Origin of the sequence: Pseudomonas sp. NPDC086581, from assembly GCF_044746165.1 — a bacterium.
Classification (GTDB): domain Bacteria; phylum Pseudomonadota; class Gammaproteobacteria; order Pseudomonadales; family Pseudomonadaceae; genus Pseudomonas.
Genome location: NZ_JBIVBR010000016.1, coordinates 1 through 111,795 on the forward strand (window position 1 = coordinate 1; position 111,795 = coordinate 111,795).

Genomic DNA, 111,795 nt, shown 5'->3' on the forward strand with positions numbered 1-111,795 from the left:
CCCTCGTCGAAGCGGAGTTTCAGGGGCCCGCTGCGAAGGGCCATCCCTGGCCCATCGCAGCTCTCGCGACATCCATGTCGCTCGACCCCTGAAACTCCGCTTCAACGAGGCCTCCTGAACGGGGCATTCGGCGCGTGCGGATATGGCTCTGGAAGACTCAAGAGCCAAAGCCAAAGCTGGGTAATTGAATGGGCAAGTGCTCTTCGTAGGACCGAGGGGGGCGCCTAGCCCTTGCTCGCCAACCCGCCATGTGTCCGACCCATCAGGGGCTGGCTTGGGATAACCGCAGGATCGCCTTCACCGGCGTTCCGTCACTCCAGCGCCCCATGGACAACTGCGCCGGCCCGCCGCCCAGCGCGTAGTCGCGGTCCTGGCCGTAGAAGGCTGCATCGTACAGTGCATCGAACAGCTTCCAGGGTCCGAACCAGTCCATCGCATCGGTGGCCAGCGCGTTGTGCGCCGAGGGTTGCCCCTGTTTGAGCCGTTGCTTCACGCGTTCCTGCACGCGGTTGAGCAGCCAGCTGGAAGAGTCGCTGGGCGGGTAGCGCGGATCGAAACGCGGCGCGGTCGGCGCTGCGTGATTGGCCAGCAGCGGCGGGCTGCCGTGGCGGTCGCTGCGCAGCAGGAGCAGGTCCTTGTCGCGCGATGCGACCTGGGTGCTCTCCGCGTAGACGCGTCGCGCGTCATCGCAGGCGACGCGTTCGTCCTCATCACCACAAACAGCCAGCAACAAGGTGCCGGCGGGAATGTTTGCCAGTGGTTCCAGTGGCACCTGCCGCCAGCGCGGGCCGCTGCTCTTGCCCGGCTCAACTGCCATCAGCGCGCGCGGTTGTGGCACGCCGAGGCGTTGCCAGGAGGCTGCCAGCCCGCTGGCGATCAGGCCGCCCGCCGAATGGCCGACATAGGCGACGTGCTCCAGCTCCGGCTTCACCCCCAGCGTGCCCGCCTGCAGATCGGCGAGGGCACGGCGCACGGAATCAGCGGCGTTGGGCAGAAACTCCGCCGCCGGCGTCTTCAGTGTCGCCTGGTAGCGTGGGTAGATGAGGATGGCGCCGCGCCGGACGATGTGCTCGATCCAGGCGCGGTAGAGGTCGGGCTGCATGACGCTCCAGCCGTGGGTGAAGACCACGACGGGGGCTGTGGCCGGGACTGGGCGGTCCGGGGTGAACACCCAGTACTCGTTGCCGTCGGTGGTGAAGTGCCACTGGCGCACGTCGGCGTGGGCATAGTTCGAGCCGCCGGGGCCCTGCAGTGGCTGGGACGGTGGCAGGACCTCGGCAGCGCTCAGCGGGGCTGCCTGGAGCAGGTTGCAGATCAGCAGCAGGCCGGCGGCCAGCGCTGGAATCAGCCGGTGGGCGGGCATGGAGGCACCTCTGGCGGGGATGCCTCCAGCATAGCCGTCAGCGTGGATAGAGCGGTGGCAGGCTACTGGCTTCCGGCGCTGGCGGTGCGTCCGGATCGGCGCCGGGAAGGGTGCGGATGGCGCGCCAGAGGTCTTCGCCCTGCCAGTTGCGACCGCCTTCGCTGTCGCTGTAAAGCGCGCCGTTGAGGCCGTCCAGCGCATCGGACAGCGGCACGAAGCGCGCTGCCATGTCGGCCAGGGTTTGCGGCTGCTGGCGGGCCCAGGCGTCCAGCGCCTGGCGGGTGGCGTGGGAGTCGTTGGCCTGGCAGGCGCGGCGCAGTTCGTCGAGCAGCGTGCGGGTGCTGGGGCCGGCCTGCGCCACGCGGATTACCGCCGGCTGGCTACGCGCGCGCCACCACAGACCGAAACCGAGCAGGGTGGTCAGGCTGAGCAACGCGCAGGCGAGCTGCCAGGGCCACAGCAGCGTATCGCTGACCACTGTTTCGCTGGGCGCGGCGGGGGGCTCGGTGTGTTCTTCCAGCTGCGCGTTTGCGGCAACCTGCAGCGTGCGCGCGGGCAGGCTGGTGCGTTCGACGCGGCGCTCCTGGGTGTTCCACCAGACGATTTCCACCGGCGGCAGCTCCACCGGGCCTGCCTTGTCGGCGATCAGCGCTTCACGCTCTTCGCGACTGCCGATCATGCCCTGGTCGCTGGCCTCGTTGGCCAGCTGCGGCTGGTCCGGATAATGGCGCAGGCCCTCGGGCAGGATGATCGGCAACGGCGGAAGCTGGGCGCTGGAGAGACCGTCTACGCGCAGCATGATGTTGCGGGTCAGCGACTCGCCGGCCTTGGCTTCCTCGGGCTGCGGGCTCCAGGTCTCGGTCAGGCTGAGCGAACGGGCGGGTAGCCATGGTGCGTCTTTCGGGTAATCGGCCGGCTTGGGATCGACCTGCAGCGGGATGCTCGGCGAAACCACTCTTATCTGCTTGCCCGTCGGCGGGCCGAAAGGGTTGTCATCATTGCGGCGTTGCGCGACCTGGGTGGCGTTGAAGGTCTGGCCGGGGATTTCCAGGGTGCCGCTGGTCTGCGGGAAGATCGCGTAGCGCACTTCGATCACGCCGTGGCGTACGCCGTTGATGTCCTTCTCGTAGGTGCGAGGCTCGCCCAGCTGCTCGACGCGGGCGTCGTTCATGCGCAGCGGGCTGAGGCTGCTGTCGTCGTACAGCGACACCGAGTGGTAGATGCGCAGGGTGAGGATCACCTGGGCCTGCACCCAGCTTTCCTCGCGGTCGACGCTGGCGTCGATGAACACCGGGGCGAGCTTCTGTCCCTCGGCGCTGTCCTCGGCCTTGAGCACCTCGAGGCTGATCGGTTCGCTGGCGTTGCCGCCCAGGTGGATCGGCGGGATTTCCACCTTGCCTTCGTTGCGCGGCTGCAGGGTGATGATCCAGCGCGTGGTGGCCTGGGACTTGCCGTTGAGGGTGGTCAGGCGGTTGACCTGGCGGGTGCCGAGCACCACGAACTGCTCGTCCAGCGGCTTCAGGTCTGGCTTGCCGAACAGCGTGGGGTCGTCGGATTCCAGCGTCAGCTCGACGCTCTCGCCCTGGTTCAGGCGCGCGCGGTCGACGCTGGCGGTGAAGCTGGCCTCGGCGCGGAAGGCGGCGAGGCAGAGCAGGGTCAGGCAGATCAGCCTTTTCATGGGTTGGGTTCCTGGCGCTGCTGCTGTTGCTGATACCAGAACTTGCGGCGCAACAGCTCGGACGGGTCGTCGGGAATCTGCCGCAGCCACTGTTCCAGGGCCTGACGGCGCTCGTCACCCAGTGGACCGGCATCTTCCGGGTTGGTTTCCTGTTCTTCGCGGGCGTCCTCGCCGGGCTTGTCGCTCTGGCTGGCGGAGGGACGGTCGGCTTCCTGCGAAGGGTTCTTCGCTGCCGGTGCCGGCTGCGAGTCGCGTTCGCTGGAGTGTTCTTCCTCTTGCTGCTGGTCCTGCGGCTTGGCGGCCTGGGGATCGCTGCTCTGGGCGGGGTTCTGGTTCTGCTGCGGCGGCTGGTCGCTGCCATCGCCCGAGGGGTTGTCCTTGCGCTGGCGCAGCAGGTTTTCGAGCAGCGCCTTATTGCGCTTGGCGGCTTCCAGCTCGGGGTCGCGCTCCAGCGCCTGGTCATAGGCGTCGATGGCGGCTTCCAGTTCGTTCTGTTTCGCCAGGGCATTGCCGCGGTTGTAGTGGTCCGCGGCCGCGTCGCCCTGGGCGAAGGCCTGGGCGGCGTCGACGTAGTCGCCGGCGCGGTACAGCGCCAAGCCTTTCCAGCGGAAGTCGTCGAAGCGCTCGGCGGCTTCGGCAGGGTGCCCTGCATCGAGCAGGCGCTGGCCCTGCTGGTCCGGCCGCAGCCAGAGGTCGTTGAACTCGAAGGCGTTGGCATCCTGCGGCGGCGCCCACAGCAGCGGCAGCAACAGTGGCAGGCTGAACAGCCAGCCGCGACGGCCGGCGCAGGCGGCGAGCAGCAGTAGCGGCAACAGCAGCCAGTAGCCCTGGTCGGCCCAGCGTTGCAGGCGCAGCAGGGCATCTTCTTCGCTCACCTGCAGGCCCTGGGTGCTGTCCAGCAAGCCGAGGGAACGCAGGTCGCTGCTGTTGGCGCGCAGGCGCTGGAAGCGTCCGCCCATGTCGGTGGCGAAGGCACGCAGCGAGTTTTCGTCTAGCCGCGGCACGAGAATGTTGCCCTGGTCGTCCTTGAGGAAGGTGCCGTCTTCCTGGGCGATGGGCGCGCCGCCGGGGGTACCGACGGCGAGCAGCAGCAGGTCCTTGCCCTTGCCTTTGAGGGCCTGGCGGATGCCCTGGCGTTCGCGGGCGTCCAGCGCGCTGGTGATCAGCAGGATGCGGCCGTTGCCCTCGGCGCCGTTGTCCAGCAGGCGGCGCGCTTGGGCCACGGCAAGATCGGCGCGCTGGCCGGGCTCGGGCATGATCGACGGCTTCAGGGCGTCGATGAGATTGCGCGCGGTGCCTAGGTCATTGGACAGCGGCACCAGCGTGTGGGCGCTGCCGGCGTAGACGACGATGGCGGTCTGCGCGTCGCTGCGGCTCTGCAGCAGGTCGAGCAGCTTGTGCCGGGCCTGCTCCAGGCGCGTCGGCTTGAGGTCGGTGGCGAGCATCTGCGGGGTGAGTTCTAGCACCACCACCAGGGGGTCGCTGCGCTCCATGGTCGGTTGCTCCACCTGCTCCCAGCTTGGGCCGAGCAGGGCGAGCACGGCCAGCAGCCAGGCGATGCCGAGGTAGATCCATGGGCGGCGCTCATGGCGGCCGCTGCCGCCGGACAGCAGCCACGGATGGAAGGCCGGTGGCAGCAGCAATTGCCAGCGGCCGGCGCGGCGTTCGCGGTGCCAGAGTTTCCACAGCAGCCAGCCGAGCGGCAGCAGCAGGATCAGCCAGAGCGGGTGCAGCAGGTGCGGCCAGACGTGGCTCATGGCCGGCGCTCCTTCTGCAGACGCGCCGTCCAGGCCGGCCAGCGCCAGTCCTCGGGCGGCCACAACGTTCCGACGACCAGCGCCGCGCTGATCAGCAGGGCCAGCAGCAGCGGCCAACGGTACAGCGCGATGGCCGGGCGTGCCTGGGTCGGCTTCTGTTCCACCGGTTCGAGCTGGTCGAGGCTGTCGGAGATGCGTTGCAGTTCTTCACCGTTGCGCGCACGGAAGTATTCGCCGCCGGTGCTTTCGGCGATGGCCTTGAGCGTCGGTTCGTCCAGGTCCAGCCCCGGATTGAGGCCGAACAGCCCGGCGACGCCGCCCTGTTTGGGATCGGCGCCGATACCGATGGTGTAGACCTTCACCTGTTCTTCGGCAGCGAGTTTGGCGGCGGTCTGCGGGGAAATCTCGCCGGCGGTGTTGGCGCCATCGGTGATCAGTACCAGCACGCGGCTCTCGGCCGGGCGCTGGCGCAGGCGCTTGACCGCCAGGCCGATGGCGTCGCCCAGGGCGGTGTCCTTGCCGGCGATGCCGATCAGCGCCTCGTCCAGCCAGATGCGCACGGTGTGGCGGTCGAAGGTCAGGGGCGCCTGCAGGTAGGCGCGGGTACCGAACAGAATCAATCCGACACGATCGCCCCGGCGGCCCTCGATGAAGTCGCCGAAGAGTTTCTTTACCAGGTCGAGGCGGCTGACTGGCGCGCCGTCCCAGGTCATGTCGGCGTAATCCATGGAGCCCGAGACGTCGACCGCCACCAGCAGGTCGCGGCCGGTGGCCGGGATCGGCAGCGGCTCGCCGACCCACTGCGGGCGTGCGGCGGCCAGCAGCAGGCAGAGCCAGAGCAGGGCGAAGGGCGCCTGCTGGCGCCACGCCGGCAGGCGTGCGCGGGCTCGGCGGCCGGCGAGGCCTTCGAGTTCCTTGAGGAAGCTGACCTTGATCGCCGCCTCGCCGTTGTCGGCCGGCGGCAGGATGAAGCGCATCACCCAGGGCAGCGGGGCGAGCAGGAAGATCCAGGGCCAGGCGAACTCAAACATGCTTGCGCACCCAGGTTTCCACCGATGCAGCGAGGCCGTCGATGGCCTTGTCGTCCAGCTTGCACTCGGCGCGGTAGCCGCCTTCCACCAGGATCATCCAGCGGGTCAGGCCGGCGGCCGGGCAACGCGTATCGAGGAAGGCCAGCCAGGCGCGGCCGCTCAGGGTATGGCTGTGGCTCTCCGGCCAGCGGGCGCGAGACAGGCGCTTGAGCAGGCCATTGAGCGATTGCAGCCAGGGGCCGGCCGGCGCGCGGTCGTAAGGGCGTGGCAGGCGCTTGAGTTCCTCCAGCGCGGCTTCGCGCAGCGGGTCCAGCGCCACCTCGGCAACCACCTTGGCCTTGCGCCTGGGCAGCCAGCGCTGGCGGTTGCGCCAGAGCCCCCAGAGCAGCAGCGGCACCAGCGCGGCGAGCAGCCACCAGCCCGGCGCCGGCGGCCACCAGGGCACCGCGGCGGGTTCGATCAGCGGTTGCAGCTGGTCGAGGGGATTCATTTCGCGTAGCCCGGCTGGTGCTGTTCCAGCAGATTGCGCAGTTGTTCCACCAGTTCTTCCTGGGTGGTCAGCGGCAGCAGCGGCACGCCCAGGCGCAGGGCGAGGCGCTGCCAGCGTTCGCGGCGCGCTTCGCCAAGGGCGCGGTAGGCCAGGCGTTGCTCGTCGATGTGGGTGTCCAGTTCCAGCTGCGCCTGACCCTCGGCGAACCTCAACAGGCCGGCGGCGGGCAGGGCATGGTCGAGCGGGTCGGACACCGGCAACATCACCAGGTCGGTGTGGCGCGCCAGCAGGGACAGCTGTTGCTCGGCGACGTCACTGAGCGCGCGCTCGTCGCACATCACCATGATCAGGCTGCCGGGGCGCAGCACCTCGCGGGCGCGGCGCAGGGCCATGCCGAAGCCGTCGCCAGTGTGGCTGAGGTTGGAGCCGGCGAGCAGGGCGTTGTTGGCGCGCACGATCAGGTTGAACAACTGCAGCAGGCTCTGCTTGCTGCGCCGTGGCTTGATCTCGTGGCATTCGCTGTCGGTGAACACCAGCCCGCCAATGCGGTCATTGTGCGCCAGCGCGGCCCAGCCGACGAAGGCGGCGGCGCGCGCGGAGAGTACGGACTTGAAGCACAGGCCGGAGCCGAAGAACAGCCGGGCGCTCTGCTCGACCAGCACGAACACCGGACGCTCGCGTTCCTCATGGAACAGCTTGGTGTGCGGCTCCTGGGTGCGCGCGGTGACGCGCCAGTCGATGGTTCGCACGTCGTCGCCGGCCTGGTAGACGCGCACCTGGTCGAAGTCCACGCCGCGGCCGCGCAGGCGCGAGTGGTGCAGGCCGATCAACGGGCTGCGCCGCGAGGGCGTCGAGAACAGCTGGACTTCGCGCAGGCGGTGACGGATCTCGATCAGCTCGCCGAGCGAGACGGCCACGCCGGGCGCCAGGACGTTGTGCATGTCAGGCGACGGCGACCACGTCGAGGATGCGCTGGACCACACGGTCCTGGTCGATCCCGGCGGCTTCCGCCTCGAAGGTGAGGATCAGGCGATGGCGTAGCACGTCGAAGAGCATCGCCTGGATGTCCTCGGGGCTGACGAAGTCGCGTCCGGCCAGCCAGGCATGGGCGCGTGCACAGCGGTCCAGGGCGATGGAGCCGCGCGGGCTGGCACCGTAGGACAGCCACTCGGCGAGCTCGGCGTCGTACTTGGCCGGGGTGCGCGTGGCCATGATCAGCTGCACCAGGTATTCCTCCACGGCGTCGGCCATGTACAGGCCAAGGATTTCGTGGCGGGCGGCGAAGATGGCTTCCTGGGTAACCCGGCGCTCCGGCTTCGTCTCGCCATGCAGCGCTTCGCCTCGGGCCTGCTGGAGGATGCGGCGCTCCACGGAGGCTTCCGGGTAGCCGATCTTCACGTGCATGAGGAAGCGGTCGAGCTGGGCTTCGGGCAGCGGGTAGGTGCCTTCCTGCTCGATGGGGTTCTGCGTCGCCATCACCAGGAACAGCGGCGGCAGGTCATAGGTGCTGCGGCCCACGCTGACCTGGCGCTCGGCCATGGCTTCGAGCAGGGCGGACTGCACCTTGGCCGGCGCGCGGTTGATTTCGTCGGCCAGCACCAGGTGGTGGAAGATCGGCCCCTGCTGGAACACGAAGCTGCCGTTTTCCGGGCGATAGATCTCCGTGCCGGTGATGTCGGCCGGGAGCAGGTCGGGGGTGAACTGGATGCGGTGGAACTCGGCCTCCAGGCCTTCGGCCAGGTCCTTGATCGCCTTGGTCTTGGCCAGCCCCGGTGCGCCTTCCACCAGCAGGTGGCCGTCGGCAATCAGGGCGATGAGCAGCCGCTCGATGAGCTTTTCCTGGCCGAGGATCTGGCTGGAGAGATACTGGCGCAGTGCAAGGAGCGACTCACGATGTTCCATCGCGTGGATTTCCTGGACGAAGGGTGGGGCTGTCGGGCCGCCTACTTTACTGCATCGGCCGTCACTCTTGCAGCGCTGCGCTTCGAGCCTTGTGCGGCGCTAGTGGTTCCCGAAGGGCTTCGAGGCCGGGCAGTGGGGTCAGGCAGCGCAGCGAGGTATTGGGGTTGCGCTGGCGGCGCATGTCGCGCGCGCCGCCATGGACCACCGCGAAGCGGTAGACCCAGGCCACCAGGCGCGGCATGCCGGCGCGCAGCAGCATGCGGTGGAACAGTTGGTCCGCCTCGGCCTTGCTCACCGGGGCAACGTTGAGGAACTGATACAGCGCGTCGTGCACCAGACTGGCGTGGTGCGCCACCGGCCAGAACATCACGCGCTCCTTCTGCTGGCCGTGGCGCAGGCACTGCACGCTTTCCAGGTGTTCCCACCAGTCCGGCGTGCCAAGGGTGGCGATCCAGAAGAACGGCACTTTCGGCGAGCAGCCGTCCCAGGCATAGGTGCGGGTGCAGCCGAAGTCGTAGCCCACGGTACCGGCGGCGAGGTCCACGCTGGCGGGGCCGGGGTTGATGATGAGGCGCCCGTCGTGCACCACCAGCCATTCGCTATAGAAGAAGCGGCCGTCGAATACCGGGTCTTCGCAGACCAGCGGGAAGTCGATGTAGTTGATCCACGGGCCGTTGCGATCGCGGCTGCAGAAGCCCCACTCGCGCACCGAGCGCTCGCGCGCGGCTTCGACACGGCGAAGGCGCTCATCGCGACCGACGATGCGCGGCAACAGCACGCCGAGATAGACCGGCACCGCGCCGATCAGCAGCGGCCGTACGGCCTCGTCGAGGAACAGCCAGGCCAGCATCAGCAATGCCACGCCCAGCAGGGTGACCAGCAGGTTGTCCAGGTGGCGCAGCAGCGGGCGGTGCAGGGGCGGGTGGCGTTGCATGGCGTCCGTTCCAGATCAGGAATTGCCATGATAGCGCTTTGATATTTCTGGCGGCAGATACGGAACGATCGTACTGCGAAATCGGTCGTCCTCGCGTGGACGATGAGCCTGCATGCCGTTGACCGAATATGTCGCAGCCCCGTAAGCCAGCGCCGGGTGACTCCCGATAAGCTCGGTGGGATCGGTGACCGCCCGGTCGGGGCTGTCAATCGAGGGTCACACTGCCCGTCTATACCTGTGGCCCGACACAAGACGATATGCGTTCTACGCTCAATCCAACAAAACGAGCCCAGCGGAGTAACAACATGGCGTTCTTCACCGCAGCCAGCAAAGCCGACTTCCAGCAACAACTGAAAGCGGCCCTGGCGCAGCACGTCGACGACAAGGGTCTGCCACAAGTGGCCCTGTTCGCCGAGCAGTTCTTCGGCTTCATCTCCCTCGACGAATTGACCCAGCGCAGGTTGTCCGACCTGGTCGGCTGCACCTTGTCTTCCTGGCGCCTGTTGGAACGCTTCGACCCCACTCAGCCTGAAGTGGCGGTCTACAACCCCGATTACGAAAAGCACGGCTGGCAGTCCACCCACACCGCTGTGCAGGTGTTGCACCCGGACCAGCCTTTCCTGGTCGACTCGGTACGCATGGAGCTGAACCGCCGCGGCTACAGCATCCACACCCTGCAGACCAACGTGCTCAGCGTGCGCCGCAACGCCAAGGGCGAGCTGCTGGAAATTCTGCCGAAGAACAGCACTGGCAAGGACGTGCATCAGGAATCGCTGATGTACCTGGAGATCGATCGTGTCTCCCAGGCCGGCGAACTGCGCACTCTGGAGAAGGCCCTGCTGGACGTGCTCGGCGAAGTCCGCCTGGCCGTCGCCGACTTCCCGGCCATGCGCACCAAGGCCGAAGAGCTGCTGGCCTGGCTGGGCAAATCCAAGGTGAAGGCCCGCGCGGAAGAAACCGCCGAGGTGCGCGCCTTCCTCGAGTGGCTGCTGGACAACCACTTCACCTTCCTCGGCTATGAAGAATTCACTGTGCAGGAGGAGGCCGACGGGGGCCACCTGGTGTACGACGAGAAGGCCTTCCTCGGCCTGACCCGCACCCTGCGCGCCGGCCTGAACAAGGACGACCTGCACATCGAGGATTACGCGGTAGCCTATCTGCGCGAGCCGGTACTGCTGTCGTTCGCCAAGGCCTCGCAGCCCAGCCGTGTGCACCGCCCGGCCTACCCGGACTACGTGTCGATCCGCGAGATCGATGCCAAGGGCAAGGTCGTCCGCGAGTTCCGCTTCCTCGGCCTGTACACCTCGGCGGTCTACGCCGAGAGCGTGTTCGACATCCCGTTCATTCGTGGCAAGGTCGCCGCGGTGCTGAAGAACTCCGGCTTCGACAGCAAGGCGCACCTGGGCAAGGAGCTGGCGCAGATCCTCGAGGTGCTGCCGCGCGACGACCTGTTCCAGACCCCGGTGGACGAGCTGTACAACACCGCCATGTCCATTGTGCAGATCCAGGAACGCAACAAGATCCGCCTGTTCCTGCGCAAAGACCCGTACGGCCGCTTCGCCTACTGCCTGGCCTACGTGCCGCGCGACATCTATTCCACCGAAACGCGGATGAAGATCCAGCAGGTGCTGATGGAGCGCCTGAAGGCCAGCGACTGCGAGTTCTGGACCTTCTTCTCCGAGTCCACCCTGGCCCGCGTGCAGTTCATCCTGCGCGTCGACCCGAAGAACCGCATCGACGTCGACGCTGCCCAGCTTGAACAGGAGGCGATCCAGGCCTGTCGCTCCTGGCAGGACGACTACGCCGCGCTGGTGCTGGAGAACTTCGGCGAAGGGCAGGGCAACAACCTGCTGGAAGATTTCCCGAAAGGCTTCCCGGCCGGCTACCGCGAGCGTTTCGCCCCGCACTTCGCGGTGGTGGACCTGCAGCATCTGTCCAGCCTGTCCGATAGCCGCCCGCTGGTGATGAGCTTCTACCAGCCGCTGGCCCAGGGTGAGCAGCAGCTGCACTGCAAGCTGTACCACGCCGATACGCCGCTGGCGCTGTCCGACGTCCTGCCGATCCTGGAGAACCTCGGCCTGCGCGTGCTCGGGGAGTTCCCCTACCGCCTGCGCCACACCAACGGCCGCGAATACTGGATTCATGACTTCGCCTTCACCTATGCCGAAGGCCTGGACGTCAACATCCAGGAACTCAACGAGACCCTGCAGGATGCCTTCGTCCACATCGTCAACGGCGATGCCGAGAACGACGCCTTCAACCGCCTGGTGCTGACCGCCGGCCTGCCGTGGCGCGACGTGGCGCTGCTGCGCGCCTACGCCCGCTACCTCAAGCAGATTCGCCTGGGCTTCGACCTGGGCTATATCGCCAGCGCGCTGAACGCCCATGTGGACATCGCTCGCGAACTGGTGCGTCTGTTCAAGACTCGCTTCTACCTGGCCCGCAAGCTCACCGCCGAGGACCTGGAAGACAAGCAGCAGAAGCTCGAACAGGCCATCCTCACCGCCCTGGACGATGTCCAGGTGCTCAACGAGGACCGCATCCTGCGGCGCTACCTCGACCTGATCAAAGCCACCCTGCGCACCAACTTCTACCAGCCGGACGCGGCCGGGCAGAACAAGAGCTATTTCAGTTTCAAGTTCAACCCCAAGGCGATTCCGGAAATCCCGCGCCCGACGCCGAAGTTCGAAATCTTCGTCTACTGCCCGCGCGTGGAAGGCGTGCACCTGCGCTTCGGCGACGTGGCCCGCGGCGGCCTGCGCTGGTCCGACCGCGAGGAAGACTTCCGCACCGAAGTGCTGGGCCTAGTGAAGGCGCAGCAGGTGAAGAACGCGGTGATCGTCCCCACCGGTGCCAAGGGCGGCTTCATCCCGCGGCGCCTGCCGGTTGGCGGCAGCCGCGATGAAATCCAGGCCGAGGCCATCGCCTGCTACCGCATCTTCATCTCCGGACTGCTCGACATCACCGACAACATCAAGGAAGGCCAGATCGTGCCGCCGGCCAACGTGGTGCGCCACGACCCGGACGATCCTTACCTGGTGGTGGCGGCGGACAAGGGCACCGCGACCTTCTCCGATATCGCCAACGGCATCTCCGCCGACTACAACTTCTGGCTCGGCGACGCCTTCGCCTCCGGCGGTTCCGCCGGCTACGACCACAAGGGCATGGGCATCACCGCCCGTGGCGGCTGGGTCTCGGTGCAGCGTCACTTCCGCGAACGCGGCATCGATGTGCAGAAAGACAACGTGACCGTCATCGGTATTGGCGACATGGCCGGCGACGTGTTCGGCAACGGTCTGCTGATGTCCGACAAGCTGCAGATGGTTGCCGCGTTCAACCACATGCACATCTTCCTCGACCCCAACCCGGATGCGGCGGCGAGCTTCGCCGAGCGCCAGCGCCTGTTCAACCTGCCACGCTCCAGCTGGGCGGACTACGATGCGTCGCTGATCTCTGCCGGTGGCGGCATCTTCCTGCGCAGCGCCAAGAGCATCACCCTGACTCCGGAAGTGCGCGCACGCTTCGACATCGATGCCGAGCGCCTGACCCCGACCGAGCTGATCCACGCGCTGCTCAAGGCTCCGGTGGACCTGCTGTGGAACGGCGGCATCGGCACCTACGTGAAGTCCAGCGATGAAACCCACGCCGACGTCGGCGACAAGGCCAACGACGGCCTGCGCGTGGACGGCCGCGACCTGCGGGTTAAAGTGGTGGGCGAGGGCGGCAACCTCGGCATGACGCAGCTGGCGCGGGTCGAGTTCGGCCTCAATGGCGGCGCGTGCAACACCGACTTCATCGATAACGCCGGTGGTGTGGACTGCTCCGACCACGAGGTGAACATCAAAATCCTGCTCAACGAGGTGGTGACCGCCGGCGACATGACCAGCAAGCAGCGCAACAAGCTGCTCGCGGAAATGACTGACCAGGTCTCCGACCTGGTGCTGGGCAACAACTACAAGCAGACCCAGGCGCTGTCCCTGGCCGAGCGCCGCGCCCGCGAGCGCATCGCCGAGTACAAGCGCCTGATGAGTGATCTGGAAGGCCGCGGCAAGCTGGACCGCGCGCTGGAATTCCTGCCCACCGACGAAGGCCTCGCCGAGCGCATCGCCGCCGGGCAGGGCCTGACCCGCGCCGAACTGGCCGTGCTGATTTCCTACAGCAAGATCGATCTGAAGGAACAGCTGCTGGGCTCGTTGGTGCCGGACGACGACTACTTGACCCGCGACATGGAGACGGCTTTCCCGCAGACCCTGGTCGACACCTTTGGCCCGGCCATGCGCAAGCACCGCCTGAAGCGCGAGATCGTCAGCACGCAGATCGCCAACGACCTGATCAACCACATGGGCATCACCTTCGTGCAGCGCCTGAAGGAGTCCACCGGCATGACGCCGGCGAACGTGGCGGGTGCCTACGTGATCGTGCGTGATGTCTTCCATCTGCCGCACTGGTTCCGCCAGATCGAGGCACTGGATTACCAGGTGCCGGCGGAAGTGCAGTTGACCCTGATGGACGAGTTGATGCGCCTGGGCCGCCGCGCGACCCGCTGGTTCCTGCGCAGCCGTCGCAACGAGCAGGATGCCGCCCGTGACGTCGCGCACTTCGGCCCGCGTATCGCCGCCCTGGGCCTGAAACTCAACGAACTGCTCGAAGGCCCGACCCGCGAGCTGTGGCAGGCGCGCTACCAGGCTTACGTCGACGCTGGCGTGCCGGAGCTGCTGGCGCGCATGGTCGCCGGTACCAGCCACCTCTACACCCTGCTGCCGATCATCGAAGCGGCGGACGTCACCGGTCGCGACCCGGCCGATGTGGCGCGCGCCTACTTCGCCCTGGGCAGCGAGCTGGAACTGACCTGGTACCTGCAGCAGATCAGCTCCCTGCCGGTGGAGAACAACTGGCAGGCGCTGGCCCGCGAAGCCTTCCGCGACGACCTGGACTGGCAGCAGCGGGCGATCACCGTCTCCGTGCTGCAGATGCAGGACGGCCCGGCTGAGATCGATGCGCGCGTGGCGCTCTGGCTGGACCAGCACGCCCCAATCGTGGCCCGCTGGCGCGCCATGCTCGTTGAACTGCGTGCCTCCACGAGCACTGACTACGCCATGTACGCCGTAGCCAACCGCGAACTGCTCGACCTGGCGCAGAGCAACCAGCAGGGCGCTTGCCCGGTCTGACGCTCTACGCCTTTAAACCCTTTTGATGCTCCAGCCCCGCCTCGTGCGGGGCTTTTTTTCGGCTCGGGTTTGCGGCGAGCACGCGTCGTATTCCTTCCTGTGATTCGCAGCGCATGGGCGTACGGAAACGACGGCGCTCCTACAAGGGAGCGTGGGACGTCGGGATTTTTAGAGGGGATCGAAAAAACGCTGCGATCGGTTTCGCGGAGATTCGAGGGTGATAGATCTTACGGAGGTGCAGGATCAGCTCCCGCTCCGCCCATCCTCGCGAGGCTCGGTCAGCGCCCGACGGTACTTGGCGTACAGCTCATCGGACATCTTGCTGGCGCCCAGCATCTTCAGGGCGAAGGACTTCACTTGCTCATCGCTGTAGGGCTCTTGCTGCGGCGCCGGCTGGCTGGCGCAGCCCACCAGCCACAAAGGCAGGGTCAGGGAGAGAAGGGCGAGGGCACGGTTCATGGTTTTCACACGCAGGCTGGTTCGGGATGGTGGTCAGGCTATCAACCGCTCGAAGCGAGCAGAAATCATCCCGTTCGATAGTGGGTATCGTTTCTGGCGACTTCGGACGTCTTTGTCTGACAGAAAGTTCCCGACTGCGGCGTTTTACAGCGAATAGGGATATCCTTTCCGGCTGTTCATCTCTCTGCAGGACCTCTCCATGAAAGCGCAACTTGCCGAACTTCTTACGCTGATCAGCTCCGGCTGCCTGGGCGAAGAGGAGATCCAGCAGATCGCCGACGAAGCTTCGCAGGCCTACGCCGATCCGGCGGCCTTTCTCGCCGCCAATCCGGACATCAATTACGACGAAGACTTCCCCATTCCGCTGGGTGAGTGGGTGGTGGTGGGCAGCCTGCCGGAAATCGTGCTGTTCATGGGTGACAGCTACGAGGAGCTGTTCGGCGAGATCCGCGCCTCCTTCGACCCGAGCGTGAGCTTCGTGCTGCAGGCCAAGCAACTGCGCAAGACCGAGCCGCTGGCCGCGCTGAACCGCATCCAGACCCAGCTCGGCGCGCTCTATCCGGAAAAGGGTGGCTACGTGCTGGTGGACTTCAGCGAGCCGCTGGATACCGAACTGCAGTGCGTGCTGGTCTACCGCAATGACCTGGAGCGCGTCCTGGCACTCTGCGTGGACATCGGCATTCCCGCCGTTCCGGCGCTGCAGGGCGCCCAGCAAGCGGATCAGGCCTGATCCGGCTGGGTCATTAGCAGCAGGGCGCCCAGATCGACCATGACCTGGCCGCCCTGGCGACACGTCGGTATCGCTCCCTGATCGATCCAGCCTTGCACAATGGCGGGGCGATCGTTCAGGCCGACCAGCTGTGCAAAGCGCTGGGCCGTCACGTAATAGCCACCTGCAAGCAGGTCCGGGCTGAATTCGCTTTCCTCGTTCATGCTGTGTCCCGCACCATCCCTTCCCTTCGATCCACGGCTTTTGCTGTGGCCTGGATAGTGAATTTATCCTAACTGTTAGGGTGTTTTTCCGGGCTTTGGTGGTCTCGGAGATGGATGACACATGATGAAGAAACGTTTCCTGTTCTCCGCGGGAGAAAGACTACGGGCGCTTCGCTCGCTGACGGGGCTGTCGCGCCGCGCCTTTGCCGAGACGGTCGGCATGAAGGCCAAGGATGTGGAGAACATCGAGTACGGCAACCAGCGCATGCGTGACCTGGATTTCCAGAAGGTCTGCAGCGTGTACCCGGACTTCGCCCGCTGGATCACCTATGAAGGGCCGATCGATTCGGCGGAGGTGAACTGGAAGGTGGAGGATTCCGCCCAGCGCGCGGCGGTGTACCTGGTGAAAAGCAATCCTCAGTTGCTGGCAACCCTGGGGCTCAGCCTGGAAGAGTGGCGAGCCCGGCATCATGAAGTGCTGGAAAGCCTGAATGAGGAAGAGCACCAGCTCGGCGAGGAATTGCTCGACGAGTGACGTCGAGGCTCAGCCCGTCTTGCCGGTACGGCGCAGATAGGCGATCACATCCGGCGCGCCAGCCTCACGCAAGCCCTGGCCGAAGGCATCGGACTGCGGATGGTCCCGAGGCAGCAGCAGACTCTCCGGGGTTTCCGAATTGAACAGGCCGAAGCGGGCATAGGGCATGCCGGTCTCCAGCAACAGTTCCATGAAGGACGCGTCGCTCCAGGCCTTGGCTGGCATGGCCAGCATGTGGAAGTTGCGCTCCAGCTCATCCAGCACAGGGGTTTGCAGCTCGAAGCGCTGGATGCTCGCCGGCAGGATGATCTCCAGTCCACGGCGGCGCGCATAGACCACTGCATTGGCCAGTTCGCAGGGGTGATTGTCGTCATCCCAGAACAACCGCGCGCCGTGCCAGCCGGCAGTGCGCAACTGCAACGGTGCCTTGCGCTCGAAGCCGGGCAGTGCCACGCCCAGCACCTTGGTGAAGTCGTTGTAGCTGATGATTCGCACCTTGCGGCACTGCTCGCAGTTGGAGAGCTCTTCGAGCCCTGCCAGGGGGCTGTCGAGCAGGCTGCGACAGCAGAGGCCGTCGATGCTTCGAATGTCGACTGCGGGATGCTCTTCGCGGTGGTTGGCCACCAGGCGCTTGAGAACGCTGTGGATGCGCGCCTTGTCTTCCTGCACCGGCCCGGACAGCGCGCCACGCGGCAGGTCGATCAATCGGTGGAGCGGCGCGCCGGATTGCCAGCCAAGGCCGGCAGGCCAGTCGGGGAGGGGGGCGAAAGGCAGGGACAGGCTCCGGCTGCGCTCGGCGACGTTACGCCCATCGGCACTGCCGATGCCCAGGCGCTGGGCGAGGGCGGCCAGCCGGCTGGTCATGCTGCGGGGGCGAGGTGGTTGACTCATGGACGACGCAAGACTCCCGATGGCCGGCTGGTCAGTGCAGGAAGCGCCGGGCCCGATGCGCGGCGAATTGCCCTAAGCATAGAAAACCCTGGCGCCGTTGGGCGCATGCGTTGTGGCAAAATTCTTTCCTTCACGTGCTGGAGGCCTCCATGGCTTGCGTTGTGCTGGATATATCCCTGTCGGCGGACCGGCTGCAGGCCCTCTATCGTGGGCATGCCAACCGCGTCCAGGTGACCAGTCGTGATGGCCGGCGGGTCAACCTGCCGGCGCATCACCTGCGTCCATTCGTCACTCACTCCGGAGTTCACGGCAGCTTCGAGCTGGAATTCGACGATTCCGGGCGGCTGCTGGCGCTGCGTCGCCTCGCGTGAGCGAGGGCGGGCTGGCTATAATAGCGCCCCATTTTGCCGACCGATGCCCGACCATGTACAGCCTGGCCCGCGAGCTCCTCTTCAAGCTCTCCCCGGAAACTTCCCATGAATTGTCCATCGACCTGATCGGCGCCGGTGGCCGTCTGGGCCTCAACGGCCTGCTGACGCAAGCACCCAAAAGCCTGCCAGTAAAGGTCATGGGGCTGGAGTTTGCCAACCCCGTCGGGCTGGCCGCCGGCCTGGACAAGAACGGTGACGCCATCGACGGCTTCGCCCAACTCGGATTCGGTTTCGTCGAGATCGGCACCGTCACTCCGCGTCCGCAGCCGGGCAACCCCAAGCCGCGCATCTTCCGCCTGCCGCAAGCCACCGCGATCATCAATCGCATGGGCTTCAACAACCACGGCGTCGATCACCTGATCGAGCGGGTCAAGGCGGCGAAGTACAAGGGCGTGCTGGGCATCAACATCGGCAAGAACTTCGATACCCCGGTCGAGCGCGCGGTGGACGACTACCTGATCTGCCTGGACAAGGTCTACGCCCACGCCAGCTACGTCACGGTCAACGTCAGCTCGCCGAACACCCCCGGCCTGCGCAGCCTGCAGTTCGGCGATTCGCTCAAGCAGCTGCTCGAAGCGCTGCGCCTGCGCCAGGAAGACCTGGCTGTGCAGCACGGTCGTCGCGTGCCACTGGCGATCAAGATCGCCCCGGACATGAGTGATGAGGAGACCGCGATGGTCGCCGCCGCGCTGATCGAGTCGGGCATGGATGCGGTGATCGCCACCAACACCACCCTGGGTCGCGAAGGCGTCGAGCACCTGCCGTTCGGCAACGAGGCGGGTGGCCTGTCGGGCGCTCCGGTGCGCGAGAAGAGTACCCATATCGTCAAGGTGCTGGCTGGTGAGCTGGGCGGCCGTCTGCCGATCATCGCCGCTGGCGGCATCACCGAAGGCGCGCATGCGGCGGAGAAGATCGCTGCGGGGGCGAGCCTGGTGCAGATCTATTCCGGGTTCATCTACAAGGGCCCGGCGCTGATCCGCGAAGCGGTGGACGCCATTGCGGCGGCCAAGCGGGCGTAAATACAAGTAGCAGAAATAAGTAGGGCTCCTTTCGGAGCCCTTGGGCTTGCGCCCTTTTCCGCCCGGATGGGGCGGCTTGGGGAAGTCGTGGGTGACCCTGGATTCAGCCTGTTGCGTGCTGCAATTGGTTCACTCGTTGAATACCGGCGGCGCCGGTCAAACCATCCCAGTTGTCGCCGCGGCCCTCACGCCAGCCGTTGAGCCAGGATTGCCGGGTAGTGGGATGGGTAAACGGACAGAGGTCGCGAGATTTTCCAGTAATGCCGTGCTGATAACCGCGCAAAAAGGCTCTTTCCAACGGATCACGCTTAAGTCTTCTCATAGGGTGTTGCCCTCACTTGTTGACTGTTATGTCCCGTTGGCCCCCCAGGGAGGCCGGGCGGAATGTTCCGCCAATGGGGCGCATTGCCGGCGTGACGCGCCCCGCCCGACACCATTGCGGTGAAGGATTACCCCGATTTCTATCGAAAGGTTCCGGGGCTGTGAATGACCAATTTGTCATAAGGACGTAACTCTTATGGGTTTGGGCCATAAGGTTCGGTCGGTTTGCAAAGTGCCAGTACGGCATAACCCACCAGGGGCGGGAGCTTGCCAAGGATCAAGAGGAATGTGTGTCTAATTGAGACCACCTCTCGTTCCGACGAGTGGGATGACATTGTGCGACGCGAGGCCGCAGGCCGGTTGCCGATGCATCCCGGAAAATGATTACAGGGGGCGCCTGGGTTCGTTCGGATGAACCCGAGGTGGCCGACAAGGCCATTAGCGGCTTTGATGAAAGGGCTGCGGCCCGGGAACTATTTGCATGTCGGATTTGCACGATCTCTTCCTCACCTGCCCGAAAGGGCTCGATGGCCTGTTGCTGGAGGAAGCCCAGGCGCTTGGGCTGACCGAGGCGCGCGCCCAGGTTTCGGCCATTCGCGGCAAGGGCGACCTGGAGACGGCTTACCGCCTGTGCCTCTGGTCGCGCCTGGCCAACCGTGTGCTGCTGGTGCTGTCGCGCTTCCCGGTAAGCAACGCAGAAGACCTCTACCTGGGCGTCAACGCCGTGCCGTGGGGCGACCACCTGGAGGCTGGCGGTAGCCTGGCGGTGGAATTCAGTGGCAAGGGCTCGGGCATCGACAACACCCACTTTGGCGCGCTGAAGGTGAAAGACGCCATCGTCGACAACCTGCGAGCCGAGTTCGGCCAACGGCCGAGCGTGGACAAGGTCAACCCGGACATCCGCGTGCATCTTCATCTGGATCGCGGCCAGGCTGTGCTGTCGCTGGACCTTTCCGGCCACAGCCTGCACCAGCGCGGCTACCGCCTGCAGCAGGGCGCCGCGCCGCTGAAGGAGAACCTTGCCGCTGCCGTGCTGATCCGCGCCGGTTGGCCGAAGATCGCCGCTGAAGGTGGCGCATTGTCCGATCCGATGTGCGGCGTCGGTACCTTTCTCATCGAGGCCGGGCTGATCGCCGCCGACGTCGCGCCGAACCTCAAGCGCGAGCGCTGGGGCTTCAGCAACTGGCTGGGCCACGTACCGGCGATCTGGAAGAAGTTGATCGAGGAAGCCCAGCAGCGTGCCGAAGTCGGTCTGGCCAAAACTCCGCTGTGGATTCGCGGCTACGAGGCCGACCCGCGCCTGATCCAGCCGGCGCGCAACAACATCGAACGCTCCGGCCTAGCCGAGTGGGTGAAGATCTATCAGGGCGAGCTGGCCACTTTCGAGCCGCGACCGGACAAGGGCCAGAAGGGCCTGATCATCTGCAACCCGCCTTACGGCGAGCGCCTGGGCGATGAAGCCAGTCTGCTCTATCTCTACCAGCACCTGGGCGAACGCCTGCGCCAGAGCTGCCTGGGCTGGAGTGCCGGGATCTTCACCGGCGCGCCGGAGCTCGGCAAGCGCATGGGCATCCGCAGCCACAAGCAGTACGCCTTCTTCAACGGCGCGCTGCCCTGCAAGCTGATCATGCTCGACGTGGAGCCGCGCCAGTTCGTGACCGGCGAGCGTGGCGACCGCAGCGATGCCACCCCGACTCAGGGCGCCGCCGTGATCGAACAGGCTCGCCTGAGCGAAGGCGGGCAGATGTTCGCCAACCGTCTGCAGAAGAACGTCAAGGCGCTCGGAAAGTGGGCGCGCAAGGAAAAGATCGAGTGCTACCGGGTGTATGACGCCGATATGCCCGAGTACGCCCTCGCGGTGGACCTCTACCGCGACTGGGCGCACGTGCAGGAGTACGCGGCGCCCAAGTCCATCGACCCGGAGAAGGCGCAGGTCCGTCTGCTCGACGCGCTCGCCGCATTGCCGCAGGCGCTGGGCATTCCCACCGAGCGCATCGTGATCAAGCGTCGCGAGCGCCAGACCGGCAAGAAGCAGTACGAACGGCAGAACGCCGAAGGCCGCTTCATGGAAGTCGAGGAGGGCGGCGTGAAGCTGCTGGTCAACCTGACCGATTACCTCGACACCGGCCTGTTCCTCGACCACCGGCCGATCCGCCTGCGCCTCCAGCGCGAGTCAGCCGGCAAGCGCTTCCTCAACCTGTTCTGCTATACCGCCACGGCCACCGTGCATGCCGCCAAGGGCGATGCGCGCAGCACCACCAGCGTCGACCTGTCGAAGACCTACCTGGACTGGGCGCGGCGCAACCTGTCGCTCAACGGCTTCTCCGACAAGCAGCGCCTGGTGCAGAGCGATGTGATGGAGTGGTTGCGCGAGGACCGTGGCGAATACGACCTGGTGTTCATCGACCCGCCGACCTTCTCCAACTCCAAGCGCATGGAAGGTGTATTCGATGTGCAGCGTGACCACGTCGAGCTGATCGACCTGGCCATGGCGCGTCTGGCCAAGGGCGGGGTGCTCTACTTCTCCAACAACTTCCGCAAGTTCGAACTGGATGAGGGGCTGGCGGCGCGTTACCAGGTCGAGGAAATCAGCGCCCAGACGCTGGACCAGGACTTCACCCGCAACAGCAAGATCCACCGCGCCTGGCGCATCAGCGTACGCTGATGTCCGAGCGGCGCGCGGCCTGGGCCGTGCGTCGCGTGAAAGCTGGGCAAATGGCCATCGGCTGCTATAAAAACTGAGTTACCCTGACAGTTGGGAAAGTGCATGACTCAGTTGCCGGCCTACGAGCAGTTGCCCGTCGCTCAGGGAGTCGCCAGCCAGAAGAAGGCCCTGCGCGCCGCCGGCGTCGTGCTGGTGGCCGGCCTGCTACTGACGGCGCTGCTCGGCTGGAATGTGTGGCGCAATGCCCGCACCTTTCTGGAGCAGCAATTTTCCCTCGCCGCCAACGAGCGGATCGAGCGCGTTCGCGAGCGGCTGTCGATGCAGCAGAGCGAACTGGAGTCGATCCAGCGCTTCTTCGAGAATTCCGCGAACGTTTCCCGCGAGGAGTTCGAGCGCTTCGTCAGTCCGTTGCTGGGCGACACCCTGGGTTACGCCTGGTTGCCGCGCGTGGACCAGCGTCAGCGCGAAGCCTTCGAAGCCCGCGCCCATGATGCCGGCATGCTCGACTACATGCTTTTCGAGCTGGACCTGCAGGACCAGCCAGTCCCGGCACAGGTTCGCGAGCGCTATTTTCCCGTCCTCTATGGCGCCTCCGAGTACCTTGAGGAGATGCCCCTGGGGCTGGATCTGAACTCGACACCCCCAGGGCGCGAGTTGACTCAGCGAGTGATTAAGACGCGCTCGGTCGCCGCCTCGATGCCCGTGGTCCTGCCCGGCGCGCCACCGGCGGATTCCACTGGCTTGCTTCTGGCGGCGCCTCTCTATCGCAATAGCACGACGCCTAGTCCGACTGCCGAGACCCGAGTTGGTATCCAGGGCATCCTGTTGGCAGCGATCAGTTACCGCCTGCTCATCGAACAGGGATCGGAGGCGCGCGGCGAGCAGCTGGCGCTGACGCTGCGTGATGCCGGCGACCCGCGTCCGGATGTGCCGCAATATCGCAGCCCGGTGGCGGCCGATCAGACAGCGGGATTGGTTGCCGAGCGGCACCTGCCGTTCGCCGGCCGTGACTACCTGGTGCGTGTGGAGCCTTCCAGCGACTTCCTGCGGCGTAACCAGGGGCACCCACAGCTTTGGGTGGCATTCGCTGGCGGGCTGACTTCCCTGCTGCTGGCTGGCTATGTGCTGGCGCTGCTGGGTCAGCGCCAGCGCGCCCTGCAACTGGTGGAAGAGCGCACCGCCGAACTGCGGGCCAACCAGCTGGAGCTGCAGGAGAACCAGGCGCGCCTGCACTTCGCTATGGATAGCGCGGGCCACGGCGTCTGGGACTGGAGCCTGGATACCGGCAACGTGTTCTATTCCCATGCCTGGAAAGCCATGCTCGGCTACCGCGACAGCGAGGTCGGGATGACCACCGACGAGAGCCTGAGCCGGGTCCATCCCGAGGACAAGGACGCGCGCTGTGATGCCTTGCGCCGGCATCTTCGCGGCGAATCCTCGCTGTATCAGAGTGAGCACCGGCTGCGCTGCAAGAGCGGGCGCTGGCTCTGGGTGCTGGACCGCGGCCAGGTGGTGGAACGCGACAACGACGGTTCGCCGCGACGCATGATCGGCACCCAGACCGACATCAGTTCGCGCAAGGCCGCCGAGCTGGAGTTGGGAGAGGTGAACAGTCGTCTGCATGGCCTGCTCGACGCGGCGACCCAGGTTGCCATCGTCTCGACCGATCTGCGCGGCTTCGTACGCAGCTTCAATGTGGGCGCCGAGCGGATGTTCGGCTACAGCGCCCACGAGGTGATCGGGCGGCCGGTACCGGAGAACGTCTTCGTCAAGGACGAGATCCGTCGCCGCGCGCAGGACTTGTCGAACATCCTTGGACGCGAGATTCGCGGCTTCGACGTTGTTGGTGCTCTGGTGGGCGAGGGGCACGAGGAGCACGAGTGGACCTGCGTGCGCCGTGATGGCCGGCAACTGAAGATCAACCTGATCATTACCGGCGTGCGCGATTCGGCCGGCAACACCACGGGTTATCTGGGCATCGCCACCGACATTACCCGGCGCAAGGAGGCGGAGATGGAGTTGCGGCGCCTGTCGGTCACTGATGCATTGACGGGCATTCACAATCGCCGCTATTTCAAGGAGCAACTGGATCAGGCCATGGCGCGCTGTGCCCGCAATGGCGAGCCGTTGTCGCTGGTGATGTTCGACATCGACCACTTCAAGGACATCAACGACCGCTTCGGCCACGAGGCGGGCGATATTGTGCTGGTCACCCTGTGTCAGCGCATCGCGCAGCGGCTGCGCAAGGTCGATGTGTTCTGCCGGATCGGTGGCGAGGAGCTGGTTGTGCTCTGTCCGGGAAGCACTACGGAGCAGGCCTGGCAACTGGCGGAGGCTCTTTGGAGGGCCTTGCGCGGGCAGCCAATGGAGGGCGTCGGCGTGGTGACGGCGAGCTTCGGTGTTGCCTCCTGGTGCCCCGGCGAAAGTGCGGACGACCTGATGCGCAAGGTGGACCGAGCGGTCTATCGTGCCAAGCGGCTGGGGCGGGATCGTCTGGAGAGGGTCGAGGCCTGATGGGCAAACCCCGGCCCGTTGGCCGGGGTTTGCGTGGGGATCAGCGCTTGGTGCTGCTGTAGAGGTCCAGCAACACCTGGTCGAGGATCGACGAGGCGCCCCACGGCCGGTTGCTGTTGAGGATCGCCACCACTACCCAGGTGCGGCCGTTGGCGTCGCGGCTGAAGCCGGCAAGCGCGCGTACGGTGTTCAGGGTGCCGGTCTTCACATGGGCTTCGCCGGCCATGGGCGTGCCGCGCAGGCGTTTGCGCATGGTGCCGTCCTTCGCCACGATCGGTAGCGAAGAGATGTACTCCGCGGCGTAGGGGCTGTGCCACGCTGCCTGGAGCATGGCAGCCATCTCGCGGGCACTGACCCGCTCGTCACGGGACAGACCCGAACCGTTTTCCATCACCAGATGGCTCGCAGTGATGCCCTTGCGCGCCAGCCACTGGCGGATCACCCGCTGGGCGGCCTGGGCGTCGTCCGCGTCGGCGCCATTGCGATACTGGCGGCCGACCGAGAGGAATAGTTGGCGGGCCATGGTGTTGTTACTGAACTTGTTGATGTCGCGGATGATTTCCACGACGTCTGGCGACATGGCGCGAGCCACCAGGGTGGCGTTCTTCGGCACGGTGCCTTCGCGGTCCTTGCCGAGGATGCTGCCACCCAGCTCCTGCCAGATGCCGCGCACGGCGCCAGCGGTGTAGGCCGGGTGCTCGAGAAGGGACATGTAGGTCTGCGCGCTGCAACCCTGCGGAATCTGCCCGGTGGCGACCAGCGAAGTGCCGTCGAACTGGGTTACCGGGTTGAAGCGAAGTTTCGGCCAGGCGGGGCAAGCAGCAGCCTTGCTCACCTGGATCTGGTTGTCGATGCGCACGTTCGCCAGCGGCGGGTCCATCAGCACGGTGGCCTTGCTGCCTTCGGTGCGGATCACCAGGCGCACGCTCTTCAGGTTGACCATCAGCGAATCCGGGCCGACCAGGAAGGGCTTGTTGTCGTCGCCGCCGTCGTCATTGAAGACCGGCAGTTGCGGGATGTTGAAGTAGCTGCGGTCCAGCACCAGGTCGCCGGTGACCTTGTTCACGCCGTTGGCGCGCAGGTCGCGCATCATCAGCCAGAGCTTCTCCAGGTTCAGCTTCGGATCGCCGCCGCCCTTGAGATAGAGGTTGCCGTTGAGAGTGCCGTCCTTGAGCTGGCCGTCGGTGTAGAACTCAGTCTGCCACTGGTAGGTTGGGCCGAGCATTTCCAGGGCGGCATAGGTGGTGAACAGTTTCATGGTCGACGCCGGGTTCACCGAGACGTCAGCGTTGAAATAGGTGGCGTTGCCGGGGCCTTCCAGAGGAATCATCACAAGCGACAAGGCATCGTCGGTCAGCTTGCTGGCCCGCAGCGCTTTCTGTACGCGTTCAGGCAGGGTGCTGTTGATCTGGGCAACGGCAGGCAGGGCGAAGGGCAATAAGGTGGCGAGAGCGAGGACACGCAGAGAATTGAACATAGAAAAGATGACATCCCAGTGGTCGGGCATTGACTTGAAAAAATGAAAAGATAAAGCGCAACACTACAGATGAAATACTCCCTGCTGGACCAGGAGCTGCGGCACATTATGCCGCAAGCTGTACCAGGATGCGCTGGCCTTTGGATGCCAGTCGTCCCGGAGAAGCTTATCGGGACATCGTTCGCGCAGGTCCCGGAAATATTTTGGACGCGCTCGTGCACCGAGCGGCGAAAGCCCTCTTGAGGAGAGATACGGATGGCTACCCATCGTTCCCGTCGTTTACGCAAGAAGTTGTGTGTCGATGAGTTCCAGGAACTCGGCTTCGAAGTGAGTTTTCAGTACAAGGAAGGCACAGACGAAGAGGCTGTTGGGGCTTTCATGAAGCGATTCATGGGCATCGCCGTTGAGCCCAACAATCTGGTCTATAGCGGTTGCGACGAGTACGGGTTCATCTGTCTCGCCCGGCGCGGCTCAGTGAGCGCGGAACAGCGCGAGCTGATTGATGAGTGGCTGAAGCAGCAGCCGGAACTGGCGGGAGTTAGTGGCAGCCCCCTGATCGATGCCTGGTATCCGGATCAGCCGGTCAATTCGCCTCCTCGCTGAGTGGCGGACGTTTGTTCGCCTGAAGAGCCCCAGCACCTGCGCGAGGAGATTGGCTGGGAGGGGCCGTACGGGGGCGCACGCCTTGAGCAATTGCTAGTTGATGTGTAGGCCCCCTTGATTCTCGCCAAGCTCTTTGGGACTGAGCTGGAGTGGATTGTCTTCGGCTACAGGAATTCTCATTTTTGTCCTGCATGGCACATGTTTTTTGATCTGTTGGGTCGATATCTGAGAATTGTTTTCTAAGTTTCTCAGCTGCCAATGGTGAGTTTCGGGGTAGGGCCCCTGTTCGGAAGTTTTGTGATTTTCTTTATTCTTTTTTGAAGGTTTATTGTTTGGTCTTGGGATCTTTCTCGTTGCCTCTGTTGTAGTTGGTTTCTCGTAATGGTTTGCTTTGCTTCTTGTGATTATCTGTGTGGAGTTTAAGTGGGTTTATTGTTAGCTTGCCGTTTTCCTGGGTTCTTGTTTTGGCTTTCTGAAAGTTAAGGTTCGTGTGGTCGTAAGTAGGTAATTGCTCGGTTCCTGATGTGTGAATAAAGTGAAATAAATCGCCCCGTCGCGAGTTGCAGGAAAGTTTTTTCCTGCTCATTTCAATTTGTCGTTATCGGCTCCAGGTCTTGCTACTGGCGCTGGGGGGAAGGGTTGGTGCCCACGGTTCCCTCTTCGAAATCCTCAGCTTGACTTGCTTGCGCAATTTTCACTCTATTTCTTGTCGCCGGATGGAAGGCATCTTTCGGAGTATTAGTCAGGCATGCGGGAATGGGTTGTTCGGTGACTAATTCAGAAACTTTACCGCGAGATGTCGGAGTTTTCTTGTCGCTCGACTGAGGATAACAACGGTTTTGGTTTTGTTTGTAGGAATTATTTAGATGTTTCGTAGGAATTCCCCTTGAATGTCGATAATTAAGCTGGGTCATCTCGACAGAATGGACTCAGCATATATCTTGCTGGCGGATGTTTCATTTTTATGAGCCAGTTGGAGAAGCCCTGTGAGCAAAATACTTATCGTTGACGATCACCCGGTCATTCGCATGGCAATGCGTGTATTGCTGGAAAAGGAAGGCCATACCATCGTTGGTGAGTCCGACAACGGCGTGGATGCGCTTTCGCTTGTCAAGGAGCTGGTTCCCGATCTCGTCGTGCTGGATATCGGCATTCCTCGGCTGGATGGCCTCGAGGTGATCAGCCGTATTTCCGCCCTCGAGCTCTCGCTCAAGGTTCTGGTGCTGACCGGGCAGAGCGCCTCGCTGTTCGCCATGCGCTGCATGCAGGCTGGCGCTTCGGGCTTCGTCTGCAAGCAGGGCGGCCTGGCCGAATTGATCAGCGCGGTCAATGCAGTTGTCGCCGGTTACAACTACTTCCCCAGCAAGGCTGTGCGCCAGCCGCGTCGCAACAATGAGCAGATGGACGATCATGAGCTCATCCAGCGGCTATCCGATCGCGAGATGGCTGTCCTTCAGTACCTGGCCAACGGCTATTCGAACAAGGAAATCTCCGAGCAGATGTTCATCAGCAACAAGACGGTCAGCACTTACAAGACCCGACTGTTGCTGAAGCTCAATGCGCATTCGCTGGTCGATCTGATCGAGTTTGCCAAGCGGAACGCGCTGGTTTGAGACGCGTGATGTCCTGCTTGCGCCTGTGTGTTGCCACGTTGCTGCTCATCTGTTGTGGATGGGTGACGGCGCAACCGCACGACTGGAGCTCGATGAACCTGCTGGCACGTCCGTTGGACGAATCGGTCAAGGTAGTGTTGGACGACTCGAGTTGGCAGTGGTTGAGGGACAAGCGGACACTCCGTTTGGGGGTCACCGCTCCCGACTATGCCCCGCTCGATATAACCACCAGCGGCACTGAGCTGGAGGGCGTCACGGCCGATATCGTGGGTGTGGTTGCCGACGCGCTCAATGTCCGGGTGGAGATTCGGCGTTATCCTGATCGGGATTCCGCCATTGCGGCGCTGGCGCGCGGCGACATAGACCTGCTGAGCCGTGCCACCAATTACGAGGCAGCTTGGCCCGGCATCGTGCTGTCCCGTCCATATTTTTCAAACCAGCCCGTGGTTGTTGGTCCGGAAGGTACCCGACTGGAAAGCGTCGGACCGCTCGTTGGCAAGCGCATTGCCGTGGTCAGCGACTATTACTCGGCTGAGGAGCGAGACAAGTACTTCAGCGGCGCCTCGGAGAAGAGTTATCACTCTGTGCTAAGGGCGCTGGAGGCCGTGGCGTTTGGCCAGGCCGATTTGTATGTAGGCGATGTTTTCACCGCACAGTACCTGATCAGCCAGAGGAACCTGGCCAGCCTAAAGGTGCTTAATTTCGCCGGCTTCGATGGTCCGGGGTTCAGCTTCGCGCTGAGGGCTTCCGAGCCGGAGTTGCGCGACATACTCGACCGGACACTGGCCGCTATTCCCCGATCGGCGGAAAGCACCGTACAGCGTCGGTGGAGTCCGGGCGGTGCCTACTCGATCTCCGACCAGCGCCTGATACTGACTCCACGAGAGCAGCGCTGGCTGGATCGCCATCCCAGGCCGGTGGTCATGGTTGACCAAGCCCTGGCGCCTATCTCCTTCCTTGATGCCCATGGCAAGTTTCGTGGCATCGCCGCCGATGTACTTGAGCTTATCCAGAGTCGTGTCGGCATCGATTTTGAGGTGCGGCCGCAGTCGAGTGAGGCGGGCATGATGAGCCAGGTCCGTGCCGGCAAGGCCGAGGTGATCGCGGCCCTGACGCCGACGGCAAGGCGCGAGGAGTTGCTGGGTTTCACTCGACCGTATATGACGAACTCCTTCGTTGTTGTCGTGTCCCAGAACGCTGGCTGGTTGCACTCGCTGGATGATCTCGACGGGCGACGCGTTGCCGTGCCCAGGGATTCTGCAGTCGCCGAGTTCATGCGTGAGCGTCATCCCAAGGTGGAACTGGTGGAGGTCGAGAATCACGTCAACGACCTGTCCATGATCAGCGAGGGAAAGATTGATGCGGGCATCCATATGCTGTCGCCTGCAAACTACCTTATTTCCCGCTACTACCCAGAGCTTCGCGTTGCACTCGCCCTTGATCGGGAGCCGGGGCAATTCTCACTTGCTGTTTCTCGCGCGGATCCGGAGCTGCTCGGAATTCTGAATAAGGCGATTCTCGCCATCTCGCCCGAGGACATGAGCAACATCGTTGCGCGCTGGTCCGCCAGTGTTGAAAAACCTGACAGCATCTGGCAGGGCTACCGCCTGCAATTCGTCCAGCTTGCCTGTGCCGCAGCACTGATTTCCCTTTTGCTGTTGCTGTGGAACTGGCGCTTGTGGTTGAAGGTCCGGCGCCGCCTGGCCTCCGAGCGGGAACTCAACTACCGGCTCGCATTCAAGCGAGCACTGATTGATGGCATTCCCCAGCCAGTGGCGGTGCGCGATTGCGACGGACGTCTGGTCACGTGCAACCTTGGCTTCCTGAGGGAAACTGGCATGTCCCGTGAAACGGTTGCTGGCACCCGTGTCGGGGATTGCTCCTGGCTGGCTGCGCAGGATGCGGAGATGTTCGAGCTGATCCACCGCCAGGCGATGGACACGGACGGCAACATGGCTTCCGATCTGGTGCTGCCGGTTCTCGATGATGTGCGCAAAATCCATTACTGGGCCACGCCTTACCGCGGCCCAGGTGGGGAGATTTCTGGCGTGGTGACGGGCTGGATAGACGTCACCGAGCGTGAGCGTCTATACCACCAGCTGGAAACCGCCAAGGAGCAGGCTGAGGAGGCGAGTCGTGCCAAAAGCACCTTCCTGGCGACCATGAGTCATGAAATCCGTACGCCGATGAACGCGGTTATCGGAATGCTGGAGCTGGCGCTGACCCGATCGGATCAGGGCCATTGGGAGCGAGAGCCGGTGGAAGTGGCGTACGATTCGGCACGCTCACTACTGACGCTGATCGGCGACATTCTCGACGTGGCCAAGATCGAGTCCGGTCGCTTGACGCTGATGCCGGAGCGCGCCCACTTGCGAGAATTGGTGGAGTCCGTTGCGCGCGTATTCGATGGTTTGGCTCGGCAGAAGGCGTTGGAGCTCAGGATGGAGATCGAGGCGGACGCGGCTTGCGATGTGCTGATCGACCCGCTGCGGTTCAAACAGATCCTCTCGAACCTGGTCAGCAATGCCATCAAGTTCACCGACTTCGGCCATGTGAAGATCCGTGTATACGGTGAGCGGGTCGAGGGCGAACGCCTTGCCCTTGAGGTCAGCGTACAGGACAGTGGAATCGGGATATCCGAGGAGGAGCAGCGCCAGCTGTTCGAGCCTTTCAGTCAAATCGCCCGTAGCGGTAGTGCGAGTCGCGGTGGAACAGGGCTAGGGCTCACCATCTGCCGCAAACTGGCGGAGATGATGGGCGGCACGGTGCGCATGGAGAGCCGCCCGGGCGCAGGTACCACGGTCATGGTTCGGTTATTGCTGCAGGCCCTGGAATGCCTGCCCGAAAGCGAAATGGTCAAGGCTGTGGTTGTCCAGAGGATCACCCATCCGCTGAAGGTGTTGGTGGTCGACGATCATGCGGCCAACCGTATGCTGCTCACTCAACAGCTGGAACATCTGGGGCACCGGGTCGAGGTGGCTTCCGACGGCTCCCAGGCACTGCAGCTGTGGCATCCGGGTGACTTCGATCTGGTGATCACCGACTGCAATATGCCGGTGCTCAACGGCTATGATCTGGCTCGGCGAATTCGAGAGCTTGAAGAGGAGATGGAATCCGAGCCCTGCGTGATCTTCGGGTTCACGGCCAACGCCCAGCCGGACGAGATCGAGAATTGCCGGCGTGCCGGGATGAATGATTGCCTGTTCAAGCCCATAGGCCTGGATAACCTGCGTGTGCGGCTGGACGCAGTGCCGAAGACGTCAGCTGCCGGCGACGATCAAGCGTCTGTGGAAAGGCAGGTCGATGGCCTTGATCTGAAGTCTCTGCGGGAGATGACTGGCGGAAATCCTGGCCTGATTCGCCGCCTGCTGGAGGAGTTGCACAGTAGCAACCGGATCGACATCAATCAGGTCCGGCCGCTGTGGGAGGCCGGTGACTGGAAGCGGCTGGCCGATCTGGCTCACCGTATGAGGGGGGCGGCGCGACTGGTCAATGCGGATTCGCTGCAGGATCTGTGCAGCAAGCTCGAGGCTGGCTGCAGGGATGGTCTCGACAGCCAGGAGTTGCGCAATCGAGCACTGGCTGTGGAGCAGGCAATGGCGGCGTTGCAGGACGATCTGCTGCAACAATTGCGCAAGCTGGCCGCCTAGCCCGCGGCCGCCTCAGCTCGGGCTGGAGCGGCCGGTCATTTCGCGTGCCATTTCGGTGGCATAGCTATCGGTCATGCCGGCGATGAAGTCTGTCACGCGCAGGAAGGACCGATAGAGCGTCCAGCTCGGGTCCGGCGCGTAGTGACTCAGCAGGTCGAGGATGCGCTGGTTCTTGAACGACGGCGTGCTCTGGCGGTGCTGTTCCAGCACGGCGCCACAGAAGGAATTCAGCAGGATTTCCAGGGTGGTGTAGGCGCCGATCTCATGCAGAGTCTTGCGCTTGTCCTGGAAGATCTTTTCCCGCGCCATGCCTTTCGCCCTCTGCACGCAGCGCTTGGCCTGACCATGCATGTGCTCCACCAGATCGCCCTGCAGGGTGCCAGCGAGCAGGGCTGGCTCCTGCTCGACGAAGGCCCGTGCGGCGGCATTGGTCAGGTGTTCGATGGCCTTGCCGCGCAGGATCGCCATCTTGCGCCGGCGGGAGTCCTTCGGGCCGAGCTGGCGGTAGGTTTCCGGCAGGTCGTCACCGACCAGGTCAAGCAGCAGCGCTTCCACTTCGCTGTAGTCGAGCAGCTCCATTTCCACACCGTCTTCCAGGTCGATCAGGCCATAGCAGATGTCGTCCGCAGCCTCCATCAGGTAGACCAGCGGATGGCGCGCCCAGCGTTCGTCTTCCAGTTGCGGCATACCCAGCTTCTGGGTGATCTGCTCCAGCAGCGGCAACTCGCTGCGGTAGCAGCCGAACTTATGCTTCTTGTATCCCAGGGAGTCGGCGTGACGCGCTGTCCAGGGGTACTTCAGGTAGGTGCCGAGGGTGGCGTAGGTCAGGCGTGTGCCGCCGTCGAACTGGTGGTATTCGAGCTGGGTGAGGACGCGGAAGCCTTGGGCGTTGCCTTCGAAATGCAGGAAGTCCGAGCGTTCTCCGTCGCTCATTCCATCCAGCCAGCCGCGCCCGGCTGCCTGCTGGAACCAGTGGCGGATGGCGTCTTCGCCGGAATGGCCGAAGGGCGGGTTGCCTATGTCGTGGGCAAGGCAAGCGGATTGTACGATCACGCCCAGGTCCGCGGGATCGCACCATTCCGGCAGGCGATCACGAATGATCTCGCCAACCCGCATGCCCAGCGAGCGGCCGACGCAGCCGACCTCCAGTGAGTGGGTCAGGCGAGTATGAATGTGGTCATTGCTCGAAACCGGGTGCACCTGTGTCTTGCGCCCCAGGCGGCGGAAGGCGCCGGAGAAGATGATCCGGTCGTGGTCCTTGTGGAAGGCGCTGCGGCCGAGCTCGGCGCTGCTGTGCACCGGTTTGCCGAGGCGCTCCCGGGGGAGCAGGGTGTGCCAATCCATTCTTCTTTCCGAAATCGAGAGAGTTACCGGCAACGCTAGCCGTTCGCGCTGGCAATCTCAATCGCGGCGCTAGAGGCCTTCGGCGTCGATATCGATGAGCAGAAGGCGTCGTCCCTGGTCGATGAACTGGCCGGCAGTCATGCAGTACTGGTTGGTGGTGGCGTCGCGGTAGGTGTTGGAGAGTGTCAGGCGGCGCTCTTCCCAGCCCTCGGCGAGCAGTTGGTAGAAGTAGGGGCGCCAGGACCAGTTGTGGCCCAGGTAGCGGCGATTCTCCTTCCAGAACAGGCCGTTCCATTCCAGGTTTGGCGACGTCTGGGTGCCGTGGCGGTCGCACTGGTAGATGCGTAGCAGGCGGCTGAAGGAGTCCGGTGCCGGCGGCAGGCTGCTGAGCATGGCGCCGCCTTCGGCCCAAGGGCGCAGCATGTTCATCAGTTCGGAGAGTTGCTGGCGCAGTTGGATGAGGTTGGAGCGCTCCTGCAGCTTTCGATGCACATAGTGGTCGCGGCGCTGGGCAAAGACGTCGCGGAAGGCGTCGCTGGCCGGGAATTCCAGGGCCGGCTTGGCGAACAGGAAACCCTGCACGTAGCGTGCCCCGCACTCCAGGGCGAAGTCCATTTCCTCTTCGGTTTCCACGCCCTCGGCGATGATCCAGCAGCCGGTCTTTTCTGCCATCTGCGCCAGGGCCTTTACCACCTCGCCGCTGGGGCCGCCGCGGGCTGCTTCCTGGAACAGGCGCATGTCGAGCTTGAGGATGTCCGGCTGCAGCGCCAGCACACGGTCCAGTTGTGAGTAGCCGGCACCGAAGTCGTCGATGGCGATGCGCGCGCCGGCATCGCGGTAGCGCGCTACCACTTCTGGCAGGCGCTGGTGAGCGCCGCCCAGTTCTGTGATTTCGAAGACCACGCGCTCCGGCGGCACGCCTTGCTGCTGTAGCTGCTTGAGGCTGGGCAGCGGCTGGTTCGGGCGCAGGCGGCTGATCCAGCGCGGCGAGATGTTAAGGCTGAGGAACCAGTCCTTGGGCGCTTCATGGATGCGGGCGAGGGCAGCGTCGCGGATCTGCCGGTCGAGACGGCGCAGTTCGGCAAGGCCGACTCGCGGGTTGAAGAACAACGGCCCGACCGATTGCAGGTCACCGTTGTCCTGGCGCAGCCGGCCCAGTGCCTCGACACCGGCGATCAGTCCGGTCGCGGTATCGATGAAGGGCTGGAAGCAGGCGATGGGTTGCCCGTCGATCAAGGGACACATCCTTAGTGGCGTGACAGGAAAGCGCTTGCGCGCAGCTCACTGTCACTTAGCAAGAATGTGGCCAGTCTAGACGTCAGAGATGCGCCGAAGGGGCGGGCGGGTCATTGGGCCCAGGCTTGCTGCGCATCTGCAGGAGGATCGGCAGGAGGGCGATACCCACGCGCAGCAGGCGAATCCAGCGGCGTTTGCGGCCCAAGAGCAGCGCAAGTGCCGCGGCACCGCCAGCGCCCCATAACGGGGTGCTGCCACTCAGGCCGCTGCGTAGGTTTTGGCCGAGGCTGCGTGCCTGCTTCAGCGGCTGCAGCAGCAATTCGCTTTCCTGGCGGATCTGCTGTCGCTGCATTTCCAGGCGCAGGCGGACGATAGCCTTGCGCAATTCGGCGCGGGTCAGGTTGCGGGCGTCGGGCATTTCGCTCATGGCAACAGTCGCTCCCGGTCGCGGGCCAGTTCCTCGAGGGTCGCGCTGAACGGCGAGCTCTCGTCATTGACCAGTATGTGCAGGCGCCAGGCACACAACAGGCTGCCGCCCACGTAGAAGAGGCACAGCCCGATGGCCGCCTGCAGGCGGTAGCTGTCCCAGAAGAGGATCAGCACCAGCACCGACAGGGCGACCAGCAGGAGCAGGGCGAAGACCAGCGCGAGGCCGGCCATCAGCAGCATTTGTACCGTGCGGGTCTTCTGTTCCTGCAACTCGATGCCAAGCAGTTCGACGTGGCCGTGCAGCAGGCCAAGGACCGCGGCGCCGAAGCGCCGCGGGGAAGGGGAGTTGGCCGAGGACTTCGGCCCGGCGTCCATTCCGTCGCTCATCGATCAGCGCCGGCTGACCAGCAGGCCGAGGAGGAAGCCGACACCGGCGGCGATGCCCACGGCCTGCCACGGGTGGTCACCGACGTAGTCCTCGGTGGCGTCCACGGCGGCTTTGCCCTGGTCGCGCACGGAATCCTTGGTGGAATAGATGGCGTCGCGGGCGCGCTTGAGGCTCTCGTGGATCTGCGCGCGCATCTGGTCGGCTTCGGCGCCAGCCAGGTCAGCCGAGCTCTGCAAGAGTTTCTCGGTATCGCTGACGAGGGCCTGGAATTCGGCCAGGAGTTCATCCTTGGCGGCGTTCACTGCGGTCTTGCGAGGCATGTGATGCTCCTTGTGCGGGTTGAGGTTCCTAGATTTCGAGCCCCAGTGTCGCTGGAAAGTTTCTCATAAATTCATCATGAGGCCGCTCTCGCGTGCGAGTTGAAGCCTAGCCGCTGAATGCTGCTGCAGTGGTATGCCGCTTGCATTTCTCTGGTGCGCATGGAGAGCCGAGTGCCCCACGGCGGGGCGTTCCCGGTGCATTGAACGGCCGGGAACATGAGCTCAAACCACTGAAAAACATAAGGAAGTACAGGAAATTGCGAAGCTGGTCGGATGGCTCGTGGGTCATTCTGGTTCAGCGCTCGGCTCCTCTGTGGTGCGCCGCTGCTTCAGTGTGGTGCGACACAGGGCTGCCGCGAGCCGTTTTGGTGCTTTCCCCTTGACCTCCGGGGCTGCCTGTAGTGATGGAAAACCTCAATAGTGCCGTAGAGACGCTGGTCCACGGCTCCAACACGCTGTTCCTCCTGATGGGCGCGGTCATGGTGCTGGCCATGCACGCGGGCTTTGCTTTCCTGGAAGTGGGCACGGTGCGCCTGAAGAACCAGGTGAATGCCCTGTCGAAGATCCTCTCGGACTTCGCCATCTCGACCCTGGCTTACTTCTTCATCGGCTACTGGATCGCCTATGGCGTCACGTTCCTGCAGCCGGCGGCGACGCTGGCGCACGAAAACGGCTATGCGCTGGTGAAGTTCTTCTTCCTGCTGACCTTCGCCGCGGCGATTCCCGCGATCATTTCCGGCGGCATCGCCGAGCGCGCGCGGTTCGGTCCGCAGCTGTGTGCCACGGCGTTGATCGTGGCCTTCGTCTATCCGTTCTTCGAGGGGCTGATCTGGAATGGGAACTTCGGCTTCCAGGCCTGGCTAAAGGCCGAGTTCGGCGCAGCCTTCCATGATTTCGCCGGCTCCGTGGTGGTGCATGCCTTTGGCGGCTGGCTGGCGCTGGCGGCGGTGATACTGCTGGGACAGCGCAATGGGCGTTATCGCGAGGGGCGATTGGTCGCTTTTGCGCCGTCGAACATTCCGTTCCTGGCGGCGGGTTCGTGGATTCTCATTGTCGGCTGGTTCGGCTTCAACGTGATGAGCGCGCAGTCGCTGGCGGGCGCGAGTGGGTTGGTGGCGGTGAACTCTTTGCTGGCGATGGTTGGCGGCACCGTCGCGTCGCTGCTGGTTGGTCGCAATGACCCGGGCTTCCTGCACAACGGCCCGCTGGCCGGGCTGGTGGCGGTCTGCGCTGGCTCCGACCTGATGCACCCCATTGGCGCCCTGGCCACCGGCATGGTGGCTGGCGCGCTGTTCGTCTGGGCCTTCACCGCGACCCAGGTACGCTGGAAGATCGACGACGTATTGGGCGTCTGGCCGCTGCATGGCCTCTGCGGTGCCTGGGGCGGCATCGCCTGCGGCATCTTCGGTCAACAGGCGCTGGGCGGCCTGGGCGGAGTCAGTCTGGCCAGCCAGGCGATCGGTACGCTGTTCGGTGTGACGGTGGCTTTCGCCGGCGGCCTGTTGGTGTACGGTTTGGTGAAGGCGGCTGTGGGCATCCGCCTGACGAAGGAAGAGGAGTACTACGGCGCCGACCTGTCGATCCACAAGATCGGAGCGCTCAGCCAGGACTAGAGCAGACGTAAGAGCAAGAAAAAGCCCGGCAGATGCCGGGCTTTTTCGTCATGCCGTGAGGATTACCAGAGCGGCATGGTGTAGCTGACGATCAGACGGTTCTCGTCGTAATCGTTGGTGTAGTTGGTGCGCATGGTCGCGTTACGCCACTTCACGCCGAGGTTCTTCAGCGGGCCGTCCTGGAAGACGTAGGCGATGTCGGTGTCGCGTTCCCATTCCTTGCCTTCGCCGTCGGTGGTGATCAGGTCGATGTTGTCGCCTTTCACATAGCGAGTCATGAAGGTCAGGCCGGGGATGCCGAGGCCGGCGAAGTTGTAGTCGTAGCGCGCCTGCCAGGATTTTTCGTCCTTGTTGGCGAAGTCGCCGATCTGGATGTAGTTCACCAGGTAGGGGTCGGTGCCGTTGATGTAGGCGAAGCCGGTGTCGCCGCTCATCTTCTGGTAGCCGAGGCCGAAGGCGTGGTAGCCCAGGGCATAGGTGAACATGGCGTTGAGCGCCTTGTTGTCGACGTTGCTGCCGCCATCGTCATCGGACTTGGCCCAGCGGATATCGGACTTCAGTGATTGCTTGTCGGCGATCGGTAGCACATGGATCAGGCCCAGGTAGTGCTGCTTGTAGATGTCTTCCAGGCCCCCGTAGTGGTAGCTGGTGCTCAGGCTGTCGGTCCACTTGTAGGTGAGGCCGCCAAACAGGAACTTGTTGGACGTGAGGCTATCGCCGAGCTTGATGTTGCGCTTGCCGCCGCCGGTGATGGTCATGTCCTCGTAGTCAGAGGAGTCGCGCTGGTTGACCTGGTAGAGGCGGCCGCCGTCGACGGTCAGACCGTCGAGTTCAGCGGAGTTCAGGGCGAAACCGCTGAAGGTCTGCGGCAGCAGGCGGGTGTCGTTGAACTGCACTACCGGCATCTTCGGCATCAGGGTGCCACCCTTCAGGGTGGTCTTGGACGCGCGCAGCTTGGCGGTAACGCCCAGGTCGCCGTAGCTGTCTTCGGCGCGCTTGTCGCTCGAGGAACGCTGCAGCAGGCCGGTGCCGCTGCGGTCAGGCGAGGAATCGAGTTTCAGGCCCAGGGTGCCCAGGGCGTCGACGCCGACGCCGATGGTGCCGTCGGTGTAGCCCGACTCATATTTGAGGATGAAACCCTGGGCCCATTCCTCGGCCTTGTTCTGGGCAGGGGCCGGGCTGTCCTGGCGGAAGTCGCGGTTGAAGTAGAAGTTACGCAGTTCGACGGTGGCCTTGCTGTCCTTGATGAAGTCAGCGTGGGCGAGTGTCGGAAGGATAAAGCTGGTACCCAGCGCGGCCAAAGCCACGGCACGGGCGATCGGGGTCTTGCTCATTGTTATTGTCTCCTCGAGCGCTTGGGGCAGTTTGATGATGCCGACTGGATCAGGGTCGGCATGTCAATCTGTTACAGCCTATCTACTAAATCATTACCGAATGTTGACGACTCTTAGACCTTAGTCGCTGATTAGTGAGCTGGCTATTGAAGCGTCGAGTGACGGCTGGCGTGGCTTTCACTGAATCCAGTGGGGGTAGTAGCCGAGTTTGTCCTGCACCAGGGCATCGTGAGCGGGCACCACGGTCAGCTTGGGATAGGCAAGCATCAGTTCGTGGACACGGGCCACTTCGGCCAGGGTCTGCTCGCGGTTGTTATCCACCATGTTGCGGCTCACCCAGAACTTCTCATGCGGCCCGGTGAACCCGGAAAGGCGCCAGGTGGTGTCGCCGCTGAAGAAATAGCGCCGTCCGTCGTCGAGAGTGATGAACAGACCCACCGCGCCGGGTGTGTGGCCGACCATGGGCACCAGCACCAGACTGCCGTCGCCGAACAGGTCGAGGCTGCGGTCGTAGCTCAGGAAGGGGCCCGAATCGAACTGGAAGGGTACCCATTTCACCGGATGGCGAAACTGGCTGGGGAACACCGCCGGCGGCTGGGCGATATGGGCGTAATTGATCTCGTCATAAGTGGCCCAGACCGGGACTTCAGGGAAGTCTGATAGTGCCGAGGCATGGTCCCAGTGGGCGTGGGACAGGATGATCCGATCGATGGAAATGCCGCTGCCCTGCAATTGCTCGCGTGCCGGTTTCAGGCCTTCGTACCGGAATAGCGGCTTGTCCCACCAGGGCATGTCCTGCTTGAACTGCGCGTCCGCCTGGCTGCCCAGCCCGGTGTCGAACAGCAAGGTGGCGGCGTGGTGCTGGACCAGTACGGCGGTGTGGTTCATCGGGACTTTCCGCGTCCAGTCGCCGCCAGCCACGGTGAAGGCATCCAGCGTGGTGATGCCGGAGGTTCGGATCAGCGAGAAGCGCAGGTCGGCGGCCTGGACGTTAAGGCTGGTGAGGGCGAGCAAAGCGACCAGCAGCAGGGTTGGCAGACGCATCGGAGTTTCCTTTTCGTGGAGCGCAGTAAAGCGCCGCCGCATGGACGGCGGCACGGCCAATCAGGAGAGAGTCAGAAAGCGGGTTGAGCGACGTAGCCGGGCAGGGCGCGCACGCGGGCCAGCCAGTCCTGCACATAGGGATAGCCGGAGGGTTCCAGGCCGCCTTCCGTTGCCAGGGTGACGTAGGGGTAGACGGCGATGTCCGCGATGCTCGGCTTGTCCGTCTGCGCCAGCCAGCGGTGGTCGGCCAGCGTTGCGTCCATCAGCTCCAGCGCATGGCGGCCCTTGGCCTGGGCCACGGCCAGATCGCCTGGGCGCTTGAATAGCTGGATCACCCGCGCCATCGCCAGGCCGTGCTGCACCTCGTTGGACGAGAAGCTCATCCAGTTGGCGATGCGGCCCTGGGTGGTGGCGTCCAGCGGGTACCAGTGCGGTTCGGCATATTGCCGAGCCAGGTAGACGAGGATGGCGTGTGAGTCGCCCAGGCGCAGCTCGCCGTCCTCCAGCGCCGGCACCTGGCCGCGCGGGTTGATCGCCAGGAAGGCCGGACGTTTGTGCGCGCCGCCCATCAGGTCCACCGGTAGCAGCTCGGCTTTTCGGCCGATGAGTCCGAGAAACAGGCGAATCTTGTAGCAGTTGCCGGAAAGTGCGACGTCGTGGAGTTTCATGGCGGGAGTCCTTTGCCGTTGTTGTGGGAAGGCTGTTGTGGGGCCGTGGAATAGATATTAGACAGACAGGTCTGTATAGTTCAAGCGAAATGACCATCCACTAATCGGCATCGGCGCTATCGCCTCGGCAGCGTTCCCGCTCCCCAAGGGCGTCGAGCCTCGCGCATAATGTCCGGTCAGGAGGTAATGCCATGGCATCCAGCAAACGCGAGCTGCTGCTCGCCACCGCCCAGGATCTGTTCTACCGCGAGGGCTATCACGCTACCGGTGTCGACCGCATCCTCGCCGAGTCGGGCGTCGCGAAGATGACGCTGTACAAGCACTTCAAGTCCAAGGACGAGCTGATCATGGCGGCGCTGGAAGAGCGCCACGCCCGCATGGTCGAGCGCATGGAAGTGGCCGAGCGCATTCTCGCGCCCCGCGAGGCGATCCTGGCGGTCTTCGACGGCCTGCAGGAAGTGCTGAACGGTCCGGACTTCTGCGGCTGCGCTTTCATCCATGCCGCCGGCGAGTTCCACGACCGAGAACATCCCATCCACCAGCAGGCCGCCGAGCACAAGGCGTTTCTCGGCCGCTTCTTCGCGGCCCAACTGGCGCGATTAGGTGCGACGGAGCCGGAAGCCCTGGCGCGCCAACTGCAGTACCTGCTCGAAGGCGTGCTGGTGATGGCGCACATGCAAGGCCCGGCGCAGCAAGGTCGCGAGGCCCGCGCCGTGGCTGACACGCTGCTCAAGCACGCCGGAGTCTGAACTCATGTCGTCAACCTCGGACCCGTCCATGCCCCCGGAATGCCAGCTTTTCGGCACCCTCGGTTGCCACCTCTGCGAAGTGGCCGAGGCGGTGCTGATGCCCTTCGTCGAACACGGCTTGCTGGTCGAGCTGGTGGATATTGCCGACCACGCCGAATGGGTTGAACAGTACGGCCTGAGTATTCCCGTGCTGCGCCGCTGCGATACCGGCGCCGAGCTCAACTGGCCTTTCGATACCGAACAGGTCGCCAGCTTCCTCAGCCGCTGATTCGTCTTCGGCTTTCCTGCTCATCTGTTAAACGATGCGAGGCGCTTTGCAATGAAGATAGGATTTCTCGGACTGGGCGGCATGGGTGCCGCCATGGCAGCCAACCTGATCAGGGCCGGCCACCAGGTCACCGTGTGGAACCGCTCGCCGGCTGCGGCCGAGCCGTTGGTGGCGCTGGGCGCCATTGCTGCTGCCAACCCCGCGCAGGCCTTCGATGTCGAGCTGGTGATTTCCATGCTGGCCGACGACAACTCCACCCGCGCCGTGTTGCTGGAAAGCGGCGCTCTGGCTTCGGCCAATGCAGGTTTGGTTCACCTGAGCATGGCCACGCTATCCACAGCCTTCGTCGACGAACTGATCCAGCGGCACCGTGAGCAAGGCGTCGAATTCGTCGCCGCTCCGGTATTCGGACGCACCGATGTCGCCGTCGCCGGCAAGCTGAACATCCTGGTCGCCGGCCCCGAGGCCGCCATCGCCAAGGCGCAGCCGGTACTCGACGTACTGGGGCAGAAGACTTGGCCGCTAGGCCACGACCCGCTACGCGCTGTCGCTGTGAAGATCGCCGGCAACTTCATGATCGCCAGCGCCATCGAGGCGATGGGGGAGAGTGCGGCGCTGGTTAAGACCTACGGCGTAGCCGCGGGCGAGTTCATGGAGATCATGGGCAACACCCTGTTCAACGCGCCGGTCTATCGCAACTACGGCGCACAGATCGCCGAGCAGCGCTTCGATCCGGCTGGCTTCCGTCTGGTGCTGGGGCTCAAGGACGTCGGCCTGGCGCTGTCGGCCGGGCATGAACAGCGGGTTCCGCTGCCGCTCGCCAGCCTCCTGCGCGATAACCTGCTCGAAGCCATCGCCCACGGTGATGGCGAATTGGACTGGAGCGCCCTTTCACAGGTGGCGCTGCGCAAGTCCGGGCAGCTCTGAGCCGCCCATGAAAAAGCCCGTCCTGCTGGACGGGCTTTTTTGTGCCTGCGAGTTCTTCGTTTGAGGAAGAATCGCAGGCAATAAAAAACCCGCCGTTAGGCGGGTTTTCGGGATTTGGTCGGAGCGACTGGATTCGAACCAGCGACCTTCTCGTCCCGAACGAGACGCGCTACCAAGCTGCGCTACGCTCCGTTTGTTGGCGCGCATTCTACCGAAAAACTTTTGATGCACAAGGGGTTAGCGAAAAATTTTTGAAAATTATTTCGCCCCCGTGAAAACGCGAACGCCCCGCAGACCGATCAAGGCCTGTGGGGCGTTTTCACTACCGGGAGAATCAGAGGTCCTTGACAGTCCGTACCTGATCCTTGTTCACACGGGCAGTTTTGCCATCCAGCTGTTCGAACTCATAGAAGCCGGATTCTTCGTCGTACTTGGGTTTGTCGACCGACTGAATCTCGCGTCCATCGTTCAGGGTGATGACGGACGGTGTGGAGCAACCAGCGAGCACGCTAAAGCCCAGGGCGAGCAGGAAGGCGGGAAGCATCCGTTTGTTCATGGGTGAATCTCCTGATGAGCGAACAAAAAAGTACGAAAAGTCTGACCGGGGGCTTTGCAGCATAGTTCCCGGAAAATTTTCGACTCTGTCGCTATCGGACGCGATAGAGCAGCTCCGGTGTGTTCAGGTTGGCCAGGCGGGGGTCGTCGGCCGGGCAATCCACCGCCTCCAGGCCCAGGTTCGAGAACACATGGCGCGGGCTGCGGTCGCCCTGATCCCAGGCTTCTTCTATCGGCGTGCGCAGCGCCACCGGGATGATGCAGAACAGTGGCTCCCACTGAGTGCCGCGGCGCAGCATGTGCACGATGTCCGGCGCTGTGGCGGATGCGCGCAACAGGCGCTCCAGCAAGTCGGCATCCAGGCGTGGCGTGTCGCAGGGCAATACCAGTAGGTGGGTATGGCGCGCAGCGGTCAAGCCTGAACGGATGCCGGCCAGTGGACCGGGGAAGTCCGCACTGTCGTCCTGCACAAGGCGGTCGGCGAAGCCGGCGTAGATGTCCGCGTTGCGGTTGCAGGAAATGATCAGATCGTCGCTGAAGGGCCGGGCGAGGGCGGCGGCGTAGCTCACCAGCGGGCGGCCCTGCCACTCCAGCAGGCCCTTGTCCTGGCCGCCCATGCGCTGGCCGCGTCCTCCGGCGAGGATCAGGACGGAACAGGGAGGCAGCGGGGCTTTGGGCATGTCAGGGTCTCCGGGGCGGGCCTGTGATATAACACCGCGCATTCCAACCTCACAAGCAAGGGCCCTCATCATGAGCCACAAGGCCGAGCAGCCATTCGTCCCGCTGAACATTGCCGTCCTCACCGTCAGCGACACCCGCACCCTGGAAACTGACACCTCCGGCCAACTGTTCGTCGACCGCCTGAAGGCCGCTGGCCACAATTTGGCCGCCCGCGTCCTGCTCAAGGACGACCTCTATCGCATCCGTGCCCAGGTCGCGAGCTGGATCGCCGAAGACGAAGTGCAGGTCGTGCTGGTGACCGGCGGCACCGGCTTCACTGGCCGCGACAGCACCCCGGAGGCCGTGACCTGCCTGCTGGACAAGGTGGTGGACGGTTTCGGCGAGCTGTTCCGGCAGATTTCCGTGGCGGACATCGGTACCTCCACCGTTCAGTCCCGCGCGTTGGCCGGCCTCTCCAACGGCACCCTCGTCTGCTGCCTGCCGGGCTCCACCAACGCCTGCCGCACCGCTTGGGACGGCATCCTCGGTGAGCAGTTGGACGCCAGCCACCGCCCCTGCAACTTCGTGCCGCACCTGAAGAAGGCGGCGCCCTGCGAGAGCCGCGGATGAGCTGCTGCGACAAGCCTGGATTACTGCCGGTCGAGGATGCCCTGGCGCGCCTGCTGAGCCTGGCGGAGCAGTCCCCGATCCTCGATACCGAAACCCTGCCGCTGAGCGAGGCGGACGGCCGCGTGCTCGCCGGGCCGCTGCTCGCCGGGCTGGACCTGCCACCGTGGCCGAACAGCGCCATGGACGGTTACGCGCTGCGCCAAGCCGATTGGCGGGGCGAGCCGCTGGCGATCAGCCAGAAGATTTTCGCCGGACAGGCGGGGGAACCTCTGCTGCCGGGGACCTGCGTGCGCATCTTCACCGGCGCACCGGTGCCTGAGGGCGCCGATTGCGTCGAAATGCAGGAGAACGTCGAGGTGCTGGAAGACGGCCGCGTGCGTTTCCTCGAAGCGCTCAATATAGGTCAGCACGTACGCCCGCAAGGCCAGGAAATCCGCAAGGGCGACTGCGTACTGCCGGCCGGCACACGTCTGGGCCCGATCGAGATCGCGCTGGCCGCATCCCTCGGTCACCCTGAGCTGACTGTGCGCCGCCGTCCGCGCGTGGCGTTGCTGTCCACCGGCGACGAGCTGGTCGAGCCGGGCAAGCCGCTGGCGCTCGGGCAGATCTACAACAGCAACCGCCACCTGCTGCGTATCTGGCTGCAGCGCTTCGGTTGTGAGGTCGTGGACGCGGGAATCCTTCCGGACGACCTGGAGCGCACTCGTGCTGCCCTGTCCTGCCTGTCGCATGTGGACCTGATCCTTTCCACCGGCGGCGTCTCCGTCGGCGAGGCGGACTTCCTTGGCGCGGCCCTGCGTGAAGCGGGCGAGCTGGCACTGTGGAAACTGGCGATCAAGCCGGGCAAGCCGCTGACCGTTGGCCACTACCAGCAGGTGCCGGTGATCGGCCTGCCGGGCAATCCCGCCTCCACCCTGGTGACCTTCGCGCTGTTGGCGCGGCCCTACCTGATGCGTCGCCTCGGCATGCAGAAGGTCGAGCCGTTGCGCCTGCAGGTGCCCGCTGGCTTCAACTGGACCAAGCCGGGCAACCGCCGCGAGTACCTGCGCGCGCGCCTGGAGAATGGCCGTGCGGTGCCTTACGCCAACCAGAGCTCCGGTGTGCTGCGCAGCGCGGCCTGGGCCGAGGGGCTGGCGGAAGTGCGCGAGGGGACGACGCTGGTCGAAGGCGATTGGCTGGCCTTCATTCCGTTCAGCGAACTGCTGGACTGAGCGCCAGGAACGCAATGAAAAACGCCGGTCTCAGACCGGCGTTTTTTTATGCTGCTGGCGATACTCGCCGGGCGTCTGGTCGGTCCAGCCCTTGAAGCTGCGGTGGAACGAGCGCGACTCGGTGAAGCCCAGGTACTGGGCGATGTCCTGGATCGGCAGGTCGCTGTGCACCAAATAGTGCTCGGCCAGTTCCTGGCGCAGTTCGTCGAGGATCAGCTGGTAGCTGGTGCCGGCCTGCTGCAGGTGACGCTGCAAGGTGCGCACGGTCATCTCGAAGCGCTCGGCGACGCGCTCCTTGCGTGGCAGGCCGTCCTTGAGCAGCAGGCGCAGGGCGTTCTTCACTCGTAGGGGGAGCGGCTCGTCGTCGTCCAATTCGGCCATCAGCGCCAGTGCGTGTTCTTCCAGGGTTCGCAGCAGGTTGGCGTCGGCCTGGCGCAGCGGGTAGCTGAGCAATTGCAGGGGCACCAGCAGGGCGCTGAAGGGTTGTTCGAAACGCACCGGGCAGCCGAACAGCGCTTCGTACTCGGCGACGTCGGTGCCTTCGGGCCGCGCGTGCTCGAACCAGACTTCCTGCGGCGAGCCATTGGTGTCGGCGATCCAGCGCGCATAGAGCAGCCAGGACGCCAGTACGTTCTCCACCATGTGCCGGCGGATCTGCGCGGCCTCGTGGCGGCAGTTCCAGATCAGCTTGATGTGGCCTTCGCCCGGCTCCAGGCGGCTGACGCCCATGTCGCCGACCAGTTTCTCGTAGGGAATGATGCGGCCCATGGCTTCGCCCAGGTTGGCGCAGTTCATGGTGATGTAGCCCAGCACGCTCCACGAGCCCGGCTGCACGAAGCGTGCGGAGTGCAGGCCGAACAGCGCATCGCCTGAGTGCGCGCACAGGTGTTGCAGCAAGCGCTCGTGGGCCTCGCTGGGCAGGCGCTGGCTGTTGTCGCTCAGTTGCGAGCGCTCCAGTCCCGCAGCCTGAAGGGCAACGTCCAGGTCCATGCCGAGGGACTCGGCGTGGCGCAGGTATTTCAGCAGTGCGGGGACGGATGTATAGCCGAGGGAATGCATGGCGTGAGTTCTTGTTTTTCGGTGTCTCGATCGGCAACTGCGCCTGTCTTGATCCGACAGTGACAGGGCAGGGCGGCTGGCTAGTATAGGCAGCCATCAAGCGGCACCGAAATAGCAATCGAAATTGCAGACAGAGACCTGGATAAAAGGAGCGGGCATGCGACGCTGGAACGGCTGGGGTGAAGAAACGACGGTGGTGGAATTGCCCGATAACGGGCGTGCATTTCTCGCCGAACTGGTTGGCCCCGGCCTGACGCTGCCGGACGCGACGCTGGAACAGGTGTTGGCCAGGGTGCCGGCTTCGCGCCTGCCTGAGCACCCACTGGTGGTGCGCGAAGCCCGCGACCGTCTGCTGCACGCCCGCGGCCAAAGCCTGCCGGATTGGCTGGCGATGCGCGAAGGCGACTTCGGCGTGTTCCCCGATGGCGTGGCCTACCCGCAGACCGCCGAGCAGATCCGCGAGCTGCTGAAATTCGCCGAGCTCTGGGACTGCCTGGTGATCCCTTACGGCGGCGGCACCTCGGTGGCGGGCCACATCAACCCGCCGTCGTCCGACAAGGCGGTGCTCACCGTTTCCCTTGAGCACATGAACCGCCTGCTGGAACTGGACGAGCAAAGCCTGATCGCCACCTTCGGCCCCGGCGCCAACGGTCCGCAGGTGGAAAGCCAGCTGCGCGCCCGTGGCTACACCCTGGGCCACTTCCCGCAGTCCTGGGAGCTTTCCACCCTCGGCGGCTGGGTCGCCAGCCGCTCCAGCGGCCAGCAGTCGCTGCGCTACGGGCGCATCGAACAACTGTTCGCCGGTGGCACCCTGGAAACCTTCGCCGGCAGCCTGGATATTCCGACCTTCCCGGCATCTTCCGCCGGCCCCGACCTGCGCGAAGTGGTTATGGGCTCCGAAGGCCGCTTCGGCATTCTTTCCTCGGTGAAGGTGCGGGTGACGCGTATCGCTGAGGACGAACGCTTCTACGCAGTGTTCCTGCCGTCCTGGGAGCAGGCACTGGAAGGCATCCGCACCCTGACCCAGGCGCGTGTACCGCTGTCCATGCTGCGCCTGTCCAATGCCGTGGAAACCACCACCCAGCTCGCGCTGGCCGGTCATCCGGGGCAGATCGCCTGGCTGGAGCGCTACCTGAAGCTGCGCGGAGCGGCCGAGGGCAAGTGCATGCTGACCTTCGGCGTCACCGGCGACCGCGCCCAGAACGCGACTTCGCTGCGTGCCGCGCGGCGAATTCTCAAGGCCTTCGGCGGCGTGTTCACCGGCACCCTGTTGGGCAGGAAGTGGGCACAGAACCGCTTCCGCTTCCCCTACCTGCGCGAGGCGCTGTGGGAGAACGGCTACGCGGTCGACACACTGGAAACCGCCACCGACTGGTCCAACGTCGATAACCTGCTGAGCCGCATCGAAGCCAGCCTGCGCGAGGGCTTGGCCGCGGAGGGCGAACGCGTGCACGTGTTCACTCACCTGTCGCACGTTTACGGCGAGGGCTCGAGCATCTACACCACCTACGTGTTCCGCCCGGCGGCCAGCTACGCGGAAACCCACGAGCGCTGGCGCAAGCTCAAGCACGCCGCCAGCCAGACCATCGCCAACAATCGCGGCACCATCAGCCACCAGCACGGCGTGGGCAAGGACCACGCTCTCTATCTGCCGGTGGAGAAGGGCCCGCTGGGCATGGCCGCGATCAAGGCGCTGGCCGGGCATTTCGACCCGTCCGGCCGGTTGAACCCCGGCACCCTGCTGCAGGACTGAGCCCATGGGCTGGAATGCGACGTGGCGCGCCAAGGCGCTGCCGGAGCTGGCGGAGCGCGACTGGGACCTGATCGTGGTCGGCGGAGGCATCACCGGTGCCGGCATCCTCCGTGAAGCCGCACGGCGCGGCTGGCGTTGCCTGCTGGTCGAGCAGCGCGACTTCGCCTGGGGCACCTCCAGTCGCTCGTCGAAGATGGTCCATGGCGGCCTGCGTTACATCGCCAAGGGCCAGTTCGGCCTGACCCGCGACTCGGTGCGCGAGCGCCAGCGCCTGCTGGGCGAGGCGCCAGGGCTGGTCGATCCGCTGAGTTTCATCATGCCGCACTACCAGGGCGGCTTCCCCGGCCCGCGGGTGTTCGGCACGCTGCTGTCGCTGTACGACGCGCTGGCGGGGCGTCGCAACCACCTGTTCCATCGCTTGGAGGAGCTGCGCTACCTGGCGCCGGGCTTAAGGGAAGATCGCCTGCTCGGCGGCACGCGCTTCCAGGACGCAGTCACCGACGACGCACGCCTGGTGATGCGCGTGCTCGGTGAGGCGCGCGCCGAGGGCGGCGAAGCGTTGAACGGATTGAAGGTGATCGAACTGGATCGCCGCGCCGGCCGTGTCCAGGGGCTGGTGGCCGAGGACAGCGAAAGCGGCGAGCGCTTCACCTTTCGCGCGCGTGCCGTGGCGCTGGCCACCGGCGCCTGGGCCGATGCCTTGCGGCAGAAACACAGTAGCGAGCACATCCGCCCGCTGCGCGGCAGCCACCTGTTGCTGCCGGCCTGGCGCCTGCCGGTCGCCCACGCCTTCAGCTTCATGCACGGGCAGGACAAGCGCCCGGTGTTCGTCTTTCCCTGGGAAGGCGCGACCGTGGTCGGCACCACCGATCTCGATCACCGCGACACGCTGGACGACGACGCCGCCATCAGCCGCGAGGAAGTGGATTACCTGCTGGCCGCCTGTGCGCAGCAATTCCCGTCTGCCCAGATCAGCGCGGCGGATGTGCGCTCCACCTGGGCCGGCGTGCGCCCGGTGGTCAGCGATGGCGCGCCATCGCTCAAGCCCTCGGACGAAAAGCGCGAACACGCGCTGTGGGTCGAGCCCGGCTGCGTGACCCTGGCCGGCGGCAAGCTCACCACCTTCCGCCTGCTGGCGCTGGAGGTGCTCGCCGCCTGCGCACCGATGCTGGAGCGCTCGCTGGAGGCGGCAGGAGAACAGGTCTTCGAGCCTGTCGACGCAGTGGATCTACCCGGGCTGACCCCGCCGCAGCAGACCCGTCTGCGCGGTCGTCATGGTCGCGCATTGCCGGAGCTGGCGCGGGTACTGAAAACCGTGGGCAGCGAGTGCATCGGCCATACCGATTCACTCTGGGCCGAACTGGCCTGGGCGGCGGAAGGCGAGTTGGTGCTGCACCTGGACGACCTGCTGCTGCGCCGTACCCGGGTCGGCCTGCTGCTGGCCGACGGCGGCGCCCACGAACTGCCGAGAATTCGCGCGCTGTGCCAGCCACGCCTGGGCTGGGACGACCCGCGCTGGAAACGTGAAGAACAGGACTATCTGGCGCTGTGGCGTCGCTGCTACAGCCTTCCAAACTGACCGAAGCCCCACTGACCAAGAGCCCCATGGATAACAACAACTACCTGCTGGCCATCGACAACGGCACCCAGAGCGTGCGCGCGCTGCTCTTCGATCTCCAGGGCAACCTGGTGGGCAAGGGTAAGGTCGAGCTGGAAGCCTATTTCTCCTCGCAGCCCGGCTGGGCCGAGCAGCACCCGGACTATTATTGGGAACAGTTGGGCGAGGCCTGCAAACGTCTATGGGCCAGCGTCGATATTGACCGCAGCCGTATCCGTGGCGTCTCGCTGACGACCCAGCGCGGTACAGTGATTCACGTCGACCAGGCAGGCCAGGCCCTGCGCCCGGCGATCATCTGGCTCGACCAGCGCCGCGCCGAACTGGAGGGCTCGATCAAGGGCCCCTGGGGCTGGCTGTTCAAGCTGGTGGGCGCGCAGGGTGCGGTGGATTATTTCCGCACCCAGGCCGAAGTGAACTGGGTTGCCCAGCAGCAGCCGGACATCCACCAACGCACGCACAAGGTGCTGCTGCTCTCCGGCTTCCTCACTCAGCGCCTGTGCGGACGCTACGTGGACTCGATCGCCGGCAGCGTTGCCTACCTGCCGTTCGACTACAAGAAGCTGCAATGGGCCGCGCCGCGCGACTGGAAATGGCAGGTGCTGGATGTGCGCCGCGAGCAGTTGCCAGAGCTGTTCAAGCCCGGCGAGAAGCTGGGCGAGATCACCGCCGAGGCCAGCCGCCTGACCGGGATTCCCGAAGGCCTGCCGCTGATCGCCGCCGGCGCCGACAAGGCCTGCGAAGTGCTCGGCGCGGGCGCCATCGACCCGACCGTGGCGTGCCTGTCCTACGGCACCACTGCGACCATCAACACCACCCGCTCGCGCTACCTGGAGACTATTCCGCTGATCCCGCCGTACCCGGCGGCGATTCCCGATCACTTCAACACCGAGGTGATGATCTACCGCGGTTTCTGGATGGTCAGCTGGTTCAAGCGCGAGTTTGGCCTGCGCGAGATGCAGCGTGCGCAGGAACTGGGCGTCGAGCCGGAGAAGCTGTTCGACGAACTGGTCAACAGCGTGCCCGCCGGCTCCATGGGCCTGATGCTGCAACCCTACTGGACGCCGGGCATCCGCGAACCAGGGCTGGAGGCCAAGGGCTCAATCATCGGTTTCGGCGACGTGCACACCCGAGCGCATATCTACCGCGCCATCCTCGAAGGGCTCGCGTATGCGCTGCGCCAGGGCAAGGAGCGTATCGAGAAGCGCTCCGGCACCCGCATCCAGCGCCTGCGCGTGGCTGGCGGCGGTTCGCAGAGTGACGCAGCGATGCAGCTCACCGCCGACATCTTCGGCCTGCCGGCGGAGCGCCCGCACGTCTACGAAGCTTCCGGCCTGGGCGCGGCCATCGATTGCGCGGTGGGGCTGGGGCTCTATCCGGACTTCACCAGCGCCATCGCCGCCATGACCCGCGTCGGTGACGTCTTCCACCCGCACCCTGAGGCGCAGCGCACCTACGAGCGGCTTTACAGCGAGGTCTACCAGCGCATGTACAAGCAGCTCAAGCCGCTGTACCAGAGCATCCGGGAGATCACCGGCTACCCCGCCTGAGTCGCAAATCAAGTGGGAGGAATTCCCCTCGCGCTAGTCTGAGTCCATATCCAATGGACTCACCGGGAGGAAAACCGCCATGACGCAACCCAAGGCCCTGCTGATCCTGCATGGCAAGCAAGCCGCCAACGACGAGGTGCGCGCCGCAGTGCTGGCCACGCGCGAGGCGGGTCGGGCGCTGGATGTCAGGGTGACCTGGGAGGGCGGCGACGCCCGGCGGCTGGTGGAAGAGGCGCTGGCGGCGGGCTACACGACGCTGATCGCCGGCGGCGGCGATGGCACCGTGCGCGATGTTGCCGAGGCGCTGGCCCAGGCCGGCGGCAAGGCCAGCCTGGCGATCCTGCCACTGGGTACCGCCAATGACTTCGCCCGCGCCGCCGGCGTGCCGCTGGAACCGGCCGCCGCCCTGGCGCTGCTGGACGTGCCGCCGCGCCCCATCGACCTGGGCGAAGTGGACGGACAGATGTTCCTCAACATGGCCACCGGCGGCTTCGGTTCGAAGGTCACCGCCAACACCCCGGAAGACCTGAAGAAGCTGCTCGGCGGCGCGGCCTACCTGCTCACCGGGCTGACGCGCTTCTCAGAAGTGCATGCGGCGCAGGGGCGATTCACCGGGCCGGACTTCAGCTGGGAAGGCGAGTTCCTTGCTCTGGGCATCGGCAACGGCCGGCAGGCCGGTGGCGGACATATGCTCTGCCCACAGGCGACGGCGGACGATGGATTGCTGGATGTGAGCATCCTGCCGACGCCGCAGGACATGGTCGGCACTCTCGGCGCACTGCTCGGCGGTGGCTTCGGCACCCAGGACGTATTCGTCCGCGCACGCCTGCCCTGGGTCGAGGTGGAGGCCCGCGAGGGACTGGACGTCAACCTTGACGGGGAGCCACTGGAGGGCCGCAAGCTGCGCTTCGAGGTGCGCCCGGCGGCGCTCTCGATGCACCTGCCGGCGGATTCGCCGCTGCTCTCGGCCACTGGGCGGCTCGGCACGCCGAAGGGCTGATCGCGCTGGCCCCGATGAAGTGAGTCGGGCATGATGGCGCACGGCCATTATCCAGTTTGCCTGGATGCGGCCGATAGCGTTCACGCACGACTCATTCCGAATCTGGAGCAGGCATGGCCGGTATTCTCGACACTGTCGATCAACGCACCCAACTGGTAGGCGAGAACCGCCTGGAAATCCTGGTCTTCCGCCTGGCCGGGCGGCAGCAGTTCGCGATCAACGTGTTCAAGGTGCAGGAGGTGCTGCAGCTGCCGCGCCTGACCCTGATCCCGCAGCGCCACCCGATGATCTGCGGGGTGATCAACCTGCGCGGCCAGACCCTGCCGGTGATCGACCTGTCGCGCGCCATCGGCATGCGCGCACTGACCCCGGATGCCAGCAGCACCATCATCGTCACCGAGTACAACCGCTCGGTGCAGGCCTTCCTGGTGGGCGGGGTGGAACGCATCCTCAACCTTAACTGGGAGTCGATCCAGCCGCCGCCCGGTGGCGCCGGCCGCCAGCATTACCTGACGGCGATCACCAAGGTGGAAGACCGCCTGGTGGAGATCATCGACGTCGAAAAGGTGCTGGCCGAGATCGTGCCGATGAACACTCGCGTCTCCAGCGACCGCCTGGACGACAAGCTGCTCAGCCAGACCCGCGGTCGCGAAGTGCTGGTGGTGGATGACTCCAGTGTCGCTATTTCCCAACTGCGCGACACACTTGGCCAACTCGGCTTGCGCCTGCACGTGGCCACTGACGGTCTGCGCGCGCTGCAACAGCTCAAGCGCTGGGCCGACGAAGGCCACGACATGGAAGACAAGCTGCTGATGGTCTTCACCGACGCCGAGATGCCGGAAATGGACGGCTATCGGCTGACCACCGAGATCCGCAACGACCCGCGCCTGCGTGACCTCTACGTGGTGCTGCACACCTCGCTGTCGGGCAGCTTCAACGACGCCATGGTGAAGAAGGTGGGCTGCGACGATTTCCTCTCCAAGTTCCAGCCGGACCAACTGGTGGAAGTGGTGCGTCGGCGATTGCAGAAAATCCCGGCCTGATTCAACCCGGCTCTTCGTAGGAGCGAGCTTGCTCGCGAACGAACTTCGCCGGACTTACAGGAATCAAGCGGTTCGCGAGCAAGCTCGCTCCTACAGGGAAAAGCCGGTCCCGCTCTTGTAGGAGCAAGTGTCTTCTTCTGAAAGTTCGTGCCTGCATTCCCTCTCCCCAGCCCTCTCCCTGAAGGGATAGGGCTGGGGAAAGGGGCTCCCAGCGCAGAGGTTTCCAGATTGGAGCGGAGCATCTTCGCGAGATCCCTTCTTCCTGCTCCGTCAGCGTCAGGCGTATCTGCAGGGGCGGCCCATGCCCGCGACCGAAATGCCCATTGCTCGACGCCCGTCCCACGCCGTATAAGGTCGCTTTCGCCTGCATGAAAGGAAGCTTCCCATGTACAGCCTGAGCGCGCTCTACCGCTACCCGGTCAAATCCACGGCCTACGAGCCCCTGGAATCGGTCCGCCTGGACGCATTGGGCCTGGAAGGGGATCGACGCTGGTTGGTGGTGGAAGCGTCCAATGGCCGCTTCCTGACCCAGCGCCTGCTGCCGCAGATGGGTCGCATCGAGGCGCGCTGGCAGGATGGCTTCGCCGCCTTGCGCCTTCGCGCGCCGGGTATGGATGACCTGCTGGTGAATGTGCCCGGCCGCGACGACAACCTGCGCGGCGTGCTGATCTGGCGCGACATGCTGCAAGTGCCGGACGCCGGCGATGAGGCCGCGCAGTGGCTGAGCAGCTTCCTCGGCCGCGACGTGCGTCTGGTGCAGATGCCCGAGCAGCGCGCGCGCCAGGTGGATACCGCCTACGCCGAACCCGGTGAGCAGGTGCATTTTGCGGATGGCTTCCCGCTGCTGCTGATCGGCCAGGGTTCGCTGGATGATCTGTCGGCCAAGGTCGGTCGCCCGCTGGAGATGCTGCGCTTCCGCCCGAACCTGGTGGTCACCGGCGCCGAACCCTTCGCCGAAGACGGCTGGAAGCGCATCCGCATCGGCGAGGTCAGCTTCAAGGTGGCCAAGCCCTGCTCGCGCTGCATCCTCACTACCATCGACCCGCACACCGGCGAGCGCGATGCCGCCCGTGAGCCGCTGGCGACCCTGCTGAGCTATCGCAACGTCAATGGCGAAGCCCTGTTCGGCCAGAACCTGATTGCCCTGAACGGCGGAGTGCTGCGCGTGGGCATGGACGTGGAAGTCCTGGAGTAGGTGGGGGATTCCCAGTAGGAGCGAGCTCGCGAACCCGCTTGAGGCCAATGCGTCAGGCGAGGAGCGTTCGCGAGCAATAACGATGGCGTCCCCCTCGCTCCTACAGGAAGCTCTAGGGCGTTACAGCTTGCCGTCGACGCAACCGGTGCTCTGGCACTCGCGCTCACGCTCGCGCAGCACGGCCAGGCGTTCGTTGGTCTTGTCCACCGCGCATTGCAGGTTGACGAAGTAGCCGCCGTCGCGCTCGTAGCTGCACTGGGCGTCGCGGTCCTTGATCCAGGCAATCTGGCTCTTCTTCAGCGCAGCCTTCTGGCCGTCATTGAGCATCTTGCGCAGGGTGCCGAATTCATTGTTCAGCTCGCGGTCCACCTGGGCGTATTCGGTGCTCAGGCAGTACACGCTGTCGAAGGCGTTGCGCGGCTTCTCGCAGGCGGCGAGGGCATGGCCTGTGCTGAGCAGGCCGGCGGCCAGGACGGTGACGGAAAGCAGGGTCTTGCGCATGGGAACTTCCTTTTCCTTGAGGGGATGAAGACCGCCCGGCGGGTGCCGGGCGGGTGAGTGGATCAGAGTTCGTCGAAGAAGCGTTCGTGCCAGTCGACGATGGGCTGCGGGGCGTTGAGCTTCTGCCCGTAGATCACCGCGTAGGACAGCACGTTCTGCACGTAGGAGCGCGTCTCGTCGAACGGAATGGTCTCGACCCAGACGTCGAAGGCCAGGTGACGCGCATCCTTCAGCCACTGGCGCACACGGCCGGGGCCGGCGTTGTAGGCGGCGGTGGCGAGCACACGGTTGCCGTTGAACTGGCCATGCACCTGGCTCAGGTAGGCGGCGCCGAGCTGGATGTTCACGTCCGGCACGATGAGTTGCTGCGGCGAGGCCAGCGGGATACCGAACTTGCGCGAAGTTTCCTTGGCGGTGGCCGGCATCAGTTGCATCAAGCCGGTGGCGCCGACGCCGGAGCGCGCATCGGACATGAAGGCGCTTTCCTGGCGGGTGATGGCGAACACCCAGCTGGAGTGCAGGCCGCGATTGCGCGCCTCGCGCACCAGGGTGTTGCGGTAGGCCATGGGGAAGCGGATATCGAGATCGTCCCAGTATTTGGCTTGGCTGATCGCGCGGATGGCCGGGAAGTACCACTGCATGTCGTAGGCGATCTTCGCCTGGGCCAACAGCTCGTCGTGGCTCAGGTGGCGGGCAGCGTGATACCACTCGCGTCGGGCGTTGATGATCTCGCCGCGGGCATAGAACTCCAGGGCGCGGCGGGTGCTCGGCGCGTTGCGCACGCGCTGCATCGTGCCGGCATCGGGCGAAACAGGTCGATTGTTGAGCTGGTAGGGCGCGTTGATCCGGTCGGCGGCGAGGAAGCCGTAGAAGTCACGCTCGCCGGCCACCGGCTGGTACAGGCTGATGGCCTGCTTGTTCTGCGGCTGCGCCAGTTGCAGCGAGCGTGCCTGCCAGTATTTCCAGCGGTTGGTCTCGGCCAGCGACGGCGGCAGGGCGCGGGTCAGTTCGTAGGCTTCTTCCCAGCGTCCCAGGCGCAGCAGCAGGCGCAGGCGCCATTCGGTGACGGTGTCGTCGCGCAGTTGCGGGTCGTACTTGACCATCATCGGCAGCGCGCGCGGATCATAGCGGCGCGCCAGACTCAGGCCGATCTCGCGGGCGATGGAGACTTTCTCGTCGGTGGAGAAGGGCAGCACCGAGCTGTAGTAGTCGAGCAGGCTGATGGCCTTTTCCGGATCCTGCTTGGCGAGGCGGCGCAGGCCCAGGCCGACGACGTCGGCGGTGGCGTGGTCACGGGCGCCGAAACGGGTGGTCTGGCTCAGCTGCGCAGGGTTCTGCGCCACGTTGACCATAAGCGCGCCCTGGCTGCCGAGGGTCGGCAGGCGCTTGGAGAGCACGCTGGCGAGGCTGTAGTTGCCTTTCTCGGCGGCCAGTTTCAGGCGCTTCCAGACCTTCTCCTCGGTGAGCTGGCCGTCGGCCTGCCACAGGGCGAAGGTCGTGTCGCAGGCATCGGGCTGCGGCTTGCCGACCAGCCAGAGCTTCTCGGCGGTGGCGTAGCCGTCGGCCTTGTTGCCGTGGCCCAACTGGTACTGGCCGTAGAGGCAGTCCAGCTCGGTGAAGTTCATCTTCGGGTCGTAATAACGGACGAAGGTGTTCCAGTCGCCGCGATCGGCCAGCTGGCGCATCCAGCGCAGCTTCAGCCAGTTGATCTGCGGCAGGTCCCCGTGCTGCTCGATGAAGCGCTCGATCTCGGCGTTGCTGGCGCTTTTCAGGCGGTTGGTCAGCTCGTCGTAGGCCAGGTACGGTTGCAGCGGATAATCGGCCAGTGCCGATTGGTAGCTGAAGTACGGGCCGCTGTCGCCGCGTGCCAGGGCCTTCTGCGCCTCGTCGTACATCTGGCGCTGCTGGGGCAGGGACGCTGCGTTGGCTGTCGAAGCGGACAGGCTGAGGATCAGGCAGGAAAACAGTGAGAAAAGGCGACCGCGCATGGCTCTTCCGGGAAGATGATCGGTGGGCGCTGGATGGCGCGCGCCCGCTGCCGGGTAGCTTAGCCTGTTGCGCGCGGGGGGTGAAAGCGCCACCAGGGCTGCCTGGCTCAAAGGCGGACGAATGTCTCGCCCCGGCACTTTGTCCGCACCCCTCTGACTTTTCCGCGCTTTCCCTTAAACTGCGCGCCCTGTTTTACGGAAGATGCCCTCATGACCCTGCTCAAGTTAACCGACGTGTCCCTCGCCTTCGGCACCACTCCGCTGCTGGATAAGGTGTCCTGGCAGATCGCTCGCGGTGAGCGGGTCTGCATCATCGGCCGCAACGGCACCGGCAAGTCGAGCATGCTCAAGCTGGTCAAGGGCGAGCAGAAGCCCGATGACGGCGACATCTGGCGCGCCCCGTCGCTGAAGATCGGTGAGCTGCCGCAGGAACTGCCGCGCGCCGACGATCGCACCGTCTACGACGTGGTCGCCGAAGGCCTGGCCGAAGTCGGCGAACTGCTGGCGCGCTACCACCATCTGAGCATGCACATCGAGAGCGAAGAAGACCTGAACAAGCTGGCGCACGTCCAGCAGGACCTCGAAGCCCGTGACGGCTGGCGCCTGGGGCAACTGGTGGACACCACCCTGAGCCGCCTGCAGCTGCCGGCCGACAAGACCCTCGCCGAGCTCTCCGGTGGCTGGCGCCGCCGCGTGCTGCTGGCCCAGGCGCTGGTGGCCGAGCCCGACCTGCTGCTGCTGGACGAGCCGACCAACCACCTGGACATCGGCGCCATCGCCTGGCTGGAAAACGCCCTGGCGGACTTCCCCGGCGCCGTGCTGTTCATCACCCACGACCGCTCCTTCCTGCAGGCCGTGGCGACCCGCATCCTCGAGCTGGACCGCGGCCACCTAATCGACTGGAATGGCGGCTACGCCAGCTTCCTCGTCCATAAAGAGCAGGAACTGGCGGCGGAAGAGGCAGCCAACGCGCTGTTCGACAAGCGCCTGGCCCAGGAAGAAGTCTGGATTCGCCAGGGCATCAAGGCCCGCCGCACCCGTAACGAAGGCCGCGTGCGCGCGCTGAAGGCGATGCGCAACGAACGCGCCGAACGCCGCGAGCGCCAGGGCAAGGCCAGCTTCCAGATGGAGACGGCCGAGAAGTCCGGCAAGCAGGTAATCGTCGTCGAGAAGGCCGGCTTCGCCCATCCGGGCGGCCCGGCGCTGATCCGTGATTTTTCCCTGGTGCTGCAGCGCGGCGACCGTATCGGCCTGCTCGGCGCCAACGGCACCGGCAAGACCACGCTGCTCAAGCTGCTGCTGGGCGACCTGCAGCCGACTTCGGGCAGCGTCAAGGAAGGCACCCGACTGGAAGTGGCTTATTTCGACCAGCTGCGTCACCAGCTGGAGCCGGAAAAGACCGTCATCGACAATATTTCCGAAGGTCGCGAATTCATCACGATCAACGGGCAGAATCGCCATGTCCTCAGCTACCTGGGCGACTTCCTGTTCTCCCCGCAGCGCGCCCGGACCCCGGTGAAAGCGCTCTCCGGTGGCGAGCGGGCACGCCTGTTGCTGGCGAAGTTGTTCAGCAAGCCAGCCAACCTGCTGGTGCTGGACGAACCGACCAACGACCTGGACGTGGAAACCCTGGAACTGTTGGAAGAAGTGCTGCTGACCTTCGATGGCACCGTACTGATGGTCAGCCACGACCGGGCCTTCCTCGACAACGTGGTGACCAGCACCCTGGTGTTCGAAGGCGAAGGGCGCGTGCGCGAATTCGTCGGTGGCTACCAGGACTGGCTGCGCCAGGGCGGCTCGCCCAAGTTGCTCGGCGTGGGTGAGGAGAAGGGCGATAAGCCCGCTGCCGCACCTGTCGCTGAAGTGCCTGTGGCGGCACCGGCTGCGGTGGAAGCGGCGGCGCCGAAGAAGAAGCTGAGCTACAAGCTGCAGCGTGAGCTGGAAGCCATTCCCGGGCTGATCGAGGCCCTGGAGACGGAAATGGCCACGCTGCAGGCAGAGACAGCGTCGCCGACGTTCTACCAGCGTCCGCCGAGCGAGGCGCAGGCGGTGCTGGATCGCCTGGGGGCGCTGCAAGGGGAGCTGGACCAATTGATCGAACGCTGGGCCGAACTGGAGGAGTGATCCGTTCGGTCCGGTGATGTGCCCGTGCGTATCGCTGATCTAAGACTGTTAGGGATGGCCGAATGGCAATCGAGTACCGCATCACCCTGGATGATGAGCACGAGTTCAGTTACCGCATCGAGCTGGAGCGCCAGTACGACGCCGAGATAGCCGCCCAGACGCCACGCTGGACGCGCCTGGAGAACAACCGTTGCAGCAACTGCCCGCTGAATCCGGCGCAGTACAGCCACTGCCCGGCGGCGGTGGACCTGCACCGGGTGATCGAGGATTTCCGTGGTTTGCCGGCCTTCAAGAAGGTCTCGGTGCAGGTACGCACGCCGGAGCGCGAGTACATCAAGCACGCGGGGCTGGAAGAGGGCCTGCGGGCGCTGCTCGGGGTGATCATGGCGACCAGCGCCTGCCCCTTGTTGGGCAAGCTCAAGCCGATGGCGCAGCAGCACCTGCCGTTCGCCAGCAACCAGGAGTTCATCCTGCGCGCGGTGTCGCTGTACCTGATGCGCCAGTACTTCAACTTCCGTGAAGGGCGGCATGCGGATTGGGAGCTGAAGGGGCTGGTGAAGCAGTTCCAGCAGTTGCAGCTGGTGAACCAGGCGTTCTGGCAGCGAATTCACGAGACCTGCGACGGCGACTCGAACCTGAAGGCTTTCCTCAGCTTCTTCTCCATGGCGTCGAGCATGAGCTACTCGCTGGAGGCGCAGTTACAGAAGGTGCGGCCGCTGCTGATGAGCGGCGACATGCTCGGGGCCTGAAACGAAGCGGGCCCCGCAGGGCCCGCTCTCTACCCGGCTTGACTCAGCTGGTTTTCTGCAGGCGCACGGCGAGGACATCGCAGGGCGCACCGTGCAGCACGTCGTTGGCGGTGGAGCCCAGCAGCAGGGCGAGGCCGTGGCGGCCGTGGCTGCCGACGACGATCAGGTCGCAGTCCTGTTCATCGGCGAGGCGGTGGATTTCCTGGCGCGGCTGGCCGTAGACCAGATGGCACTGGGAGCTGGTGATCTCGGCGTAGGTAAGGGTGAACTGGTGCAGGCGTTCCTTGGCCTGGTCGAACTGCTGCTGTTGCAGCATCGACAGGTCCATCGGCACGTCGCCACCGAAGGCCATGGCCATGGGCTCGACCACATGCACCGCCGAGAGCCGAGCATCGTTGGCCTTGGCCAGCGCGACCGCCCGCTTCATCACCGGATCGCATTCTTCGGTTAGGTCGACGGCGACCAGAATGTGTTGGTAGGGCATGAGCGTCTCCTCCGGGGGACTCGTTATTAATCAGTATGGCCCCAATGGCCGTGCTTGACCTGTTTGACCGGTATAACCCATATGACCACCTGGATGGTAATTCTTCTCATCGCTCTGGTGCTCAGCCCGCTGACCTGGCTGATCCCGTCGCGCGGCCAGCGCGGGCAGATGGACCTGCGCCTGCAGGCGCGACGCCTGGGCCTGGCCATGCAGATGGCGCAGCAGGAGTGGCCGCACTGGCTGGAACGGCAACCGCCGCGCCAGTGCGCGCAATACCACCGCGCCCGTGGGAAGAACCGCGATGTTTGGTGCTACTGGCAGAGCGAGCCGGGCGTCTGGCTGGACCGCTGGCGCGAGGCGAGCGCCCCTGCCGAGCTTGCCCAGGCGCTGGCCAGCCTGCCCAGGGACGTCTACATGGTCGAGGCGACGCCCCAGTTCCTCGCGCTGTACTGGGGCGAGCGGGGCGACAGCAGCGACCTTGAGCGGGTCGCCACTTTCCTTAAACAGCATGCCTGAGGCGATCAGCTCTGCTGCGCGGCATAGAGGCCGGAGACCTTCTCCAGGTCTTCGATAATGCGGTCGGAGTACTTGTTGATCAGGAAGGGCACGCTGTTCTGGTTGTAGTTCTGCAGCGATTTCTCAATGTAGCGCCACTTGATCGCCACGCCGCGTAGTTCCTGGCCGATCTCCGGCGTGGTCTGCGGCGCCTGCTGTAGCTTCACCAGGTTGATCGCGAAGCGGTTGGCCAGGTCATCCAGCGGGCGCTCCTCCCCGCCGCCGAAGAAGCTGGCGCCCACCGAGGCGTTGCGCGAGGCGTAATCCACCGCGATGTCCTGCATCAGTAGGCTCTGCTCGCGGGTCTGCTGGGTCAGTGGCGGGACCTTGCTGCCGCTTTCTTCCTGGATCTTGGCGTAGAGCTGCTCGGCTGTGTCCAGCAGCTTGCGGTTCTGCGCAGCGAGGTCGGCCACTGGTTGCAGGTCGGTGTAGCCGCTCTTGTCCAGCGCGCCTGTGAGCGAGTGCAGTTGGGTCGCGTAGGCCTTCCATTCGTCCTGCAGTTCGGTCTTGAGCTTCTTCGATTCGTTGCCGGGCATTTCCCCGAGCTTGCCCAGGGCGTCGGTGGCGCTCTGCGACGAGGCTTCGACTAACTTGGCGTACTTCTGGTCGCCTTCCATTGCATTGAACATGAAGAAATCGCCAAGACTGCGCTGGGCGGCGAGGCGTGTCTGGTGGACATTGAGGAGGTCGCTGGCGGCGTCGGCGGCAGCGATGAGGGGCAGGGCGGTGAGCGCGAGCGCAGACAGCAGACGCACTAGCGGACGGCTGGGCATCGTTCCAACTCCTTGGAGCCATGGGCTTCTTGTTGTTTTGTATTCCACAGGTTCCAGGCGTCTGCCGGCGTTGGCAGGAGGCAGATCGCCATTGCGCCCGACTCTAACGCGGGCCATGGGGTTTGAACAGTGGCTGTCGGGACGTCGGTGCCAGGTGGCAATTGTCACGATAGGTGTAGTGAATAGGTCGTCAGGGCTGCGCTGAATGCTCCGGCCCAGACGCCCCGGCCGCTTTGCGACTGTTACGTCTCGCCGATTGACAAGCCCCGGCTTTTCCTAGAAGGTGGGCGCACCCAAATCAAACGGGCGTATGAATCGAGCGTTTGCCATGTGCGATGACTCGATCAGAGCGCCCCGGCTATCGCGTCGGCGGGTGTGCCGCAAGCTTTGGGACTAACCTCGGCACAGCCGAACGGTCCCGATACACGGTGTCCGACGTGTGATTTCAAGCTTCCCTAGCGTGGAGATCAGTTGATGATTTACCAAGGTAAAGCCATCACGGTTAAGGCTCTTGAGAGCGGCATCGTCGAACTGAATTTCGACCTCAAGGGCGAGTCCGTCAACAAGTTCAACCGACTCACCCTGAATGAACTGCGCCAAGCAGTCGATACCATCAAGGCCGATGCGTCCGTCAAGGGCGTGATCGTGACCAGCGGCAAGGGCGTGTTCATCGTCGGCGCCGACATCACCGAGTTCGTCGACAACTTCAAGCTGCCTGACGAAGAGCTGCTGGCCGGCAACCTCGAAGCCAACAAGATCTTCAGCGACTTCGAAGACCTGAACGTTCCGACTGTAGCCGCGATCAACGGCATCGCCCTGGGCGGCGGTCTGGAAATGTGCCTGGCTGCCGACTTCCGTGTCATGAGCGCCACCGCCAAGGTCGGCCTGCCGGAAGTGAAGCTGGGCATCTACCCGGGCTTCGGCGGCACCGTTCGCCTGCCGCGCATCATCGGCTGCGACAACGCAGTCGAGTGGATTGCCTCGGGCAAGGAAAACCGTGCTGAAGACGCGCTGAAAGTCGGTGCCGTCGACGCTGTCGTGGCTCCGGAGCAGCTGCAAGCCGCCGCCCTGGACCTGGTCAAGCGCGCCATCGCCGGCGAACTGGACCACAAGGCCCGCCGTCAGCCGAAGCTGGAAAAGCTCAAGCTGAACGCCATCGAGCAGATGATGGCCTTCGAAACTGCCAAAGGCTTCGTCGCTGGCCAGGCCGGCCCGAACTACCCGGCTCCGGTCGAAGCGATCAAGTCGATCCAGAAAGCCGCCAACTTCGGTCGTGACAAGGCCCTGGAAATCGAAGCCCAGGGCTTCGTGAAACTGGCCAAGACCTCGGTTGCGCAGAGCCTGATCGGTCTGTTCCTGAACGACCAGGACCTGAAGAAGAAGGCCAAGCAGTACGACGAGATCGCCAAGGACGTGAAACTGGCCGCCGTACTGGGCGCCGGCATCATGGGTGGCGGCATCGCGTACCAGTCGGCTTCCAAGGGCACTCCGATCCTGATGAAGGATATCCGCGAAGAGGGTATCCAGATGGGTCTGAACGAGGCCTCGAAGCTGCTGGGCAAGCGCGTCGAAAAAGGCCGCATGACCCCGGCCAAGATGGCCGAGGCTCTGAACGCCATTCGCCCGACCATGTCCTACGGCGACTTCGGCAACGTCGACATCGTCGTCGAAGCCGTGGTCGAGAATCCGAAGGTCAAGCAGATCGTTCTGGCCGAAGTTGAAGGCGTCGTGAAGGAAGATGCGGTTCTCGCGTCGAACACCTCCACCATCTCCATCAACCTTCTGGCCAAGGCGCTCAAGCGTCCGGAAAACTTCGTCGGCATGCACTTCTTCAACCCGGTGCACATGATGCCCCTGGTCGAAGTCATCCGCGGCGAGAAGTCCAGCGATGTCGCCGTCGCCACCACCGTGGCCTACGCCAAGAAGATGGGCAAGAACCCCATCGTGGTGAATGACTGCCCCGGCTTCCTGGTCAACCGCGTACTGTTCCCGTACTTCGGCGGCTTCTCCAAGCTGCTGGGCTTCGGTGTGGACTTCGTGCGCATCGACAAGATCATGGAGAAGTTCGGCTGGCCCATGGGCCCGGCCTACCTGTCCGACGTGGTCGGCATCGACACCGGCCACCACGGCCGTGACGTGATGGCTGAAGGCTTCCCGGACCGCATGGCCGTGGAAGGCAAGACTGCCGTCGACGTGATGTACGACGCCAACCGCCTGGGTCAGAAGAACGGCAAGGGTTTCTACGCCTACGAGACCGACAAGCGCGGCAAGCCGAAGAAAGTCACCGATCCGCAGGCTTATGAGCTGCTGAAGTCCATCGTCACCGAGCAGCGCGAGCTGACCGACGAGGACATCATCAACTTCATGATGATCCCGCTGTGCCTGGAAACCGTGCGCTGCCTGGAAGACGGCATCGTCGAGACCGCTGCCGAGGCCGACATGGGCCTGATCTACGGCATCGGCTTCCCTCCCTTCCGTGGCGGTGCCCTGCGTTACATCGACTCCATCGGTGTGGCCGAATTCGTCGCACTGGCCGACAAGTACGCCGACCTGGGTGCGCTGTACCACCCGACCGCGAAGCTGCGTGAAATGGCCAAGAACGGCCAGAAGTTCTTCGGTTGAGTGCGCAACGAATAGAGCGAGAGTGAATTTATGAGCCTGAATCCGAGAGACGCCGTCATTGTCGACTTCGGCCGCACCCCGATGGGCCGTTCGAAGGGTGGCATGCACCGCAACACCCGCGCGGAGAACATGTCCGCGCACCTGATCAGCAAGCTCCTGGAGCGCAACCCGAAGATTGACCCGGCGGAAGTCGAGGACGTGATCTGGGGTTGTGTGAACCAGACCCTGGAGCAGGGCTGGAACATCGCACGCATGGCGTCGCTGATGACCCAGATCCCGCACACCAGTGCCGGCCAGACCGTCAGCCGCCTGTGCGGCTCGTCCATGAGCGCCCTGCACACTGCCGTGCAGGCGATCCAGACCGGCAACGGTGACGTCTTCGTCATCGGTGGTGTGGAGCACATGGGCCACGTCGGCATGATGCACGGCGTCGATCCGAACCCGCACATGTCCCTGTACGCCGCCAAGGCGTCGGGCATGATGGGCCTGACCGCCGAAATGCTGGGCAAGATGCACGGCATCACCCGCGAGGCGCAGGACAAGTTCGGCGTGCGGTCGCACCAACTGGCCTGGAAAGCGACTCAGGAAGGCAAGTTCAAAGACGAAATCATCCCGATGGAAGGTTACGACGAGAACGGCTTCCTGAAGGTTTTCGACTTCGACGAAACCATCCGTCCGGAAACCACCCTGGAAAGCCTGGCGGCTCTGAAGCCGGCCTTCAACCCGAAAGGCGGCACCGTGACGGCGGGTACTTCCTCGCAGATTACCGACGGCGCTTCCTGCATGATCGTCATGAGCGCCCAGCGTGCTCAGGATCTGGGCGTGCAGCCGATGGCCGTGGTTCGTGCCATGGCCGTGGCGGGCGTTGATCCGGCGATCATGGGCTACGGCCCGGTTCCGTCGACCAACAAGGCGCTCAAGCGCGCCGGCCTGACCATCAACGACATCGACTTCTTCGAGCTCAACGAAGCCTTCGCCGCACAGGCCCTGCCGGTGCTGAAGGACCTCAAGATCCTCGACAAGATGGAAGAGAAGGTCAACCTGCACGGCGGCGCCATCGCCCTGGGTCACCCGTTCGGCTGCTCCGGTGCGCGTATCTCCGGCACCCTGCTGAACGTGATGAAGCAGAACAGTGGCACCCTGGGCGTGTCCACCATGTGCGTGGGCCTCGGTCAGGGCATCACCACCGTCTTCGAACGCGTCTAAGCTTTCGTCGATGGGAGAGCCGGGGCCTTGTGCCCCGGCTTTCGTTTTTGTCGGGCGGGGATTGCCCGACAGCCGCGCAATGAGCACAATCGCCGCCTTTTGGCCGGCCGAGGGAGAACCGACATGCACTTGCAGCCCGGATTGTATCGACATCACAAGGGGCAACAGTACCGCGTGCTCGGCGTCGCCCGGCATTCGGAGACCGAGGAAGAGCTGGTGATCTACCAGGCGCTGTACGGCGAATTCGGGCTCTGGGTGCGGCCGCTGAGCATGTTCACCGAGGCGGTGGAAGTGAATGGCGGGAAGGTTCCGCGCTTCGCTCTGGTGGGCGCCGAAAACGATCCGCTGGGTCTTCAGACCGGCCCGTCCGGCGAAACCCAAGCTTGACCTTGGCGCGACCGCCACTATATATAGCGGTGCCGCTCCTAGCTCCTCCCTCCTTATAAATTCATCTTTTCGACGCAGGAATATTCCGATCCATGGGTAAATCGCTGGTCATCGTGGAATCACCGGCCAAGGCCAAGACCATCAACAAGTACCTGGGCAACCAGTACGTGGTGAAGTCGAGCATCGGCCACATCCGCGACCTGCCCACCAGCGGCTCGTCCGCGTCGAAGGAGCCTGCGTCAAAAACGCGCAAGACCGCTGCCGAGGCGCCGGCCCTGTCGCCGAAGGAAAAGGCCAAGCGCCAGCTCGTCACCCGCATGGGCGTCGACCCGGAGCACGGCTGGAAGGCCAAGTACGAGATCCTGCCCGGCAAGGAAAAGGTGATCGAGGAACTGCGCCGCCTGGCCAAGGACGCCGACACCATCTATCTCGCAACCGACTTGGACCGCGAAGGGGAGGCCATTGCCTGGCACCTGCGCGAGGCCATCGGCGGCGACGACTCGCGCTACAAGCGTGTGGTCTTCAACGAAATCACCAAGAAGGCCATCCAGGAGGCCTTCTCCCAGCCGGGCGAGCTGGATATCAACCGCGTGAATGCCCAGCAGGCGCGCCGCTTTCTCGATCGCGTGGTGGGCTACATGGTCTCGCCGCTGCTGTGGGCGAAGATCGCTCGTGGCCTGTCCGCCGGTCGCGTGCAGTCGGTGGCGGTGAAACTGGTGGTCGAGCGTGAGCGCGAGATCCGCGCCTTCGTCCCGGAAGAATACTGGGAAGTGCATGCCGACCTCGGCACGCCGAAGAACGACAAGGTCCGCTTCGAAGTGGTGCGCGAGAAGGGCGAAGCCTTCAAGCCGCTGAACGAAGCCCAGGCCACCGCTGCCCTGGAAAAGCTCAAGGCCTCCAGCTACAGCATCGCCAAGCGCGAAGACAAGCCGACTTCCAGCAAGCCCTCGGCGCCGTTCATCACCTCCACCTTGCAGCAGGCCGCGAGCAATCGCCTGGGCTTCGGGGTGAAGAAGACCATGATGATGGCCCAGCGTCTCTACGAAGCCGGCTACATCACCTATATGCGTACCGACTCGACCAACCTGTCCGCCGACGCCATCGACATGGTGCGCGGCTTCATCGACAGCGAGTTTGGCAAGAAATACCTGCCGGCCAAGCCGAACTTCTACTCCAGCAAGGAAGGCGCCCAGGAAGCTCACGAAGCGATTCGTCCTTCCGACGTCAACCTGCGTCCGACCCAGCTGTCGGGCATGGAGCGCGACGCCGAGCGCCTGTACGACCTGATCTGGCGCCAGTTCGTGGCCTGCCAGATGCCGCCGGCCGAGTACCTGTCCACCACCGTCAGCGCGGCTGCCGGTGACTTCGAGCTGCGCGCCAAGGGCCGCATCCTCAAGTTCGACGGCTACACCAAGGTACTGCCGCAGCAGAGCAAGCCGGGCGAGGATGACGTCTTGCCGGAAATGAACCAGGGCGACGCGATGAAGCTGCTCAAGCTCGATCCGAGCCAGCACTTCACCAAGCCGCCGGCGCGCTTCTCCGAAGCCAGCCTGGTCAAGGAACTGGAAAAGCGCGGTATCGGCCGTCCGTCCACCTACGCGGCGATCATCTCCACCATCCAGGAGCGCGGCTACGTCACCACCCACAATCGCCGCTTCTACGCGGAAAAGATGGGCGACATCGTCACCGACCGCCTCAACGAGAGCTTCTCCAACCTGATGGACTACGGCTTCACCGCCGGCATGGAAGAGAACCTCGATGACGTGGCTCAGGGCGAGCGCGACTGGAAAAACGTGCTGGACGAGTTCTACGGCGATTTCCGCAAGAAACTCGACCTGGCCGAAGCCTCCAACGATGGCATGCGCGCCAATCAGCCGACCCTCACCGACATCCCCTGCCGCGAGTGCGGCCGGCCGATGATGATCCGTACCGCCTCCACTGGCGTGTTCCTCGGCTGCTCAGGCTACAGCCTGCCGCCGAAGGAGCGCTGCAAGGCGACCGTCAACCTGATTCCGGGCGACGAAATCGCCGCGGATGACGAGGGCGAATCCGAGTCCCGCGTACTGCGCGGCAAACATCGCTGCCCGATCTGCAGCACCGCAATGGACGCCTACCTGGTCGACGAGAAGCGCAAGCTGCACATCTGCGGCAACAACCCGGATTGCGCCGGCTACGAGATCGAGGAAGGCCAGTACCGCATCAAGGGCTACGAAGGCCCGAGCCTGGAATGCGACAAGTGCGGCAGCGAGATGCAACTCAAGACCGGCCGCTTCGGCAAATTCTTCGGTTGCACCAATCCGACCTGCAAGAACACCCGCAAGCTGCTGAAGAACGGTGAGCCTGCTCCGCCGAAGATGGACGCCATCCGCATGCCGGAACTCAAGTGCGAGAAGGTGGACGACATCTACGTACTGCGCGACGGCGCTTCCGGCCTGTTCCTGGCCGCCAGCCAGTTCCCGAAGAATCGCGAGACACGCGCTCCGCTGGTGGCTGAATTGTTGCCGCACAAGGAAGAGCTGGACCCGAAGTACCACTTCCTGCTGTCCGCTCCGGCGAAAGACCCGGATGGCCGCCCCGCGGTGATCCGCTTCAGCCGCAAGACCAAGGAGCAGTACGTGCAGTCCGAGGTCGACGGCAAGCCCACTGGCTGGCGCGCGTTCTTCGACGGCGGCAAGTGGAAGGTCGAAGACAAGCGCTGATGGAAGGCGCGCCCCGCTGATGTGGGGCGTGCTTATACTGCCGAAGTCGACTGCAGAGGGCCCGGTCATGGCGAACGAACTCTATACCCGCACCAACCAGAAGCTGTTCTTTGCCGGTCTTGCCCTTGAAGCCTGGCGCAGCGCCGAAGCGGCGCGCGCGATGAATGCCCAGGCGCGTATCCAGGCCGAGCGCGAAGCAGTGCTGTTCCACCTCTACGGAGCGGTGCTGGGTGTGGCCCATGAGATTGCCGGCTACTATCGCCTGCCCCAGGCCGGTGCGCCGCGCGTTGATATGTTGCTGAATGCCGAGGTACTGGCTGCCGCACCAAGCCCGGAGCTGGCGGAGATGGTCGAGTTGGCGCAGTCGCCGGAAGCCTGGCTGGGTCGCCTGCTGGCCGCCTATGCCGCGCTGTTCCAGCCGCCGAGCGAGCCGAAGAAAGCCAAGGTCGACCCGACCCAGCCGCTGATCCAGGCGGTGAATGTCGACGACGAGGCTCCGGTCGAGCTGGCCAATGACGAGCTGGAAGCCTGGCGCAAGGCGCTGAAGGACCTGGTGCTGCGCTTCCGCGCATCGCTCACCGAGCTCTGATTCCTGCTTCACAGCGTGCCGGCCTTCTGGTCGGTCCGCGCAAGCTTTGGCTAGGGTGTAGCGGATGTGGCTGTTACACTACGCGTTCTGCTGTGGAGAACGTCGCTATGCCAACCTCATTTCTGGAAATTGTCGAGCTGCCTGACGGGCGTATCGTGCTGCGTCGCGCGGACGAGGAGGAGGCGCTGGTGACCCTGGAGTTCTCCGCCGATGCCAAGGGCTTCCTGCAGGGCCAGCACATCGAGATCGCCAAGGCGATGTTCAATGTCGGTGTGCAGATGGCCGGCCGTCTTGCTGAAGGCGGCGACATGAGCATGGACGAGGAAGGCCCGCGCGTCCTGCATTGAGTTCTTCCGCTTCGCCGCGTTCGCGGCGAAGCTTCCCGATCAGATCACCCCAGACGAATATTCAGGCTCTGCGCATGGCCGGCAACGGCGGCGCGGGACAGTTGCGCGCGCGCTTTCGCGCTGAGATTCAACCAGCTCACCACGGTGTGGCTGTTGCCTAGGCGCAGTGCCTCGCAGGCCAGTGCCTGGGCGGCAGCCTGATCGCGCGCAGGCAGAAGCAAAATGCCCTGGCGGTTCAGGCCGGCCTTGCGCAGCCAGTCCGGAGTCAGACTGGACGGTGGAGCGATCAGGGTTAGCCAGCGTGAATCACTTTCCTCGCTCAGCTCGCGGAGCATCGGCGCCAGCAACATCAGGCACTGGCCGGGGAGGCCGCGCAGGGCGATCTCGCTGAAGGCGCTTTCGTCGGTGATGGGCTCTTCTTCCATCAGCTCCGGAAGCAGGGGAGCAGTACCGCTTGCCCAGAGTGCTTCCTGGAACAGCGGGAGTTGCGGCAGGTTCTGCGGCTGCGGGTACTGCATGGGTGTCTCCTGTTCAGCGACGGATAACGCCGACGCTCAAGCCTTCGATGACCAGTTCCTGTTCCTTGAGATCGACCTCGATGGGGGCGAACTCCGGGTTTTCGGCGAGCAGCCAGACCTTGCTTCCTTCGCGCTTGAAGCGCTTCACCGTGACCTCCTCACCCAGGCGGGCGACCACGATCTGGCCATTGCGAGCCTCGCGGGTGACATGCACGGCGAGCAGGTCGCCATCCATGATGCCGACATCCTTCATGCTCTGGCCACGTACGCGCAGCAGGTAGTCGGCCGGCGGGTTGAAGAAGGTGGGGTTGATGCGGCAGGTGTCGTCGACGTTCTGCTCGGCGAGGATCGGCGCACCGGCGGCGACGCGGCCGATTATCGGCAATTCGTCGTCATTGGCGGCGGCCTTGGGCTCGAAACCGGGGATACGGATGCCGCGGGAGGCGCCCGGGGTCATCTCGATGGCGCCTTTGCGGGCGAGGGCTTTCAGGTGCTCCTCAGCGGCGTTGGGCGACTTGAAGCCGAGTTCCTGGGCGATTTCCGCGCGGGTGGGCGGGTAGCCGTTGGCTTCCAGGCAGCGTTTGATGAAGGCAAGGATCTCGGCTTGGCGCGGCGTGAGCTTCAGCATGTCCATACTCTGGCTTTTTATACAGTGCCTGGAATTATATACAGTGATTGCGGGCTGGCAATGCTTTTATTGAGGGCGGCTGTCAGTGGAACGTGTGTGCATGTAACCTTTCGAGCCTGGCAAGCGTCTTGCTGTTTATTAGGTGTCTCGTCGCATTGCCATGATATTGGTAACAATCCATCGCACTTTGCTTGACAATACAAGACGCTGAAACGTATGTTTCAAACAAGTGTTTGTCAGGCGGAGTAGCCATGGCCCAGTCGGAAACCGTCGAACGCATCCTGGATGCTGCGGAACAGCTGTTCGCGGAGAAGGGCTTCGCCGAAACCTCCCTGCGTTTGATTACCAGCAAGGCGGGTGTAAACCTCGCGGCGGTGAATTATCACTTCGGCTCGAAGAAGGCGCTGATCCAGGCGGTCTTCTCGCGCTTCCTCGGCCCGTTCTGCGCCAGTCTCGAAAAAGAGCTGGATCGCCGCCAGGCCAAGCCCGATGCGCCGCGCGCCACCCTGGAAGAGCTGCTCGAACTGCTCGTGGTCCAGGCCATGGCCGTCAAACCGCGCAGCGGCAACGACTTGTCGATCTTCATGCGCCTGCTGGGCTTGGCGTTCAGTCAAAGCCAGGGGCACCTGCGCAAGTACCTCGAAGAGGTCTACGGCAAGGTGTTCCGCCGCTATATGCTGCTGGTGCACGAATCGGCGCCGCGCCTGCCGCCGTTGGAGCTGTTCTGGCGCGTGCACTTCATGCTGGGTACCGCAGTGTTCAGCATGTCCGGCATCAAGGCACTGCGTGCCATGGCTGAGAACGATTTCGGCGTGAATACTTCCATCGAGCAGGTCATGCGCCTGATGGTGCCGTTCCTCGCCGCCGGCATGCGTGCCGACAGTGGCGTCAGTGATCCCTCGCTGGCGGGTGCGCAGCTCAAGCCGCGCACCAAGTCGAGCACCGCCCAGGCGCCCGCCAAGGTCTGATCCCGGCCCGGCCCGGCCCGGCCCGGCCCGGCTTCGCGCTGGGCTGCGTCTGCCTGATCGGCTACAGTAGCCGGCCATGGCTGATCTCGATCTTCTCTATGTATCCCTTGCTGACCAGATGCTTTACGGCTTTGCCGAGGGGCGTCTTGTCGTGCGTGTTCCGGTATCCAGCGCCGCCAACGGCGCGGGCGAGCGCAACGGCTCCGGCTGCACGCCACGCGGTTTGCACCAGGTCCGTGCGCGCATCGGCGATGGCTTGCCCAAGGGGGCGGTTCTGAAGGGGCGTCGCTGGACCGGCGAGACCTGGACGGCCGAGCTTCACGAGGCGTTTCCCGGTCGCGACTGGATACTCTCGCGTATCCTCTGGCTCAGCGGCTGCGAGCCGGGGCGCAACCGGATGGGTGAGGTCGATACCTTCCGCCGCTACATCTATCTGCACGGTACGCCGGACTGCGAGCCCATGGGGACGCCGCTGTCCCACGGCTGTATCCGCTTGCGCAATGACGACCTGCTGGAACTCTTCCCGCAGGTGCCGCTCCATTGCCGGGTCCGAATCGAAGAGGCCGCCTGTCCCGACTGGCAGGCGGCGCAACTGAATTGAAAGGAATGCACATGCAAGGCTCCCTGATGCTCGACATCGGCGGTATCTGGCTTACCGCCGAGGACCGCCAGATCCTGCGCCACCCGGAAGTCGGTGGACTGATCATCTTTGCCCGCAACATCGAATCGCCGCGCCAGGTGCGCGAGCTGATGGAGGCTATTCGCGCAGTACGCCCCGACCTGCTGCTGGCGGTGGACCAGGAGGGCGGTCGCGTGCAGCGCCTGCGCCAGGGTTTCCTGCGCCTGCCGGCGATGCGCGCCATTGCCGATAACACCAATGCCGAGCGACTGGCCGAGCAGTGCGGCTGGTTGATGGCGACCGAGGTGCTGGCGGTAGGGCTGGACCTGAGTTTCGCCCCAGTACTCGACCTGGATCATCAGCGCAGCGCCGTGGTCGGTAGCCGTGCTTTCGAGGGCAATCCGGAGCGCGCCGTTGCGCTGGCCGGCGCCTTCATTCGTGGTATGCGCGCTGCCGGCATGGCTTCCACCGGTAAGCACTTCCCCGGTCACGGCTGGGCGGAAGTGGATTCCCATGTGGGGATTCCCGAGGACGAGCGCACGCTGGAGCAGATCCGCGCCGTAGACCTGGTGCCGTTCCAGCGCCTGTCCGGTGAGCTGGATGCGCTGATGCCGGCCCACGTGATCTACCCGCAGGTCGATCCGAATCCCGCAGGCTTTTCCCGCCGCTGGCTGCAGGACATCCTGCGTGGCGAGCTTGGCTTCGACGGGGTGATCTTCAGTGATGACCTTTCCATGGCTGGCGCACATGTGGTCGGCGATGCCGCCAACCGCATCGAGGCTGCGCTCAGCGCTGGTTGCGACATGGGCCTGGTGTGCAACGACCGCGCGTCCGCCGAACTGGCTCTGAGCGCCCTGCAGCGCCTCAAGGTCACTGCGCCACAGCGTCTGCAACGCATGCGCGCCAAGGCCTGGCCGGGTACCGAATACAAGCAGTTGCCACGCTGGCAACAGGCTGTTGGCGAACTGCGTGCTGCACAACTGATTGATTAAGGAATTGCCATGACTGTCTACGCCATCATCGGCGGCACCGGCCTGACCCAGCTGGAAGGATTGACCCTGAAGGATGCCATTGAGCTGGATACGCCCTACGGCTCGCCCTCGGCGGCCATCCAGCGCGGCGAGTTCGCCGGCCGCGAGGTGTTGTTCCTCGCCCGTCACGGCCACCCGCATCGTTTCCCGCCGCATCAGGTGAACTACCGCGCCAACCTCTGGGCACTGAAGCAGGCGGGCGCTGAGGCCGTCCTGGCGGTGAATGCCGTAGGCGGCATTCACGCGGCCATGGGCAGCGGCCATCTTTGCGTGCCGCATCAGATCGTCGACTACACCTGGGGGCGCGAGCACACCTATTTTGCCGGCGACATCGAGCATGTTACCCACATCGACTTCAGTCATCCCTACGACGAGTCGCTGCGGCTAAAGCTGATCGCCGCCCTGCAGGCGCTGGGCTATGCGTACAGTAGCCATGGCGTGTATGCCGCGACCCAGGGGCCGCGCCTGGAAACCGTGGCGGAAGTTGCCAAGTTGGAGCGCGACGGTTGCGACATTATCGGAATGACCGGCATGCCCGAGGCCGCGCTGGCCCGTGAACTGGACCTGCCTTACGCCTGCCTGTCGCTGGTGGTGAACCCAGCGGCCGGCAAGTCCAGCGGGATCATCACCATGGCCGAGATCGAGCAGGCGCTGCACGAAGGCATCGGTAAGGTGCGCGAGGTGCTGGGGCGCGTCCTGGTCAGCTGATGGTTTCCTGTAGGAGCGAGCTTGCTCGCGAACTTGCAAGGCACGGTGCCAGGCGGTTCGTGAGCAGGCTCGCTCCTACGAAGAACAAAAAAGCCCGGCGAATGCCGGGCTTTTTCGTTACTGGGCGGGCTGTGCCGGCGGTGGGGCTTCGAAGCCGCCGTCTGCCGGTGCGGCCGGAGCCGGCTGCTGTTGCGGCGCATCCGGGCCGGTCGGCGCTTCGTCTTCCATGCCCGGCGGCGGGGCTGAGGCGGGCTTTGCGTTGAGTGGGGTCACCTTGATCAGCATGCCCAGACTCGGGTGGTCGAGGTAGGTCAGTACGCTGTTTTTCAGGCTGGCTTCCTGGACCATGTGCTGGCTGGCGGCGAGCAGGCCGTCCTGGCCGAACTGGTTGATCCAGAAGTCGGTCTGGGTGTTCACGAAGCGCTGCTGGCTGAGGGTGACGGTGCCTTCCACCGGGAAGTGGCCGTCACGCTGGGCGCCTTCGGTCAGGGAGACCCTCACCGGGTTGGCATCGATTTCCTGGCGCCAGGCCTTGTGCATCAGCACCTGGAAACCTTCGTTCTGCTTGAGCTTGGCCACCTGGGCGTCCATCGCGGTGGGGCGCGAGCTGTCTGGGCCCGGCGGTTGCGCGCCCTTGGCCCAGTCGTCGGGTGCGGGGCGGCTGGCGAACACGGCGTCGCCGGACTGCTGGAAGAGGATCAGCTCCACCTGGTAGGGCTCGGCGAAGGCGGCTGGCGACAGAAGCGCCAGCGACAGCAGCAAGGGTTGGAACAGGCGCATGCACAGGGTCCTTAATGAGTCTGTGGCGTGAGGCGCTCGAGCAGCGCTTCTAGCGTGTTGAACCGTTCTTCCGGGCGCTCCATGGGCACCTGGAACTTGAAGAGGGTGGCCCCTTCGAATTTGTACCGATTGGGCTGGCTCTGGATCATCTTGATCAGCACCAGCGGGTCGACGCAGGTATCGGCGGCGAATTCTACCCGTCCGCCCTGTGGGCCGGCATCTACCTTCACGATCCCGAGTTTTTCCGCCTGCAGTTTGAGAAGTGTCAGGCGGATCAGGTTCTTCGCCGGGTCAGGCAGCAGGCCGAAGCGGTCGATCATTTCCACCTGCAGCTCGCGCAGGCCGTCCTCGTCGGCGGCGTTGGCGATGCGCTTGTAGAGGATCAGGCGGGCGTGGACGTCCGGCAGGTAATCCTCAGGGATCAGCGCCGGTACACGCAGGTTGATGTCCGGGCCGCCGCCCAGCGGCTGTTCGAGGTTCGGCTGTTCGCCCTTGCGGATGGCCTTCACCGCACGTTCGAGCATTTCCATGTAGAGGGTGAAGCCCACCGCCTGGATCTGCCCGCTCTGGCCGTCGCCGAGCAGTTCGCCGGCGCCGCGGATTTCCAGGTCGTGGGTCGCCAGCACGAAGCCGGCGCCCAGGTCCTGGGCGTTGGCGATGGCTTCCAGGCGCTTCTCGGCGTCCGGGGTCATCTGCTTGCGCGGCGGAGTCAGCAGGTAGGCGTAGGCCTGGTGGTGGCTGCGGCCGACGCGCCCGCGCAGCTGATGCAGCTGGGCCAGGCCAAACTTGTCGGCGCGCTCGATGAGGATGGTGTTGGCGCTCGGCACGTCGATGCCGGTCTCGATGATGGTCGAGGCTACCAGCACGTTGAAGCGCTTGTGGTAGAAGTCGCTCATCACCCGTTCCAGGTCGCGCTCGTGCATCTGCCCGTGGCCGATGCCGATGCGCGCCTCGGGAACCAGCTCCGCCAGGTCGCGGGCGCACTTCTCGATGGTCTTCACTTCGTTGTGCAGGAAGTACACCTGGCCGCCGCGCAGCAGTTCGCGCAGCAGGGCTTCCTTGATCACCGACTTCTGCTCTTCCATGACGAAGGTGCGTACGGAGAGGCGGCGCGCCGGTGGCGTGGCGATGATCGACAGGTCGCGCATGCCGGCCACCGCCATGTTGAGCGTGCGCGGGATCGGCGTGGCGGTGAGGGTGAGGATGTCCACCTCGCTGCGCAGGGCCTTGAGCTGCTCCTTCTGGCGCACGCCGAAGCGGTGTTCCTCGTCGATGATGACCAGGCCGAGATTCTTGAACTTGACGTCGTCCTGCAGCAGCTTGTGAGTGCCGATGACGATGTCGACCTTGCCTACGGCCAACTGCGCCACGGCACCTTCGACTTCCTTGGCGGACTTGAAGCGGCTCATCACCTCCACGCTTACCGGCCAGTCGGCAAAACGGTCGCGGAAGCTGTTGTAGTGCTGCTGGGCGAGGAGGGTGGTGGGCACCAGCACGGCGACCTGCTTGCCGCTATGCACCGCGACAAAGGCGGCGCGCATGGCTACCTCGGTCTTGCCGAAGCCCACGTCGCCGCAAACCAGGCGGTCCATCGGCTTGTCGGCGAGCATGTCGGCCACCACGGCTTCGATGGCGGTCTGCTGGTCCGGGGTTTCCTCGAAGGGGAAGCCGGCGGAGAAGGTGGCGTAGTCCGCCTGCGGGTCCTTGAACGCGTAACCCTTGCGGGCAGCACGGCGGGCGTAGATGTCGAGCAGTTCGGCGGCGACGTCGCGTACCTGTTCGGCGGCCTTGCGCTTGGCCTTCTGCCAGGTTTCCGAGCCCAGCTTGTGCAGCGGCGCCAGGGCGTCGTCGCTGCCGGTATAGCGGGCGATCAGGTGCAGGTTGGCCACCGGCACGTAGAGCTTGGCTTCGTCGGCGTACTGCAGGGCGAGGAATTCGGCGTTCTGACCGTCGATCTCCAGGGTAATCAGGCCCATGTAGCGGCCGACGCCGTGGTCGATGTGCACTACCGGTGCGCCTTCGCGCAGCTCGGTGAGGTTCTTGATGACGTTCTCGCCGCCGTCGCGGGTCTTCTCGCGGCGCCGGCGTTGCATGACGCGCTGGCCGAACAGCGGGCTCTCGGCCACCAGGGCGATGCCCGGCTGGCCCTTGTCTGCGTCCAGCAGCAAGCCTTCGTCCATCGGTGCGATGGTGATCGCCAAGCGATCCTTGTGCGCCAGGAAACCCGGCCAGCCCTCGACTTCCACTGGGCGTAGCTTCAGCCGCGCCAGCAGTTCCAGCAGCACTTCGCGGCGGCCGGCGGACTCGGCGGTAAAGAGGATGCGGCCGTCGAACTGTTCGATGAACTGGCGCAGGCGTGCCAGCGGCTCCGTGGCCTTGGCTTCAATCGCAAGTTCCGGCAGCGCTTGCGCGGGGAAGCGCTCGCGGCCGACGCCGGTCTCGATCGGCTCGGGGCTGACCACCACGCGCGGCCAGTTCTTCAGGCGGGCGAAGCAATCTTCCACCGGCAGGAAGACTTCGGCTGGGGGCAGCAGCGGGCGTTCCGGGTCGTAGCGGCGGTCTTCGTAGCGGTTACGCACGTCGGTCCAGAACTGTTCCGCTGCGCTCTCGATGCCCGGCAGGGAGAACACCTGGGTGTCCTGCGGCAGGTAGTCGAACAGCGTCGAAGTCTCGCCATCTTCGAAGAACAGCGGGATGTAGTACTCGATGCCGGAAGGTGTCAGGCCGCTGGCGAGGTCCTGGTAGATCGGGCAGCGGCGGTAGTCGACGTCGAAACGCTCGCGGAAGCGGCCACGGAAGCCGGTCACCGCTTCCTTGCGCAGCGGGAACTCGCGCGCTGGCAGCAGGCGGATGCTCTCCACCTTGTCGATGGAGCGCTGGGTTTCCGGGTCGAAGGTGCGCAGCGTCTCGATTTCGTCATCGAACAGGTCGATGCGGTAGGGCAGCTCGCTGCCCATCGGGAACAGGTCGATCAGCGCGCCGCGCACGGCGAACTCGCCGTGTTCGTAGACGGTGTCCACGCAGCGGTATCCCGCGGCCTCGAAACGGCTGCGCATCTGCTCGACGTCGAGCTTCTGGCCGACATCCAGCACCAGGCTGCTGCCGAGCAGGAACTTGGCCGGCGCCAGGCGGTGCAGGGCGGTGGTGATCGGCACCACCAGCACGCCGCGGCGCAGTTCGGGCAGTTGGTAAAGAGTGGCGACCCGCTGGGAAATGATGTCCTGGTGCGGCGAGAACACGTCGTAGGGCAGGGTTTCCCAGTCCGGCAGCTGCAGCACTGGCAAATCCGGTGCGAAGAAGCGCAGCTCCTGCTCCAGGCGCTCGGCGCTCTGGCTGTCGGCGGTCAGCAACAGGGTGAAACGTTTCGCTGGCCCGGCCGCTTCAGCGATGGCCAGGCTCAGGGCGGCCCCGGGGAGGTTGCCCCAGGATTGTTTGCCGGCCGCAGTCGGCAATGTAGGGATACGCAATACGGACACGGGCAGTCTTGGCTCCGGTCGAGGAATTTGACCGGTCGGATTGTAACTATCCCGATTGACGGATGTCAGTCATACGACCGCTGCGGATTGCCGGCGATTGTTCGCGCCGTCATAATGTAGCCCCTTTTTTCTTCTCCTACATGTGGAAGGTATTGCCCGTGACCCAGAAGCCCGACCAGTGTCTCGGTGAGTGGATCGATCGTGAAGCCCTCGCGGAAGCCATGATTCCGCTGATCGGTCAGCTGTACCGTAACAACAACGTGGTGACCTCGATCTACGGCCGTGGCCTGATCAACCGTTCGGTGATCGCGATCCTCAAAGCGCACCGCTTCGCTCGTCACCGCCTGGCCGAAGAAGGCGGGCTGTCGGTTCACGACACTTTCCCGATCCTCAAGGCGATGAGCGAGCTCAAGCTGGGCGCCGCCTCGGTAGACCTGGGCAAGATGGTTGCCAAGTTCAAGACCGAAGGTAACGGCCGCAGCATCGAGCAGTTCACCAAGGACGAGCTTGCCGACGTGGTCGGCAAGCAGAACGGCGGCGCCCGCGAAGGCACCGACGTGGTCTTGTACGGCTTCGGTCGTATCGGTCGCCTGCTGGCGCGCATCCTCATCGAGAAGACCGGTGGCGGTGACGGCCTGCGCCTGCGCGCCATCGTCGTCCGCAAAGGCGCCGACAACGACCTGGTCAAGCGTGCCAGCCTGCTGCGCCGTGACTCCGTGCATGGTCCGTTCGATGGCACCATCACCATCGACGAAGAAAACAACACCATCACCGCCAACGGCAACCTGATCCAGGTGATCTACTCCAACGACCCGGCGTCGATCGACTACACCCAGTACGGCATCAAGAAAGCCCTGCTGGTCGACAACACCGGCAAGTGGCGTGACGCCGAAGGCCTGGGCCAGCACCTGAAGTGCCCGGGCATCGACCGCGTGATCCTGACCGCTCCGGGCAAGGGCGCGCTGAAGAACGTCGTCCACGGCATCAACCATGGCGACATCACCGCTGACGACAAGATCGTTTCCGCCGCTTCCTGCACCACCAACGCCATCGTGCCGGTGCTGAAGGCTGTCAACGACCAGTACGGCATCGTCAACGGCCACGTCGAAACCGTTCACTCGTTCACCAACGACCAGAACCTGATCGACAACTTCCACAAGGGCAGCCGTCGTGGCCGCGCCGCGCCGCTGAACATGGTGATCACCGAGACTGGCGCCGCTACCGCTGCCGCCAAGGCTCTGCCGGTCCTGAAAGGCAAGCTGACCGGCAACGCCATCCGCGTTCCGACGCCGAACGTCTCCATGGCCATCCTCAACCTGAACCTGGAAAAGGCCACCAACCGCGAAGAGATCAACGAGTACCTGCGCCAGATGGCCATGCACTCGGACCTGCAGAAGCAGATCGACTTCGTGTCGTCCCAGGAAGTGGTTTCCACCGACTTCGTCGGCTCCCGCCATGCGGGCGTCGTCGATGCCGAGGCGACCATCGCCAACGACAACCGCGTCGTCCTGTACGTCTGGTACGACAACGAGTTCGGCTACAGCTGCCAGGTCGTCCGCGTGATGGAAGACATGGCTGGCGTGAACCCGCCGGCTTTCCCGCGCTGATCCAGGCGGTCTAGATAAACGGGAGCTCTCGGGCTCCCGTTTTTCGTTACTGGCTCCACCATTCCAACGATAAAATCTGCCAATTCCCGAACCTGGAAAGACTTCAAATGGATGGACAACATCTGCATGAAGGCGAGCTGAAGCGTGGCCTGAAGAACCGCCACATCCAGCTGATCGCCCTCGGCGGCGCCATCGGTACCGGCCTGTTCCTGGGCTCTGCCGGCGTGCTGCAATCCGCCGGCCCGTCGATGATCCTCGGCTACGCCATCGGCGGCTTCATTGCCTTCCTGATCATGCGCCAGCTCGGCGAGATGATTGTCGAGGAGCCCGTCGCCGGCTCCTTCAGCCACTTCGCGCACAAGTACTGGGGCGGTTTCGCCGGCTTCATGTCGGGCTGGAACTACTGGGTGCTGTACATCCTGGTGGGTATGTCGGAGCTGACCGCGGTCGGCAAGTACATCCAGTTCTGGTGGCCGGACTTCCCGACCTGGGCGACGGCAGCGGTGTTCTTCGTGCTGATCAACGCCATCAACCTGTTCAACGTGAAGGCCTTCGGCGAGACCGAGTTCTGGTTCGCCATCATCAAGGTCGTCGCCATCATCGGTATGATCCTGCTCGGCATCTGGCTGCTGGTCAGCGGCACCGGCGGCCCGCAGGCGTCGGTGAGCAACCTGTGGGCGCATGGCGGCTTCTTCCCCAATGGCTGGAAGGGCCTGGTGATGGTCCTGGCGATCATCATGTTCTCCTTCGGTGGCCTGGAGCTGGTCGGCATCACCGCCGCCGAAGCCTCAGAGCCGAAGAAGGTGATCCCCAAGGCGATCAACCAGGTCATCTACCGGATCCTGATCTTCTACATCGGCGCGCTGGCCGTGCTGCTCTCGTTGTACCCCTGGGATGCCCTGCTGCAGAGCATCAGCAGCGCCGGCGACCCCTATAGCGGCAGCCCGTTCGTGAAGGTCTTCTCGCTGCTGGGCAGCGAGTACGCGGCGAACATCCTGAACTTCGTCGTACTCACCGCCGCCCTGTCGGTCTACAACAGTTGCGTGTATTGCAACAGCCGCATGCTCTTCGGCCTGGCCGAGCAGGGCGATGCGCCGCGCGCCTTCGCCAAGGTCGATGACCGTGGCGTGCCGCTGCTGGCCATCGGCGTCTCGGCGTTCATCACCCTGGCCTGCGTGGTGGTCAACTACGTGATCCCGCACCAGGCGCTGGAGCTGCTGATGTCCCTGGTGGTCGCCGCACTGGTGATCAACTGGGCGATGATCAGCCTGGCGCACATGAAGTTCCGCAAGGCCATGGTCGCCAAGGGTGTGCAGCCGTTCTTCCGCGCGCTGTGGTACCCCTACGGCAACTGGCTGTGCCTGGCCTTCGTGGTGTTCATCCTGGCCATCATGCTGCAGATCCCGGGCATCGACGTGTCGGTGTACGCAATCCCGGTGTGGATCGTGCTGATGGGTGTGTGCTACCTGTTCAAGCGCAAGACCCCGGCCAAGGCCAGCGCCTGAGCCGATTGAGAAACGGGAGCTTCGGCTCCCGTTTTCTTTGGGTAACGCACCTTTGCCAGAGCGGAAACAGTGGCGCCGGCTGCTTGCGGTAGAATGCCCGGCGCCGCGCACCTGGCGGCTGATGGAGATAACCTTGTCCCGTGCAAGCCTGTTGATCGTGCTGGTTCTGGCAGCCCTGAGCGGCTGCGGGAAATCCGTCGAGCGCTTCGGCGGGCCGACCATGGGCAGCAGCTATACGGTGCAGTACGTGCCGACCGGCAAGTCGCCGGACTCAGCCAAGCTCAAGGCCGAGGTCGACGCGATCCTGTCGAGCCTGGACGAGCAGTTCTCCACCTACCGCGACGACTCCGTGGTGTCCCGTTTCAACGCCTTGCCCGCCGGCGCCTGCGTGGCCTTGCCGGCGGACATGCTGACGCTCTGGGGCTACGGCGAACAGCTTTCGCAACAGAGCGGTGGCGCCTTCGATCTCACCGTCGAGCCGCTGATGAACCTCTGGGGCTTCGGCCCGCAGTCGCGCAGCGAGAAGGTGCCCGACGCCTCCGCGCTGGAGCATGAACGCGCCCGCGTCGGCCATCAGCATCTGCGTCTGAACGGCGATCAGCTGTGCAAGGACGTCGACGCGCAGCTGGACTTCGACAGCATCGTCGCCGGCTATGCCGTGGACCAGGTGAGTGCCCGCCTTGCCGAGTTGGGCCTGACGGATTACCTGGTGGAGATCACCGGCGAGCTCAAGGCCGTGGGTCACAAGCCCGATGGCACGCCGTGGCGCATCGCCCTGGAAGTGCCCAGCGGCGAGCGCGAGCGGCAGGTGGAGCGTTCGGTGGCGCTGGACGGCATCGGCTTGTCCACCTCCGGCGACTACCGCAACTATTTCGAGGAGGGTGGGCAGCGCTACTCGCACACCTTCGATCCGCGGACCGGCGCGCCGGTCCGCCATGCGCTGGCGGCGGTCACCGTGGCGGAAGCCCAGGCCCTGCGCGCCGATGGCCTGTCGACCCTGCTGATGGTGCTGGGGCCGGAGGAGGGCTATACCTTTGCCGAGCGCAACGGGCTGGCGGCCTTCTTCATCGTGCGCCAGGGCGACGGCTTCGTGACCCGCGCGACGACGCGCTTCGAAGCGCTGTTTCCGTCGCCTGAATGAAAGCTTCGGCGGGCATGATGGCGGCCCGCAGGCTGTTCAAGGCATGTAGTGGCGGCAAAATTCGCCTACCTGCCGACCAACCGCTAATGTGCAGCCTTTTGCCGCAGGGCTAAGCTGCGCCAATGATTTCGATCCGCCTCGGCGCATGTGGTGCCGGGGCTTCGCCGGGAGCGCCACGCGGGCGTCCCGGCCTGTTCTGAAGGAGTACGCATGGCTGTCTACAACTACGACGTGGTGATTCTCGGCACGGGCCCGGCAGGCGAGGGGGCGGCGATGAACGCCTCCAAGTACGGGCGCAAGCTGGCGGTGGTGGACAGCCGTCGCGTGGTCGGCGGCAACTGCACGCACCTGGGCACCATCCCGTCCAAGGCGCTGCGTCACTCGGTGAAGCAGATCATCGAGTTCAACACCAACCCGATGTTCCGCCAGATCGGCGAGCCGCGCTGGTTCTCCTTCCCGGACGTACTGAAAAGCGCCGAGCGGGTGATCTCCAAGCAGGTCTCCTCGCGCACCGGCTACTACGCGCGCAACCGCATCGACATGTTCAACGGCACCGCCAGTTTCGTCGACGAGCGTACCGTTGAAGTCGTGACCCCCAGCGGCGCCGTGGAGCGCCTGGTGGCCGACCAGTTCGTCATCGCCACCGGCTCGCGCCCGTATCGCCCGTCGGATATCAACTTCAACCACCCACGCGTCTACGACAGCGACACCATCCTGTCCCTGAGCCACACCCCGCGCCGTCTGATCATCTACGGAGCCGGCGTGATCGGCTGCGAGTACGCCTCGATCTTCAGCGGCCTGGGTGTACTGGTGGACCTGATCGACACCCGTGACCAGTTGCTCAGCTTCCTCGACGACGAAATCTCCGATGCGCTGAGCTACCACCTGCGCAACAACAACGTGCTGATCCGTCACAACGAGGATTACGAGCGCGTGGAAGGCCTGGACAACGGGGTGATCCTGCACCTGAAGTCGGGCAAGAAGATCAAGGCCGACGCCCTGCTGTGGTGCAACGGCCGCACCGGCAACACTGATCGCCTGGGCCTCGAGAACATCGGCATCAAGGTCAACAGCCGCGGCCAGATCGAGACCGATGAGAACTACCGCACCTCGGTATCGAACATCTATGCCGCCGGTGACGTGATCGGCTGGCCGAGCCTGGCCAGCGCCGCCTACGACCAGGGTCGTTCCGCTGCCGGCAACATCGTCGAGCACGATGGCTGGCGCTTCGTGAACGACGTGCCGACCGGCATCTACACCATTCCGGAGATCAGCTCGATCGGCAAGAACGAGCAGGAACTGACCGTGGCGAAGATTCCCTATGAGGTGGGCAAGGCCTTCTTCAAGGGCATGGCCCGCGCGCAGATCTCCAACGAGCCGGTGGGCATGCTGAAGATCCTGTTCCACCGCGACACCCTGGAAATCCTCGGCGTGCACTGCTTCGGTGACCAGGCCTCGGAGATCGTCCACATCGGCCAGGCGATCATGAACCAGCCGGGCGAACTGAACACCCTGAAGTACTTCGTCAACACCACCTTCAACTATCCGACCATGGCCGAAGCCTACCGCGTAGCGGCGTTCGACGGCCTGAACCGGATTTTTTGAAATACCCCGACCGGCGGCCTGAGCCGGTCGGGGAGAACCTGCTCAGCGATTCCCGATCGTGGCAGTGGCCAAACCGGGAAAGTCTGTGATCAGGCTATCCACGCCAAAATCAGCGAGCCGGCGCATCAGCGCCGGTTCGTTGACCGTCCACACCGACACATGCAGCCCCTGCTTCTGCGCTTTCAGCAAGCGCTCCGGGGTGCACAGCATCCAGTTCAGCGCCAGCAGATCACAGCCGTAGTGCGCGGCGACCTTCAGCGGGTCGAGCCAGGCATATTCGGCCACCAGCCCGCGTGACAGCTCCGGCGCCAGTTCCTCCAGTGCGCGCAGTACCGTGCGCGAACTCGAGGTCACGGTGATGCGGTCGCGCAGGCCGAAACGGCCCACCAGTTGGTGAATCGCCTGCACCGTGCGGCTGGCGCGATCCTTCGACGCGCTTTTCACCTCCAGCTGCCAGTGCTCGAACTCGCAGCGCTCGAACAACTCCGCCAGGCGCGGGATGGGGCAGGGGCGTACCCAGCCTGGGCCGCCGTCGCGGGCGTCCATGGTCACCAGATCCTCCGCCAGTTGCTCGGAGACCTTGCCGCGGCGGCCGGTGGTGCGCTTGAGCGTCGGGTCGTGGATCACCATCAGCTCGCCGTCGCGGGACAGGTGCAGGTCCAGTTCGCAGCGCTTCACGCCATGTTCCAGGCAGCGCTGGAAGCTGTTCAGGGTGTTTTCCGGTGCTTCGCCTTTGGCGCCGCGATGGCCATAGATCAGAGTCACTGGGGCTCCTTGGGAGTCGGTGAAAGGTCCTTGAGGTATTGCGAACGGTGCTGGCGGACGGCATCGACCACCACGCCACTCTCGAAATAGACGCTGAATTCGCGGTAGTCCCAGCGCGAGATGGGCGGCTTGCCCACCGCCGGGTGCTCTTCGTCCGGCAGGCCGAAGCGCTCCAGCACGGCCTTCTGGCTCTCGCCACGGGCTGGCAGCACGATGTGCGGGTCGCCCTGGCTGCCCACGGGTATCTCGATGGTATCCGCCAGCAGTGGCAGCGGGGTGACAAGGCTCAACAGGAGCAGCAGATGGCGCATGGATTTCCCTGGGTTCATTCTTCGCGGGCCTTGGCCTGCCGGCGTTCCAGTGCCTGGCGCTGGAGAATGTGGCGAGCCAGCAACTGGCGCTGGGCGTCGCCGAGCATCTCGAATTCGGTGCCGATCTCGTAGTCGCCCTCGGGCTGCTGCTGGCAATGGGTGACCTTGGCGCGCAGCAGCAGGCCCAGGCCGTGGGGGAGCAGGATGATCTTCAGCGCCAGGTCCTGGCCGACCGGCAGCGGCTGGGCGTCACGGAAATTGATGCCGCCTTCGGACAGCGTGACCTTGCGCGCCGGGCCGATCTCGCTGAGCAGGCTCTGGGTCAGGGCCTGGGCGATCAGGTCGATGCGCTTGTTCATCACCTTCAGGTAGCTGGCCAGCGGGCGGTCGCGCTCGTTGATATGGCGCAGCAGGTGCTGCGACTCGAAGTCGGTCAGGTGCAGGTCGCTGAGCAGATTGAACAGCGCGGAATCATCCTGAAGCACTTCTTGCGACTGGATTTCGTCCTCGCGCAGCGGGCGAAATTCCAATGCGAGCGTGTCTTCAATACGATAGTATTCGCGGCGGTCATCCGCGTCTGGAGTGGACATGGCGAACCCACGGCAGCAGTGATGGTCTGAGTGTAAAGCCGCCTGCCTGGCCTCGCCACACGGAAGTCGCACGCCAGATGGAACTGACGCCCGACGCACTCTTCACCTTCTCATTCGGCCCCACATGTTCAGACCCCTTTCCGTCTACATCGGAACGCGCTACACACGCGCCAAACGCCGCAGCCATTTCGTTTCCTTCATCTCGCTCACCTCCATGATCGGCCTCGCGCTGGGTGTGGTGGTGATGATCGTGGTGCTCTCGGTGATGAACGGCTTTGACCACGAGATGCGCACCCGCGTGCTGGGCATGGTGCCCCACGCCACGGTGGAGTCCTACCAGCCGATCTCCGATTGGCAGGGCATCGCCACGCAGATCAAGACCCAGCACCCCAACGTGCTGGAAGTCGCGCCCTTCATCCAGATGCAGGGCCTGCTCAGCGCCGGCGGCACGGTACAGAAGGTACTGATCAACGCCGTGGACCCGAACGAGGAGAGCAAGGTCTCGATCATCGACCAGTTCTTCCAGGAAGGTTCGCTCACGAGCCTCAAGCCCGGCGAGTTCGGCATCATCATCGGCGACAAGGCGGCGAAGAACCTCGGCGTGAAGCTGGGCGACAAGGTCACCTTCATCGCCCCGGAAGTCTCGGTCACCCCGGCCGGCATGTTCCCGCGCATGAAGCGCTTCACCGTGGTCGGCACCTTCCATGTCGGCGCCGGTGAACTGGACGGCTACGTCGCCATGGTCCACATCGACGACGCCGCGCGCATGCGCCGCCTCAAGGAAGGCCAGGTCGAAGGCCTGCGCCTGAAGCTCGACGACCTGTTCCAGGCACCGCGCACCGCCTGGGAAATCGCCCGCACCTTGAAGGGCAACGATTACTTCGCCCGCGACTGGACCCGCAGCCACGGCAACCTGTACCAGGCGATCCGCATGGAGAAATCCATGATCGGCCTGTTGCTGCTGCTGATCGTCGCGGTCGCCGCGTTCAACATCATTTCCACCCTGGTCATGGTCGTCACCGACAAGAAGGCCGACATCGCCATCCTGCGCACCCTGGGCGCCACGCCCGGGCAGATCATGGCGACCTTCATGGTCCAGGGCACGGTGATCGGCGTCATCGGAACCTTCATTGGCGGTGTGCTGGGCATCCTCGCGGCGCTCAACGTCAGCTCTGCCATCGCCCTGCTGGAGCGCCTGCTGGGCCACAAATTCCTCAACGCGGACGTCTACTTCATCGATTACCTGCCCTCGCAACTGATGAGCGAGGACGTGATCCTGGTGTGCAGCGCCGCGCTGATCCTTAGTTTCTTCGCCACCTTGTATCCGGCCTGGCGTGCGGCCCGCACCCAGCCCGCGGAGGCCCTGCGTTATGAGTAAGCCGACCCCCAACGACCAGGCCGTCCTGAGCTGCCGCGACCTCGGCAAACGCTACGAGGAAGGCCCGCAGTCGGTCGAGGTGCTTTCCGGCGTGCAGTTGGAACTGCTGCCGGGCGAACGCGTGGCCATCGTCGGCAGCTCCGGCTCGGGCAAGAGCACCCTGCTGAACATGCTTGGCGGCCTCGATACGCCCAGCACCGGCAGCGTCTGGCTGGCCGGCGAACAGCTGTCGGCGCTCAACGAGAAGCAGCGCGGCCTGCTGCGCAACCGCGCGCTGGGCTTCGTCTACCAGTTCCACCACCTGCTGCCTGAGTTCACTGCCCTGGAGAACGTCTGCATGCCGCTGCTGATCGGCAAGACGCCGATCCCGGAGGCGCGCCAGCGTGCCACTGCGCTGCTGGAGCGCGTGGGTCTGGGCCATCGCCTGAGCCACAAGCCGTCGGAGCTGTCCGGCGGTGAGCGCCAGCGCGTGGCCATCGCCCGTGCTCTGGTCAACACGCCGAAGCTGGTACTCCTCGATGAGCCCACCGGCAACCTCGACCAGCACACCGCCCACGGTATCCAGGAGCTGATGCTGGAACTGTCGCAGTCCCTTCGCACTGCCTTCCTGGTGGTGACCCACGACACTCACCTCGCCCAGCAGATGGATCGTGTGCTGCGCCTGGAGGAGGGCCGGCTGGTTGCCGCCTGAGGGATAACGGAATGTTCAGACCCCTGTCCGTCTTCATCGGCACCCGCTACACCCGTGCCAAGCGACGCAACCACTACATCTCGTTCATCTCCCTGACCTCGATGATCGGCCTTGCGCTGGGCGTGCTGGCCATGATCGTGGTGCTTTCGGTGATGAACGGCTTCCAGAAGGAAATGCGCTCGCGCATCCTCGGCATGGTCCCGCATGCCGTGCTGCAGCAGGCCAGCGGCCCGCTGGACGACTGGCAGCGCGTGGCCGAGGTAGCCAAGCAGAACCCGAAGATCGTCGGCGCGGTGCCCTACACCGAAGTCGACGGCATGCTCTCCTACAAGGGCATGATGCAACCCATCGAGGTCGATGGCGTCGATCCGGCGCTGGAAACCCAGGTGTCGATCATCGGCCAGCACATGGTCCGCGGCAGTCTCGACGATCTCAAGGCCACCGAGTTCGGCGTGGTCATCGGCGAGATCACTGCGCGGCGCTTCCACGTCAATGTCGGCGACAGCCTGCTGCTGATCGTCCCCGAGCCGAGCACCGCGCCCGGCGGCATCACCCCCCGCATGCAGCGCCTCAATGTGGTCGGCATCTTCAAGGTCGGCGCCGAACTGGACAGCACCCTGGCGCTGATCCATGTGGACGACGCCGCCAGCCTGATGCGCTGGCAGCCCGGCCAGGTGCAGAGCGTGCGCATTGCCCTGAAGGACCTGTTCCAGGCGCCGGAAGTCGGTGCGGCTATCGCCAGGCAATTGGGCGACGGCTATCGCTCGGTGGACTGGACCCACACCCAGGGCAGCCTGTTCAGCGCGATGAAGATGGAAAAGACCATGATCGGCCTGCTGCTGTTGCTGATCGTCGCGGTCGCCGCCTTCAACATCATCGCCACCCTTATCATGGTGGTGGCCGACAAGCGCGCGGACATCGCCATCCTGCGCACCCTGGGCGCCACGCCGAAGCAGATCATGGCGATCTTCATGGTGCAGGGCACGGTGATCGGCCTGATCGGCACCGTCATCGGCTGCGTGCTGGGCGTGCTGGCGGCGTACAACGTCACCGCGATCGTCTCGACCCTGGAGCGCGTCGCCGGCACCCACGTGTTCAACTCGGACATCTATTTCATCAACTACCTGCCGTCCGACCCGCAGATCAGCGACATCGTGCTGATCTGCGTCGCGGCGCTGTCGATGAGCTTCCTCGCCACGCTCTACCCGGCCTGGCGCGCGGCCTCGACCCAGCCGGCGGAATCGCTGCGGTACGAGTGATCACCGGCCCATGAAAAAGCCGCCCTTCGGGGCGGATTTTTTGTACCTGTAGGAGCAAGCTCGTTTCTACGAAAAAACGTAATTGCCGAGGCGGCGATTGCGTCTACAGGCCGTTCTGCAGGTTGCGCAGCGCCCGACGACGCCGCCAGCTGCGGCCGATCCACCAGCGCCAGTAACCCTCGGTGAGCAGGTAGCCGAGGATGCCCACCAGGATGCCGCAGATCACCGAGCCCAGCAGGAACGGCTGCCAGAGCATCGACAGCTCGCCGCTGATCCATTCCCAGGTCAGGTGGTCGGGCAGGGCGCGTGCCGGGATGCCCATCACCCAGGCGCCCATCTTGTAGGTGCAGTAGAACACCGGCGGCATGGTGATCGGGTTGGTCAGCCAGACCAGCCCCACCGAGATCGGCAGGTTGGCCCGCACCCACACCGCCAGCGAGGCGGCCAGCAGCATCTGCAGCGGGATCGGGATGAACGCGGCGAACAGCCCCATGCCCATGGCACGGGACACGGAGCGGCGATTCAGGTGCCAGAGGTTGGGCGACTGGATCAGCGGTCCGAGAAAGCGCAGGCCCTTGTGGTTCCTGATGCTCTCCGGATCGGGCATGTAGCGCTTGAAGATTCGGCGCGGCATGGAGGAAATCTCTGGCAGACGGACGACGGTTCATTATGCCTAGCTAGGTGACAGTCATTCGTTGCCAACTATGTCCGTGTGTAACCGCCGCAGACCAATCGGATCGGCGGTTGCGCCGGGGTCAGGGAGTCGCTCCGTTGCCTCGTACAGGGATGTTCGCGCTGGCCCTGGGGTTGCTGGCGCTGCGCTGGATGCCGGCGCTGCCATCCGGCTGGGTTCTGCTGCTTCTCGCGCTGGTCGCGCTGCCGTTGTTGTTCACTCGCGGCTATTTCGTCGGCCTGTTCCTGCTCGGTTTCGCCTGGGCCTGCCAGTCGGCGCAGTGGGCGCTGGATGATCGTCTGGCGCTGGAGCTGGACGGCCGTACGCTATGGCTGGAGGGCAGGGTAGAGGGCCTGCCGGATCGCTCCGGGCCATCGGTTCGTTTCCAGCTCGCCGAGGTCTCCAGCCCTCGCGCGAAGGTCCCTGCCACGCTGCGTCTGTCCTGGTTCGGCGGGCCGCCGGTGGAGGGCGGCGAGCGCTGGCGGCTCGCCGTGAAACTCAAGCGTCCCCACGGCATGGCCAATGGCGCGGGGTTCGATTACGAAGCCTGGCTTACCGCCCAGCGCATCGGCGCTACCGGCAGCGTGAAGGACGGGCAGCGCCTGGAAGCTTCCGGCGGCCCGCGCGCTTGGCGCGAAGCCTGGCGGCAACGACTGCTGGCGGCGGATGCCCATGGGCGCTCCGGGGCGCTCGCCGCGCTGGTGCTGGGCGATGCGTCCGGGCTGACCACGGCGGACTGGCAAGTCCTGCAGGACACCGGAACCCTGCACCTGATGGTGATCTCCGGCTCGCACATCTCGCTGCTGGCCGGCCTGCTCTATGCACTGGTCGCTGGCCTGGCGCGCTTCGGTTGTTGGCCGGCGCGAGTCCCGTGGTTGCCCTCCGCCTGCCTGCTGGCCGCAAGCGGCGCCTGGGCCTACAGCCTGATGGCGGGATTCGAGGTGCCGTTGCAGCGCGCCTGCGTCATGGTCTCCATCGTCCTGTTGTGGCGTCTGTGCTATCGCCATCGGGGCCTGTGGACGCCCTTGCTCGGCGCCTTGCTGGCGGTGCTGCTGGTCGAGCCGCTGGTGGTGCTGTCGCCGGGCTTCTGGCTGTCCTATGCGGCGGTGGCGCTGCTGATCTACGGTTTTTCGGGACGGCTGGGACGCTGGACCGCCTTGCGCACCTGGCTGCGCGCGCAATGGCTGATGGCGGTGGGGCTGCTGCCGGCGTCCATCGCACTGGGTTTGCCGCTGAGTGTGTCTGGCGTGGTCGCCAACCTGATCGCCGTGCCCTGGGTCGAGTTGGTCGTCGTGCCGATGGCGCTGCTGGGGAGCCTGGCGCTTGGCGTGCCATGGCTGGGCGAGGGGCTGCTCTGGGTGTCGGGCGGACTGCTGGAGTTGCTGTTCCGCCTGCTGGGCTGGATGGCCGAGCTGGCGCCCGCCTGGCAGCCGGTAGCCGCCCCCGTCTTGGCCGTGGCGCTGGCGATGCTGGGGGCGCTCCTGCTGCTTGCGCCGGCCGGCGTGCCATTGCGTGCGCTGGGGCTGGCAATGTTCCTGCCGGTCTTCTGGCCGACCGTCCCGTTGCCCGCACCGGGCACGGCCGAGATCCGCGTGCTGGACGTGGGGCAGGGGCTTTCAGTGCTGATCCGCACGCGCAGCCAGGTCTGGCTCTACGACACCGGGGCGCGCAACGGCGAATTCGACATCGGTGAGCGTGTGGTCGTACCGACGCTGCGTAGCCTGGGTATCGGGCGGCTGGATAGGCTGATGCTCAGTCACGCGGACAACGACCATGCCGGCGGCGCCGCAGCGGTAAAGCGCTCGCTGCGGCCGGCTCAGGTCATCAGCGGCGAGCCCGATCGCCTGCCGCAGGAACTGCAGGCGCGTCCCTGTCGAATCGAAGAGTGGCAGGTCGATGGCGTTCGCTTCTCCAGCTGGGCCTGGGCGGGCGCCGGGGAAAGCAACGACCGTTCCTGCGCGCTGGAAGTCGAAGCCAACGGCGAACGCATCCTGCTGACCGGCGACCTGCCACGACCCGCCGAACTGGCGTGGCTGGCCGCGCATCCGGGGGAGCGTATCGACTGGCTGCTGGCCGGCCATCACGGCAGCCGCAGTTCCTCCGGACCGGCCTTCCTGCGGGCGATCAGGCCAACGACGGCGATCATCTCCCGTGGCGCAAACAATCCCTACGGCCATCCGCACCCGTCGGTCGTCGAGCGCTTCCGCGCGCTGGGCATCAGGATTCAGGATACGGCGGAGCAGGGCGCACTGACCCTGACGCTCGGTGCCCATGGCGAGGTCCGGGGAGTGCGGGAAGGCGCACATTTCTGGCAGGAAAATTGAGCCTCGGGCGGTCGGCTCGCCACGGCCCCTGTGCTAGAGTGGCGCCACTTTTTTTCAGGGGATTCACCACTGTGTGGGAACTGGTCAAAGCTGGCGGCTGGATGATGCTGCCGATCTTGCTGAGCTCCGTCGCTGCCATGGCGATCGTCGCCGAACGTCTCTGGACCCTGCGCTTGAGCCGTGTGGCCCCGCCGCAGCTGCTCGGCCAGGTGTGGAAGCAGATCAAGGACAAGAAGATGAACAGCCAGGCCCTGAAGGACCTGCGCGCGTCTTCCCCGCTGGGTGAAATCCTCGCGGCTGGCCTGGCCAACTCCAAGCACGGTCGCGAGATCATGAAGGAGTGCATCGAGGAAGCCGCCTCCCGCGTCATCCACGAGCTGGAGCGCTACCTCAACGCCCTGGGAACCATCGCTGCCATGGCGCCGCTACTTGGCTTGCTGGGTACCGTGTTCGGCATGATCCAGATCTTCAGCGCCTTCATGGGCGACGGCATGGCCAATGCGCCCATGCTCGCCGGCGGTATCTCCAAGGCGCTGATTACCACGGCGGCCGGCCTGATCGTGGCGATTCCGTCGGTGTTCTTCCACCGTTACCTGCTGCGCCGCGTCGATGAACTGGTCATCGCCATGGAGCAGGAAGCCATCAAGCTGGTGGAAGTGACCCAGGGCGATCGCGAAGTCGATTTCGTCGAGGAAGGCAAAGCGTGAAATTCCGCCGCAGAGCGGGCGGAGCGGCCCGCGAGGACGTCTTCATCAACCTGGCGTCGCTGATCGACGTGATCTTCGTGCTGCTGCTGTTCTTCGTGGTCGCCACTTCGTTCACCAAGCCGTCGCAGCTCAAGGTCGAACTGCCCGAAGCGGTCAGCGGCACGCCGCCGGCAGCCACCGAGATCAAGCAGATCGAAATCTCCATCAGTGTCGAAGGCCACTACGCGCTCAATGGCCAGAGCCTGGCGCGTGACGATCTGGAAAACCTGATGAACGCCATGCAGCGCGAATCCGCCGGCGACAACAGCCTGCCGGTGGTGATCACCGCCGATGGCAAGGTGAACTACCAGTCCGTGGTCACCGCGATGGATGCCGCCGGCAAGCTGGGCTTCACCCACCTGCGCATCACCACCATCGAGGCGCAGGCGGACAAGAAGAGTCCCTGATGGCGTTCTCCGACCGCCTGCTCGATGCCTGGTACAAGGGCCACCCGGCCCTTGCCCTGCTGAGGCCGCTCGAACTGCTCTACCGGCGCGTCGCCCAAGGCCGCCGGCAGGACTTCCTCTCCGGCGCCAAGCCGGCCTACCGCGCGCCGGTACCCATCGTCGTGGTGGGCAACATCACCGTCGGCGGCACCGGCAAGACGCCGATGATCCTCTGGCTGATCGAACATTGCCGCGCCCGTGGGCTGAAGGTCGGCGTGGTCAGTCGTGGCTACGGCGCCAAGCCGCCACAGACGCCCTGGCGCGTGCGCGCCGAGCAATCGGCGGCCCAGGCGGGCGACGAGCCGCTGATGATCGTGCGCCGCAGTGGCGTGCCGCTGATGATCGACCCGGACCGCTCCAGTGCCGTGCGCGCGCTGCTGGCCGAAGAGCCACTGGACCTGATCCTCTGTGATGACGGCCTGCAACATTACCGGCTGGCCCGCGACCTGGAACTGGTGCTGATCGACGCCGCCCGTGGCCTGGGCAACGGCCGCTGCCTGCCCGCCGGGCCGTTGCGCGAACCCGCCGAGCGACTGGCCGAAGTCGACGCCGTGCTGCACAACGGCGCGCCGTCCGATCCGTTCGACGCCTTCTCCTTCGTCCTGCGACCGTCTGCCCTGGTCAACCTGGCCAGCGGTGAGCGGCGTGGCGTCGAGCACTTCCCCAGTGGTCAGTCGCTGCATGCACTGGCCGGGATCGGCAACCCGCAGCGTTTCTTCGCAACGCTCGAGGCGCTAAACTGGCGGCCGATTCCGCATCCCTTCCCCGACCATGCGGCCTACACCGCCGAGCAGCTGCGCTTCACGCCGGAACTGCCGCTGGTCATGACCGAGAAGGACGCGGTGAAATGCCGGTCCTTCGCCGCGCCCGACTGGTGGTACCTCGCCGTCGAAGCGCAGCCGTCGCCGGCCTTCGTCGCCTGGTTCGACGTTCAGCTCGAGCGCCTGCTCGTCCGCTGATCCGCCGTCGCAACCCGGTGCCGTCCGCATTCAAATTGTTCGCTGTTCAAGCTCAAGGAACGCACCATGGACCCGAAACTCCTCGATATCCTCGCCTGTCCGCTGTGCAAGGGCCCGCTCAAGCTCACCGATGATAAGTCCGAGCTGATCTGCAAGACCGACGGCCTGGCCTACCCGGTGCGCGACGGCATCCCGGTGATGCTCGAAGGCGAGGCGCGTACCCTGAACGTCGATGAGCGTCTGGACAAGTAACGCCATGACCCAGGCCTACACCGTCGTCATTCCCGCCCGCTTCGCCTCCACCCGCCTGCCCGGCAAGCCGCTGCAGGACATCGCCGGAAAGCCGATGATCCAGCACGTCTGGGCGCAGGCCGGCAAAAGCTCGGCCACCCAGGTGGTGGTCGCCACCGACGATGCGCGCATCTTCGATGCCTGCCAGGGCTTCGGCGCCCAGGTGGTGCTGACCCGCGCCGACCACAACTCCGGCACCGACCGCCTGGCGGAAGTTGCCGACGCCCTGGGCCTGGCCGACGATGCCATCGTGGTCAACGTGCAGGGCGACGAGCCGCTGGTGCCGCCGTCGATCATCGACCAGGTGGCCGCCAACCTCGCAGCGCACCCGGAAGCGGGTATCGCTACCCTGTGCGAGGAAATCCATGACTCCGCCGCGCTGTTCAACCCGAACATCGTTAAGGTGGTCAGCGACAAGAACGGCCTGGCCCTGACCTTCAGCCGCGCCACGCTGCCCTGGGCGCGCGACGCCTTCGCGGTGGATCGCGAAAGCTTGCCGGCCAACGTGCCTTACCGCCGCCACATCGGCATCTACGCCTACCGTGCGCGCTTCCTGCGCGATTTCGTGGCCTGGGGCCCGTGCTGGCTGGAAGACACCGAGTGCCTGGAGCAGCTGCGTGCGCTCTGGCATGGCGTGCGCATCCACGTGGCTGACGCCTTGGAAGCGCCGCAAGCCGGCGTCGATACCCCGGAAGACCTGGAGCGCGTCCGGCGCATCCTGGGGGGCTGATGAAGGTTCTGTTCGTCTGCCTGGGCAACATCTGCCGCTCGCCCACCGCCGAAGGCGTATTCCGCCACAAGGTCCGCGAAGCGAGCCTGGAGAATCGCATCGAGATCGATTCGGCTGGCACCGGCGACTGGCACGTCGGCAAGGCGCCGGACGCGCGGACCCGCGCTGCCGCGCTGCGCCGTGGCTATGACCTGTCGGGCCTGCGGGCGCGACAGGTCAGCGTCGCCGACTTCTCCCGCTACGATCTGGTCCTGGCGATGGACAACGCCAACCTGCGCGACCTCAAGCATCTTCGCGGTAGCAGCGGCAAGGCGGAGCTGGACCTGTTCCTGCGCCGCTACGAGCTGGAAGTCGACGAAGTCCCCGACCCGTATTACGGCGGCGAAGACGGTTTCGAGCAGGTGCTGGACCTGGTGGAAAGGGCCTGCGACGGCCTGCTGACGGAAGTGAAGGGGCGCCTGTGACGCTGCAACTGCAAGAACGCGTTTCCCTCAAGCCCTACAACACCTTCGGTGTCGAAGTCGCGGCGCGCTGGTTCGCCCAGGCCCACGACGATGCTGAGGTGCGCGCCGGTATCGCCGCCGCCGCAGCAAAGGGCCTGCCGCTGATGGTGATCGGTGGCGGCAGCAACCTGTTGCTGACCCGTGACGTCGAGGCGCTGGTGCTGCGCATGGCTTCCCGTGGCGTGCGTGTCGTCAGTGACGACGGCGAGCGCGTGGTAGTCGAGGCGGAGGCTGGCGAGGTATGGGATGACTTCGTGCGCTGGACCCTCGCCCAGGGTTTCGGCGGGCTAGAGAACCTCAGCCTGATTCCCGGCACCGTCGGCGCAGCTCCGATGCAGAACATCGGCGCCTATGGCGTCGAGATCAAGGACGTGTTCGCCGGCCTGACCGCGCTGGATCGCGAGAGCGGCGATCTGCGCGAGTTCGGCCTGGAAGACTGCGCCTTTGCCTACCGCGAAAGTCGGTTCAAGCGTGAGCCGGGCCGTTGGCTGATCCTGCGGGTGCGCTTCGCGCTGAGCCACATCGCGAAACTGCATCTGGACTACGGTCCAGTGCGCCAGCGTCTGGCAGAGGAGGGCGTCACTGCGCCGACACCGGCCGATGTTTCGCGGGCGATCTGTGCAATTCGCCGTGAGAAGCTCCCGGACCCGGCGGTGCTGGGCAATGCCGGCAGCTTCTTCAAGAACCCGGTGGTCTCCGTGACTCTGGCCGATGCGCTGCGCCAGCAGTACAGCGACCTGGTGGCCTATCCGCAGGGCGATGGGCAGATGAAGCTGGCCGCCGGCTGGCTGATCGATAAGGCTGGCTGGAAAGGCTTCCGCGAGGGTCCGGTGGGTGTCCATGCCCAGCAGGCGTTGGTACTGGTGAACTACGGCGGCGCCACCGGGATGCAGCTGCATGCACTGGCTCGGCGTATCCATGACGATATCCAGCAGCGCTTCGGCGTGGAGTTGGAGATGGAGCCGAATCTCTACTGAGGTGCTTCGGACATGAAGAAGGGGATGCCGTTGGTATCCCCTTTTTTGTGCCTGATTCCTCGGGCTGGAGCTTTAGTAATACGCACGCCGCAAAGCGCAGACAATAAAAAAGGGGATGCAGATGCATCCCCTTTTTCAGATCAGGAAGCTATCAGCTGTGGTGTTTTTCCACCACGGTGCCTTGTTCTTCCTCGGTCTTCTCGGCTTTGTCGCCTTCAGCCTGTTCGGCAGCCGGTTGCTCGGTGGCTTCAACGGCTTCGTTCACGACTTCGGCTTCGACGGCCTCGACAGTGACTTCAGCAGCTGGCTCGACCACGACTTCGGCTTCCACGGCAGCGGCTTCTTCAACCACGGCTTCGACGGCCGGAGCCTGCTCTACCTGCGGAGCAGCGGCTGCTGCTGCAGCAGCTTCGCGGGCAGCACGTTCCTGGCGACGACGCTCGCGCGGGTCGTTGGAGGCGCGGCCGGTGGCGTTGGCCGGAACGGCCGGAGCTTCTTCGGCAGCAGTTGCAGTGGCAGCCGGAGCTTCCTCGGCAACCACCGGAGCTTCCACCTGAGGCTCTTCGACCAGCTGGGCGACGGCTTCGATCACGGTTTCAGCAGCCGGAGCCGACGCTTCTTCCGCAACCACCGGCTCGGCGGCAGCCACTTCAACGATCTCGCTGGCAGCACCTACCGGCTCGGCAGCCTGCTCGGCGGGCTTGGCCAGGAACTCGATGGTCTGCTCGAGGGCGCTTTCGGTGCGTACGGCTTCAACCACGCCGGACTCCAGCGGCTGGGCCTCGACCTGAGCCTGGGCAGCGGGCTGCTCCTGCTCGGCGGCGGCTTCAGCAACGGCTACAGCGGTAGCGGCGGCAGCGACCATGGCGGCAGGCGACGGGGTGTCGGAAGCAGCCTGTTCGGCAGTGCCTTCGGCACTCACTTCACCTTCGGCGCCTTCAACACCATCCACACCGGCCTCACGCTGGCGCTCGCGGCGGTTGCTGCGGCGACGCTGGCCACGGGAGCGGCGACGCGGACGCTCGTCGTCCGAACCTTCGTCGTCCTGTTGATCCAGCAGCTCTTCGTTCGGCAGCTCTTCGGCTTCCAGGGCGGCGGCATCGCGAGCCGGACGGTCTTCGCGCGGCTGACGCTCTTCGCGCGGCTGACGCTCTTCGCGGGGCTGGCGCTCGGCGCGCTCACTGCGAGGTTGACGCTCTTCGCGCGGCTGGCGTTCTTCACGCGGTTGACGCTCGGTGCGCTCGCCACGCTCTTCGCGGGGCTGACGCTCCTCGCGCGGCTGGCGCTCGGCGCGCTCTTCACGCGGCTGACGCTCTTCACGCGGTTGACGTTCGGCGCGCTCTTCACGCGGCTGGCGTTCCTCGCGAGGTTGACGCTCGGCACGCTCTTCGCGCGGCTGGCGTTCTTCGCGGGGCTGACGCTCGGCGCGCTCTTCACGCGGCTGACGCTCTTCGCGAGCCGCGCGCTCAGTGCGCTCACCGCGCTCGTCGCGGCGACCACGTTCTTTACGCTCGTCATCACGACGACCGCCATCGCGACCGTCACGGCGACGGTTCTGCTGACGGCCATTGCGACGCTCGCCCTGACCTTCGCTGCGCTCGGTGGCGGGCTTCTCGGCGGCAACCGGGGTCGGCTCCGGCTTGCTGCCGGCGAACAGGCCTACCAGCGACTTCACCAGCCCCTGGAACAGGCTCGGCTCAGGCATGGGCTTGGTAGCTTCGACGGCGGCCGGTGCTGCGGCGGCAGTCTGCTGCGGGGCAGGGGTTTGCGGGGAAACGGTCTTCACCGCGGCTTCCTGGCGAACCAGGGTGCGAGTGGCGCTGACCGGCTGGACTTCCTCGTGCTCTTCCGGGGCCATCTCGTAGCTGGCGTGGCCGGACAGCAATTCGGGGTTGTCGTCACGCAGGCGCTGGACTTCGAAGTGCGGGGTTTCCAGGTGGTCGTCCGGCAGGATGAAGATGCGCGCGCGGGTGCGCAGTTCGATCTTGGTGATGGCGTTGCGCTTCTCGTTGAGGAGGAAGGCGGCAACCTGGAACGGCACGCGCGCACGAACTTCGGCGGTGCGGTCCTTCAGGGCTTCTTCCTCGATCAGGCGCAGGATGGCCAGCGACAGGGATTCGACGTCACGGATGATGCCTTGGCCGTTGCAGCGCGGGCAGACGATGCCGCTGGTCTCGCCCAGGGACGGACGCAGGCGCTGGCGGGACATTTCCAGCAGACCGAAGCGCGAGATGCGGCCAACCTGTACGCGGGCGCGGTCGGCTTCCAGGGCTTCGCGGACGCGTTCTTCCACAGCGCGCTGGTTCTTCGCCGGGGTCATGTCGATGAAGTCGATGACGATCAGGCCGCCGATATCACGCAGACGCAGCTGGCGGGCGATTTCCTCGGCCGCTTCCAGGTTGGTCTGCAGGGCGGTTTCTTCGATGTCGCCGCCCTTGGTGGCTCGCGCCGAGTTGATGTCGATGGACACCAGGGCTTCGGTCGGGTCGATGACGATGGAGCCGCCCGACGGCAGCTTCACTTCGCGCTGGAAGGCGGTTTCAATCTGGCTCTCGATCTGGAAGCGGTTGAACAGCGGAACGCTGTCCTGGTACAGCTTCACCTTGCTCGCGTACTGCGGCATGACCTGCTGGATGAAGTTCAGAGCTTCTTCCTGGGCGTCGATGCTGTCGATCAGCACTTCGCCGATGTCCTGGCGCAGGTAGTCGCGGATGGCGCGGATGATGACGTTGCTTTCCTGGTAGATCAGGAAGGGGCCGCTGCGCTCGCCGGAGGCTTCCTTGATGGCGCCCCAGAGTTGCAGCAGGTAGTCCAGGTCCCATTGCAGCTCTTCGGAGCTGCGGCCCAGGCCCGCGGTGCGGACGATCAGGCCCATGTCACCGGGAACGGTCAGGCCGTTCAGGGCTTCACGCAGTTCGTTGCGCTCTTCACCCTCGATGCGGCGGGAGATGCCACCGGCACGCGGGTTGTTGGGCATGAGCACCAGGTAACGGCCGGCGAGGCTGATGAAGGTGGTCAGGGCGGCGCCCTTGTTGCCACGTTCTTCTTTCTCGACCTGGACGATGACTTCCTGGCCTTCGCTCAGGACGTCCTTGATGTTGATGCGGCCTTCAGGATTCTTCTTGAAGTACTCGCGGGAGATTTCCTTGAGGGGGAGGAAGCCGTGGCGTTCGGCGCCGAAGTCGACGAATGCGGCCTCGAGGCTCGGCTCGATGCGGGTGATGCGGCCTTTGTAGATGTTGGCCTTTTTCTGTTCGCGCGCGCCGGACTCGATGTCCAGGTCGAACAGGCGTTGGCCGTCTACCAGCGCTACACGCAACTCTTCGGGTTGAGTTGCGTTGATCAGCATTCTTTTCATGTAGTACCAATGGTTTCCGGGGCCACCGGAAACGGCGATCGGCACACACGACTCTCACGGTCGGTGCTAAGGCACGTACTCAGGAACGGCGGACCATTCCAGTGTCCAGCGGCAGCAGGATAAATCTGCTGTGCCGCGACTACGTTTCCTGCTTGTCGAGTAAGAACAAGCACTCATCAGGAGGAGGAATTAGCTGTCAGATGCGGACGATAAGTGCGTCTACGTTCAAGGCATGCGTTCAAGGCATGAACGCAACGCAATCCGACAGTTGTGCATCTCCACCCTGCACATTTCCCTAAGAGCCGGGTGCCACTCGCTGAATCCGGGAGCGGGGTTGGCTTTTATCACGGCGACATTGGCTGCCGTGGTCATGTCTGAAGGCCTGGGTTTCGAGGCGCTGTCGGCGCGAGAGTCGCTCGGGCCGTTGCAACGCTTCCGGGGACTGCCTCGTGTCCATTCAATGTGTTTGCAGGCGGTTGGGGATGGCGATTACGCGATCATCCGCAGGCCTGGCCACTTTTGGCGGCCTCCCGAATATAGCAGCAATGATTAAGTGCTTCAATTGAATGAAAAATTGTTATCATGTACGGATGACAAATCCCGCCCCTCCGACTTCCGGCGTCCAGCTGCTTGAAGTCGCGCCGGAGTATGCCGGCCAACGAATCGACAATTTCCTCCGTACTCAGCTCAAGGGCGTGCCCAAGACGCTGATCTATCGCATCCTGCGCAAGGGCGAAGTCCGGGTGAATAAAGGACGCATCAAACCCGAGTACAAGCTCCAGGTGGGCGATGTGATACGCGTTCCGCCGCTGCGTCTGGCTGAACGCGACGAGCCGGTGCCGTTGGCCCAGGGCCTGCTGGAGCGGCTGGAAGCCGCCATCGTCTACGAAGACAAGGCGCTGATCGTGGTGAACAAGCCCACCGGAATCGCTGTCCATGGCGGCAGCGGTCTGATCTACGGCGTTATCGAGGCGTTCCGCCAGCTGCGGCCGGAGTGCAAAGACCTAGAGCTGGTGCATCGTTTGGATCGCGATACTTCCGGCCTGTTGATGATTGCCAAGAAGCGCAGCATGTTGCGCCATCTGCACGACGCCCTGCGTGGCGAGCGCATCGTGGATAAGCGCTACCACGCCCTGGTACGCGGCAACTGGCCGGCGGCTAAGAAACAGATCGCCGTGCCGCTGCTCAAGAACAATCTGCGCTCCGGCGAGCGCGTGGTGGAAGTGAATCCAGAAGGCAAGGAAGCGCTGACCGAGTTCAAGGTGCTGCGACGCTTCGGTGACTTCGCCACGCTGGTCGAGGCGCGTCCGATCACCGGTCGCACTCACCAGATCCGTGTGCACGCCAAGCACGCTGGCCATTCCATTGCCGGCGACCCCAAGTACGGCGACGAGGATTTCTCCCGCGAAATCCGCGAGCTGGGCGGCAAGCGTCTGTTCCTGCACTCGGCCTACCTGCGCGTACCGTTGCCTGATGGCGGTGTGCTGGAGCTCGAAGCGCCGGTGGACGAAGTCTGGCTGCGCACCGTGGAGCGCCTGGATGCGTGAGTATTCCCTGCTGATCTTCGATTGGGATGGCACGCTGGTGGATTCCATCGGTCGTATCGTCGAGGCAATGCGAGTGGCGGCGGTGGGCTCCGGTCTTCCGGAGCGCAGCGATGCGGCGATCAAGGGCATCATCGGCCTGGGCCTGCCGGAAGCTATCCAGACGCTGTACCCGGAGGTAGAGGATGGCGAGCCGCTTGATCGCTTCCGGCTTGATTACGGAAGCCACTACCTGAGCCTGGAAGTGCAGCCTTCGCCGCTGTTCCCGGGCGTGGCTGAGGCGATGGCGGAATTTCGCAGCGCCGGTTACCAGTTGGCGGTCGCTACCGGGAAGAATCGTCGCGGGCTGGATCGCGTGCTGGCGGGGCAAGGTTGGACGAATTTCTTCGATATCACCCGCGCCGCCGATGAATCGGCGAGCAAGCCGGACCCGCGCATGCTGCACGAGATTCTCGAGCATTGCCGGGCCGACGCGCGTGATGCGCTGATGGTGGGCGATTCGCCTTTCGATCTGGAAATGGCGCGCCGCGCCGGCATGGATTCGGTGGCGGTGGGCTATGGTGCTCAGTCGCTGGAGATCCTTCGGGAGTATGCTCCGGCGCTGGAAGTGAATCATTTCAACGAATTGCGCGCCTGGCTCGCCGGGCGTTCGGTCAAACCGGTGCTCGAGGTAGGCAACTGATGTCGGATGAATGGAAGGCGGACGATAGCAAGGCTGCGCAAACCACGGCGGGTAACGACAAGAGCTGGAAGTTGCTGGAGAAGGCCGTGCTGGCTGGCGTCCAGGAACAGCGCCGGTCCCGTCGCTGGGGTATCTTCTTCAAATTGCTGACATTCGTTTATCTGTTCGGCGCGTTGGCGCTGTTCAGCCCCTTCGGTGGTTTGTCCAAATCCGCATCGCGCAGTGCCAGCCATACAGCACTGATCGAAGTGAAAGGCATGATCGCCGACAATGAGTCGGCCAGTGCCGACAACATCGTTGGCGCGCTGCGTTCCGCGTTCGAGGATACCGGCACCAAGGGCATCGTTTTGCGTATCAACAGCCCGGGTGGCAGCCCGGTGCAGTCCGGCTATGTCTACGATGAAATCAAGCGCCTGCGCGGTGAGCATCCGGATATCAAGGTCTACGCGGTCATCAGCGACCTGGGGGCTTCGGGTGCCTATTACATCGCCAGCGCGGCCGACGAGATCTACGCGGATAAGGCCAGCCTGGTCGGTTCCATCGGTGTGACGGCGGCGACCTTCGGTTTCGTCGGCACCATGGAAAAGCTGGGTGTGGATCGTCGCATCTATACCTCGGGCGAGCACAAGGCGTTCCTCGATCCGTTCCAGCCGCAGAAGGCGGATGAAACCGCCTTCTGGCAGCGGGTGCTGGATACCACTCACAAGCAATTCATCGATGTGGTGAAGAAGGGGCGTGGCAATCGCCTGAAGGACAAGGACCATCCCGAGCTGTTCTCCGGCCTGATCTGGTCCGGCGAGCAGGCACTGCAACTAGGTCTGATCGACGGTCTGGGCAGCTCCAGCTACGTGGCGCGCGAGATCATCAAGGAAAAGGAAATCGTGGACTACACCGTCCAGGAAACGGCCTTCGACCGCTTCACCAAGAAGCTGGGCGCGAGCGTCGCCGAGCGCATGGCGATGTGGATGGGCTGGCAGGGTCCAGTCCTGCGCTGAGTGCGCTTCCTTATATAAGGAAGGAAAAGGCTCGGCGATTGCCGGGCCTTTTCGTTTCAGGCTTTCCAGGTCAGGGGATTTGTACCTGTTCGGCAAGCAGCATATCCACCAGGCGAATAAGCGGCAGGCCGACCAGGCTGGTGGCGTCTTCGCCTTCGGTGGAGCGGAACAGGCTGACGCCCAGGCCTTCGGCCTTGAAGCTGCCGGCGCAGTCGAAGGGTTGTTCGGCTTCCAGGTAGCGGCGAATGCGTGCTTCGTCGAGGTCACGGAAGTGCACGGTGAAAGGCACGCAATCGATTTGGGTTTCGCCGCTCTGGCTATTGAACAGGCAGAGTCCGGTGAGGAAGCTGACGCTCTTGCCGCTGGCGTCCTGCAGTTGCTCGGTCGCGCGCTCGATGCCATGGGGCTTGCCGAGGATCCGGTCGCCGTTTACCGCGGCTTGATCGGAGCCGATGATCAGGTGGGCGGGGTAGCGCTGGGCCAGGGCGCGGGCTTTGCTTTGCGCCAGTCGGCGTACCAGTTGGTCGGCGCTCTCGCCGGGCAGCGGGGTTTCGTCGATGTCGGGGCTGGCGCATTCGAACGGCAGGCGCAGGCGCTGCAGCAATTCGCGGCGGTAAGGCGAGCTGGAAGCAAGGATCAGGGGCAGCATGGAGAATTCCTTCGGAGCGTCACCGCGATTCTAGCGAAAAGGGCTGTCCATACAGCGGTTTATGGCTAATTTCCTTTGACAGCTTCGGGTGCATCCCTATAATGGCGCGCTTATGTTGAATGGACCGATACCACCTCACGTTGATCCGCGCAAATTGGTAGAGCGCGCCGCCACCCTCGAGGGTGTGCTGCCGATCGCCAAGATGGCACGTCTCAGCGAGCAATTGACCAGCAGTGATGGCGATGTTCACGCGAAGTTTTCCTTCTTCCGTGATCAGCAGAAACTGGCGGTCATGCACGTCGAGCTCAATGGCGAGGTGAGCATGGTATGCCAGCGCTGTCTCGAGCCGGCCAAATTCCAGGTGGGTGGTGAGTATGATTACGTCATCATCCCGGAAGGCAAGTCGATCGATGATCTGCCCAGTGGCTACGATGCGTTGGAAGTGGGGGATGACCCCATCGACCTGACCTCGCTGGCTGAGGACGAGTTGCTGCTCGCCTTGCCCATCGTGCCGGTCCATGACCCTGAGGATTGCCAGCAGCCGGTGGGATACGCTACAGCGCCCGAACCGAGCGAGAACGTCGAAGAGCGGCCCAATCCGTTCAGCGTACTGGCGCAGTTGAAGCGTGACCCAAACGTTTAGGAGTTAATCAATCATGGCTGTTCAGCAGAACAAAAAATCCCGTTCCGCTCGTGACATGCGTCGTTCGCACGATGCCCTGGACGCGAACGCTCTGTCCGTGGAAAAGAGCACCGGTGAAGTTCACCTGCGCCACCACGTCTCCCCGGACGGTTTCTATCGCGGCCGCAAGGTCGTAGACAAAGGCTCTGACGAGTAATCTTTGTCCGCACCAATCATCGCGATTGATGCAATGGGTGGGGACTATGGTCCCCACTGCATTGTTCCGGCCTGCATTTCCTTTCTGGCCGAATATGCTTCCCTCCAGCTGGTCCTCGTCGGCCAGGCTTCTCTGATAGAAGAACACATGCGCGGTCTTTCTCCGGTCGAGCGCCAGCGTCTTCATGTCCACCACGCCAGCGAAATCGTCACGATGGACGAGCGTCCGTCCCAGGCGTTGCGTGGCAAGCCCGATTCCTCCATGCGTGTTGCCCTCGAACTGGTTCGTGATGGCAAGGCCCATGCCTGCGTCAGCGCCGGTAATACCGGTGCGTTGATGGCGCTATCCCGTTACCTGCTCAAGACGTTGCCCGGCATCGACCGCCCGGCGATGGTGACAGCCGTGCCGACGCAGACCGGCCACTGCCATCTGCTCGACCTGGGCGCCAACGTTGATTGCAGTGCCGAGCATCTCTATCAGTTTGCCGTCATGGGTGCCGTGGCGGCGGAAGCGCTGGGCAAGAGCAATCCGTGCGTAGCGTTGTTGAATGTCGGCACCGAAGACATTAAGGGCAACCAGCAGGTGAAGCTGGCGGCCAGTCTGCTGCAGCAGGCGCAGGGTTTGAACTACATCGGCTATATCGAAGGCGACGGCCTGTATCGCGGGCTGGCCGATGTAGTGGTGTGCGACGGTTTCGTCGGCAATATCCTGCTCAAGTCCAGCGAGGGCTTGGCGGCTATGGTCGCGGCGCGCCTGGAAGAATTGTTCAACTCCAGCCTGCCGGCCAAGGCGGTCGGCCTGATGGCGATGCCTTTCCTGCGCCGGCTGCGTGGCGACCTCACGCCGTCACAACACAATGGCGCGAGTTTCCTCGGTTTGCAGGGCATCGTGGTGAAGAGTCACGGCAGTGCGAAGGAGGAGGGCATCCAGAGCGCATTGCGGCGCGCGCTGCTGGAAGTTCGTGAGAATCTGCCCCAGCGGCTGCATGGCCGTCTGGAACATCTGCTCTGATAGGGTCTGTTAACGTTTCGACGCGGCCGCGACGGCGCCGCATTTTGCGCAGAGTTAGGCGCGAGGAGTGTGGTTTGGTCATTCCAAATGAACGACGAGTAACGACGCTCTGCGCAAAATGCGGCCCGTCCCTTCGGGTTGCGCGGCTCGCGGCGAAACGTTAACAGACCCTAATGTGACCGCGATCGTCAGACCGTCATCCAACTGTCAGTTCAATGCGCCAGGCTCTCGCCGGCGCTATCCATTTGACGACACAGACAAAAGGGACCTGTTGCAATGTCCGCATCCCTCGCCTTCGTATTCCCTGGCCAAGGTTCACAGTCGCTCGGCATGCTCGCCGAGCTGGGCGCACAACAAGCCGTTGTCCGCGACACCTTTGCCGAAGCCTCCGCTGCCCTGGGTTATGACCTCTGGGCCCTGGTCCAGGAGGGGCCGGAAGAGCGCCTGAACCAGACCGACAAGACCCAGCCCGCGATCCTCACCGCCTCCATCGCCCTGTGGCGCCTGTGGCAGGCCGAAGGTGGCGCGCAGCCGGCTTATGTCGCCGGCCATAGCCTGGGTGAGTACTCCGCGCTGGTCGCTGCTGGCAGCCTGGCCTTTGCCGATGCGGTGAGACTGGTCGAGCGTCGCGGTCAACTGATGCAGGAGGCCGTCCCCGCCGGTACCGGCGGCATGGCTGCCATCCTCGGCCTGGAAGATGCCGACGTGCTCGCGGCCTGCGCTGAAGCGGCCCAGGGCGAAGTGGTCAGTGCGGTGAATTTCAACGCCCCCGGCCAGGTGGTGATCGCCGGTGCGGCCAAGGCCGTCGAGCGCGCCATCGAAGGCTGCAAGGCGCGTGGCGCCAAGCGTGCCGTCGCGCTGCCGGTCAGCGTGCCGTCGCATTGCGAGCTGATGCGTCCGGCCGCCGAGCGCTTCGCCGAGGCGGTCGAGGCAGTGCAGTGGCAGATGCCGCAGATCGCCCTGGTGCAGAACGTCACCGCCCAGGTTCCGGCCGATCTGGCCGCGCTCAAGCGCGACCTGCTGGCGCAGTTGTATAGTCCGGTCCGCTGGGTCGAGAGCGTGCAGCTGCTGGCCGAGAAGGGCGTCACCGACCTGGTCGAGTGCGGCCCGGGCAAGGTGCTGGCTGGTTTGAACAAGCGTTGCGCCAAGGGCGTGACTACCCACAACCTGGATTCCGCGGACGCCTTCGGCGCGGCCCGCGCGGCTCTGGCTTGAACAGGAGATAAGCATGAGTCTGCAAGGTAAGGTTGCCCTGGTTACCGGCGCGAGCCGTGGTATTGGCCAGGCTATCGCGCTGGAACTGGGTCGCCTGGGCGCCACCGTGGTCGGCACCGCTACCAGCGAGTCCGGCGCGCAGAAGATTTCCGCGTACCTCAAGGAAAACGGCATCCAGGGTTCGGGCATGGTCCTCGACGTATCCAACGACGAGTCCGTGACCGCCGTTGTCGAAGCCATCCAGAAGGAATCCGGCGCACCAGCTATCGTCGTCAATAACGCAGGTATCACCCGCGATAACCTGCTGATGCGTATGAAAGACGACGAGTGGTTCGATGTGGTCAACACCAACCTCAACAGCCTCTACCGTCTGTCGAAAGCCGTCCTGCGCGGCATGACCAAGGCGCGCTGGGGTCGCATCATCAATATCGGCTCCGTGGTCGGTGCCATGGGCAACGCCGGGCAGACCAACTACGCCGCTGCCAAGGCCGGCCTGGAAGGCTTCACCCGCGCCCTGGCGCGTGAAGTCGGTTCCCGTGCTATCACTGTCAACGCGGTTGCTCCGGGCTTCATCGACACCGACATGACTCGCGAACTGCCCGAGGCCCAGCGTGAAGCGCTGCTCGGCCAGATTCCGCTGGGTCGACTGGGACAAGCCGAAGAGATCGCCAAAGTGGTAGCATTCCTCGCTTCCGAGGGCGCAGCTTATGTAACGGGTGCCACGGTACCGGTGAATGGCGGAATGTACATGAGCTGATGTGACGAGTTCCTTCGTGGCGATGTCATATGCGCTGTCTAAAATTCTCCAAGCGTTGTGACGCTGGAATAGACAGAGCATCTGGATTGCCGGGAAGGGGCGTCAGCGTTCAGCTTGAAATGCAGAAAACCCTTTCTATACACTTACCCGCAGCCCAGCTGTACGGATTGTCCATAGGAGTGAAAACAAGGTATGAGCACCATCGAAGAACGCGTCAAGAAGATTGTTGCTGAGCAACTCGGTGTTAAGGAAGAAGAAGTCACCAACAGCGCTTCCTTCGTTGAAGACCTGGGCGCCGACTCCCTTGACACCGTTGAGCTGGTGATGGCTCTGGAAGAGGAATTCGAGACCGAAATCCCCGACGAGCAAGCCGAAAAGATCACCACCGTTCAGGAAGCCATCGACTACATCGTTGCCCACCAGGTATAAGACGTAGTCGTCGGTTCCCCGACGAAAGAAGCCGCACGGCCTGCAAAGGCGTGCGGCTTTTCTTTAACGCCGGCACCAGCCGGCGTTATTGCCGTGAAATACATGAGAGGAAGTCACAGTGTCGCGTAGACGCGTAGTCATCACTGGCATGGGTATGTTGTCGCCCCTGGGTGTGGATGTGCCGAGCAGTTGGGAAGGCATTCTCGCCGGGCGCAGCGGTATCGCCCCGATCGAACACATGGATCTGTCCGCCTTTGCCACCCGTTTCGGCGGCTCGGTGAAAGGGTTCGACGTTGAGCAATACATGTCCGCCAAGGAAGCTCGCAAACTCGACCTGTTCATCCAGTACGGCCTCGCCGCCAGCTATCAGGCGGTGCGCGATTCCGGCCTGGAAGTCACCGACGCCAACCGGGAGCGCATCGGTGTTGCCATCGGTTCGGGCATTGGCGGCCTGACCAACATCGAAAACACCTGTCGTTCGCTGTTCGAGCAGGGCCCGCGGCGCATCTCGCCGTTCTTCGTGCCTGGCTCGGTCATCAACATGGTTTCCGGGTTCCTGTCGATCAACCTTGGCCTGCAGGGCCCCAACTACGCCATCACCACCGCTTGCACCACCGGCACCCACAACATCGGCATGGCCGCGCGCAACATCGCCTACGGCGATGCGGACGTGATGGTCGCCGGCGGGTCCGAAATGGCCGCCTGTGGTCTTGGCCTGGGCGGCTTTGGCGCCGCTCGCGCGCTGTCCACCCGCAACGACGACCCGACCCGGGCAAGCCGTCCGTGGGACCAGGACCGCGACGGCTTCGTGCTCTCCGACGGCGCCGGTGCGCTCGTGCTGGAAGAGCTGGAGCACGCCAAGGCCCGTGGCGCGCGTATCTACGCCGAGGTCGTCGGCTTCGGTATGAGCGGCGACGCCTTCCATATGACCGCTCCGCCGGAAGACGGCGCCGGCGCTGCCCGCTGCATGAAAGCCGCGCTGCGTGATGCCGGGCTGAACCCCGGGCAGGTCGATTACATCAACGCCCATGGCACCTCGACGCCGGCCGGCGACATCGCGGAAATTGCCGCGGTGAAATCGATCTTCGGCGACCACGCCTACCAGCTGTCGATGAGCTCCACCAAGTCCATGACCGGCCACCTGCTGGGCGCTGCCGGTGCGGTCGAGGCGATCTTCTGCGTGCTCGCGCTGCGTGATCAGGTGGCTCCGCCGACCATCAACCTGGACAACCCCAGCGAAGGCTGCGACCTCGACCTGGTTGCCCATCAGGCCAAGGAGCGTCCGATCGACGTCGCCCTGTCCAACTCCTTCGGCTTCGGTGGCACCAACGGCTCCCTGGTATTCCGCCGGTTCCACGGCTGATGCTGAGCTGGATCGACGGCCAGAGCGCCGAGGCCCTGTCCGCGCGTGATCGCGGGCTGGCCTACGGTGACGGGCTGTTCGAGACCATCCGCGTGTCCGCAGGTCGTCCGCGCCTGCTGGCACGCCATCGGGCGAGGTTGGAGGAGGGCGTTCGGCGCCTGTGCCTGCCGGTTTCGCTCGATCTCATCGAAGACGAACTCCTGCGGTTTTCCGCCCAGCTCGGCGATGGCGTCGCCAAGCTGATGCTGACCCGTGGCGAAGGCGCGCGTGGCTATGCCCCGCAGGCCGATGCGCAGGTGCGCCGTGTGTTGCTGGCCTCGCCCGCGCCGGCCTACCCGGCGAAGAACCGCGAGGAGGGCGTCATGCTCTTCCCCTGCGCCACCCGCTTGGCCGAACAGCCATTGCTCGCCGGCCTCAAGCACCTCAATCGCCTGGAACAGGTCCTGGCTCGCGCCGAATGGAGCGACCCGGCCTTCGCCGAAGGATTGATGCGCGATGTTTCCGGGCGGATCGTCGAGGGCGTGTTCAGCAACCTGTTCCTGGTGAAGCAGGGCGCACTGATCACCGCCGAGCTCAGCCGCTGTGGCGTCGCTGGTGTGATGCGTGCCGAAATCATCGAGCGCGCCAGCGATCTGGGGTTGCCGGTCATCGTCCGTGATGTAGAGCACGGCGAACTGGCGCAGGCCGATGAGGTCTTTCTCTGCAACAGTCTCTACGGTATCTGGCCGGTGTGCGGCATTGCCGAGCACGCTTGGCCGGTCGGGCCCCTGACCCGTAAACTGCGGGGCCAACTCCGCGAACTTCTGGATTCCTGATACGTGATGCGCAAATTGCTGGTGCTGCTGGAAGGCGGCCTGCTGCTGGCCGGGCTCGTGCTGGGCCTGGCGGCCTGGGAGCAGCACCGTGCGCTGCAGCAGCCGCTCCAGCTCACCGAAGAGCGACTGCTTGATGCTGCCAGCGGCGCCACCCCTGGCCGCCTGCTGACCCGCCTGGAGGACGAAGACGTCCTGCACGGAGGTTTCTGGCTGCGCCTTTACTGGCGCTTCAACCTGGCCGGTGAGGCGCTGCACAGCGGCGAATACCGCCTGACGCCTGGCATGACCGCCGCCCAGCTGCTCGATCTGTGGCGCGAAGGCGATGTGGTGCAGTACGGCCTGACCCTGGTCGAGGGCTGGAACTTCCACCAGGTGCGCGAGCTGCTCGCCCGCCAGCCCAAGCTGGAGCAGACCCTGAATGGCCTCAGCGATGCCGAGGTCATGGCGAAGCTGGGCAAGCCCGGCGTCTTCCCGGAAGGCCGCTTCTTCCCCGATACCTACCGCTTCGTCCGCGGCACCAAGGATGTGGATATCCTCAAGCACGCCTACCAGCGCATGGACAGCATCCTGGCCGAGGAGTGGGACAAGCGCGCGCAGGAGCTGCCTTACAAGGACTCCTACCAGGCCCTGATCATGGCATCGCTGGTGGAGAAGGAAACTGGCGTGCCCCAGGAGCGCGGCCAGATCGCCGGCGTCTTCGTGCGGCGCCTGCAGAAGAACATGCTGCTGCAGACCGACCCGACCGTTATCTACGGCATGGGCGAGCGCTACGCCGGCAAGATCACCCGCACCGACCTTCGCACGCCGACGCCTTACAACACCTACGTGGTCGCCGGCCTGCCGCCGACGCCCATCGCGCTGCCCGGCCGCGAGGCCATCCATGCCGCGCTCAACCCGGTGGCGGGGCAGAGCCTGTACTTCGTCGCCCGCGGCGATGGCAGCCATACCTTCTCCGACAACCTCGACGACCACAACAAGGCCGTCCAGGAGTTCCAGATCAAGCGTCGCGCCGACTACCGTTCCAGCCCGGCGCCCGTTCCGCTGCCGACGCCAATACCCGACGCAGACGCTCCCGCCGCAGATTCTCCTGCAGCGCAGTAGCCCGACAACACAAGGAGTGAGCCGAGTGACCGGCCTGTTCATCACCCTGGAAGGCCCCGAAGGCGCGGGCAAGAGCACCAACCGCGAGTACCTGGCCGAGCGCCTGCGCGAGCGTGGCATCGAGGTCCAGCTGACCCGCGAGCCCGGCGGCACGCCGCTGGCCGAGCGTATCCGCGAGCTGCTGCTGGACCCCAGCGATGAAAAAATGGCGGTGGATACCGAACTGTTGCTGGTCTTCGCTGCTCGTGCGCAGCACATAGCCCAGGTGATCCGCCCGGCACTCGAGCGGGGCGCCGTGGTGCTCTGCGATCGCTTCACCGATGCCACCTATGCCTACCAGGGCGGCGGTCGCGGGCTGCCGGTCGAGCGCATCGCGCAGCTGGAAAGCTTCGTCCAGGGCGGCCTGCGCCCGGACCTGACGCTGGTCTTCGACCTGCCAGTGGAAATCGGCCTGTCCCGCGCGGCCGCCCGTGGTCGCCTGGATCGTTTCGAGCAGGAGGGCCGTACCTTCTTCGACGCGGTGCGCAACACCTATCTGGCTCGCGCCCGTGCCGAGCCGGCGCGCTATCACATCCTCGATGCCGCGCAATCGCTGGCCGAGGTGCAGCGCGACCTGGACAAGCTGCTGCCGGCCTTGCTGGAGCGCCTCAATGGTTGACATCTACCCCTGGCAGCAGGGCCTCTGGCAGCAGCTCAGCAGCCGCCCGCAACATGCCCATGCCTATCTGCTGCATGGCCCGGCCGGTATCGGCAAGCGTG

The 111,795-nt window shown here is 64.6% G+C and carries 101 protein-coding genes, 1 tRNA gene and 1 pseudogene (1 of these 103 only partly in view); 64 read left to right on the top strand and 39 right to left on the bottom strand.

What is annotated here, in order from left to right; translation table 11 throughout:
• Positions 1 to 262: 262 nt before the first annotated feature.
• The 8 genes from ACIPK7_RS26180 to ACIPK7_RS26215 form a co-directional block, all read right to left on the bottom strand.
• Positions 263 to 1,363, bottom strand: a complete 1,101-nt coding sequence (locus ACIPK7_RS26180) for a chlorophyllase/cutinase-like alpha/beta fold protein (protein WP_192430200.1) — start codon at positions 1,361 to 1,363, stop codon at positions 263 to 265.
• Positions 1,364 to 1,400: 37 nt separating this feature from the next.
• Entirely contained in the window at positions 1,401 to 3,041 is a 1,641-nt protein-coding gene (locus ACIPK7_RS26185; protein WP_192430199.1) for a BatD family protein, read from the bottom strand.
• The gene (locus ACIPK7_RS26190; RefSeq protein ID WP_401091140.1) at positions 3,038 to 4,798 is read right to left on the bottom strand and encodes a VWA domain-containing protein; all 1,761 of its coding nucleotides are present in this window, start codon (positions 4,796 to 4,798) and stop codon (positions 3,038 to 3,040) included. The genes ACIPK7_RS26185 and ACIPK7_RS26190 overlap by 4 nt, the downstream gene beginning before the upstream one ends.
• Entirely contained in the window at positions 4,795 to 5,829 is a 1,035-nt protein-coding gene (locus ACIPK7_RS26195) for a vWA domain-containing protein (RefSeq protein ID WP_401091142.1), read from the bottom strand. Before ACIPK7_RS26195 ends, ACIPK7_RS26190 begins: the two co-directional genes overlap by 4 nt.
• Positions 5,822 to 6,319, bottom strand: a complete 498-nt coding sequence (locus ACIPK7_RS26200) for a DUF4381 domain-containing protein (protein WP_081519397.1) — start codon at positions 6,317 to 6,319, stop codon at positions 5,822 to 5,824. Before ACIPK7_RS26200 ends, ACIPK7_RS26195 begins: the two co-directional genes overlap by 8 nt.
• Positions 6,316 to 7,260 carry a DUF58 domain-containing protein gene (locus ACIPK7_RS26205; protein WP_401091144.1) on the bottom strand — a complete coding sequence of 315 codons (945 nt, stop codon included), beginning with the start codon at positions 7,258 to 7,260 and terminating at the stop codon, positions 6,316 to 6,318. The genes ACIPK7_RS26200 and ACIPK7_RS26205 overlap by 4 nt, the downstream gene beginning before the upstream one ends.
• 1 nt (position 7,261) lies before the next feature.
• The gene (locus ACIPK7_RS26210) at positions 7,262 to 8,221 is read right to left on the bottom strand and encodes a MoxR family ATPase (protein ID WP_045211803.1); all 960 of its coding nucleotides are present in this window, start codon (positions 8,219 to 8,221) and stop codon (positions 7,262 to 7,264) included.
• Between the two features lie 61 nt (positions 8,222 to 8,282).
• Positions 8,283 to 9,155, bottom strand: a complete 873-nt coding sequence (locus tag ACIPK7_RS26215; RefSeq protein ID WP_401091146.1) for a DUF1353 domain-containing protein — start codon at positions 9,153 to 9,155, stop codon at positions 8,283 to 8,285.
• Positions 9,156 to 9,460: 305 nt separating this feature from the next.
• On the opposite strand from ACIPK7_RS26215, the gene ACIPK7_RS26220 reads away from it, so the two are divergent.
• Positions 9,461 to 14,323 (top strand): NAD-glutamate dehydrogenase, encoded by a 4,863-nt coding sequence (locus ACIPK7_RS26220; RefSeq protein ID WP_192430193.1) that lies wholly within the window; start codon positions 9,461 to 9,463, stop codon positions 14,321 to 14,323.
• Between the two features lie 243 nt (positions 14,324 to 14,566).
• Here the strand turns inward: ACIPK7_RS26220 and ACIPK7_RS26225 are convergent, their stop codons facing one another.
• Complete coding sequence (locus ACIPK7_RS26225) at positions 14,567 to 14,782, bottom strand: hypothetical protein (protein ID WP_192430192.1); 216 nt, start codon at positions 14,780 to 14,782, stop codon at positions 14,567 to 14,569.
• A 199-nt stretch (positions 14,783 to 14,981) separates the two neighbouring features.
• Between ACIPK7_RS26225 and ACIPK7_RS26230 the strand changes: the two genes are divergently transcribed.
• Complete coding sequence (locus ACIPK7_RS26230; RefSeq protein WP_192430191.1) at positions 14,982 to 15,512, top strand: hypothetical protein; 531 nt, start codon at positions 14,982 to 14,984, stop codon at positions 15,510 to 15,512.
• Here ACIPK7_RS26230 and ACIPK7_RS26235 read toward each other — a convergent pair.
• On the bottom strand, positions 15,503 to 15,715 hold the full coding sequence (locus ACIPK7_RS26235) for a DNA-binding protein (protein WP_401091149.1): 213 nt from the start codon (positions 15,713 to 15,715) through the stop codon (positions 15,503 to 15,505). The genes ACIPK7_RS26230 and ACIPK7_RS26235 overlap by 10 nt on opposite strands.
• Positions 15,716 to 15,836: 121 nt before the next feature.
• Between ACIPK7_RS26235 and ACIPK7_RS26240 the strand changes: the two genes are divergently transcribed.
• Positions 15,837 to 16,250, top strand: a complete 414-nt coding sequence (locus tag ACIPK7_RS26240) for a helix-turn-helix transcriptional regulator (protein ID WP_225614611.1) — start codon at positions 15,837 to 15,839, stop codon at positions 16,248 to 16,250.
• A gap of 9 nt (positions 16,251 to 16,259) precedes the next feature.
• Here the strand turns inward: ACIPK7_RS26240 and ACIPK7_RS26245 are convergent, their stop codons facing one another.
• The gene (locus ACIPK7_RS26245; RefSeq protein ID WP_401091151.1) at positions 16,260 to 17,141 is read right to left on the bottom strand and encodes a DUF6685 family protein; all 882 of its coding nucleotides are present in this window, start codon (positions 17,139 to 17,141) and stop codon (positions 16,260 to 16,262) included.
• Between the two features lie 149 nt (positions 17,142 to 17,290).
• Here ACIPK7_RS26245 and ACIPK7_RS26250 point away from each other — a divergent pair, with 149 nt between their 5' ends.
• Positions 17,291 to 17,512, top strand: coding sequence for a DUF2835 domain-containing protein (locus tag ACIPK7_RS26250; protein ID WP_045211782.1), 222 nt, complete (start codon positions 17,291 to 17,293; stop codon positions 17,510 to 17,512).
• Between the two features lie 53 nt (positions 17,513 to 17,565).
• Entirely contained in the window at positions 17,566 to 18,591 is a 1,026-nt protein-coding gene (locus ACIPK7_RS26255) for a quinone-dependent dihydroorotate dehydrogenase (RefSeq protein ID WP_081519406.1), read from the top strand.
• Positions 18,592 to 18,694: 103 nt separating this feature from the next.
• On the opposite strand, the gene rmf is transcribed toward ACIPK7_RS26255, so the two are convergent.
• Complete coding sequence (rmf, locus tag ACIPK7_RS26260) at positions 18,695 to 18,913, bottom strand: ribosome modulation factor (protein WP_081519407.1); 219 nt, start codon at positions 18,911 to 18,913, stop codon at positions 18,695 to 18,697.
• 480 nt (positions 18,914 to 19,393) lie between these two features.
• On the opposite strand from rmf, the gene rlmKL reads away from it, so the two are divergent.
• Positions 19,394 to 21,577 (top strand): bifunctional 23S rRNA (guanine(2069)-N(7))-methyltransferase RlmK/23S rRNA (guanine(2445)-N(2))-methyltransferase RlmL, encoded by a 2,184-nt coding sequence (gene rlmKL / locus ACIPK7_RS26265; protein WP_401091154.1) that lies wholly within the window; start codon positions 19,394 to 19,396, stop codon positions 21,575 to 21,577.
• Positions 21,578 to 21,679: 102 nt separating this feature from the next.
• Entirely contained in the window at positions 21,680 to 24,091 is a 2,412-nt protein-coding gene (locus ACIPK7_RS26270; protein ID WP_401091156.1) for a diguanylate cyclase, read from the top strand.
• 40 nt (positions 24,092 to 24,131) lie between these two features.
• Here the strand turns inward: ACIPK7_RS26270 and dacB are convergent, their stop codons facing one another.
• Entirely contained in the window at positions 24,132 to 25,568 is a 1,437-nt protein-coding gene (gene dacB / locus ACIPK7_RS26275; protein WP_401091158.1) for a D-alanyl-D-alanine carboxypeptidase/D-alanyl-D-alanine-endopeptidase, read from the bottom strand.
• 255 nt (positions 25,569 to 25,823) lie between these two features.
• On the opposite strand from dacB, the gene ACIPK7_RS26280 reads away from it, so the two are divergent.
• The 3 genes from ACIPK7_RS26280 (at position 25,824) to ACIPK7_RS26290 (ending at position 31,434) form a co-directional block, all read left to right on the top strand.
• The gene (locus tag ACIPK7_RS26280; protein ID WP_401091160.1) at positions 25,824 to 26,171 is read left to right on the top strand and encodes a YggL family protein; all 348 of its coding nucleotides are present in this window, start codon (positions 25,824 to 25,826) and stop codon (positions 26,169 to 26,171) included.
• A gap of 986 nt (positions 26,172 to 27,157) precedes the next feature.
• Complete coding sequence (locus ACIPK7_RS26285; protein WP_192430184.1) at positions 27,158 to 27,784, top strand: response regulator; 627 nt, start codon at positions 27,158 to 27,160, stop codon at positions 27,782 to 27,784.
• 92 nt (positions 27,785 to 27,876) lie between these two features.
• Positions 27,877 to 31,434, top strand: a complete 3,558-nt coding sequence (locus ACIPK7_RS26290; RefSeq protein WP_401091162.1) for a transporter substrate-binding domain-containing protein — start codon at positions 27,877 to 27,879, stop codon at positions 31,432 to 31,434.
• A gap of 12 nt (positions 31,435 to 31,446) precedes the next feature.
• On the opposite strand, the gene ACIPK7_RS26295 is transcribed toward ACIPK7_RS26290, so the two are convergent.
• The 5 genes from ACIPK7_RS26295 to ACIPK7_RS26315 all read right to left on the bottom strand — a co-directional run bounded on the left by ACIPK7_RS26295 (position 31,447) and on the right by ACIPK7_RS26315 (position 35,151).
• On the bottom strand, positions 31,447 to 32,778 hold the full coding sequence (locus ACIPK7_RS26295) for a deoxyguanosinetriphosphate triphosphohydrolase (protein WP_401091164.1): 1,332 nt from the start codon (positions 32,776 to 32,778) through the stop codon (positions 31,447 to 31,449).
• Positions 32,779 to 32,847: 69 nt separating this feature from the next.
• Positions 32,848 to 34,014, bottom strand: coding sequence for an EAL domain-containing protein (locus ACIPK7_RS26300; RefSeq protein WP_401091166.1), 1,167 nt, complete (start codon positions 34,012 to 34,014; stop codon positions 32,848 to 32,850).
• 82 nt (positions 34,015 to 34,096) lie between these two features.
• Positions 34,097 to 34,441: a hypothetical protein gene (locus tag ACIPK7_RS26305; protein ID WP_192430180.1), complete on the bottom strand. Its 345-nt coding sequence runs from the start codon at positions 34,439 to 34,441 to the stop codon at positions 34,097 to 34,099.
• Positions 34,438 to 34,818 carry a phage holin family protein gene (locus ACIPK7_RS26310; protein ID WP_192430890.1) on the bottom strand — a complete coding sequence of 127 codons (381 nt, stop codon included), beginning with the start codon at positions 34,816 to 34,818 and terminating at the stop codon, positions 34,438 to 34,440. The genes ACIPK7_RS26305 and ACIPK7_RS26310 overlap by 4 nt, the downstream gene beginning before the upstream one ends.
• A gap of 15 nt (positions 34,819 to 34,833) precedes the next feature.
• Positions 34,834 to 35,151, bottom strand: a complete 318-nt coding sequence (locus ACIPK7_RS26315) for a YqjD family protein (protein ID WP_045211754.1) — start codon at positions 35,149 to 35,151, stop codon at positions 34,834 to 34,836.
• A gap of 404 nt (positions 35,152 to 35,555) precedes the next feature.
• Between ACIPK7_RS26315 and ACIPK7_RS26320 the strand changes: the two genes are divergently transcribed.
• Positions 35,556 to 36,764, top strand: coding sequence for an ammonium transporter (locus ACIPK7_RS26320; protein ID WP_192430179.1), 1,209 nt, complete (start codon positions 35,556 to 35,558; stop codon positions 36,762 to 36,764).
• Positions 36,765 to 36,826: 62 nt separating this feature from the next.
• Here ACIPK7_RS26320 and ACIPK7_RS26325 read toward each other — a convergent pair whose 3' ends face one another.
• The 3 genes from ACIPK7_RS26325 to ACIPK7_RS26335 form a co-directional block, all read right to left on the bottom strand.
• The gene (locus tag ACIPK7_RS26325; protein ID WP_081519420.1) at positions 36,827 to 38,098 is read right to left on the bottom strand and encodes an OprD family porin; all 1,272 of its coding nucleotides are present in this window, start codon (positions 38,096 to 38,098) and stop codon (positions 36,827 to 36,829) included.
• A 177-nt stretch (positions 38,099 to 38,275) separates the two neighbouring features.
• Positions 38,276 to 39,142, bottom strand: coding sequence for an MBL fold metallo-hydrolase (locus tag ACIPK7_RS26330; RefSeq protein ID WP_401091169.1), 867 nt, complete (start codon positions 39,140 to 39,142; stop codon positions 38,276 to 38,278).
• A gap of 71 nt (positions 39,143 to 39,213) precedes the next feature.
• Complete coding sequence (locus ACIPK7_RS26335) at positions 39,214 to 39,810, bottom strand: glutathione S-transferase family protein (protein WP_401091171.1); 597 nt, start codon at positions 39,808 to 39,810, stop codon at positions 39,214 to 39,216.
• Positions 39,811 to 40,001: 191 nt separating this feature from the next.
• On the opposite strand from ACIPK7_RS26335, the gene ACIPK7_RS26340 reads away from it, so the two are divergent.
• From ACIPK7_RS26340 to ACIPK7_RS26350, 3 genes are read left to right on the top strand one after another with little or no spacing between them, the layout of a single operon-like run.
• On the top strand, positions 40,002 to 40,559 hold the full coding sequence (locus ACIPK7_RS26340) for a TetR/AcrR family transcriptional regulator (protein ID WP_401091173.1): 558 nt from the start codon (positions 40,002 to 40,004) through the stop codon (positions 40,557 to 40,559).
• Between the two features lie 28 nt (positions 40,560 to 40,587).
• Positions 40,588 to 40,827: a glutaredoxin family protein gene (locus ACIPK7_RS26345; protein ID WP_401091251.1), complete on the top strand. Its 240-nt coding sequence runs from the start codon at positions 40,588 to 40,590 to the stop codon at positions 40,825 to 40,827.
• 51 nt (positions 40,828 to 40,878) lie between these two features.
• Positions 40,879 to 41,754: an NAD(P)-dependent oxidoreductase gene (locus tag ACIPK7_RS26350; RefSeq protein WP_401091175.1), complete on the top strand. Its 876-nt coding sequence runs from the start codon at positions 40,879 to 40,881 to the stop codon at positions 41,752 to 41,754.
• A 115-nt stretch (positions 41,755 to 41,869) separates the two neighbouring features.
• On the opposite strand, the gene ACIPK7_RS26355 is transcribed toward ACIPK7_RS26350, so the two are convergent.
• The 3 genes from ACIPK7_RS26355 to mobA form a co-directional block, all read right to left on the bottom strand.
• Positions 41,870 to 41,946, bottom strand: a tRNA-Pro gene (locus ACIPK7_RS26355).
• A gap of 142 nt (positions 41,947 to 42,088) precedes the next feature.
• Entirely contained in the window at positions 42,089 to 42,310 is a 222-nt protein-coding gene (locus tag ACIPK7_RS26360) for a YgdI/YgdR family lipoprotein (protein WP_081519426.1), read from the bottom strand.
• Positions 42,311 to 42,401: 91 nt separating this feature from the next.
• Entirely contained in the window at positions 42,402 to 42,989 is a 588-nt protein-coding gene (gene mobA / locus ACIPK7_RS26365; protein WP_401091177.1) for a molybdenum cofactor guanylyltransferase MobA, read from the bottom strand.
• 70 nt (positions 42,990 to 43,059) lie between these two features.
• On the opposite strand from mobA, the gene moaB reads away from it, so the two are divergent.
• Together moaB and glp are read left to right on the top strand one after the other, a co-directional pair.
• A complete protein-coding gene (gene moaB, locus ACIPK7_RS26370; protein ID WP_192430172.1) occupies positions 43,060 to 43,599 on the top strand; it encodes a molybdenum cofactor biosynthesis protein B in 540 nt (179 codons plus the stop codon).
• Complete coding sequence (gene glp / locus ACIPK7_RS26375; RefSeq protein ID WP_192430171.1) at positions 43,596 to 44,810, top strand: gephyrin-like molybdotransferase Glp; 1,215 nt, start codon at positions 43,596 to 43,598, stop codon at positions 44,808 to 44,810. The genes moaB and glp overlap by 4 nt, the downstream gene beginning before the upstream one ends.
• Positions 44,811 to 44,840: 30 nt before the next feature.
• On the opposite strand, the gene ACIPK7_RS26380 is transcribed toward glp, so the two are convergent.
• A complete protein-coding gene (locus ACIPK7_RS26380; RefSeq protein WP_192430170.1) occupies positions 44,841 to 45,869 on the bottom strand; it encodes an AraC family transcriptional regulator in 1,029 nt (342 codons plus the stop codon).
• A gap of 157 nt (positions 45,870 to 46,026) precedes the next feature.
• Between ACIPK7_RS26380 and ACIPK7_RS26385 the strand changes: the two genes are divergently transcribed.
• The 6 genes from ACIPK7_RS26385 to ACIPK7_RS26410 all read left to right on the top strand — a co-directional run bounded on the left by ACIPK7_RS26385 (position 46,027) and on the right by ACIPK7_RS26410 (position 54,025).
• Complete coding sequence (locus ACIPK7_RS26385; protein WP_192430169.1) at positions 46,027 to 47,622, top strand: FAD-binding oxidoreductase; 1,596 nt, start codon at positions 46,027 to 46,029, stop codon at positions 47,620 to 47,622.
• A gap of 4 nt (positions 47,623 to 47,626) precedes the next feature.
• On the top strand, positions 47,627 to 49,201 hold the full coding sequence (locus ACIPK7_RS26390; RefSeq protein WP_401091180.1) for a glycerol-3-phosphate dehydrogenase/oxidase: 1,575 nt from the start codon (positions 47,627 to 47,629) through the stop codon (positions 49,199 to 49,201).
• 26 nt (positions 49,202 to 49,227) lie between these two features.
• A complete protein-coding gene (locus ACIPK7_RS26395) occupies positions 49,228 to 50,787 on the top strand; it encodes an FGGY-family carbohydrate kinase (protein WP_192430167.1) in 1,560 nt (519 codons plus the stop codon).
• 79 nt (positions 50,788 to 50,866) lie between these two features.
• Positions 50,867 to 51,787, top strand: coding sequence for a lipid kinase YegS (gene yegS, locus ACIPK7_RS26400; RefSeq protein WP_401091182.1), 921 nt, complete (start codon positions 50,867 to 50,869; stop codon positions 51,785 to 51,787).
• A gap of 113 nt (positions 51,788 to 51,900) precedes the next feature.
• On the top strand, positions 51,901 to 52,830 hold the full coding sequence (locus tag ACIPK7_RS26405; protein WP_192430165.1) for a chemotaxis protein CheV: 930 nt from the start codon (positions 51,901 to 51,903) through the stop codon (positions 52,828 to 52,830).
• Between the two features lie 385 nt (positions 52,831 to 53,215).
• Positions 53,216 to 54,025: an MOSC domain-containing protein gene (locus ACIPK7_RS26410; RefSeq protein WP_401091184.1), complete on the top strand. Its 810-nt coding sequence runs from the start codon at positions 53,216 to 53,218 to the stop codon at positions 54,023 to 54,025.
• A 120-nt stretch (positions 54,026 to 54,145) separates the two neighbouring features.
• Here ACIPK7_RS26410 and ACIPK7_RS26415 read toward each other — a convergent pair whose 3' ends face one another.
• Positions 54,146 to 54,526: a lysozyme inhibitor LprI family protein gene (locus tag ACIPK7_RS26415; protein WP_401091186.1), complete on the bottom strand. Its 381-nt coding sequence runs from the start codon at positions 54,524 to 54,526 to the stop codon at positions 54,146 to 54,148.
• 62 nt (positions 54,527 to 54,588) lie between these two features.
• The gene (locus ACIPK7_RS26420; protein WP_401091188.1) at positions 54,589 to 56,514 is read right to left on the bottom strand and encodes a transglycosylase SLT domain-containing protein; all 1,926 of its coding nucleotides are present in this window, start codon (positions 56,512 to 56,514) and stop codon (positions 54,589 to 54,591) included.
• 210 nt (positions 56,515 to 56,724) lie between these two features.
• On the opposite strand from ACIPK7_RS26420, the gene ACIPK7_RS26425 reads away from it, so the two are divergent.
• Positions 56,725 to 58,638 (top strand): ATP-binding cassette domain-containing protein, encoded by a 1,914-nt coding sequence (locus ACIPK7_RS26425; RefSeq protein ID WP_401091190.1) that lies wholly within the window; start codon positions 56,725 to 56,727, stop codon positions 58,636 to 58,638.
• 62 nt (positions 58,639 to 58,700) lie between these two features.
• Complete coding sequence (locus ACIPK7_RS26430; RefSeq protein ID WP_151187751.1) at positions 58,701 to 59,387, top strand: DUF6901 family protein; 687 nt, start codon at positions 58,701 to 58,703, stop codon at positions 59,385 to 59,387.
• Positions 59,388 to 59,430: 43 nt separating this feature from the next.
• On the opposite strand, the gene ACIPK7_RS26435 is transcribed toward ACIPK7_RS26430, so the two are convergent.
• A complete protein-coding gene (locus ACIPK7_RS26435; protein WP_024766849.1) occupies positions 59,431 to 59,871 on the bottom strand; it encodes a universal stress protein in 441 nt (146 codons plus the stop codon).
• An 81-nt stretch (positions 59,872 to 59,952) separates the two neighbouring features.
• Between ACIPK7_RS26435 and ACIPK7_RS26440 the strand changes: the two genes are divergently transcribed.
• The gene (locus ACIPK7_RS26440) at positions 59,953 to 60,387 is read left to right on the top strand and encodes a hypothetical protein (protein ID WP_192430160.1); all 435 of its coding nucleotides are present in this window, start codon (positions 59,953 to 59,955) and stop codon (positions 60,385 to 60,387) included.
• A 5-nt stretch (positions 60,388 to 60,392) separates the two neighbouring features.
• Here the strand turns inward: ACIPK7_RS26440 and ACIPK7_RS26445 are convergent, their stop codons facing one another.
• Positions 60,393 to 61,199, bottom strand: coding sequence for a hypothetical protein (locus ACIPK7_RS26445; RefSeq protein ID WP_401091192.1), 807 nt, complete (start codon positions 61,197 to 61,199; stop codon positions 60,393 to 60,395).
• Between the two features lie 474 nt (positions 61,200 to 61,673).
• On the opposite strand from ACIPK7_RS26445, the gene fadB reads away from it, so the two are divergent.
• The 6 genes from fadB (at position 61,674) to ACIPK7_RS26475 (ending at position 69,049) form a co-directional block, all read left to right on the top strand.
• Complete coding sequence (gene fadB / locus ACIPK7_RS26450; protein ID WP_151187748.1) at positions 61,674 to 63,821, top strand: fatty acid oxidation complex subunit alpha FadB; 2,148 nt, start codon at positions 61,674 to 61,676, stop codon at positions 63,819 to 63,821.
• A 30-nt stretch (positions 63,822 to 63,851) separates the two neighbouring features.
• Positions 63,852 to 65,027, top strand: a complete 1,176-nt coding sequence (gene fadA / locus ACIPK7_RS26455) for an acetyl-CoA C-acyltransferase FadA (protein WP_081519444.1) — start codon at positions 63,852 to 63,854, stop codon at positions 65,025 to 65,027.
• Positions 65,028 to 65,150: 123 nt separating this feature from the next.
• On the top strand, positions 65,151 to 65,414 hold the full coding sequence (locus ACIPK7_RS26460) for a DUF1653 domain-containing protein (RefSeq protein WP_401091195.1): 264 nt from the start codon (positions 65,151 to 65,153) through the stop codon (positions 65,412 to 65,414).
• Positions 65,415 to 65,506: 92 nt separating this feature from the next.
• Positions 65,507 to 68,113, top strand: coding sequence for a type I DNA topoisomerase (topA, locus tag ACIPK7_RS26465; protein WP_192430155.1), 2,607 nt, complete (start codon positions 65,507 to 65,509; stop codon positions 68,111 to 68,113).
• Between the two features lie 67 nt (positions 68,114 to 68,180).
• A complete protein-coding gene (locus ACIPK7_RS26470; protein ID WP_401091197.1) occupies positions 68,181 to 68,702 on the top strand; it encodes a DUF6586 family protein in 522 nt (173 codons plus the stop codon).
• Between the two features lie 107 nt (positions 68,703 to 68,809).
• On the top strand, positions 68,810 to 69,049 hold the full coding sequence (locus ACIPK7_RS26475; RefSeq protein WP_017519282.1) for a hypothetical protein: 240 nt from the start codon (positions 68,810 to 68,812) through the stop codon (positions 69,047 to 69,049).
• Between the two features lie 44 nt (positions 69,050 to 69,093).
• On the opposite strand, the gene sulA is transcribed toward ACIPK7_RS26475, so the two are convergent.
• Complete coding sequence (sulA, locus tag ACIPK7_RS26480) at positions 69,094 to 69,567, bottom strand: SOS-induced cell division inhibitor SulA (RefSeq protein ID WP_401091199.1); 474 nt, start codon at positions 69,565 to 69,567, stop codon at positions 69,094 to 69,096.
• 13 nt (positions 69,568 to 69,580) lie between these two features.
• Positions 69,581 to 70,195: a transcriptional repressor LexA gene (lexA, locus tag ACIPK7_RS26485; protein ID WP_026079098.1), complete on the bottom strand. Its 615-nt coding sequence runs from the start codon at positions 70,193 to 70,195 to the stop codon at positions 69,581 to 69,583.
• A gap of 251 nt (positions 70,196 to 70,446) precedes the next feature.
• Between lexA and ACIPK7_RS26490 the strand changes: the two genes are divergently transcribed.
• From ACIPK7_RS26490 to ACIPK7_RS26505, 4 genes are all read left to right on the top strand, one after another.
• Positions 70,447 to 71,163 carry a TetR/AcrR family transcriptional regulator gene (locus ACIPK7_RS26490; RefSeq protein WP_192430152.1) on the top strand — a complete coding sequence of 239 codons (717 nt, stop codon included), beginning with the start codon at positions 70,447 to 70,449 and terminating at the stop codon, positions 71,161 to 71,163.
• 76 nt (positions 71,164 to 71,239) lie between these two features.
• A complete protein-coding gene (locus tag ACIPK7_RS26495) occupies positions 71,240 to 71,764 on the top strand; it encodes a L,D-transpeptidase (RefSeq protein ID WP_192430151.1) in 525 nt (174 codons plus the stop codon).
• A gap of 11 nt (positions 71,765 to 71,775) precedes the next feature.
• Positions 71,776 to 72,774: a beta-N-acetylhexosaminidase gene (nagZ, locus tag ACIPK7_RS26500; protein WP_192430150.1), complete on the top strand. Its 999-nt coding sequence runs from the start codon at positions 71,776 to 71,778 to the stop codon at positions 72,772 to 72,774.
• Positions 72,775 to 72,783: 9 nt separating this feature from the next.
• Positions 72,784 to 73,521, top strand: coding sequence for an S-methyl-5'-thioinosine phosphorylase (locus ACIPK7_RS26505; protein ID WP_401091201.1), 738 nt, complete (start codon positions 72,784 to 72,786; stop codon positions 73,519 to 73,521).
• Positions 73,522 to 73,638: 117 nt separating this feature from the next.
• On the opposite strand, the gene ACIPK7_RS26510 is transcribed toward ACIPK7_RS26505, so the two are convergent.
• Positions 73,639 to 74,301 (bottom strand): CsiV family protein, encoded by a 663-nt coding sequence (locus ACIPK7_RS26510; protein WP_401091203.1) that lies wholly within the window; start codon positions 74,299 to 74,301, stop codon positions 73,639 to 73,641.
• 11 nt (positions 74,302 to 74,312) lie between these two features.
• On the bottom strand, positions 74,313 to 77,777 hold the full coding sequence (mfd, locus tag ACIPK7_RS26515) for a transcription-repair coupling factor (protein WP_401091205.1): 3,465 nt from the start codon (positions 77,775 to 77,777) through the stop codon (positions 74,313 to 74,315).
• Positions 77,778 to 77,917: 140 nt separating this feature from the next.
• Between mfd and ACIPK7_RS26520 the strand changes: the two genes are divergently transcribed.
• From ACIPK7_RS26520 to sthA, 4 genes and pseudogenes are all read left to right on the top strand, one after another.
• Positions 77,918 to 79,384, top strand: coding sequence for a glyceraldehyde-3-phosphate dehydrogenase (locus tag ACIPK7_RS26520; RefSeq protein WP_192430889.1), 1,467 nt, complete (start codon positions 77,918 to 77,920; stop codon positions 79,382 to 79,384).
• Positions 79,385 to 79,491: 107 nt separating this feature from the next.
• Positions 79,492 to 80,859, top strand: a pseudogene (locus ACIPK7_RS26525) (amino acid permease); the annotation flags it as partial.
• Between the two features lie 151 nt (positions 80,860 to 81,010).
• The gene (locus ACIPK7_RS26530) at positions 81,011 to 82,030 is read left to right on the top strand and encodes an FAD:protein FMN transferase (protein ID WP_401091207.1); all 1,020 of its coding nucleotides are present in this window, start codon (positions 81,011 to 81,013) and stop codon (positions 82,028 to 82,030) included.
• Between the two features lie 210 nt (positions 82,031 to 82,240).
• On the top strand, positions 82,241 to 83,635 hold the full coding sequence (gene sthA / locus ACIPK7_RS26535; RefSeq protein ID WP_017519271.1) for a Si-specific NAD(P)(+) transhydrogenase: 1,395 nt from the start codon (positions 82,241 to 82,243) through the stop codon (positions 83,633 to 83,635).
• Positions 83,636 to 83,677: 42 nt separating this feature from the next.
• Here sthA and ACIPK7_RS26540 read toward each other — a convergent pair whose 3' ends face one another.
• The 3 genes from ACIPK7_RS26540 to ACIPK7_RS26550 are packed head-to-tail and all read right to left on the bottom strand — an operon-like array spanning position 83,678 to position 85,301.
• Positions 83,678 to 84,400: a glycerophosphodiester phosphodiesterase gene (locus ACIPK7_RS26540; RefSeq protein ID WP_401091209.1), complete on the bottom strand. Its 723-nt coding sequence runs from the start codon at positions 84,398 to 84,400 to the stop codon at positions 83,678 to 83,680.
• Positions 84,397 to 84,711: a phosphodiesterase gene (locus ACIPK7_RS26545; protein ID WP_138214932.1), complete on the bottom strand. Its 315-nt coding sequence runs from the start codon at positions 84,709 to 84,711 to the stop codon at positions 84,397 to 84,399. Before ACIPK7_RS26545 ends, ACIPK7_RS26540 begins: the two co-directional genes overlap by 4 nt.
• A gap of 14 nt (positions 84,712 to 84,725) precedes the next feature.
• Positions 84,726 to 85,301 carry a PilZ domain-containing protein gene (locus ACIPK7_RS26550; protein WP_192430143.1) on the bottom strand — a complete coding sequence of 192 codons (576 nt, stop codon included), beginning with the start codon at positions 85,299 to 85,301 and terminating at the stop codon, positions 84,726 to 84,728.
• A gap of 124 nt (positions 85,302 to 85,425) precedes the next feature.
• On the opposite strand from ACIPK7_RS26550, the gene ACIPK7_RS26555 reads away from it, so the two are divergent.
• Genes ACIPK7_RS26555 through ACIPK7_RS26565 form a run of 3 tightly spaced genes read left to right on the top strand, consistent with a single transcriptional unit; the run spans position 85,426 to position 88,629 of the window.
• A complete protein-coding gene (locus ACIPK7_RS26555) occupies positions 85,426 to 86,679 on the top strand; it encodes a lipoprotein-releasing ABC transporter permease subunit (RefSeq protein WP_138214930.1) in 1,254 nt (417 codons plus the stop codon).
• Positions 86,672 to 87,370, top strand: a complete 699-nt coding sequence (gene lolD / locus ACIPK7_RS26560) for a lipoprotein-releasing ABC transporter ATP-binding protein LolD (protein WP_017519266.1) — start codon at positions 86,672 to 86,674, stop codon at positions 87,368 to 87,370. Before ACIPK7_RS26555 ends, lolD begins: the two co-directional genes overlap by 8 nt.
• A gap of 11 nt (positions 87,371 to 87,381) precedes the next feature.
• Positions 87,382 to 88,629: a lipoprotein-releasing ABC transporter permease subunit gene (locus ACIPK7_RS26565; protein ID WP_401091212.1), complete on the top strand. Its 1,248-nt coding sequence runs from the start codon at positions 87,382 to 87,384 to the stop codon at positions 88,627 to 88,629.
• Between the two features lie 103 nt (positions 88,630 to 88,732).
• Here the strand turns inward: ACIPK7_RS26565 and ACIPK7_RS26570 are convergent, their stop codons facing one another.
• The gene (locus ACIPK7_RS26570; RefSeq protein WP_192290733.1) at positions 88,733 to 89,263 is read right to left on the bottom strand and encodes a DUF2062 domain-containing protein; all 531 of its coding nucleotides are present in this window, start codon (positions 89,261 to 89,263) and stop codon (positions 88,733 to 88,735) included.
• A 152-nt stretch (positions 89,264 to 89,415) separates the two neighbouring features.
• Between ACIPK7_RS26570 and ACIPK7_RS26575 the strand changes: the two genes are divergently transcribed.
• From ACIPK7_RS26575 to murB, 8 genes are all read left to right on the top strand, one after another.
• Positions 89,416 to 91,626, top strand: coding sequence for a DNA internalization-related competence protein ComEC/Rec2 (locus ACIPK7_RS26575; RefSeq protein WP_401091252.1), 2,211 nt, complete (start codon positions 89,416 to 89,418; stop codon positions 91,624 to 91,626).
• A 71-nt stretch (positions 91,627 to 91,697) separates the two neighbouring features.
• Entirely contained in the window at positions 91,698 to 92,333 is a 636-nt protein-coding gene (locus ACIPK7_RS26580) for a MotA/TolQ/ExbB proton channel family protein (RefSeq protein ID WP_259756132.1), read from the top strand.
• Positions 92,330 to 92,779, top strand: a complete 450-nt coding sequence (locus ACIPK7_RS26585) for an ExbD/TolR family protein (protein ID WP_401091215.1) — start codon at positions 92,330 to 92,332, stop codon at positions 92,777 to 92,779. Before ACIPK7_RS26580 ends, ACIPK7_RS26585 begins: the two co-directional genes overlap by 4 nt.
• Positions 92,779 to 93,777, top strand: a complete 999-nt coding sequence (gene lpxK / locus ACIPK7_RS26590; RefSeq protein WP_401091217.1) for a tetraacyldisaccharide 4'-kinase — start codon at positions 92,779 to 92,781, stop codon at positions 93,775 to 93,777. Before ACIPK7_RS26585 ends, lpxK begins: the two co-directional genes overlap by 1 nt.
• Positions 93,778 to 93,843: 66 nt before the next feature.
• Complete coding sequence (locus ACIPK7_RS26595; protein WP_081519465.1) at positions 93,844 to 94,029, top strand: Trm112 family protein; 186 nt, start codon at positions 93,844 to 93,846, stop codon at positions 94,027 to 94,029.
• Positions 94,030 to 94,033: 4 nt separating this feature from the next.
• Complete coding sequence (gene kdsB, locus ACIPK7_RS26600; RefSeq protein WP_401091254.1) at positions 94,034 to 94,798, top strand: 3-deoxy-manno-octulosonate cytidylyltransferase; 765 nt, start codon at positions 94,034 to 94,036, stop codon at positions 94,796 to 94,798.
• Positions 94,798 to 95,262 (top strand): low molecular weight protein-tyrosine-phosphatase, encoded by a 465-nt coding sequence (locus tag ACIPK7_RS26605; protein ID WP_192430137.1) that lies wholly within the window; start codon positions 94,798 to 94,800, stop codon positions 95,260 to 95,262. Before kdsB ends, ACIPK7_RS26605 begins: the two co-directional genes overlap by 1 nt.
• Complete coding sequence (murB, locus tag ACIPK7_RS26610; RefSeq protein ID WP_401091219.1) at positions 95,259 to 96,278, top strand: UDP-N-acetylmuramate dehydrogenase; 1,020 nt, start codon at positions 95,259 to 95,261, stop codon at positions 96,276 to 96,278. The genes ACIPK7_RS26605 and murB overlap by 4 nt, the downstream gene beginning before the upstream one ends.
• 151 nt (positions 96,279 to 96,429) lie before the next feature.
• Here the strand turns inward: murB and rne are convergent, their stop codons facing one another.
• Positions 96,430 to 99,636, bottom strand: coding sequence for a ribonuclease E (gene rne / locus ACIPK7_RS26615; protein ID WP_401091221.1), 3,207 nt, complete (start codon positions 99,634 to 99,636; stop codon positions 96,430 to 96,432).
• A gap of 590 nt (positions 99,637 to 100,226) precedes the next feature.
• Between rne and rluC the strand changes: the two genes are divergently transcribed.
• From rluC to sppA, 3 genes are read left to right on the top strand one after another with little or no spacing between them, the layout of a single operon-like run.
• Positions 100,227 to 101,183, top strand: a complete 957-nt coding sequence (gene rluC, locus ACIPK7_RS26620; RefSeq protein ID WP_401091223.1) for a 23S rRNA pseudouridine(955/2504/2580) synthase RluC — start codon at positions 100,227 to 100,229, stop codon at positions 101,181 to 101,183.
• Entirely contained in the window at positions 101,176 to 101,862 is a 687-nt protein-coding gene (locus ACIPK7_RS26625; RefSeq protein WP_192430133.1) for an HAD-IA family hydrolase, read from the top strand. Before rluC ends, ACIPK7_RS26625 begins: the two co-directional genes overlap by 8 nt.
• Complete coding sequence (gene sppA, locus ACIPK7_RS26630; protein ID WP_192430132.1) at positions 101,862 to 102,857, top strand: signal peptide peptidase SppA; 996 nt, start codon at positions 101,862 to 101,864, stop codon at positions 102,855 to 102,857. The genes ACIPK7_RS26625 and sppA overlap by 1 nt, the downstream gene beginning before the upstream one ends.
• A 70-nt stretch (positions 102,858 to 102,927) precedes the next feature.
• Here sppA and ACIPK7_RS26635 read toward each other — a convergent pair whose 3' ends face one another.
• Positions 102,928 to 103,506, bottom strand: a complete 579-nt coding sequence (locus ACIPK7_RS26635) for a Maf family protein (RefSeq protein WP_401091226.1) — start codon at positions 103,504 to 103,506, stop codon at positions 102,928 to 102,930.
• 112 nt (positions 103,507 to 103,618) lie between these two features.
• Between ACIPK7_RS26635 and ACIPK7_RS26640 the strand changes: the two genes are divergently transcribed.
• The 11 genes from ACIPK7_RS26640 to ACIPK7_RS26690 all read left to right on the top strand — a co-directional run.
• Positions 103,619 to 104,149 carry a YceD family protein gene (locus ACIPK7_RS26640; protein ID WP_401091228.1) on the top strand — a complete coding sequence of 177 codons (531 nt, stop codon included), beginning with the start codon at positions 103,619 to 103,621 and terminating at the stop codon, positions 104,147 to 104,149.
• Positions 104,150 to 104,162: 13 nt separating this feature from the next.
• Positions 104,163 to 104,345: a 50S ribosomal protein L32 gene (gene rpmF / locus ACIPK7_RS26645; RefSeq protein WP_009621425.1), complete on the top strand. Its 183-nt coding sequence runs from the start codon at positions 104,163 to 104,165 to the stop codon at positions 104,343 to 104,345.
• Positions 104,346 to 104,348: 3 nt separating this feature from the next.
• The gene (plsX, locus tag ACIPK7_RS26650; RefSeq protein WP_401091230.1) at positions 104,349 to 105,356 is read left to right on the top strand and encodes a phosphate acyltransferase PlsX; all 1,008 of its coding nucleotides are present in this window, start codon (positions 104,349 to 104,351) and stop codon (positions 105,354 to 105,356) included.
• Positions 105,357 to 105,632: 276 nt separating this feature from the next.
• The gene (gene fabD, locus ACIPK7_RS26655) at positions 105,633 to 106,571 is read left to right on the top strand and encodes an ACP S-malonyltransferase (RefSeq protein ID WP_401091232.1); all 939 of its coding nucleotides are present in this window, start codon (positions 105,633 to 105,635) and stop codon (positions 106,569 to 106,571) included.
• A 13-nt stretch (positions 106,572 to 106,584) separates the two neighbouring features.
• Entirely contained in the window at positions 106,585 to 107,328 is a 744-nt protein-coding gene (fabG, locus tag ACIPK7_RS26660; RefSeq protein WP_401091234.1) for a 3-oxoacyl-ACP reductase FabG, read from the top strand.
• A 192-nt stretch (positions 107,329 to 107,520) separates the two neighbouring features.
• Positions 107,521 to 107,757, top strand: coding sequence for an acyl carrier protein (gene acpP, locus ACIPK7_RS26665; protein WP_401091236.1), 237 nt, complete (start codon positions 107,521 to 107,523; stop codon positions 107,755 to 107,757).
• 118 nt (positions 107,758 to 107,875) lie between these two features.
• On the top strand, positions 107,876 to 109,120 hold the full coding sequence (gene fabF, locus ACIPK7_RS26670; RefSeq protein ID WP_192430126.1) for a beta-ketoacyl-ACP synthase II: 1,245 nt from the start codon (positions 107,876 to 107,878) through the stop codon (positions 109,118 to 109,120).
• Entirely contained in the window at positions 109,120 to 109,935 is an 816-nt protein-coding gene (pabC, locus tag ACIPK7_RS26675; RefSeq protein WP_401091238.1) for an aminodeoxychorismate lyase, read from the top strand. The genes fabF and pabC overlap by 1 nt, the downstream gene beginning before the upstream one ends.
• A gap of 6 nt (positions 109,936 to 109,941) precedes the next feature.
• Positions 109,942 to 111,036, top strand: coding sequence for an endolytic transglycosylase MltG (mltG, locus tag ACIPK7_RS26680; protein ID WP_401091256.1), 1,095 nt, complete (start codon positions 109,942 to 109,944; stop codon positions 111,034 to 111,036).
• 25 nt (positions 111,037 to 111,061) lie between these two features.
• Positions 111,062 to 111,694, top strand: a complete 633-nt coding sequence (tmk, locus tag ACIPK7_RS26685) for a dTMP kinase (protein ID WP_401091240.1) — start codon at positions 111,062 to 111,064, stop codon at positions 111,692 to 111,694.
• On the top strand, positions 111,687 to 111,795 hold the 5' portion of the coding sequence (locus ACIPK7_RS26690) for a DNA polymerase III subunit delta' (protein ID WP_401091242.1). 878 nt of this gene lie beyond the right edge of the window; only the first 109 of its 987 coding nucleotides appear in the window; its start codon is at positions 111,687 to 111,689; its stop codon lies off the right edge, out of view. Before tmk ends, ACIPK7_RS26690 begins: the two co-directional genes overlap by 8 nt.

Bases quoted from the DNA above. Each gene is read 5' to 3' on its own strand.
- ACIPK7_RS26180 (WP_192430200.1), bottom strand. From the start codon at position 1,363: ATGCCCGCCCACCGGCTGATTCCAGCGCTGGCCGCCGGCCTGCTGCTG.
- ACIPK7_RS26185 (WP_192430199.1), bottom strand. From the start codon at position 3,041: ATGAAAAGGCTGATCTGCCTGACCCTGCTCTGCCTCGCCGCCTTCCGC.
- ACIPK7_RS26190 (WP_401091140.1), bottom strand. From the start codon at position 4,798: ATGAGCCACGTCTGGCCGCACCTGCTGCACCCGCTCTGGCTGATCCTG.
- ACIPK7_RS26195 (WP_401091142.1), bottom strand. From the start codon at position 5,829: ATGTTTGAGTTCGCCTGGCCCTGGATCTTCCTGCTCGCCCCGCTGCCC.
- ACIPK7_RS26200 (WP_081519397.1), bottom strand. From the start codon at position 6,319: ATGAATCCCCTCGACCAGCTGCAACCGCTGATCGAACCCGCCGCGGTG.
- ACIPK7_RS26205 (WP_401091144.1), bottom strand. From the start codon at position 7,260: ATGCACAACGTCCTGGCGCCCGGCGTGGCCGTCTCGCTCGGCGAGCTG.
- ACIPK7_RS26210 (WP_045211803.1), bottom strand. From the start codon at position 8,221: ATGGAACATCGTGAGTCGCTCCTTGCACTGCGCCAGTATCTCTCCAGC.
- ACIPK7_RS26215 (WP_401091146.1), bottom strand. From the start codon at position 9,155: ATGCAACGCCACCCGCCCCTGCACCGCCCGCTGCTGCGCCACCTGGAC.
- ACIPK7_RS26220 (WP_192430193.1), top strand. From the start codon at position 9,461: ATGGCGTTCTTCACCGCAGCCAGCAAAGCCGACTTCCAGCAACAACTG.
- ACIPK7_RS26225 (WP_192430192.1), bottom strand. From the start codon at position 14,782: ATGAACCGTGCCCTCGCCCTTCTCTCCCTGACCCTGCCTTTGTGGCTG.
- ACIPK7_RS26230 (WP_192430191.1), top strand. From the start codon at position 14,982: ATGAAAGCGCAACTTGCCGAACTTCTTACGCTGATCAGCTCCGGCTGC.
- ACIPK7_RS26235 (WP_401091149.1), bottom strand. From the start codon at position 15,715: ATGAACGAGGAAAGCGAATTCAGCCCGGACCTGCTTGCAGGTGGCTAT.
- ACIPK7_RS26240 (WP_225614611.1), top strand. From the start codon at position 15,837: ATGATGAAGAAACGTTTCCTGTTCTCCGCGGGAGAAAGACTACGGGCG.
- ACIPK7_RS26245 (WP_401091151.1), bottom strand. From the start codon at position 17,141: ATGAGTCAACCACCTCGCCCCCGCAGCATGACCAGCCGGCTGGCCGCC.
- ACIPK7_RS26250 (WP_045211782.1), top strand. From the start codon at position 17,291: ATGGCTTGCGTTGTGCTGGATATATCCCTGTCGGCGGACCGGCTGCAG.
- ACIPK7_RS26255 (WP_081519406.1), top strand. From the start codon at position 17,566: ATGTACAGCCTGGCCCGCGAGCTCCTCTTCAAGCTCTCCCCGGAAACT.
- rmf (WP_081519407.1), bottom strand. From the start codon at position 18,913: ATGAGAAGACTTAAGCGTGATCCGTTGGAAAGAGCCTTTTTGCGCGGT.
- rlmKL (WP_401091154.1), top strand. From the start codon at position 19,394: ATGTCGGATTTGCACGATCTCTTCCTCACCTGCCCGAAAGGGCTCGAT.
- ACIPK7_RS26270 (WP_401091156.1), top strand. From the start codon at position 21,680: ATGACTCAGTTGCCGGCCTACGAGCAGTTGCCCGTCGCTCAGGGAGTC.
- dacB (WP_401091158.1), bottom strand. From the start codon at position 25,568: ATGTTCAATTCTCTGCGTGTCCTCGCTCTCGCCACCTTATTGCCCTTC.
- ACIPK7_RS26280 (WP_401091160.1), top strand. From the start codon at position 25,824: ATGGCTACCCATCGTTCCCGTCGTTTACGCAAGAAGTTGTGTGTCGAT.
- ACIPK7_RS26290 (WP_401091162.1), top strand. From the start codon at position 27,877: ATGAACCTGCTGGCACGTCCGTTGGACGAATCGGTCAAGGTAGTGTTG.
- ACIPK7_RS26295 (WP_401091164.1), bottom strand. From the start codon at position 32,778: ATGGATTGGCACACCCTGCTCCCCCGGGAGCGCCTCGGCAAACCGGTG.
- ACIPK7_RS26305 (WP_192430180.1), bottom strand. From the start codon at position 34,441: ATGAGCGAAATGCCCGACGCCCGCAACCTGACCCGCGCCGAATTGCGC.
- ACIPK7_RS26310 (WP_192430890.1), bottom strand. From the start codon at position 34,818: ATGGACGCCGGGCCGAAGTCCTCGGCCAACTCCCCTTCCCCGCGGCGC.
- ACIPK7_RS26315 (WP_045211754.1), bottom strand. From the start codon at position 35,151: ATGCCTCGCAAGACCGCAGTGAACGCCGCCAAGGATGAACTCCTGGCC.
- ACIPK7_RS26320 (WP_192430179.1), top strand. From the start codon at position 35,556: ATGGAAAACCTCAATAGTGCCGTAGAGACGCTGGTCCACGGCTCCAAC.
- ACIPK7_RS26325 (WP_081519420.1), bottom strand. From the start codon at position 38,098: ATGAGCAAGACCCCGATCGCCCGTGCCGTGGCTTTGGCCGCGCTGGGT.
- ACIPK7_RS26330 (WP_401091169.1), bottom strand. From the start codon at position 39,142: ATGCGTCTGCCAACCCTGCTGCTGGTCGCTTTGCTCGCCCTCACCAGC.
- ACIPK7_RS26335 (WP_401091171.1), bottom strand. From the start codon at position 39,810: ATGAAACTCCACGACGTCGCACTTTCCGGCAACTGCTACAAGATTCGC.
- ACIPK7_RS26340 (WP_401091173.1), top strand. From the start codon at position 40,002: ATGGCATCCAGCAAACGCGAGCTGCTGCTCGCCACCGCCCAGGATCTG.
- ACIPK7_RS26345 (WP_401091251.1), top strand. From the start codon at position 40,588: ATGCCCCCGGAATGCCAGCTTTTCGGCACCCTCGGTTGCCACCTCTGC.
- ACIPK7_RS26350 (WP_401091175.1), top strand. From the start codon at position 40,879: ATGAAGATAGGATTTCTCGGACTGGGCGGCATGGGTGCCGCCATGGCA.
- ACIPK7_RS26360 (WP_081519426.1), bottom strand. From the start codon at position 42,310: ATGAACAAACGGATGCTTCCCGCCTTCCTGCTCGCCCTGGGCTTTAGC.
- mobA (WP_401091177.1), bottom strand. From the start codon at position 42,989: ATGCCCAAAGCCCCGCTGCCTCCCTGTTCCGTCCTGATCCTCGCCGGA.
- moaB (WP_192430172.1), top strand. From the start codon at position 43,060: ATGAGCCACAAGGCCGAGCAGCCATTCGTCCCGCTGAACATTGCCGTC.
- glp (WP_192430171.1), top strand. From the start codon at position 43,596: ATGAGCTGCTGCGACAAGCCTGGATTACTGCCGGTCGAGGATGCCCTG.
- ACIPK7_RS26380 (WP_192430170.1), bottom strand. From the start codon at position 45,869: ATGCATTCCCTCGGCTATACATCCGTCCCCGCACTGCTGAAATACCTG.
- ACIPK7_RS26385 (WP_192430169.1), top strand. From the start codon at position 46,027: ATGCGACGCTGGAACGGCTGGGGTGAAGAAACGACGGTGGTGGAATTG.
- ACIPK7_RS26390 (WP_401091180.1), top strand. From the start codon at position 47,627: ATGGGCTGGAATGCGACGTGGCGCGCCAAGGCGCTGCCGGAGCTGGCG.
- ACIPK7_RS26395 (WP_192430167.1), top strand. From the start codon at position 49,228: ATGGATAACAACAACTACCTGCTGGCCATCGACAACGGCACCCAGAGC.
- yegS (WP_401091182.1), top strand. From the start codon at position 50,867: ATGACGCAACCCAAGGCCCTGCTGATCCTGCATGGCAAGCAAGCCGCC.
- ACIPK7_RS26405 (WP_192430165.1), top strand. From the start codon at position 51,901: ATGGCCGGTATTCTCGACACTGTCGATCAACGCACCCAACTGGTAGGC.
- ACIPK7_RS26410 (WP_401091184.1), top strand. From the start codon at position 53,216: ATGTACAGCCTGAGCGCGCTCTACCGCTACCCGGTCAAATCCACGGCC.
- ACIPK7_RS26415 (WP_401091186.1), bottom strand. From the start codon at position 54,526: ATGCGCAAGACCCTGCTTTCCGTCACCGTCCTGGCCGCCGGCCTGCTC.
- ACIPK7_RS26420 (WP_401091188.1), bottom strand. From the start codon at position 56,514: ATGCGCGGTCGCCTTTTCTCACTGTTTTCCTGCCTGATCCTCAGCCTG.
- ACIPK7_RS26425 (WP_401091190.1), top strand. From the start codon at position 56,725: ATGACCCTGCTCAAGTTAACCGACGTGTCCCTCGCCTTCGGCACCACT.
- ACIPK7_RS26430 (WP_151187751.1), top strand. From the start codon at position 58,701: ATGGCAATCGAGTACCGCATCACCCTGGATGATGAGCACGAGTTCAGT.
- ACIPK7_RS26435 (WP_024766849.1), bottom strand. From the start codon at position 59,871: ATGCCCTACCAACACATTCTGGTCGCCGTCGACCTAACCGAAGAATGC.
- ACIPK7_RS26440 (WP_192430160.1), top strand. From the start codon at position 59,953: ATGACCACCTGGATGGTAATTCTTCTCATCGCTCTGGTGCTCAGCCCG.
- ACIPK7_RS26445 (WP_401091192.1), bottom strand. From the start codon at position 61,199: ATGCCCAGCCGTCCGCTAGTGCGTCTGCTGTCTGCGCTCGCGCTCACC.
- fadB (WP_151187748.1), top strand. From the start codon at position 61,674: ATGATTTACCAAGGTAAAGCCATCACGGTTAAGGCTCTTGAGAGCGGC.
- fadA (WP_081519444.1), top strand. From the start codon at position 63,852: ATGAGCCTGAATCCGAGAGACGCCGTCATTGTCGACTTCGGCCGCACC.
- ACIPK7_RS26460 (WP_401091195.1), top strand. From the start codon at position 65,151: ATGCACTTGCAGCCCGGATTGTATCGACATCACAAGGGGCAACAGTAC.
- topA (WP_192430155.1), top strand. From the start codon at position 65,507: ATGGGTAAATCGCTGGTCATCGTGGAATCACCGGCCAAGGCCAAGACC.
- ACIPK7_RS26470 (WP_401091197.1), top strand. From the start codon at position 68,181: ATGGCGAACGAACTCTATACCCGCACCAACCAGAAGCTGTTCTTTGCC.
- ACIPK7_RS26475 (WP_017519282.1), top strand. From the start codon at position 68,810: ATGCCAACCTCATTTCTGGAAATTGTCGAGCTGCCTGACGGGCGTATC.
- sulA (WP_401091199.1), bottom strand. From the start codon at position 69,567: ATGCAGTACCCGCAGCCGCAGAACCTGCCGCAACTCCCGCTGTTCCAG.
- lexA (WP_026079098.1), bottom strand. From the start codon at position 70,195: ATGCTGAAGCTCACGCCGCGCCAAGCCGAGATCCTTGCCTTCATCAAA.
- ACIPK7_RS26490 (WP_192430152.1), top strand. From the start codon at position 70,447: ATGGCCCAGTCGGAAACCGTCGAACGCATCCTGGATGCTGCGGAACAG.
- ACIPK7_RS26495 (WP_192430151.1), top strand. From the start codon at position 71,240: ATGGCTGATCTCGATCTTCTCTATGTATCCCTTGCTGACCAGATGCTT.
- nagZ (WP_192430150.1), top strand. From the start codon at position 71,776: ATGCAAGGCTCCCTGATGCTCGACATCGGCGGTATCTGGCTTACCGCC.
- ACIPK7_RS26505 (WP_401091201.1), top strand. From the start codon at position 72,784: ATGACTGTCTACGCCATCATCGGCGGCACCGGCCTGACCCAGCTGGAA.
- ACIPK7_RS26510 (WP_401091203.1), bottom strand. From the start codon at position 74,301: ATGCGCCTGTTCCAACCCTTGCTGCTGTCGCTGGCGCTTCTGTCGCCA.
- ACIPK7_RS26520 (WP_192430889.1), top strand. From the start codon at position 77,918: ATGTGGAAGGTATTGCCCGTGACCCAGAAGCCCGACCAGTGTCTCGGT.
- ACIPK7_RS26530 (WP_401091207.1), top strand. From the start codon at position 81,011: ATGGAGATAACCTTGTCCCGTGCAAGCCTGTTGATCGTGCTGGTTCTG.
- sthA (WP_017519271.1), top strand. From the start codon at position 82,241: ATGGCTGTCTACAACTACGACGTGGTGATTCTCGGCACGGGCCCGGCA.
- ACIPK7_RS26545 (WP_138214932.1), bottom strand. From the start codon at position 84,711: ATGCGCCATCTGCTGCTCCTGTTGAGCCTTGTCACCCCGCTGCCACTG.
- ACIPK7_RS26550 (WP_192430143.1), bottom strand. From the start codon at position 85,301: ATGTCCACTCCAGACGCGGATGACCGCCGCGAATACTATCGTATTGAA.
- ACIPK7_RS26555 (WP_138214930.1), top strand. From the start codon at position 85,426: ATGTTCAGACCCCTTTCCGTCTACATCGGAACGCGCTACACACGCGCC.
- lolD (WP_017519266.1), top strand. From the start codon at position 86,672: ATGAGTAAGCCGACCCCCAACGACCAGGCCGTCCTGAGCTGCCGCGAC.
- ACIPK7_RS26565 (WP_401091212.1), top strand. From the start codon at position 87,382: ATGTTCAGACCCCTGTCCGTCTTCATCGGCACCCGCTACACCCGTGCC.
- ACIPK7_RS26570 (WP_192290733.1), bottom strand. From the start codon at position 89,263: ATGCCGCGCCGAATCTTCAAGCGCTACATGCCCGATCCGGAGAGCATC.
- ACIPK7_RS26575 (WP_401091252.1), top strand. From the start codon at position 89,416: ATGTTCGCGCTGGCCCTGGGGTTGCTGGCGCTGCGCTGGATGCCGGCG.
- lpxK (WP_401091217.1), top strand. From the start codon at position 92,779: ATGGCGTTCTCCGACCGCCTGCTCGATGCCTGGTACAAGGGCCACCCG.
- ACIPK7_RS26595 (WP_081519465.1), top strand. From the start codon at position 93,844: ATGGACCCGAAACTCCTCGATATCCTCGCCTGTCCGCTGTGCAAGGGC.
- kdsB (WP_401091254.1), top strand. From the start codon at position 94,034: ATGACCCAGGCCTACACCGTCGTCATTCCCGCCCGCTTCGCCTCCACC.
- ACIPK7_RS26605 (WP_192430137.1), top strand. From the start codon at position 94,798: ATGAAGGTTCTGTTCGTCTGCCTGGGCAACATCTGCCGCTCGCCCACC.
- rne (WP_401091221.1), bottom strand. From the start codon at position 99,636: ATGAAAAGAATGCTGATCAACGCAACTCAACCCGAAGAGTTGCGTGTA.
- rluC (WP_401091223.1), top strand. From the start codon at position 100,227: ATGACAAATCCCGCCCCTCCGACTTCCGGCGTCCAGCTGCTTGAAGTC.
- ACIPK7_RS26625 (WP_192430133.1), top strand. From the start codon at position 101,176: ATGCGTGAGTATTCCCTGCTGATCTTCGATTGGGATGGCACGCTGGTG.
- sppA (WP_192430132.1), top strand. From the start codon at position 101,862: ATGTCGGATGAATGGAAGGCGGACGATAGCAAGGCTGCGCAAACCACG.
- ACIPK7_RS26635 (WP_401091226.1), bottom strand. From the start codon at position 103,506: ATGCTGCCCCTGATCCTTGCTTCCAGCTCGCCTTACCGCCGCGAATTG.
- ACIPK7_RS26640 (WP_401091228.1), top strand. From the start codon at position 103,619: ATGTTGAATGGACCGATACCACCTCACGTTGATCCGCGCAAATTGGTA.
- rpmF (WP_009621425.1), top strand. From the start codon at position 104,163: ATGGCTGTTCAGCAGAACAAAAAATCCCGTTCCGCTCGTGACATGCGT.
- fabD (WP_401091232.1), top strand. From the start codon at position 105,633: ATGTCCGCATCCCTCGCCTTCGTATTCCCTGGCCAAGGTTCACAGTCG.
- fabG (WP_401091234.1), top strand. From the start codon at position 106,585: ATGAGTCTGCAAGGTAAGGTTGCCCTGGTTACCGGCGCGAGCCGTGGT.
- acpP (WP_401091236.1), top strand. From the start codon at position 107,521: ATGAGCACCATCGAAGAACGCGTCAAGAAGATTGTTGCTGAGCAACTC.
- pabC (WP_401091238.1), top strand. From the start codon at position 109,120: ATGCTGAGCTGGATCGACGGCCAGAGCGCCGAGGCCCTGTCCGCGCGT.
- mltG (WP_401091256.1), top strand. From the start codon at position 109,942: ATGCGCAAATTGCTGGTGCTGCTGGAAGGCGGCCTGCTGCTGGCCGGG.